Below are 83,539 nucleotides of genomic sequence, written 5' to 3' on the forward strand. Positions count from 1 at the left end.
CCTCCATGGAAGGGGTGCCCCCGCCCTCCCCCGGGTCCCCCCCCTCGCGGCCCCCCCCCCCCCCCCCCCCCCCCCCCCCCCCACCCCGCACACGGCCCCGCGCCCCCTCGGCGCCGCCGAACGTGGGACGTCTCACACACCGGCCCGGCGTCTCGATCTCGTCCGACAAGTGCAAAGATGGAGCCCGGCAGGACAGGGCCCCCACCGAAGGGCCGAAGCATCAAGCGGCCGGACACCAGCCGCCTGCCGGTCATCGCCGACCGGCGCACGGCGCACATGCATGGAGGACGTGACGTGGCGAACGACGCCAGCACCGTTTTCGACCTAGTGATCCTCGGCGGTGGTAGCGGTGGTTACGCCGCGGCCCTGCGCGGGGCTCAGCTGGGCCTGGACGTCGCCCTGATCGAGAAGGACAAGGTCGGCGGCACCTGCCTGCACAAGGGTTGCATCCCCACCAAGGCCCTGCTCCACGCGGGCGAGGTCGCCGACCAGGCCCGCGAGAGCGAGCAGTTCGGCGTCAAGGCCTCCTTCGAGGGCATCGACGTCCCGGCCGTCCACAAGTACAAGGACGAGGTCATCTCGGGCCTGTACAAGGGTCTGCAGGGTCTGATCGCCTCGCGCAAGGTGACGTACATCGAGGGCGAGGGCCGGCTGTCCTCCCCCACCTCCGTCGACGTGAACGGCCAGCGCGTCCAGGGCCGCCACATCCTGCTGGCGACCGGTTCCGTGCCGAAGTCCCTGCCGGGCCTGGAGATCGACGGCAACCGGATCATCTCCTCCGACCACGCCCTGGTCCTGGACCGCGTGCCCAAGTCCGCCATCATCCTCGGCGGCGGTGTCATCGGCGTCGAGTTCGCCTCGGCGTGGAAGTCCTTCGGTGCCGACGTCACGGTCATCGAGGGCCTGAAGCACCTCGTCCCGGTCGAGGACGAGAACTCCTCCAAGCTTCTCGAGCGCGCCTTCCGCAAGCGCGGCATCAAGTTCAACCTGGGCACGTTCTTCCAGAAGGCCGAGTACACCCAGGACGGTGTGAAGGTCACCCTGGCGGACGGCAAGGAGTTCGAGGCCGAGCTGCTGCTCGTCGCCGTCGGCCGCGGCCCGGTCTCCCAGGGCCTCGGCTACGAGGAGCAGGGCGTCGCGATGGACCGCGGCTACGTCCTCGTCGACGAGTACATGCGCACCAACGTCCCGACCATCTCCGCCGTCGGCGACCTCGTCCCGACCCTCCAGCTCGCGCACGTGGGCTTCGCCGAGGGCATCCTGGTGGCGGAGCGCCTGGCCGGTCTGAAGGTCGTCCCGATCGACTACGACGGTGTTCCGCGGGTGACGTACTGCCACCCGGAGGTCGCCTCCGTCGGCATCACGGAGGCCAAGGCCAAGGAGGTCTACGGCGCGGACAAGGTCGTCTCCATCAAGTTCCCGCTCGGCGGCAACGGCAAGAGCCGGATCCTGAAGACCGCGGGCGAGATCAAGCTCGTGCAGGTCAAGGACGGTGCCGTGGTCGGCGTCCACATGGTGGGCGACCGCATGGGCGAGCAGGTCGGCGAGGCGCAGCTGATCTACAACTGGGAGGCGCTGCCGTCCGAGGTGGCCCAGCTCATCCACGCCCACCCGACGCAGAACGAGGCTCTCGGCGAGGCCCACCTGGCCCTGGCCGGCAAGCCCCTCCACATGCACGACTGACGCCTTCCGTCTTCGGGCGCGACGACCACAGACTTCCGCAATTCGTTAGGAGCAACCGAAACCATGGCGGTTTCCGTAACCCTTCCGGCGCTCGGCGAGAGCGTCACCGAGGGCACTGTCACCCGCTGGCTGAAGGCCGAGGGCGAGCGCGTCGAGGCCGACGAGCCGCTGCTCGAGGTCTCGACCGACAAGGTCGACACCGAGATCCCCGCCCCCGCCTCGGGCATCCTGGCCTCCATCAAGGTGGCCGAGGACGAGACGGTCGAGGTCGGCGCCGAGCTGGCCCTCATCGACGACGGCACGGGTGCGCCCGCCGCCGAGGCCGCTCCGGCCGCCGAGGCCGCTCCGGCCGCCGAGGCCCCCGCCGCCGAGCCTGCCCCCGCCCCGGCCGCCGAGGCCCCGGCCGAGGCCCCCGCCCCCGCCGCCGAGGCCGCCCCGGCCGCCCCGGCAGGTGGCGCCGAGGGCACCGACGTGGTGCTGCCCGCGCTGGGCGAGTCCGTCACCGAGGGCACCGTGACCCGCTGGCTGAAGTCGGTCGGCGAGACCGTCGAGGCCGACGAGCCGCTGCTCGAGGTCTCCACGGACAAGGTCGACACCGAGATCCCCGCCCCCGCCTCGGGTGTGCTGCTGGAGATCGTGGTCGGCGAGGACGAGACGGCCGAGGTCGGCGCCAAGCTCGCCGTCATCGGTGCCCCGGGTGCCGCCCCGGCCCCCGCCGCCGAGGCCGCCCCGGCCGCCCCGGCCCCCGCCGCCGAGCCCGCTCCGACCCCGGCGCCCGCCCCCGCTCCGGCGCCCGCTCCGGCTCCGGCTCCGGCCGCTGCCCCGGCGCCCGCCCCGGCCCCGGCGCCGGCGCCCGCCCCGGCTCCGGCTCCGGTCACCCCGGCCACCGCGCCGACCTCGCCGACCGCCACCCAGGCGACCGACGAGGGCGCGTACGTGACCCCGCTGGTGCGCAAGCTCGCCGCCGAGAACGGCGTCGACCTGGCCACCGTCAAGGGCACCGGCGTCGGCGGCCGGATCCGCAAGCAGGACGTCCTCGCCGCCGCCGAGGCCGCGAAGGCCGCCACCGCCGCCCCGGCCCCCGCCGCGGCCGCCCCGGCCGCCGCCGCGAAGAAGGCCCCGGCGCTGGAGGCCTCCCCGCTGCGCGGCCAGACCGTCAAGATGCCCCGCATCCGCAAGGTCATCGGCGACAACATGGTCAAGGCGCTGCACGAGCAGGCGCAGCTGTCGTCGGTCGTCGAGGTCGACGTCACCCGTCTGATGAAGCTGCGCGCCCGGGCGAAGGACTCCTTCGCGGCCCGCGAGGGCGTCAAGCTCTCCCCGATGCCGTTCTTCGTCAAGGCCGCCGCGCAGGCGCTGAAGGCCCACCCGGTCATCAACGCCAAGATCAACGAGGCCGAGGGGACCATCACCTACTTCGACACCGAGAACATCGGTATCGCGGTGGACTCCGAGAAGGGCCTGATGACCCCGGTCATCAAGCACGCCGGCGACCTGAACATCGCGGGCATCGCCAAGGCCACGGCGGAGCTGGCGGGCAAGGTCCGCGCCAGCAAGATCACCCCGGACGAGCTGTCGGGGGCGACCTTCACCATCTCCAACACCGGTTCGCGCGGCGCGCTGTTCGACACGATCATCGTGCCGCCGGGCCAGGTCGCGATCCTCGGCATCGGTGCCACGGTCAAGCGTCCGGCCGTCATCGAGACCGAGGAGGGCACGGTCATCGGCGTCCGCGACATGACCTACCTGACCCTCTCCTACGACCACCGCCTGGTCGACGGCGCCGACGCGGCCCGTTACCTGACGGCGGTCAAGGCGATCCTGGAGGCCGGCGAGTTCGAGGTCGAGCTCGGCCTCTGACCTGGTCGCGCCTGATCGGGCAGACGACACCCCGTCCGGAGTTTTCTTCCGGGCGGGGTGTTCGTGTTTGTCCGGATGCGGAGCGTGTAAGGCTCGTCTCACCTGCATCAAAGCGCCCCCGCGCGCCCTCCCCGCGACGCGAACCAGCCGTATTGTCTAAACGTCAAAGCCCCCGGGGGCCGCAGGACGGCCCCTCCCTAAGGAGCCGTCATGACCGCGCCCGTCGTCCACTCGCTGCGCGAGCAGATCCGCGAGCACATCGTGGAGGGAATCGTCAGCGGGCGCTGGCAGCCGGGCGAGCGGATCGTGGAGCGGCGGATCGCCACCGAGCTGGAGGTCAGCCAGACCCCGGTGCGGGAGGCCCTGCGCGAGCTGGAGTCGCTGCGGCTGATCGAGTCGGCACCGAACAAGGGTGTACGCGTCCGCAATCTGACCGCCGCCGACCTGGAGGAGAGCTACCCGGTCCGGGCGGGGCTGGAGGCCATCGCCGCCGAGCTGGCCGCGGAGCGTCTCGCGGAGGACTGCTCGGCGCTGGAACCGCACGTCACGGCGCTGTACGAGGCCGACCGGGAGGCGGACGGCACGGCTCAGGTGCGGCACACGGTCGGCTTCCACCGGGAGCTGGTGCGCGCCGCGCACAACTCGGTGCTGCTGCACACGTGGGAAGGGCTGGGCATCGAGGTCTTCACGGCGCTGTCGATCCGCTGGCTGGGCACGGTCCAGCAGTCGTACGCGGAGGAGCACGAGGAACTGGTGCAGGCGTTCAAGCGCCGCGATCCGCGGATCGCGGAACTGGTGAAGGCGCATGTGCTGGGGTGCGCGCCGCGCGCCTGACCCAGCCGAGCACACCCACGCTCACCTGCGAAAACCCCTCTTGAAAGCGGCACCGGGTGCCCATTTCGAAGGCACCGGGTGCCTACTTTCCCGGAATCGGGGCTTTTTCCGCCTCTACCCTTTGATCGATCATCGATCAGAGGGTTACAGTCGCCGACGGACTTCCACCGAAGTCCGCTGCCCTGTCCTGCCAAAGACCTAGGGCACCCCCGAACCCTTGACGATGAGGGAACCCCCTTCGACTGAGGAAGGCGGCGACATGACCGACCCCAACGCCATCCAGCCGAGCGCGCTCGACCAGCTCCCGGACCGCGACCCGGAGGAGACCGCCGAATGGCAGGCCTCCCTGGACGCCGTGGCCAGGGAAGCCGGACCGCACCGCGCCGCGTACCTGATGCGCCGCACGCTGGAGCGCGCCGAGGCGGGCGGCATCGCGCTGCCGAAGCTCCTCGAGACGGACTACGTCAACACCATCCCCACCTCCGCGGAGCCGGCCCTGCCCGGTGACCCGGAGCTGGAGGCCCGGATCACCGCGTGGAACCGCTGGAACGCGGCGGCCATGGTGACCCGCGGCAGCAAGCACGGCGTCGGCGGCCACATCGCGACCTTCGCCTCCGCCGCCTGGCTGTACGAGACCGGCTTCAACCACTTCTTCAAGGGCAAGGAGGGCGACGGTTCCGGCGACCAGCTGTACATCCAGGGCCACGCCTCCCCGGGCATCTACGCCCGCGCCTTCCTCGACGGCCGCCTGAACGAGGCGCACCTCGACAACTTCCGCCAGGAGTCCGGCGGCAACGGCCTGCCCTCCTACCCGCACCCGCGCCGGCTGCCCTGGCTGTGGGAGTTCCCGACGGTCTCCATGGGCCTCGGCCCGCTGTCGGCGATCTACCAGGCGCGGTTCAACCGCTACCTGACCAACCGCGGCATCAAGGACGTCTCCGCGTCCCACGTCTGGGCCTTCCTCGGCGACGGCGAGATGGACGAGCCGGAGTCCACCGCCGCCCTCGCGCTCGCCTCGCGTGAGCAGCTGGACAACCTCACCTTCGTCATCAACTGCAACCTCCAGCGCCTGGACGGCCCGGTCCGCGCCAACTTCAAGATCGTGCAGGAGCTGGAGGCCCAGTTCCGCGGCGCCGGCTGGAACGTCGTCAAGACGCTGTGGGGCTCGGCCTGGGACGAGCTGTTCGCCCTGGACACCACGGGCGCGCTGGTCCGCCGGCTGCGCGAGGTGCCGGACGCGCAGGTCCAGACGTACCAGACCCGCGACGCCGCCTACATCCGCGAGGACTTCTTCGGCAAGGACCCGGCGCTGGCCGAGATGGCCAAGCTGCTGAGCGACGACAAGATCCTCGAGTGTTTCCACCTCTCGCGCGGTGGTCACGAGGCGAGCAAGGTCTACGCCGCGTACAAGGCCGCCGTCGAGCACAAGGGCGCGCCGACCGTGATCCTGGCCCAGACGGTCAAGGGCCACACCCTGGGCGAGGGCTTCGCGTCGAAGAACGCCAACCACCAGATGAAGAAGCTGACGGTGGACGAGTTCAAGGCGATGCGCGACCGGCTCGGCCTGCCGATCAAGGACAGCGACTTCGTCGACGGCGTGGTGCCCTACGGCCACCCGGGCGCCGACTCCCCCGAGGTGCGCTACCTCCAGGAGCGCCGCGCGGCCCTCGGCGGCCCGGCCCCGGCCCGCCGCACGCACCCGCTGCCCGCGCTGCCGGCCCCGGCCGAGAAGGCGTTCGCCTCCTTCGACAAGGGCTCCGGCTCCCAGAACGTGGCCACCACCATGGCCTTCGTCCGCCTGATCAAGGACCTGGTCCGCGACAAGGAGACGGGCAAGCGCTGGGTGCCGATCGTCCCGGACGAGGCGCGCACCTTCGGCATGGAGAGCCTCTTCCCGTCGCTCGGCATCTACTCGCCCAAGGGCCAGACGTACGAGCCGGTCGACCGCGACCAGCTGATGTACTACAAGGAGGCCAAGAACGGCCAGATCCTCAACGAGGGGATCACCGAGGCCGGCTCGATGGCCGACTTCATCGCCGCTTCGTCGTCGTACGCGACGCACGGCGAGGCGATGATCCCGTTCTACATCTTCTACTCGATGTTCGGCTGGCAGCGCACGGCCGACCAGATGTGGCAGCTCGGCGACCAGCTCGGCCGCGGCTTCCTCATCGGCGCGACGGCGGGCCGCACCACCCTGACGGGTGAGGGCCTCCAGCACGCCGACGGCCACTCCCCGGTGATCGCCGCGACCAACCCGGCCGCGCTGACGTACGACCCCGCGTTCGCCTACGAGATCGCGGTGATCGTCCGTGAGGGCCTGCGCCGGATGTACGGCGAGGCCAAGCCGGGCGAGGACCAGAACGTCTTCTACTACCTGACGGTCTACAACGAGCCGCTGCCGCAGCCGGCCAAGCCGCAGGGCCTCGGCATCGACGAGGGCATCGTCAAGGGCCTGTACCGCTTCAACACGGCGGAGTCGGCGGGCATCGCCGTCGCGGCGGGCGCCCCGCGCATCCAGCTGCTGGGTTCGGGCACGGCGATCCACTGGGCCCTTACGGCGCAGAAGCTGCTGGCCGAGGAGTGGGGCGTGGCCTCGGACGTGTGGTCGGCGACCTCCTGGACCGAGCTGCGCCGGGACGCGCTGGAGGCCGACGCGGCGCTGCTGCGCGGCGAGGACCGCGTGCCGTACGTCCGCCAGGCCCTGCAGGGCGCCGAGGGCCCCGTCCTCGCGGTGTCCGACTACATGCGCCAGGTACCGGACCAGATCGCGCAGTGGGTCGAGCAGGACTGGTCCTCGCTGGGCGCCGACGGCTTCGGCCTGTCGGACACCCGTGAGGCCGCCCGCCGCCACTTCGGCGTCGACGCCGAGTCGATCGTCGTGGCCGCCCTCGCCCAGCTCGCCCGCCGCGGCGAGGTCAAGGCGACGGCCGTCAAGGAGGCCCGGGAGAAGTACGGCCTGTAGGAGGGCCGACGGACCGTGACGGCCGGCCCGGCACCGCCGGGCCGCGCCGTCGCGGCCGAGCGCCGTCGCGGCGGACAGGAGGGTGCGCGCCTTCGCGGGCGCGGACGCGTCCCTGTCCGCCGCGTTCGTCTCTCCCCCGCGGTCCGCGTCGCCGGTGCCGTTCGGCATCATGAACGCATGCGTGCGGCCCGGCTCATCAAGATGGTCCTGCTCCTCCAGTCGCGGCCCGCCATGACCGCCGCCGAGCTGGCCCGGGAACTGGAGGTGTCGGAGCGGACCGTGACGCGGGACGCGCAGGCGCTGTCGGAGGCGGGCGTGCCGGTGTACGCGGACCGGGGGCGGGCCGGGGGGTACCGGCTGGTCGGCGGGTACCGGACGCGGCTGACCGGGCTGGCCCGCGGCGAGGCCGAGGCGCTCTTCCTCAGCGGGGTGCCGGGGGCGCTGCGGGAGATGGGGCTGGAGGACGCCGCCTCGGCGGCCCGGCTGAAGGTGTCGGCGGCCCTGCTGCCCTCGCTGCGGGACGCCCCGGACACCGCCGCGCAGCGCTTCCACCTGGACGCGCCCGCCTGGTTCCGGGAGCCGGTGACGCCGGCGCCGCTGCCCGTGCTCGCCGAGGCGGTGTGGGGCGACGGCCGGGTCCTCGCCCGGTACCGGCGCGGGCAGGACGCGGTGGAGCGGCGGCTGGAGCCGTACGGACTCGTGCTGAAGGCCGGTGTCTGGTACCTGTGCGCGCGGGTCGCGGGAAGCGGTTCCTTCCGGACGTACCGGATCGACCGGTTCACCGCCGTGGACGCGCTGGACGAGCGCTTCGCGCGCGATCCGGGGTTCGACCTGCCCGGTTTCTGGGCGGAGCAGGCCGAGCGGTTCGCCCGTTCGATCCTGCGCGCCGAGGTCGTCGTACGGCTCACCCCGGAGGGTGTGCGCCGGCTGCCGCACGCCGTCGACCCGCTCGCGGCGCGGACGGCCCTCGCGGAGCCGGGCGCGCCGGACGCGGCGGGCCGGGTGACGGTGACGCTGCCGGTGGAGTCGGAGGAGGTCGCGTACGAGCAGCTGACGGCGCTCGGCCCGGAGGCCGAGGTGCTGGCGCCGGCCGCGCTGCGCGAGCGGTTCGCTGCGGACGCGGCCCGCGCCGCCGCCCTGTACCACGGCGGGGACGGCTGAGCGAGTCCGCCGTACTCCGGGTGCGTGCCGCCGGGTCAGGCCCGATGCTGGTGGCGTGATGGACGAGACGGAGTTCTGGGAGCTGATCGACTCCACCCGCCAGGCCGCCGGGGGCGACCCCGAGGAGCAGGCCGACCTGCTCGTGGAGCGGCTTCTCGCGCTGGATCCGGAGCGGGTCCTGGACTTCGCCCGTCATTTCGAGGCCCGCTACAACCGCGCCTACCGCTGGGATCTGTGGGGGGCCGCCTGGCTGCTGCTGGACGGGTGCAGCGACGACGCGTTCGACTTCTTCCGGTGCTGGCTGATCGGGCAGGGCCGGGAGGTCTTCGAGGGGGCCCTGCACGACCCGGACGCGCTGGCCGGGCTGCTGGGCGAGTTCGACGAGGAGATCGACGGCGACGGCGAGGAGCTGGGCTACGCGGCCGACGAGGCGTACGAGCAGCTGACCGGCACGGTCGCGCCCGACCTGGGGCTCGCCCCGGCGCCGGCCGAGCCCGAGGGGACCGCGCTGGACCTGGAGGACGACCGGGTGCTCGCCGAGCGGTTCCCCCGGCTGTGGCAGCGGTTGCGGACATGACGGCCGCCTCGTGCGGGGCCGTACGCGGGCGGGCGCCGTCGGCGGGCGCTGCCGCCCGCCCCCGCCCGGCCGCGGGCCGCGCCGGGACGACGCCGGCCCTTCGCGGCACCCGTCCGTTCCCCGCGCCTACCGCCGGCCCGGCTGACGCGGGCCACGGCCGTGCGACGGGGAACGCCCGGGCCGGTGCCCCGTGGAACCGGCCGGACCGCTCGCCGTCACGGCCGCTTTCCGTGCCCCCCGGCCCCGGCCGGCCCGGCCCGGCGGGTCCCCGTACCGCTGACGGCGGTGCCGGAAACGGCCGTGCGACGGGGAACGCCCGGGCCGGTGCCCCGTGGAACCGGCCGGACCGCTCACCGTCACGGCCGTTCCCCGTGCTTCCCGGCCCGGGGGGTGCCCGTGCCGGTGGCGGGGGTGGCCGTGGGGCGGGGGGTGCCCGGACTGTGGCGTGCCCGCGGCCGGGGAGTGGGGTGCGGGCGGTGGGGAGGAACGGTGGCCGGGCGGCCCTGGAGCAGGGCGGCCCGCTCCCGGATGGCCGGGAGGTGGGCGGTGAGGGCCGCGCCGGGGCAGCTGGTGCGGAATCCGGCGTCGTGCCCGGCGAGGGCGGGCAGGGTGACGGTGGCGCCGGTCCGGTAGCGGCTCTGGCCGCTGCTGGAGACCAGCCGGGCCCGGCCGCGCGGGTCGATGTCGGCGAGCCCGAGCTTCCAGGCCGCGAGGGCGGCGATGGCGTCGGTCATGGCCCGGGGCACCGGGGCGCCGGCGGTGAAGGTGCCGAGGGCCGCGATGCCGGCGGTGCGGTGGTTGAAGCCCTGGGTGTGGGCGCCGGTCACGGGCCGGTCCACGCCCCCGGCGCGGCCCTCGTAGATGGTGCCGCAGCGGTCGACGAGGAAGTTGTAGCCGATGTCGTCCCAGTGCCGGGCGCCGGTCTGGCCCGCGTACAGGCCGCGGATGATGCGGGGCGCGTCGGCACAGGCGTAGCCGTTGGGCGAGTCGGTGTGGTGCAGGAAGACGGCGACCACCTTGTCGTCGTAGCGCGGCGGCGGCTGGGTGTGCCCGGTGACGCGGTCCAGCCAGGCGGAGCGCGGCACGATGCGCGGCCGGACGGCCCGGTGCCGGGCGGGCGGCCGGGCACCGGCGGCGGGGCGGTCGGGGCGGGAGACGGCGGCGCGTTCGCCGCCTCGGGCGCTCAGGACCAGCGCGCCGACGGCGAGCAGTCCGGGCAGGCAGCCGAGCAGCACCAGCAGCGCACCGGGGGTCCGCCGGGCGGGACGGGGGGATTCAGCGGCCGGCCGTGCCGGGGCCCGCGGGGCTCTTCGCAGGACACGCATGGTCCCACTGTCAAGCCGCCGGGCCGTAGCCGCGACGCGCGCTCTGCCACCTGGCGCAACCCTCGTCCCCGCAGGGGGATCCGGGTATCCGGGAGAAAGGCTGTTCCGTGAACCGGCTGGATCTGCTGCTCGCTGTGGTGGCCGTCTGCTGCGCCCTGTCGGGATACCGGCGCGGACTGGTGGCCGGGTGTGTCTCGCTGGCCGGGTTCGTGGGCGGCGCGCTCGTCGGGGTGTGGCTGCTGCCGTGGGCGACGGCCCAGGTGGCACGGGGCTCGACGGCGGCGACGGCGCTCGCGGCGGCCACGGTGCTGGGGCCGGCGCTGCTCGGCCGGGGGCTCGCGGGCCGGTCGGCGCCGCGGCTGCGCGCACGGCTGGACCGGGGCCCGCTGCGGGTCGCGGACGGCGTCGGGGGCGCCGCGCTGAACGGGGTCGCGGTGCTGGTGGTGGCCTGGGTGGCGGCGAGCGTGCTGGGCGCGGCCCCCGTGCCGGCGCTGTCGTCGGCGATCGGGGACTCGGCGCTGTTGAAGGCGGTGGGACAGCGGATGCCGGCGACCGCGCCGGCCTGGTTCTCGCGGGCCGCGGCCACGCTGACGGACGCCGGTCTGCCGCGGGGGTCCGACCCGCTCGGGATCCGGTCGGCCGCCGGGGTGGCCCGGCCGCCGGGCGACGGCGTCACCGCGGCCGCGTCGACGGCGGCCCGGCACAGCACGGTGAAGATCGCGGGGTCGGCGGGGGCCGAGGGCCGGGAGGGCACCGGGTTCGTCTACGCGTCCCGGCGGGTGCTGACCAACGCGCACGTGGTGGCCGGCATCGACCGCCCGGGCGTGCGGGTCGGCGGCACCGGGCGGTCGTACCCGGCCCGCGTGGTGTTCTTCGACCCGGCCCGGGACGTGGCGGTGCTGTACGTGCCCGGGCTGCGCGCGCCGGCGCTGCGGTTCGCCCCGGACGCCGGGCGCGGGGACCCGGCGGTGGTGGCGGGCTATCCGCAGAACGGGGGCCTGGACCTGCGGGCGGCGACGGTCACGAGCCGGGTGCGGGCGATCGGCGCGGACATCTACAGCGAGCACACGGTCACCCGGGAGGTCTACGCGATCCGTGCCACGATCCGGCCGGGCGACTCCGGCGGCCCGCTGCTCACCCCGGAGGGCCGGGTCTTCGGAGTGGTCTTCGCCCGGTCCGCCTCGGACGGCACGACGGGGTACGCGCTGACGGCGGCCGAGGTGACGGGCGACGCCGAGCGCGCGGCCACGGCCACGGCACCGGTGGACACGGGCGACCTGGTCGCCGCCTAGGTGTGCTGTCCCGGGGTCACAGGGAGCGGCCCATGCACACGTCGTCGACGTAGCGGCCGTCGATGAGGAACTCCCCCGGCAGCACGCCCTCCACGGCGAACCCCTCGGACGCGTACAGCGCCCGGGCCGGGGTGTTGTGCCCGAGCACGCGCAGGGTCAGGCGCCGGGCGCCGCGTTCGCGCGCGCGGTCGACGGCGGCCCGGACCAGCGCCCGCCCGACGCCCCGGCCGCGCGCCTCCTCGGCGACGGCGAACCCCTGGATCTGCAGGACGTGGGCGTGGGAGGCGAGCGTGGTGGGGTGGGTGAGGCGGATGTAGCCGAGGAGGCGTCCGCCGGCCCGGGCGTCCCCGTCCTCGGCGACGAGGAAGTCCTCCGGGGGGTGCCGGTCGTCGAAGAACGGCGGGTACGGCGGCCGCGGGCGGGGCATGACCGCGTGCAGGGTGGACCAGGTGGCCCGGTCGAGGACGGCGAGTTCCTCCTCGTCGTCGGCCTGGGCGGTGCGTATGGAGGGCTCGGACATGACGATCACCCTACGACGCGCGGTCCGGGAGCCCGGTGGGTTTTCCGGGGCGCGCGGGGGGTCATGCTGGGGGCCATGGAACGTTCACGTATCGCGGTGGCCGGCGCGTCCGGTCTCATCGGCGGCGCCCTGGTGCGGTCCCTGACCGCGGACGGGCACGAGGTGGTGCGGCTGGTGCGCCGGGCGCCCCGGGGCCCGGACGAGGTCCGCTGGGACCCGGAGCGGGGCCGGGTCGACGCGGCCGGGCTGGCCGGGTGCGAGGCGGTGGTCAACCTGGCGGCGGCCGGGGTGGGCGACCGGCGCTGGACCCCCGAGTACAAGCGGGTGCTGCGGGACAGCCGGGTGCTGGGCACGGCCGCGCTCGCCGAGGCGGTGGCGTCGCTGCCGGATCCGCCCCGGGCCTTCCTGAACGGCAGCGCGATCGGCTTCTACGGCGACACCGGCGACCGGGTGGTGGACGAGGACGCGCCCCCGGGGGACGGCTTCCTGGCCCGGCTGTGCGTGGAGTGGGAGGAGGCGGCGGCGCCCGCCGCGGAGGCCGGGGTGCGGACGGTGTTCCTGCGCACGGGGCTGGTGGTGGCCCGCGGCGGCGGGGCCTGGGGACGGCTGTTCCCGCTGTTCCGGGCGGGTCTCGGGGGGCGGCTGGGCGACGGGCGGCAGTACTGGTCGTACATCGCGCTGCACGACGAGGTGGCCGCCATCCGGCATCTGATCGACCGGGACGACCTGTCCGGCCCGTTCGACCTGACCGCCCCGCAGCCGCTGACGAACCGGGAGATCACGGCCGCGATGGGCCGGGTGCTGCGCCGGCCGGCGGTGTGCGCGGTGCCCGCCGGCGTGCTGCGGACGGTGCTCGGGGAGATGGCCGGGGATGTGCTCGGCAGTCAGCGGGTGGTGCCGAGGCGGCTGCTGGAGTCGGGGTTCCGGTTCGCGTTCCCGGGCATCGAGGAGGCGATCCGCGCGGCGTAGTGAGCCGGTTGGCAACAAGGGCAAACAAAAGTGACCGTATGCGACCTCCATGCGACCGTGCCCTGTTGATGCGCGACTCCTCCTGACGGATCACCGCCCTAACCTCGATCCGAACTCGGGTATCCGTGGCGCCAGTGGGAGGCATGGCTCCTCCACCGGCCGCGTAACCACAGGAGGGGCCTCGTGCTTGAGCCCGCGTACCAGGTGGACGTCGTCATCGTGGGGGCCGGCGTCGCCGGCCTCTCCGCCGCCCACCGGCTGACCAGCGCCGGAGTCACCACGGCGGTCCTGGAGGCCGCCCCGTACGTCGGCGGCCGCATGGCGACGGAGAAGGTCGACGGCTTCCGGCTCGACCGCTTCGGACAGCTGCTGACCACGTCGTGCCCCGAACTCCGGCTGACCCCGGGCCTGGCCGGGCTGGCCCTGCGCCGCTTCGCGCCGGGCGTGCTGCTGCACCGCGACGGCTGCCTCCAGCGCGCGGGCACGCCGGCGCTCGGCGGGAGCGCACGGGGCGCACGGGGCGCACTCCATGCGGTGCGCGCCCTCGCCGGCCCGCCCAGGGGTACGGCGCCCCGGACGGTCGCGGCCCGGGCCGCGACCGGCCGGGGTACGACGGTCACGCCCGGCCGGGCCGGCGCGGCGCCGGTGGGCGGCGCGGTGGACCAGGCCCGGCTGGGTGCCGCGCTCGGCCGGCTCGCGGCGACCCCGGTCGAGCGCGTCCTCGCCCGCCCCGAGCTGCCCGCCGCCCAGGCGCTGGCCCGGCGCGGGGTGCCGGCGCGCACCATCGACGGCTTCCTGCGCCCGCTGCTGGCCGCGCTGCTGTGCGACCCGGAGCTGACCACGTCCAGCCGCTGCGCCGATCTCGCGCTGCGCGCCTTCGCGAGCGGCCGGCTGTGCGTGCCGGAGGGCGGCGCGGAGCGGGTGCCGCAGCTGCTGGCCGGGGCGCTGCCGCCGGGCACGGTGCACACCGGGGTGCGCGTGACCTCGGTGTCCACGACCTCGGTGAGCACCGCCGAGCACGGCGAGATCCGCTGCCGGGCGGTGCTCGTGGCCACCGACGCGCGGGCCGCGGCGGAGCTGCTGCCGGGGCTGCGGGTGCCGGACTTCCATCCGGTGACCGTGGTCCACCACACCGCGGACGAGCCCGCGGAGGCGTTCGCGACCGGCGCCTCGCTGCTGCTGGACGCGGACCGGGGCGGGCCGGTGGCGCACACGGCGGTGCTCAGCACCGTGGACCCGGGCCGGGCCCCGGCCGGCCGGGTGCTGATCTCCTCGACCGTGCTGGGCCCGCCGCCGGAGGGCGTCGACACCGCCGTCCGCATCCACCTCTCCCGCCTCTACGGCACCTCCACGCGCCGCTGGGAGACGCTGGCCGTGCACCACACCCCCGAGGCGGTCCCGGCCATGCGCCCCCCGCACGACCCGCGGCGCCCGGTACGCCTCCTGGCGGGCCTGTACGTCTGCGGCGACCACCGCGACACCAGCACCGTCCAGGGCGCGCTGCACTCCGCCCGCCGGGCGACGTCGGCCCTCCTGGCGGACCTCGGCGCGGCGGGCTCGATACACCGCGCGGACCCGGCCCCGACGCTGCCGAGGGCGGCGTGAGCCGCGGCGGGCCCTATCCCAGCGCCGCGACCTTCTCCCGGTAGCCGCGCACGGGCGGCGCGTCCCGGTACGGCTCCAGCCGGCGTTCGAAGTCCTTCACGTACTCCACCGCGCGGGCGGACCGCATCTCCGCCGCCTGCCCCGCGGCCTCCGCCGCCAGCGCGCACGCCTGGTCGAGTTCGCCGAGGCCGAGCCGCGCGGTGGCGAGGACGACCCGGCAGAACAGCCGGCTGCGGGCGTGCACGGGCGCCCGCAGCTGGAGGGAGCGCTCGGCGTGCTGCGCGGCGGCCCGGTACTGCTGGAGGTCCCGGTGGCAGTGGCCGAACTCGTCGGCGAGCTGCGCCTCGTCGAAGAACCGGGCCCAGTGCGGCACCTCGTCCCCGGGACGGGCCGCCTCCAGCGCGCGTTCGGCCCGGATCTGCGCCGCGGTGCACGCCCGGATCTCGCCCAGGACGGCGTGCGCCCGCGCCTCGGAGGCGTGCAGCAGCGCCTGGACGACGGGCGGGGCGCCGCTGCCGACGCCCTGCTGGGCGACCCGGGTCAGCTGCACGGCCTCCCTGCCGTGGCCGAGGTAGACGGCCTGGCGGCTCATGGTGACCAGGACGTAGGAGCCGTAGGCCCGGTCGCCGGCGGCCTGGGCGAGCCGCAGGGCCTGCACGAAGTAGCGCTGGGCGAGTCCGTGCGCGGCGATGTCGTACGACGTCCAGCCCGCGAGCCGGGTCAGGTCGGCGGCGGCGCCGAACAGCCGGCGGCCGGTCTGCTCGCCGTAGCTGCCGCGGAGCATCGGCTCGCACTCGTGTTCCAGGTAGCGCACCAGCGCCTGCCGGGCGTGGCCGCCGCCGAACCGGTCGTCCAGGGTGCGGAACAGCTCGCCGACCGAGCGCAGCGCGGCGATGTCACCGGGGGTGACCCGGTGGCCGGGGGCGCGTTCGGCGCTCGCGCGGGCCCGGGCCACGGCCGCCGCCCCGGGCGGGAGCGGGGGCCTGGCCGTGCCGGGGCGGCCCTGCGGCGGCACCCGGGGCCCCGGCTCGCGGGCCACCCGGTCGTCGGGCTTGCCGATCAGCCAGTCCCGGCTGGGCACGACCAGGCCGGCCGGGGTGAAGGCGATCTTGCGCAGCTCGGCGTGGCTGCCGGAGTCCTTGCGCCACAGCCCGCTGACGATGTCGACGGCCTCCTCCGGGGTGGCCGCGAACTCCAGCCCGGCGTACACCGGCGCGCAGGAGTCCAGACCGAGATCCTGGGCGGTGAGCCGGCGCCCCAGCCGGCGGGTGAACACCTCGGCGATCAGGGCGGGGGTCGTCCCGCGCGGCTGCTGCCCGCGCAGCCAGCGGGTGACCGATGTCTTGTCGTATCTGAGGTCCAGCCCGTGTTCCAGACCGAGCTGATCGACCCGGCGGGCCAGACCCGCGTTGGAGAACCCCGCTTCTGCGATGAGCGCGGCGAGCTGGCGGTTGGGGGTGCGCTGCGCGGGTCGGTCCGTCATCTGCGGTGCGGTCTCCTGCCTTCCGGGCCTGTCGACGTGCCCGGATTGCCTTTGAGCAGCCCTTATGGCTCACGAACGGCGCGAATGTAGCGGAGAGTGAGCAGACGATCACAGGCTTCACCACTCATTCATCCGTTCGTGTGAGCTACGCCCGCAGGGCTGACCTGGAGGGGTCGGACGTACAGTGGCGTGGGCGCGATACATGCCTGACACACCCATCGCCGAGGGAGGCGCTTGCCGTGAGTGAGTTGCGGTTCGTCCGCAGGGGATTCGGTGCCGATGCCGTCGACTACCAGGAGGCCTGGGACGAGCAGCGCCGGATCCACGCGGCCCGGTTCGCCGACGAGGTCCCCGACACCGTGATCCTCCTGGAGCACCCCCCGGTGTACACGGCCGGCCGGCGCACCGAGGACAGCGAGCGCCCGCTGGACGGCACGCCCGTCATCGACGTGGACCGCGGCGGCAAGATCACCTGGCACGGCCCGGGCCAGCTGGTGGGCTACCCGATCCAGAAGCTGCCCCGCCCGGTGGACGTGGTCGCGCACGTGCGGCGGCTGGAGGAGGCGCTCATCCGCACCTGCGCCGAGTTCGGCCTGGAGACCACCCGGGTCGAGGGCCGCAGCGGCGTATGGGTGCTCGGCGACCCGGTCGAGCGGCGGCCCGCGCTCGGGGGCCTCTCCCTGGACTTCGACCCGCGCCTGGCCGACGAGGAGTTCGACCCCCGGCTCAACGGCCCCGAGTACGCCCCCTCCAACGCGGGCCAGCGGCGCGAGGACCGCAAGATCGCGCAGATCGGCATCCGGGTGGCCAAGGGCGTCACGATGCACGGCTTCTCGTTCAACGTGAACCCGGACATGAAGTGGTTCGACCGGATCATCCCGTGCGGCATCCGCGACGCCGGCGTGGCCTCCCTCGCGGGCGAGCTGGGCCGGGACGTCACCATCGAGGAGGTGGTGCCGGTCGTGGAGCGGCACCTCAGGGACGTCCTGGAGAACGCGGACCTCAAGCCCCGGGAGATCGAGAAGGCGTCCGCCTGATCATCCGCGCCGGGAATGCGCCCTGTGGTCGCGAGGTTGGTCTCACCGGCAGGGCGCAATGAGCACGGGCGTACCCTGGTGTACGCCGAAGAATCGAAGTCACAGGGAGCCGACGTGTCCGCAGTCTCACCGGACGGACGCAAGATGCTGCGCCTGGAGGTCCGCAACAGCCAGACCCCCATCGAGCGCAAGCCCGAGTGGATCAAGACCCGGGCGAAAATGGGCCCCGAATACACGAAGATGCAGAACCTCGTGAAGAGCGAGGGCCTGCACACGGTGTGCCAGGAAGCCGGCTGCCCGAACATCTACGAATGCTGGGAGGACCGCGAGGCGACCTTCCTCATCGGCGGCGACCAGTGCACCCGGCGCTGCGACTTCTGCCAGATCGACACCGGCAAGCCCGAGGCGCTCGACCGCGACGAGCCGCGCCGCGTGGGCGAGTCCGTGGTCACGATGGACCTGAACTACGCCACCATCACCGGCGTCGCCCGCGACGACCTGCCGGACGGCGGCGCCTGGCTGTACGCCGAGACCGTGCGCCAGATCCACGCCCAGACGGCGGACCGCGAGGGCGGCCGCACGAAGGTGGAGCTGCTGGCCCCCGACTTCAACGCGGTCCCCGAGCAGCTGGCCGAGGTGTTCGACTCCCGCCCCGAGGTCTTCGCGCACAACGTCGAGACGGTCCCCCGGATCTTCAAGCGGATCCGCCCCGGCTTCCGCTACGAGCGCTCCCTGAAGGTCATCACCGAGGCCCGCGACTTCGGCCTGGTCACCAAGTCGAACCTGATCCTCGGCATGGGCGAGACCCGCGAGGAGGTCGGCGACGCGCTCAGGCAGCTGCACGAGGCGGGCTGCGAGCTGGTCACCATCACCCAGTACCTGCGCCCGTCCGTCCGGCACCACCCGGTGGAGCGCTGGGTGAAGCCGCAGGAGTTCGTGGAGCTGAAGGAGGAGGCCGAGCAGATCGGCTTCTCCGGTGTGATGTCCGGCCCCCTGGTGCGCTCCTCCTACCGCGCCGGGCGGCTGTACCAGATGGCCATCGAGAAGCGGGGCGCGTTCATCGCCGCGCAGGCGGTGTGAGCCCCGCGGCGTGAGACCCGCGGCGTGAGCCCGCGCGTGTGAATCGTCGCACAAATCGCTACCGGCCGGTAGCGGCCGGGTCGACGCGGTCCCCTCCGTCCTCGCTGATGAGGGCGGCGGCGGGGCCGCGTCGGCGTTCCGGCCCCCGCACCGAGGGGTTCACCACTGTTTGACCGGTCGGTCACGCCCTGGTAACACCAGACAGTGACCCTAGGTGTCACGCCCCTGTCTCCACCGCTTCGAGGGGGGATCCCGCCCATGCAGGCAGCACCCGTGCGCGCCACCGCCATCCCGTCCTTCACCGACGCGCTCCGCCGTGTCGAGTCCCTGCTGCTGAGCGGCGGCCAGCGCACCGCCCGCCGCAACGCCTGGACGTCCGTCCTGGAGGACCGCCGTCGCGCCCAGGACCGGGTCGAGGCGCAGCGGTTCCTGGAGCAGGCCGCCGGCCGCTCCTGACACCTCCCCCCGGGCCCGGGGACGGGCCCGCCGGGCACTGCCGTCGTCGGCGCTCCCGGGGGCACGTAGACTTCGTGACATGGCGAGGAAGGAAACCGCGGCGGACGCCGCGAATGCCGGGCGACTGAAGCAGATCGCCCTGACGTACCAGATGACCCGCAAGGTCGACAAGAAGATCGGTCTTGTACTCGCGGCCGTCGGCATCGGCGTCCTCGGTGTCTTCCTCGTGATCGGCTTCCTGCTCGGGCACCCGGTCTACCTGGGCATCTTCGGTCTGCTGATCGCCCTGCTGGCGATGGCCATCGTGTTCGGCCGCCGGGCCGAACGGGCGGCCTTCGGCCAGATGGAGGGCCAGCCGGGCGCCGCCGCGGCCGTGCTGGACAACATCGGCCGGGGCTGGACGACGACCCCGGCGGTGGCGATGAACCGCAGCCAGGACGTGGTGCACCGGGCCGTCGGCAAGGCGGGCATCGTGCTGGTCGCCGAGGGCAACCCGAACCGGGTGAAGACCCTGCTGGCCGCCGAGAAGAAGAAGATGAACCGCATCGTCGCGGACGTGCCGGTGCACGATGTGATCGTGGGCACCGGCGAGGGCCAGGTCGAGCTGAAGAAGCTGCGCACCACCCTGCTGAAGTTCCCGCGGGTGCTGACCGGCCCCCAGGTGACCGCCACCAACGACCGGCTGCGCGCGCTGGGCGACCTGATGAGCAACATGCCGTTGCCCAAGGGCCCGATGCCCAAGGGCATGAAGCTGCCGAAGGGCGGACCCCGGGGGCGCTGACCGCACCCGCACGCCATCGACGAGACCCCGCACCCCGAAGGGTGCGGGGTCTGTCGTTGACACGCCACCGAACGGAGCATCCGGCGGGTAATCAGCTCATCGGCTCCTAGCCTTCGGAATGTGACAAAACGCCATATTACGTACCTCGCATGCGCCACGGCCCTCGTCGGTGCGTTCGCGGGCGCCGCCCCGGCGTCGGCGGCCCACCGGACCCTCGTGGTGCGTCCGGGTGAGTCCATCCAGAAGGCGGTGAACGCCGCCCGGCCCGGCGACACCGTGCGGGTGCTGGCCGGCACCTACCACGAGAGCGTCACCGTGCGGACCGCCGCGCTGACCCTGCGGGGCGCGGGCCCGCGCACCGTCATCCGGCCGCCCTCGGGGGCGAAGGCGGCACCGCCCGCGAAGGGGACCACCCCCACCTGCCTCGGGTCGGGCAACGGCATCTGCGTGATCGGCGGCAAGAACAAGGCCCTGCGGGACGTCACCGTCGCCGATCTCAAGGTGACCGGCTTCGCCAAGGTCGGCCTGTGGTCCATGGGCACCGACCGGCTGACCGTGACCGGGGTGACCGCCGACGACAACGGCCAGTGGGGCATCGCCCAGCAGCACTCCACCCGGGGGCTCTTCCGGGGCGACACCGCCCGGCGCAACGGCGACGCCGGCCTGTTCCTCGCCAACAGCGTCAAGGCCGAGCAGGGCGCCAAGGACAGCAAGGGCACGGTGGTGGAGCACACCCTGCTGGAGGGCAACCGGATCGGCCTGACCGTCCGCCGGCTGCGCAACCTCACCGTCCGGCGCAACCACGTCACCGGCAACTGCGCCGGCGTGTTCGTGGTGGGCGACGAGAACAAGCCCCGGGCGGGCGCGCTGACCGTGCGCGCCAACCTGGTCGAGCGGAACAACAAGTACTGCCCGAAGACCGCCCGGCTGCCCTACCTCCAGGGCTCCGGCATCGTGCTGACCGGCACCGAGAAGACCCTGGTCTCCCGGAACACCGTCACCGGCCACTTCGGCAAGTCCCCGCTGTCGGGCGGCATCGTCCTGTTCAAGAGCTTCGTCGGCGCCACCAGCGAGCGCAACCGGATCACCGGCAACCAGCTGTCGGCCAACTCCCCGGCGGACCTGGTCAACCAGGAGGCCGCGAAGAGCGGCAACGCCTTCGACCACAACTCCTGCCGCGCCTCCAGGCCCGCGGGCCTGTGCTGACCGGACAGCCGTACCCGACCCACGCAAGGAAGGAAGGCGGCCCATGACCGCACCATCCCCCGCGCTCCCCACCGCGCCGGAGTCCGGGGCACCCCCCACCCCGCCGCCGTCGATGCGGCTGCGCGAGCTCGTGTTCGGGGCGGCCTGCGCCGCCGCCGTCCGCGCCGCCGCCCGGCTCGGCGTCGCCGACGCCCTCGGTGACGCCCCGATGACCGTGCAGGGCCTGGCGGCGGCCGTGCACACCGAGCCCGGGCCGCTGCGCCGGCTGCTGCGCGCCCTGTCCTGCTACGGCGTCTTCGCCGAGCGGCCCGACGGCACCTTCGCGCACACCGAGATGTCCCGGCTGCTGCGCGAGGACGACCCCAGCAGCCTCAGGGCCATCGCCCTGTGGTGCACCGAGCCCTGGACCTGGGACGCCTGGCCCCGGCTGGACCGGGCGGTGCGCACCGGCCGGAACGTCGTGGAGGACCTGTACGGCAAGGAGTTCTTCGCCTACCTCAACGAGGACGCCCCGGAGTCCGCCGACGTCTTCAACCGGGCCATGACCCGCTCCAGCGAGCAGTCGGCCCGGGAGGTCGCCGCGCTGCTCGACCTGTCCGGCAGCGACTCGGTCGCCGACCTCGGCGGCGGGCAGGGGCACGTGGTGGCCAGCCTGCTCGACAAGTACCCGGCGATGCGGGGCTACCTGCTGGACCTGCCGCGGGTGGTGGACAACGCCCTGCCGCGGCTGCGCGAGGGCGGCGACCTGGCCGGCCGGGCGCGGATCGTGCCGGGCGACATCCGCGAGGCCGTCCCGGTCAAGGCCGACGTCTACGTCATCAAGAACATCCTGGAGTGGGACGACGAGTCCACCACCCGGCTGCTGCGCAACGTGGTCGAGGCGGGCGGCCCCGGCACCCGGGTCGTCGTGATCGAGAACCTGGTGGACGACACGCCGTCCATGCGGTTCAGCACCGCCATGGACCTGCTGCTGCTGCTCAACGTCGGCGGGGCCAAGCACACCACCGCCGGCATGACCGGACGGCTGCGGGCGGCGGGCCTGGAGGTCGGCGGCGTCGCGCCGGTCAACCCCTTCCTGCACGCGTTCGACTGCACGGTCCCCGGCTGAGCGCGCTCCCCACGGCACACCGGTGCCGGGTCCGCGTCGGACGCGGGCCCGGCACCGGTGCTCCGGAGGAGGGTGTCAGACTCCGGTGTCGCGCTGCCAGACGTAGAACCGCTGGGCCATGGCGTCCTTCGGGGACCGCCAGGTCTCGGGGTCGTACGCGCTGACGTACGCCGACAGCCGCTCGCTGACCTCCTTGAACTCGGGGTGCGAGGTGACCTTGGCGATGGCCGGTCCGGGCTCGCGTTCGGACTCGACGAGGTGCATGTACACATCACCGAACTGGAAGAGGCTGCGCCGGACCACCCCGACGAGGTGCGGCAGCTCCCCGCGGTCGGACTCCGCGAACACCTTGGCGATGTCCGGGGCGGAGCCGGGGGCCATGCGGGCGACGATCAGGGCCTGGTGCACGGTCGTCTCCTGTCGTCCGGCTCAGTCGGCCAGGGCCGGGGCGGGCCGCTGTCCGGCCGCCGCCTTCTCGATCCTGTCCCGGATCAGGGCCAGCTGGACCTTGGAGTTCTTGTTGATGTTGTCGGTCATCCAGTCGTCGTCGACCGGCGCGTCCGGCTTCATCGCGAAGTCCTGGACCCACACCATCCGGGTGCCGGCCGGGACCTCCTCGTAGCTCCAGCGGATGTTCATGTGGGCGAAGGGGCCGGTCTCCACCCGGCGGGCCGTGACGGTGAGGGAGTCGCGGTCCGGCTCCCGCTCGGAGACCCAGCTCCACACGGTGCCGTTCTCGTCCGGGTGCATGGTGAGCCGGAACGTGGTCCTCGCGCCCTCCCGCTTGAGGACCTCCACCGACGCGTACTCGCTGAACAGCTGCGGCCAGCGCTCCAGGTCGTTGGTCATGTCCCAGACCAGGTCCAGCGGGGCGGCGATGGTGATCTCGTTCTCGGTGTGTCCTGCCATCTCAGGCTCCTGCCATCAGGGTGGTGTTGACGAGGTTGAGGAACTGCTGCGGCGTCTTGCAGCGTTCGGCGTCGACCGGCATCGGGGTGCCGTGGGTGTTCTCCAGCTCGCCGACGATGCCGAGCAGGCCGAGCGAGTCGACACCGAGGACGTCGAAGCCGGTGTCCGGCCTCTCGATCAGCTGTTCCGGGCTGACGGTGACCCCGGCGGCCTTCTTCATCAGCGCGGCGAGTTCTTCCACGGTGATCTGCGGCATGTGCTTTCCTCCTTTGCTGTGCTCACTGCCTGGTGCCGGCTCGCAGCACCAGCGCCGAGTTCGACCCCATGAGTCCGCGGCTGAGCACGAGTGCCGTGCGCGGCTCGGCGGCACGGGCGCTGCCCGTCACGAGGTCGAGGTCGTGGCAGACGTCGAAGACGTTCGGCGTCGGCGGGATCAGGCCGTGCTCCATCGCCAGCACGGCCGCGGCGGTGTCCAGCACGGGGGCCGCGCAGTAGCCGCGGCCGAACCCGGTCTTCGGGGCGGTGACCGGGACCCGGGCGGCGTGCGCGCCGAGGGCGTCGGCGATCGCCAGCGCCTCGGCCCGGTCGGCCTCCGGTACCCCGAGGGCGTCGGCGAAGACGACGTCGATCTCCTCGGGGGCCGCGCCGGCCTCCGCCAGCGCCTGCCGGATGGCGTGCGCGAGTCCGTCGCGGGAGTCCGCCCAGCGGGAGGCGCCGGTGAAGGTGGCCCCGTGGCCCGCGACGACGGCCCGGACGTCGGCGCCCCGGGCCCGGGCGGTGCCCGCCGCCTCGACGACGAGCATGGCGCCGCCCTCGGCCGGCACGAACCCGCACGCCCCCTCGGTGAAGGGGCGGTAGGCCCGGGCGGGGTCGGTCTCGCGGCTCAGTTCCGCGTAGCCGAGCTGGCAGACCATCGAGTACGGCGCGAGCGGCGCCTCGGTGGAGCCGGCCACGATCACGTCGGTGCCGCGGCGCACCGCCCGGGCCGCGTGGGCGAGGGCGTCCAGGCCGCCGGCCTCGTCGGAGGCGACGACCGAGCACGGCCCCTTGAAGCCGCGGCGGATGGAGACCTGGCCGGTGCTCGCGGCGTAGAACCAGGCGATGGACTGGTACGGCCCGACGAACCGGCTGCCCTTGCCCCACAGTCGCTGCAGTTCGCGCTGGCCGAACTCGCCGCCGCCGGATCCGGCGGCCGTGACGACGCCGATGGAGTACGGCGCGTCCGGGATGCCGGACGGCCCGAGCCGGGCGTCGTCCAGCGCGAAGTCGGCCGCGGCCATGGCGTAGTGCGTGAACCGGTCGGTCTGGACGAGGAAGCGCTCCTCGATGGTGGCCGCCGGGTCGAAGGCGCGGACCTCACCGGCCACCTTCAGGGGAAGGTGCTCGCAGCCCTCGCGGGTGACCCGGTCGAGGACGCTGAGGCCCTCCTGGGTCGCCTTCCAGAAGGTGTCGGTGCTGGTGCCGTTGGGTGCGACCACCCCGATGCCGGTGATGGCCGCCTGCCGGTCCTTCGGTTCGCTCATCGTGTGTCCTCACTCCCTCGGCCGGGTCAGGATCACCGCGGACTGGAATCCGCCGAACCCGCTGCCCACGGACAGCACGCTGTTCAGCTTCCGTTCGCGGGCGACACGCGGGACGTAGTCCAGGTCGCACTCCGGGTCGGGGATCTCGTAGTTCGCGGTCGGCGGTACGACCTGCTTGGCGAGGGCCAGCACACAGGCGACCAGTTCGATGGCGCCGATCGCCCCGAGGGAGTGCCCCACCATGGATTTGATGGAGCTCATCGGGGTGTCGTAGGCGTGGTGGCCGAGCGCCCGCTTCACGGCCGCCGTCTCGTGGCGGTCGTTCTGCCGGGTGCCGGAACCGTGCGCGTTGACGTAGTCGATCGCCGTGGGGTCCAGCCGCGCCTGCCCGAGAGCGGTCTCGATGGCCCGCGCCATCTCCAGGCCCTCCTTGGTCAGGCCGGTCATGTGGTAGGCGTTGCCGAAGGTGGCGTAGCCGCCGAACTCGCAGTACACATGGGCACCGCGGGCCCGGGCGTGTTCCAGCTCCTCCAGGACGAGCACCGCGCCGCCCTCGCCCATGACGAAGCCGTCACGGTTGTTGTCGAAGGGCCGGGAGGCGTGCGCCGGGTCGTCGTTGTTCGGGCTCGTGGCCTTGATCGCGTCGAAGCAGGCCATGGTGATCGGGGATATGGGGGAGTCCGAGGCCCCGGCGACGCATATGTCGGCGCGGCCCTCCTGGACGGTGTGGAAGGCGTAGCCGACGGCGTCCAGGCCGGAGGTGCAGCCGGTGGAGACGGTCTGTACCGGACCCCGTGCGCCGAAACGTTCCGCCACGGCGGAGGCCACGGTGCTCGGGGAGAACGCCCGGTGCAGCTGCGGTTCGGCCTCGGCGTGGTCGACGTCCCAGCGCTGCCCGCGGTGGCTGACCAGGACGTAGTCGTGCTCCAGGCGGGTGGTGCCGCCGACGGCGGTGCCCAGGGAGACACCGACCCGCCAGGGGTCCTCCCGGGCGAGGTCGAGACCGGAGTCCCGCACCGCCTCCTCGCCGGCGACCAGGGCGAACTGTATGTACCGGTCCGCCCCCTGGACCTGCTCCGCGTCCAGGCCGTGCGCGGCCGGGTCGAAGTCGCACTCGGCCGCGATCCGGGACCTGAGCCCGGCCGGGTCGAAGAACGTGATGCCCCGCGTCGCGGTACGGCCTTCGGCCAGCAGGTCCCAGAACGCCGGTACGCCGATCCCGCCCGGAGCGACGACGCCTATGCCGGTGACCGCCACGCGCCGGGTCATGAGCGGACCTGTTCCCGGCCGGCGGGCTCGGCGACGGCGGCCACGGGCCGCGCCGTCTCCTCGGTGTCGACGTGGCCGAGGGCCGGCCGCGGGGCGAGCGGGCCCAGGTGGAAGACGAGCCGCGCCTCCACGTTGCCGACGTTGCGGAACCGGTGGCGCATGTTGATCGGGATCATCAGGCCCTGCTCGGGCCGCAGCGGGTGCGGTTCGCCGTCCAGGTCCACCTCCAGCTGCCCGCACAGGACGTAGACGAACTCCTCGGAGTAGGGGTGGTAGTGCTCGCCGATGCGGTCACCGGGCTGGACGATGGCCACGCCCATGAAGCCGCTGGTGGCGCCCACCGTCGAGGGGGTGAGCATGGCGCGCAGATCACCGCCGCGCCGGGTGTTGGGCTCGATCTCGCTCAGGTCCACGATCTTCGGAAGGGGTGTGATCACGGTGTTCCTCCGTTGGTTGGGCCGGCCCGTGGGGGTCAGGCGTCGGGCGAACGGCGGTCGGTGACGAGGTCCATGCCGACGGGCTCGCCGTCCAGCAGGGCCTCCAGCGCGGCCGGGTCCCCGGGCTCCGGCAGGGCGGCGCGGGCCCCGGAGCCGGGGCGTACGTCGAGCAGCCGCACGACGACGTCGTCGCGCTGGAAGACCGTGCTGCGCAGGACGGGGCCGTCCGGGTCGTCCGCCGCCGCCTCGTCCTGCTGGGCGAGCAGCTCCGCCAGCCGCATGCCGAGGCCCGGCCGGGCCGGGTAGTAGCGGGCCAGCCGCTCGCCCTCGGTCAGCTCGTCCGCGGTGACGTGGTGCACGGCGGGCAGCGCCGCCCGGGTGAAGAAGACCCGCGCGGACTCCTGGTCGTCCAGGTCCCGCTCCTGCTCCAGATAGGGGTTGATGGCCTCCTCCACGGCCCGCACCTCGGGCTGCCGGGCGACGTGGCGCAGCGCCGCGAGCAGGTCGCCGCGCACCTCGATGGCCCGCACCACCCGGTTGCCGTGCATGAACAGGGAGGTGCGGCACAGCCGGGTGGTCTCGTCGACCCGGGCCCGGGGCGAGGCGTAGTCGGCCAGGATCCGCTTCACCTCCTGCTCGCTGCCGGGCCGCACCGTGAAGGTGAGCGCGTGCCGGATCACCCCGTCGCCGATCCGGGGGGAGGACTGGAGCCGGCGGCGCTCGGGGGCGGCGGCGGCCTCTCCCCCGGTCTCGCGGACGACGTGGAAGCGCAGCGAACGGGTGTCCCGCACGCAGCTGTGCAGGGGCTCCACCATCCGCACGTGCTCCTCGCTGTTGACCCAGGTGAGGAACGGCGGGGCGCTCTCCCACTCGCTGGTGATGAGCCATTGGGAGGGGTTCTCGATGGACTGGCACAGCTGGTCGCTGACGTGGCCGGGAACCTGTGCCACCTGGTTGCACAGCTGTTCGTAGGCCTCCAGGAACTGCTGCTGGGCGCCGTCGTGGACGTCCACGAGGAGGACGACCCGCAGGCGGGAGCCGTCGAACACCGACTGGGAGACCCGCTTCGACACCTGGCGCGTCGACGGGGCCGAGGGCTTTTCCGACAAGGTGGTCATGCTGCGCACATCTCCTTCACGGGGGCAGAGGCAACGCCGGCGGCCGAATGACGCGACGTCAGCGCTTCTTGATCCTGTGCCGCTTCCCCCGCGTCGCGCGACTCGCGTGAACCACGCGGGTGATTGAGCACGCGAAAGCCGTCCCACAGGGCACACAAACACCAATGCGCCCCGCATCCCGAACCCTGCCTCTGGAGCCCTGATGCAGCAGAAAGCCGATCACCGGGTGCCCGTCCTCGTCGTGGGCGGCTCCCTGGTGGGCCTGTCCCTCTCCCTGTTCCTGGGCCGTCTCGGCGTACCGCACATGCTCGTCGAGCGGCATTCCGGGACCTCGATCCACCCGCGTGGCCGCGGCAACAACCTGCGCACGATGGAGCTGTTCCGGGTGGCCGGCATCGAGCCGGACATCAAGGCGGCGGCCTCGCTGCTCGCGGACAACCACGGCATCCTGCAGACCCCCACCCTTGCGGGTGACGCCGGGGAGTGGCTGTTCCGGCACATCGACCCGGGCGGCGGGCTCGCGAGGTTCAGCCCCACCACGTGGTGCCTGTGCAGCCAGAACGACCTGGAGCCGGTGCTGCTGAAGGGGGCCCGGGCGCTCGGCGGCGACCTGCGCTACTACCACGAGCTGGAGTCCTTCTCCCAGGACCCCGAAGGAGTGACGGCGTACGTCCGGGACCGCGACGGCGACGAGCTGTACACGGTCCGCGCGGACTACCTGGTGGCCTGCGACGGCCCGCGCAGCCCGGTGCGGCGCCGGCTCGGCATCGGGCAGAGCGGGCCCGGCGACCTGTTCGCCAACGTGAGTGTCACCTTCCGGTCCAAGCTGCTGGCCGAGGCCGTCGGCGACCGGCACTTCATCTGCTGCTACCTCACCGACCCGGAGGCCGACGGCGCGCTGCTGCCCGTCGACAACAAGGAGCACTGGGTCTTCCACGCGCCCTGGCACCCGGAGCACGGCGAGCGGCTGGAGGAGTTCACCGAGGAACGGCTCCAGCGGCACATCCGGCTGGCCGTCGGCGTGCCCGACCTCGACGTCGAGATCACCGGGAAGGCGTCCTGGCGCGCGGCGGAACGGGTCGCCGAGCGGTACACGGCCGGCCGGGTGCTGCTCGCCGGGGACTCGGCCCACGAGATGTCGCCGACGGGCGCGTTCGGCTCCAACACCGGCATCCAGGACGCGCACAACCTGGCCTGGAAGCTGTCCGCCGTGCTCGACGGCTGGGCCGGGCCGGACCTGCTGGAGACCTACGACACCGAGCGCCGGCCGGTCGCCCTGGCCACCAGCGCCCGCGCCTCGGCCCGCTCCGTGGAGCACAGCCACCCCGGCTTCGCCCCGACCCCGGGCGTGGGCGGCGGCCCGCGCAGCGGCATCCTCCCGGTGGTCCTCGCCTACCGCTACCTGGAGGGCGCCGTCCTGGACGCCGACCCGGCCCAGCCGGTCGTACCCGACGGGGTGCGGCTGACCGCGGACCCCGGCAGCCGGGCCCCGCACCTGTGGCTGCGCCGGGCCGACCGGCGGCTGTCCACCATCGACCTCTACGAACGCTCGCTCGTCCTGCTCTGCGACGCCGCCTCCGCCGCGGGCGCGGCCTGGTGGTCCGCCGCGCGGCGCGTCGCGGACGCGGACGGCGTGCGCCTGCGGGCGTACCGGATCGGCGCCGGCCCGGACGCCGACCTCGTGTACGACGCGGAGGGGCCCGGCGGCGGCACCGACTGGGCGTCCCTGCACGGCACGACGGCCGACGGCGCGGTCCTGGTCCGCCCGGACGGCTTCGTGGCCTGGCGCGCGACGGGCGCCGCAGGGGACCCGGAGGCGGAGCTGCGGCGGGTGCTGGGGGCGGTGCTGCGGCGGGGGTGAGACCAGCGGGCGAAACGCCCGAGGTCACCCGCGCCGCGCGGCACGGGTGGCCTCCCCGCCGCGGCCGGGCCGGGCGCGTGTCAGATGCGGACCTCGACCGTCTGGGCGAGGCGGTCGTGCAGGCCGCGGCCGTCGCGGTCCCAGACCAGCGCGGGGATCGCGAGGCACAGCAGGACCGTGCGCAGCAGGGCGCGCCCCGGGCTGACCGTGCCGGTGCGCAGGGCCACCACCCGGATGCCGAAGAGCCGCTTGCCGGGGGTGCTGCCGACGGTGCCGACGGTCAGCGCGCTCAGCACGAAGAAGACGCCCAGCGCCCAGTTGCTCGTGGCCGCTCCGTTGCCGTGTGTGATCAGGCCGTATGCGATCAGGACGCACAGCGCCCAGTCCACGGCGAGCGCGCCGAGCCGCCGTCCGGGCCGTGCGATCGAGTTCGGCCCGTCCTCGGGCAGACCGAGCTGCTCGCCCCGGTAGCCGAAGTCGGCACCCGCATCTTCCATGGCCGCGCGCGGGCCGGAGAGCCACGATCCGATTGCCTGCCTGTTGTCCACCCGTCCACGGTACTGCGTCCGGTTTCGGACACTACGCGCAGGGGTGCGCGGGGCTACGGTGGACACGTGGCTGGTTAACTTCTGCGAAACAAACGGGTCACGCCCGAGAAATCACCCGTCCCTAGGGTCGAGACCACCGTGTGCCACCGCACTGGCCGCACGAACGATCACCACCCCGGCGAGGACGGTCGGGAGTAGGAGGAGCTGGATGTTCCAGAACGCCGACGAGGCCAAGAAGTTCATCGCGGACGAGGACGTCAGGTTCGTCGACGTCCGCTTCTGCGACCTGCCGGGCGTCATGCAGCACTTCACGGTGCCCGTCGAGGCGTTCGACCCGGACGAGGAGCTGGCCTTCGACGGATCGTCGATCCGCGGTTTCCAGGCCATCCACGAGTCCGACATGGCTCTGCGTGCCGACCTGTCCACGGCCCGTGTCGACCCGTTCCGCCGGGACAAGACCCTCAACATCAACTTCTTCATCCACGACCCGATCACGGGCGAGCAGTACTCCCGTGACCCGCGCAACGTGGCGAAGAAGGCGGAGGCGTACCTGGCGTCGACCGGCATCGCCGACACCGCGTACTTCGGCCCCGAGGCCGAGTTCTACGTCTTCGACAGCGTGCGCTTCGCCACCTCGGCGAACGAGTCGTTCTACCACATCGACTCCGAGGCCGGCGCCTGGAACACGGGCGCGCTGGAGAACAACCGCGGCTACAAGGTCCGCTACAAGGGCGGCTACTTCCCGGTCCCGCCGGTCGACCACTTCGCCGACCTGCGCGCCGAGATCTCCCTGGAGCTGGACAGGCAGGGCCTGAAGGTCGAGCGCCAGCACCACGAGGTGGGCACCGCCGGCCAGGCGGAGATCAACTACAAGTTCAACACGCTGCTGGCCGCCGCCGACGACCTCCAGCTCTTCAAGTACATCGTGAAGAACGTGGCCTGGCGCAACGGCAAGACCGCGACCTTCATGCCGAAGCCGATCTTCGGTGACAACGGCTCGGGCATGCACGTGCACCAGTCGCTGTGGAGCAACGGCGACCCGCTGTTCTACGACGAGGCCGGTTACGCGGGCCTGTCGGACATGGCCCGCTACTACATCGGCGGCATCCTCAAGCACGCCCCGTCGCTGCTGGCCTTCACCAACCCGACGGTGAACTCCTACCACCGCCTGGTGCCGGGCTTCGAGGCGCCGATCAACCTGGTGTACTCGCAGCGCAACCGCTCGGCCGCGATGCGTATCCCGATCACGGGCTCCAACCCGAAGGCCAAGCGCGTCGAGTTCCGCGCGCCGGACTCCTCCGGCAACCCCTACCTCGCCTTCTCGGCCCTGCTCCTCGCGGGCCTGGACGGCATCAAGAACAAGATCGAGCCGGCCGAGCCGATCGACAAGGACCTGTACGAGCTGGCTCCCGAGGAGCACGCGAACGTCGCCCAGGTCCCGACCTCGCTGAACGCCGTCCTCGACGCGCTGGAGGCCGACCACGAGTTCCTCCTCCAGGGCGACGTGTTCACGTCCGACCTGATCGAGACGTGGATCGACTTCAAGCGCACGAACGAGATCGCGCCGCTCCAGCTGCGTCCGCACCCGCACGAGTTCGAGCTGTACTTCGACGTGTGACCGACCCGCGCACCACAGCCGAGGCCCCGGCGCTCCCCGCGAGCGCCGGGGCCTCGGCCGTGCGCGGGCCGTGCAACCATTCCGGCTTCCCGGACTTCCTATTGTCGGAGGATCATGCCTCCGGAGTGCCGGACGAGAGAGGTTGTACGGGGATGGCGGAACTGGACGACTGGGAGCACGAGTTCGATCACGCGTGGGCGAACTCGGCCGAGCACAAGGAGCCCTCCGCCCGGGCCCGGATGCTCGCCGCCCGCTGGAAGGAGAACCCGCCGGAGCCGGCGCCCTTCCGGGCGGACCCGGACCCGGTGCGCCCGCGCCGGTCGTCGTGGGTGTCGACGGCCGTGGTGCTCGGGTGTGTGGCCGCGGTGATCGTGCTGCTGGGGTACGCGCAGATGCGCTCCCCCTACTGATCCCTCCTCCGGGGAGCGGCGGGTGCACACTGGACAGGCGGGGGGTGAGTGCCCGACTGCGGGGTGATGCGAGATGCGGAGCCGGTTCCACAGCGATCGGCGGCTGACCGTGCGCATGGGCCTGACGCTGTTCCTGCTCGGTCTGCTGTACGTGGGCTTCGTCGCGGCGCTGATCGTGCTGCTGAGGTCCTGGGTGCTGGTCGCAGTCCTGATCGGGGCGCTGTTCGTGGCCCAGTTCTGGTTCTCCGACCGGATCGCCCTGTTCGCGATGCGCGGCCGTCCGGTGACCCGGGAGGAGTATCCCGGGCTGCACGCCGTCGTCGACCGCCTGTGCGCGATCGCGGACCTGCCGAGGCCCGTGGTCGCCGTGTCCGGGATGGATATGCCGAACGCGTTCGCGACCGGGCGCAGCGCGGACCACGCCGTGGTCTGCGTGACCACCGGGCTGCTCCGCCGGCTGGAGCCCGACGAGCTGGAGGGCGTGCTCGCGCACGAGCTGTCGCACGTCGCGCACAAGGACGTCGCCGTGATCACGGTGGCGTCCTTCCTCGGGGTGGTCGCGGGCCTGGTCGTCCGGTTCGCCTTCTACTCGCAGATCTTCGGCGGGGGCCGCCGGGACCAGAACACGGCCGTCGTCTTCGCCGCCGTCCTGGGCGTCTCGGCGGCCGTGTACGCGCTCAGCTTCCTGCTGATCCGGGCGCTGTCCCGGTACCGGGAGCTGGCGGCCGACCGCGCGGCGGCGCTGCTGACGGGGCGGCCCTCGGCGCTGGCGGCGGCGCTCACCAAGGTCTCCGGGGAGATCGCGCGCATCCCGACGGAGGACCTGCGGACGGCCCAGGCGTTCAACGCGTTCTACTTCACCCCGGCGACCGGCCGGGAGCCCGGCATCGAGCGCTTCCTGTCCACCCACCCCACCCTGCGGCAGCGGCTGGACCAGCTGGGCCGGATCTCGGTGGAGCTGGGCGAGGCGGCCACGCCGGGCAGGGCGGGGTGACCCGGCAAGCCCGGTCCGGCCGGGCCGGGGCCGCGGAGGGAGGAGGCCGACCGTGCGGTTGCTGGACGTCCTGCTGGGCCGTACCCGGCCGGTCGTGCCCGATCTCGACCGGCTGTTCGCACTGCCGTCGGCGGCGGTGACGCTGGAGGCGGCGGCCGGTTTCACGCCGGCCGGGAGCGGGGCGGTGTGCTTCGCCACGGTGGAGGGCGCGGCCTTCGCGCGGATCTGCGCGGAGGTGCGGGCGCTGCTGGACGCGGACAGCGACCGCACCGGCCCGCCGGTGGAGCCGCTGCGGGACGGCTACGGCTATTCCTGGCTGGTCTCGCGGCGCTCCCCCGGCCAGCTGCCGCAGCTCGTGGCCGATCTGCACGCGGTGAACAGCTCGCTGGAGTCGGCCGGCTTCGGCCCGCAGCTGCTGTGTTCGCTCGTCTCCTTCACCGACGGCACCGGGCGGCGGGTGGCGCTCGTGTACCTCTACAAGCGCGGCACCTTCTACCCGTTCGCCCCGCTGCCCGGTGCGGCCGAGCGGCGGGACGCCGCGCTGGAACTGCGGCTGAAGGCCGCCCTCGACGGCGATCTGCCGATCGAGCCGGACCCGGGCCGCTGGTTCCCGGTGTGGGGCGCCCCCGGCCTGTGACGGCCGGCGGCGGCCCCCCGCCGGGTCACCGCGTCCTCTCCCGCTCCTGCCGGCGGGCCTCGAAGGGCCGCTCGCGGCGGTAGCGGCGCTCCCAGCGGGCCTGGCGGTCCCGGCGCTCCCGGTACGCCCGGTAGTCGCCGGGCGGGGCGCCGGGGGCGGGCGCGGGCGGGGCCGCGCCGGGGGAGCCGCGTCCGTGCGTCGCGTACAGGTACAGCAGCGCCACCGCGGCGAGCCACCAGAGGTGGTTCCCGAATCCGAGGATCACCAGGACCACGGTCCCGGTCGCGAGGATGCCACGCATGACGGACCTCCGTGGGGTGAGTCGGGGGAAGCGGAGCGTGTCTGTTTCGTCTCCGTACGTACAGCGTAGGGAGGGCGCGATCAGCGGCGCATCCCGTTTTCCGCGCGCCCCGCAGCGTTTCCCGGGGGTTCTCGCGGGCGCGGGAGGGCGCCGTGAGTGAATGGCCCGCATGGACCAACTCTCCACCTTCACCCACGCCTTCGACGGTGAACGGCTCAGCGTCGCGGGCGCCGGTCCGGCCGGGCGGGCCACGGCGGTGCTGCTGCACGGCGCGGGCAACGGCAGCAAGGAGCGGCTGCTGCCGTTCCTCGCGGACTTCGCCGGCCAGGGCTGCCGCGCCCTCGCCTTCGACTTCTCCGGGCACGGCGACAGCACGGGCGCGCTCGCGGAGTCGAGCCTGCGCCGCCGGTACGAGCAGGCGGTGGCGGTGCTCGACGCGCACGCGCCGGCGGAGGACCCGCTGATCGTGGTGGGTTTCAGCATGAGCGGGCAGACGGCCGCGGACCTCGTGCGGCACTACGGGCGCCGGGTCGCGGCCGTGGGCCTGTGCGCGCCCGCCGTCTACGGGCCGGAGGCCTGGGACGTGCCGTTCGGCAACGGCGACAGCCGCTTCTCGGAGCTGATCCGCACGCCGGACGCGTGGCGCGGCTCCCCCGCGCTGGAGGTGCTGCGCGCGTACGCGGGCCGGGCGGTGCTGGCGGTGCCGGGCCGCGACACGGTCATCCCGGGGGCGGTCACGGAGGCCGTGCAGGAGGCGCTGTCGGAGCGCTCCCGGTTCTCCCGCCTCGACCTCCCGGACGCCGAGCACATCCTCGGCCTGTGGTTCCGCGACCACGACCGGGACCGGCGGGAGTTCGTGCGGCGACTGCTGGCGGAGTGGGACGGACGCCCGGAGGCGCCCCGCCGCTGACGGTGCCGGGTGCCCTCGCGCCGGCGCGGGGGCACCCGGCACCCAGCTCACCGCGAGTAGCGCATCAGCGTCCGCACCATGTGGCACGTGGTGTCGGAGGGCGGCCGCATCCCGATCCGCTCGGCGGTGCCGCGGATCGTCTCGTTCCGGGCCTGGTCCGGCAGATAGACCCCGGAGTCGAGCAGGGCTATGGCGAGGCGCATGGCCTTCAGGCGCCGGTTGTGGGTGACGTACCACTCGCGCGGCCGTCCGGCCGGCAGCGGTCGCTTCGCCTCCGGCGCGTAGGGCGAGTCGAACAGCACGGGGTGCTGGACGGTGGACTGGGTCGGCAACGGCTTCGGCTTGAGGGCGGCAGCGGGCACGGGCATCCTCCTGTCGCGGTCAGACCGGTCGCCGGCGGCCCGGCGCCCGGTCTCGAACACTGCTTCAATTCTACCGGCGGCCACTGACAATCGACCGGCTGCGGCAGCGAGCGAATTCCCTGCTCACGCAGGAAATTGGCGCCCTGTCACAGGCGGTGGGGATGAGGCTGCCGGGGCGCCGGAAATTCGAACAGAGCGGGTGGCGCGTACCGTGTCGCCCATGGAGATCTGGATCAATCCCGCCTGCTCGAAGTGCCGTGGCGCGCTCACCCTGCTCGACGCCGAGGGGGCCGAGTACACCGTGCGGCGGTACCTGGAGGACGTGCCGGGCGAGGACGAGATCAGGGCCGTACTGGACCGGCTCGGCCTCGAACCGTGGGACATCACGCGCACCCAGGAGGCGGCGGCCCGGGAACTGGGGCTCAAGGAGTGGCCGCGCGACGCCGGCGCCCGGGACCGCTGGATCGCCGCGCTCGCCGGGCACCCCAAGCTCATCCAGCGGCCGATCATCACCGCGGACGACGGGACGGCGCTGGTGGCCCGCAGCGACGAGGCCGTACGCGAGGCGCTCGCCCGCAACAGGCGCTGACCCCGCCGCGCGCCGGGGCCGCCGGGGGACGAGCGGCCCCGCCCGGATGCCGCGCACGGCGGCCCGCGGTCGTACGCAACCCGGGCGGCCGGGGCCGCGCCGTCCCACCACGTGAGCCTCGGCACACGAACACCAGGTAACACGGGGTTCACATTCGGGCAATGGCCGGGAAACGGCCTGTTGACAGGCTGCCCGCAGTTCGAGCGGCGCACCGGTGCCGCAGCGCCGCAGCATCCGTCGAGGCGGGTGCGCCCGACCCACCCCCGAAGGATGTGGCCCCGTGACCTTCAAGGCTGAGTACATCTGGATCGACGGCACCGCGCCGACGGCCAAGCTCCGTTCCAAGACGAAGGTCATCACGGGTGCCCCGGCCGGTCTCGACGCGCTGCCGCTGTGGGGCTTCGACGGCTCCTCCACCAACCAGGCCGCGGGCAACTCCTCGGACTGCGTGCTCAGGCCGGTCTTCACCTGCCCGGACCCGATCCGCGGCGGCGACGACATACTGGTGCTGTGCGAGGTGCTGGACACCGACCTGACCCCGCACCCGTCCAACACCCGGGCCGCGCTGGCCGAGGCGGCCGAGCGGTACGCCGCGCAGGAGCCCATCTTCGGCATCGAGCAGGAGTACACCTTCTTCGACGGCGCCCGCCCGCTCGGCTTCCCCGAGGGCGGCTTCCCGGCCCCGCAGGGCGGCTACTACTGCGGTGTCGGCGCCGACGAGATCTTCGGCCGGGACGTCGTCGAGGCCCACCTCGACAACTGCCTGAAGGCGGGCCTCGGCATCTCCGGCATCAACGCCGAGGTCATGCCCGGCCAGTGGGAGTTCCAGGTCGGCCCGCTGGCCCCGCTGGAGGTCTCCGACCAGCTGTGGGTGGCCCGCTGGCTGCTCTACCGCACCGCCGAGGACTTCGGCGTCTCCGCGACCCTGGACCCCAAGCCGGTCAAGGGCGACTGGAACGGCGCGGGCGCGCACACCAACTTCTCCACCAGGGCCATGCGCGAGGGCTACGACGCCATCATCACCGCCTGCGAGTCGCTCGGCGAGGGCTCCAAGCCCCTGGACCACGTGAAGAACTACGGCGCCGGCATCGACGAGCGCCTGACCGGCCTGCACGAGACCGCCCCCTGGGACGAGTTCTCCTACGGCGTCTCCGACCGGGGTGCCTCGGTGCGCATCCCGTGGCAGGTCGAGAAGGACGGCAAGGGCTACATCGAGGACCGGCGCCCGAACGCCAACGTCGACCCGTACGTGGTGACCCGCCTGCTGGTGGACACCTGCTGCGCCGCGCTGGAGAAGGCCGGCCAGGTCTGATCCGTCCCGCGCCACCCGGGGGGCGCCCGCCCATCACGGCGGGCGCCCCCCGCCGCGTGCCCGGCGCCGCCACGGAGCGGGCCGACCGCCGGGACGCCGGCGCACGCGTACGGCTCGGCCCGGCGCCGCTGTCCGAGGAGTGAGACGGCGCCCCGGTCGCCCCCGGCCCGTCACCAACCCGCTGACCAGCGCGGAAAATCGGGTGCACGCGGTGTTTCCGCGTCAATTTCCCACCAAGGAAGCGTCCAAGCAGTGAGAGGAGTCTCCTGCCCGCCGCGCGGCTCTGCTTCAATGGGCGCATGGCCAGCATCCAGCAGATCACCGCGACGGGTCGCTATGACCTCCAGCCGTTCTGGCCTTCCCGTCAGCACCACGACTTCGACCGTGTGTGTCGCCCCGCGATGAACGCGCGGGCCCTCTAAAGCCGTACCCCCGGCCTTCGGCCAGCGCGAAACGACGTACGTCCGCCGGTGACGCCCGACCACGAATCGGGGCCGCCGCACCTCCCGACGACCTCCTCGCGCGAAAGAGCTGACCTCTCATGGCGACCACCCGTTCCCTCTCCACCGCCACCCTGCCCACCCCCGCCCCCGCCCCGCACGGCACCCGGCACCGGCTGCGCGCCGTCGACCGGGACGAGGTGGTGGACGTCGCGGACTTCCTGCCGCCGGGCGCGACCTGGCTGCCCGCGCCGCAGCACACCCTGCCCACCCTGCCGGGCCAGCCGCCGATGGTCGGCTACCTGGTGCTGGTCCCGGCCGACCAGCGGCCCCCGTTCCTGCCGGTCGCCGTCCCCGACCAGCCGGAGCCCCAGGCCGCGCGCGCCGAGGCGGAGCCCGGCGGCGAGCCGCTGGTGCGCATCGACCCGGTGCGGCGCACCGCCAGCGTCGACGGCCGCGAACTCGACCTGACCTACCTGGAGTTCGAGCTGCTGGCCCACCTGGTGGCGCATCCGCACCGGGTGCACACCCGCGACCAGCTGGTCACCACGGTGTGGGGCTACGGCCACGTCGGCGACGGCCGCACCGTGGACGTGCACATCGCCCGGCTGCGCCGCAAGCTGGGCGACGGGCACCGCCAGGCCATCCAGACCGTGCGCCGGGTCGGCTACAAGTACACCCCGCCGACCGCCCGCTGACCCTTCTGCCCTCGGCAGAGACCCGCGCCCCACGGACCCGGACCGGGCAGGATCACCGGCATGAGACTTCTGGTGCTGGGCGGTACGGAGTTCGTGGGGCGCGCGGTGGCGACGGCCGCGCTCGGCCGCGGCTGGGAGGTGACCGTCTTCCACCGGGGGCGGCATCAGCCCCCGCCCGGAGTGCGGTCGTTGCACGGGGACCGCACCGCGCCCGGCGGCCTCGCCGCGCTCACCGCCGCCGGGGCGGGCGGCGACTGGGACGCCGTGGTGGACACCTGGTCGGCCGCCCCGCGCGCCGTGCACGAGGCGGCCCGGCTGCTGCGCGGCCGGGCCGGGCGGTACGCGTACGTCTCCAGCCGGTCGGTGTACGCCTGGCCCTGGCCGCCCGGCGCCGCGGAGGACGCCCCGCTGGTCGACGGCGCCGCCGACGCCGGGGCGCGGGACTACGCGGCGGACAAGCGCGGTGGCGAACTGGCCGCCGTCGGCGCCTTCGGCGCGGCGGACGCGCTGCTGGTGCGGGCCGGGCTGATCCTCGGCCCGCACGAGAACGTGGGCCGGCTGCCCTGGTGGCTGACCCGGATCGCGCGCGGCGGCCCGGTCCTGGCCCCCGGCCCGCGCGGGCTGCCCCTGCAGTACATCGACGTCCGCGACCTCGCCGGCTGGCTGCTCGGCGCGCTGGAACGCGGGCTCGGCGGACCGTACAACCTGGTGGGCCCGCCCGGTCACACCACCATGGGCGAGCTGCTCGCGGCCTGTGTGCGCGCGACGGGCGCGGACGCGGAACTGCGCTGGACCGATCCGGAGGCGATCCTGGCCGCCGGGATCGAGCCGTGGACCGAGCTGCCGATCTGGGTGCCGCCGGGCGGCGAGACCTACGACGCGGTGCACCGCGCGGACGTGTCCCGGGCGGTGGCGACCGGGCTGGTGTGCCGGCCGGTGCAGGAGACGGTCGCGGACACCTGGCACTGGCTGAGCGGGCTCGGCGGCACCGGGCCGCAGCGGCCGGACCGCGCCCGCCCGGGGCTGCACCCCCGGGTGGAGGCGAAGGTGCTGGGCCTGGCCGGGGGTGTACCTGACACCACCCCCTGACGTGGGGCTCCGCCCCGTGACCGGACCGGCCGGGTCAGCCAGACTGGCGCCATGAACACGGATGCTGAGCGGGACGACTTCCGCGCCCGCACCCGGCAGGCGGTGCTGGCCGCCGTACGGGGCCTGGTGCTGGCCCTGGTGATGCCGCCGGTGACGGTGCTGTGCTTCGTCCTCACCGTCCTGTCCGTCGTCCTCCTCCCGCTCGGCCCCGGCCTGTTCCTGGTGCCCCCGGTGCTCGGCGCGGTGCGCAGGTACGCCGGGACGCGGCGCGCTCTGGCCGCCGAGTGGGGCGGGGTGGTGATCCCGGTGGCCTACCGGCCCGTTCCGCCGGGGGCGGGCCCGTGGACGCGCGCGGTCACCGTGCTCCGGGACCCGCAGACCTGGCGGGACGTGCGCTGGCTGCCGGCCGACATGACCGCGGGCACGGTCACCGCGCTGCTCCCGGCCGTGCTGCTGTTCTTCCCCCTCCAGGGACTCCTGGTGGCGGCCGGGCTGTGGCGGGCGTTCGTGCGGGAGCCGGGCGACACCTACTGGTACGCGTTCGTTCCGGTCACCGGGCAGGCGACCGCCCTGCTCGCCGGCGCCCTCGCCGCCGTGCTGCTGGTGGCCGCCCACCGCTTCACCCCGCCGCTGCTCGTCCGGCACTTCCGGCTCACCCGGGCCGTCCTCGGCGGCGGCCGGGGCGAGCTCACCGAGCGGGTGCGGGTGCTGACCGAGACCCGGCGGGACGCGGTGGACACCTCGGCCGCCGAACTGCGCCGGATCGAACGGGACCTGCACGACGGCGCGCAGGCCCGGCTGGTGGCCATGGGCATGGACCTCGGGACCGTCGAGACGCTGGTCGAGAAGGACCCGGCGGCGGCGAAGAAGCTGATCGCGCAGGCCCGCCGGAACTCCGCCGAGGCCCTGGAGGAGCTGCGCGACCTGGTGCGCGGCATCCATCCGCCGGTCCTCGCCGAGCGCGGCCTCGGCGACGCGGTACGGGCGTCGGCGCTGCGGCTGCCGCTGCCGGCCGAGGTGACCGTGGAGCTGTCCGGCCGGGCGGAGGCACCGGTGGAGTCGGCCGCCTACTTCGCGGTCAACGAGGTCCTCACCAACGCCGTCAAGCACTCCGGGGCCGACCGGATCTGGATCGACGTGCACCACACCGACGGCCGGCTGCGGCTCACGGTCACCGACAACGGCCGGGGCGGGGCGCTGGCCGGGGCCGGCTCGGGGCTCGCAGGCATCGAGCGCCGGCTCGGTACATTCGACGGAGTCCTGGCCGTCAGCAGCCCCGCGGGCGGTCCCACCAAGGTGACCATGGAGATCCCGTGCGTGTTGTCCTAGCCGAGGACCTCTTCCTGCTGCGCGACGGGCTGGTGCGGATGCTGGAGGCCCATGGCTTCGAGATCGCCGCGGCCGTCGGGTCCGGCCCGGAACTCGCCGAGGCGCTGGCGAAGTCGGCGCCGGACGTGGCCGTGGTGGACGTACGGCTGCCGCCCACGCACACCGACGAGGGCCTGCAGTGCGCGCTCGCCGCCCGCCGGGCCCGGCCCGGGCTGCCGGTGCTGGTGCTCTCCCAGCACGTGGAACAGCTGTACGCGCGCGAGCTGCTCGCCGACGGCGACGGCGGGATCGGATATCTGCTCAAGGACCGGGTGTTCGACGCGGCGCAGTTCGTGGACGCCGTACGACGGGTGGCGGCGGGCGGTACGGCCATGGATCCGCAGGTGATCCAGCAGTTGCTGACCCGGCGGTCGGCCGCCGACCGGCCGCTCGCCCGGCTCACCCCGCGCGAGCGGGAGGTGCTGGAGCTGATGGCCCAGGGCCGCTCCAACGCGGGCATCGCGGCCCACCTGGTGGTGACGGAACGGGCGATCGCCAAGCACACCTCCAACATCTTCGCCAAGCTCGGCCTGGAGGTCTCCGACGACGACAACCGGCGGGTCCTGGCGGTGCTCGCCTATCTGGACCAGGACCGGTGAGCCGCGAACTCCCCTGATCCGGCGGTCGATTCGCGGGACCGGTGAACACCTTCGGGGCGGCGTCCGTATGGGAGGGCGCCGCTTCACTCCTGTCGGGCGCCTCGATGCCGCCCCGCAAGGAAGTCAGAGGAGTTCCATGGGACGCAACACACGAAAACGCCGTACGCCGCCGGCCGCCAAGGCCATGGCCGCAGCGGCGGCCCTAGCGCTCGGTGGGGGCGGGTTGCTGTGGGCGAACTTCCACGCCTCGGCGCACGAGCCGGACCACCGGACCTGGGGAGCCGACCGGACCGGGGCGGCGACCGCGCAGGTGGCGACCGTCTCCTGCCCGGACGTCGGCCAGCGGCTGACGAACGTGCCGGACGCGGCCCGGCAGGGCGTGGCGAGGGAACTGGCCGCCCTGGACCGGCAGATCACCGAGGCGTACGCCCGGCTCGCCGCCACCCGCGACGCGCAGGCGAAGGACCCCGGCTTCGTGCGGAACGCGATCACCGGCCCGCTGGGCGAGAAGCGGGCGGCGGCGATCGACCGGATCCGGACCGGTGTCCAGCGGGCCGGCGGCTCCTTCGACGACGCGCTGAAGCGGCTCGCCCCCTGCACGACCCGCGGCGCCGACCGGACCACCGCGGACGGCGGGCGGCAGGACGGGGGCGGCCGGCAGCAAGGCGGCACCGGCGGGCAGGCCGGCAACGGACCCGTCGCGGCCGACTTCGTCGACATCACCAAGGTCGCACCGAACGTCCAGGGCCGGCCCCGCCGGACCGGCAACGCCTCGACCGGCACGTTCACCACCCGCTGCGGGGTGAACGCCAACAAGAACCACAACACCGACAACGTGATCGTGGCGCCCGGCGTCACCAACGGCGCGCACCACCTGCACGACTACGTCGGCAACCAGAAGGTCGACGCCTTCGCCGGCAACCAGACCTTCCTGCGGGGCGGCACCAGCTGCCGCAACCGCGACGACCTGTCCTCCTACTACTGGCCGGTGGTCCGCGTCCAGGACGGCACCCGGGACTTCGACCAGAACGCCGACGGCGGCGGCAAGGAGGGCAACGTCGGCCGGATCCTGACCCCGGTTAAGGCCGAGATCAAGTACGTGGGCAGCCCCGCGGCCAAGGTCGTCGCGATGCCGCGGTTCCTGCGCGTCATCACCGGTGACGCCAAGACCACCACCAACGGCCTCGCCAACGCCAACGCGCACTGGAGCTGCACCGGTTTCGAGGACAGGGTGCAGCTCACCGAGCAGTACCCGATCTGCCCGCGCGGCAGCAAGGTGGTGCGTTCGTTCGCCTTCCAGAGCTGCTGGGACGGGCGGAACACTGACAGCGCCAACCACCGCGCGCACGTGGCCTTCGCCGACCCGGCCGGCGGCGTCTGCCCGAGCGGGTTCACCGCGATCCCCCAGCTGACCATGCGGCTCGTCTACGCCGTCACCCCGCCGGTGATCCGCAACGGCCGGGTGCGGAACGCCTACGCGGTGGACGGCTTCCCCGAGCAGCTGCACAAGCCGGCCACGGACCACGACGACTTCATCAGCGTCACCCGGAACGGGCTGGCCGGCAGGATCGCCGACTGCCTCAACCGAGGCCAGGACTGCGCGTGACCCCCCGCACGGGCAGCTGACAGGAGGCCGGTGACGCCCCCCACCGTCACCGGCCTCCACCCTGCCCGAGGCCGCGTCAGCCGCCGTGCGCGTGATGCCCGGCGCCCGCCTCCAGTTCGCCGCCCAGCGTGCCGCGCAGCGCCCTGACCACCCCGTCGTCGCCGACGGCCACCCACTTGCGGCCGACCAGGTAGTGGCCGCCGTAGTCCTTCGCGTCGTCGATCCACTCGCGCTGGCCCCGGTCGGTGGCGAACGTGGCCAGGACGAACCGCCCCCTTCCGGTGCGGCAGACGGCCTGGCGGATCTCGTCGGCGTCGGTCTGCACGTCCGGCGCGCACCGCACCTCGGCCGCCAGGTGCTCCAGGCTGCCGGCCGCGGTGGGCGGCACCGCGGCGGTGTCCCCGTCCGGCCCGCAGCCCGCCAGCGCCAGCAGCACCGCCACGACGGGCGCCCATCGCGTCACCCTCATCCGTTCCTCCGGTCCCGGTGTGCCGGGCGGGCCCCGGCCCCCTCGGATACGGCTCCCGGGCCCGGGACGCTCAAATCCCGGTGACCGGGCGGGCACGCGCGTGCGAAGGTGGCGGGGTGAGCCAAGACTGGGAAGACCGCGTGACCGCCGCCTGGGCCACGTTCGACGACTGGCCGCAGGAGCGCGCGCACGAGTTCCGCGCGCTGATCGACGCCCTCGTCGCCGAGCTGCCCGGCGACAGCCCGCTCGGCCCCTTCGAGCGGGCGTGCGCCTGGGACTCGACCGGGCACTCCGACAAGGCGGTGCCGCTGTACCGCGAGGCGCTGGCCCGCGGCCTCACCGGCTACCGGGGCCGCCGGGCGAAGATCCAGCTGTCCAGCTCGCTGCGGAACACCGGTCACCCGGAGGAGGGCGTCGAGCTACTCACCCCCGAACTGGACGCACCGTCCGACGAGTTGGACGACGCGGTGCGGGCGACCCTCGCCCTGTGCCTGTCCGGCCTCGGCCGTGATCGCGAGGGGCTGTCCCTCGTGCTCGGCGCGCTCGCCCCGCATCTGCCGCGCTACCAGCGGTCGATGGCCGGCTACGCGCGCGCCCTGGTCGAGCCGGAGGCCTGAACCGGCCGCCCCGCGGTGACCGACCCACGGCTCGCTCGTTCTTCCGGACGTGCAGTCACAGGATGTCTCCCCGCGTCACGCCCCTTCCGCCGGCACCGGCCCGGTCGACGTCGAGCAGGCCGAGGCCGCGTTCGTCGAGCACTATCCCCGGCTGGTCCGGCTCGCCTATCTCCTGCTGCCCCCGGGCCTCGGCCGCGGCCGCCGCGTGCTGACCGCACACGCCCTCGCCCAGCGCGCCCTGCCCCGCGGCCGCTCGAAGCCGCCCCTGGTCCCGGCCCAGGGCGGGGGCCGGGACGACGACCCCGAGTACGCCTACCTGCGCGCCCGGGTGCTGCGCGCGGCCCTGGCGGCGGCCCGCCCCCGCAAGGGCCTGCCCCGCCTCGCCCCGCTGCCGCAGGTGTGGGGGCTGAAGCTGTTCCCGCGCTCCGGCGGCGCCGACGCGCTCGCCCTCGACCAGCGGCTGGGCGCCCTGTCGGCCCCGGCCCGCGCCGCCTATGTGCTGCGCGGACTGGAGCAGCTGCCCGACGCGGACGTCCGCGAGCTGCTGAAGGCGGCCGGCGTGTCCGACCCGGGCGGCGCGCTGGCCTCCGCCAACCGGGTGCCCGCGCACCCGGGGCTGCTCTCCTCCCCCGAGTTCGACCCGTGCACGCTCCAGGCCCGGCCCACCGACCTGATGCGCCGCCGCCAGCACACCAAGGCCGTCCTCGCCGCCGCCGCCGCGCTCGCGGTGTGCGGCGCGCTGGTGGCCTCGCCGAGCGGCGGCTGGGGCCCCGACGGCGCCGCCGCGCCCGCGTACGCCGACAACCCCGCCGCCGAGGCCGCCCTCGACCCCGGCAGGCTGACCCGTGTCTCCCCGGCCGCCTGGCGGACGGCGGACCGCACCGGCTTCTCCGTGTGGCCCGCGCGCGGCCCGCTCACCGGCGACCCGGCCCTGCTGCGCCGCGCCCTGGCCGTGTGGGCCCGCCCCGGGCGGAGCGTCCGGGTCTCGGCGACCCCGGGCACGCCGACCGGCGGCCCGGCCGGCCCGCCCCAGCTGCTGTACGCGGGCGAGGTCGACGCCGCCCGGGTGGTGCTGCTCTACGACGGCCTGCGCGTCGCCCGCTACGCCGAGCCGAAGGACGGCACCCGGGGCGCGGCCCTGGACTTCGCCCGGGTCGACGGCGCGACGGGCCCCGGGGCGAGCGCGCTGGTGCTGGGCCGCTCCGACGGCAACGTCCGCTATCTGACCGCTCCCTGGGTGACGAAGGCGGCGCGCCGGGACCTGACCAGGCCGGACGCCGCCGCCCTCCCGCTCGGCCTCGCCGACGGCGTGACCGAGCCGCTGGCCAGCCCCGCCGTGCGGCCCGGCGACTGCGCGTCGTGGACCGTGCTCCAGCTGACCGACGCCACCGGCACGCACCTGGGCACCGATCTCGGCGAGCTGGTCCCGGCCCGGCTCACGGCCGGCCGGCCCGGCGCGGCCGAGGACGCCTCCGGCGCGCGGGGGCTGCGCACCTGGGCGCCGTTCGCCTGCTCGCTGACGGCCATGCGCTCGGCGGGCGTCCGCAGCGTCAATGCCTGGGCGTTCGCCGAGCAGCCGCTGCCCGGCGCGGGCGAGGCGGCATGGGGCTCCCCCCGCCCGGCAGGCGGGGGAGGGACCGGCACCTGGGTGTGCACCCGGGCGGAGACCTGGCGCGGCGACGGCACGGCCGCGCTGGCCCAGTTCCGGGCGCCGGGCGGGGCGGCCGGGGCCGTCGTCGCCAAGGGCACGGACGTCCCGGCCTGCGGGCCGCGCGATCCGCGGGTGCTGGCCGGGGTGCTGTGGAAGTCGGCGGGCGGCACCTGGTACCTGCTGGCCGCGGGCAGCAAGGACACGGCGTCGATCGAGGCGACGGGCGGGGTCACCGCGTCCGGGACGGGGCCGCTGCTGGTGGCGCGGGCCGAGCGGGGGGCGCGGGCCGAGCTGAAGGGCGTGTCGGAGGACGGCCGGGAGATCAGCGGGCTGCGGTAGCCGGCACCGGCGTCGACAAGGTGGGGCGCGGGGGGTTCTCAGCCGCGCTACCCATCAGTACATTGACGCCATGTCTAATACGCAGGCCCGGGTGCCGCTCAAGGCGCGCGACGTGTCCTTCTCCTGGGACGCCACACCGCTGCACTGGGTGCCGGGGGATCCCTTCACCACGCACACCATCAACGTGCTGCACCTGCTGCTGCCCGCCGGGGAGCGCTGGTTCGTGCGGGTGTACCGGCAGGCGCTGCCGCTGATCCGGGACGACCGGCTCCGCGAGGACGTCATCGGCTTCATCGGGCAGGAGGCCGTGCACTCCCAGGCGCACGACGGGGTGCTGCCGCGCCTGCGGGAGCTGGGGCTGGACCCCACGCCGTACACCGCGCAGGTCGACTGGTTCTTCGAGAAGCTGCTCGGCGACCGGACGCTGCCGCCGGGCCGGCCGCGCCGGTGGTGGCTGCTGGAGCGGGTCGCGCTGATCGCGGCCATCGAGCACTACACGGCGTTCCTCGGGAACTGGGTGCTCAACGCGGGGGAACTGGACCGGCGCGGCGCCGACCCGACCATGCTGGACCTGCTGCGCTGGCACGGCGCGGAGGAGGTCGAGCACCGCTCGGTCGCCTTCGAGCTGTTCACGCACCTCGACGGGAGCTACCGCCGGCGGGTCCGCACCTGGGCCGCCGCCTTCACCGCGCTGGTGTTCCTGTGGCAGCGCGGGACGCGGTTCTTCATGGAGAACGACCCGCTCCTCACCGACGGCAAGGCCGGCCTCAAGGACTTCTACGACCGGGGCAGGCGGGGCCTGCTGCCCGGGACCGGGGACATGCTGCGGTCCATACCCCGCTATCTGGGCCGCGGCTACCACCCCTCGCGGGAGGGCGACACCGAGCAGGCCCTCGCCTACCTGGCCGCCTCCCCCGCGGCCACGGCGGCCGAGCGGAGGGCCGCGTGATGCGGGGGCCGCGCACCGCCGCGATCGTCGCGGGCGCCACGACCGCCGCCCTGCTCACCCGGCGGGCCCTGCGCCGCCGCGTGCGGGTCTCGCCGCTGTGGCCGCTGCCCGCCCTGGACCCGCCGGTCTCCGGCCGGTCCCGCCAAAAGCCCCTGCGGCTGCTGCTCACCGCGCACGAGACCGTCGCGGACGGGGTCGTGCGGCTGCGCCTGGAGGGCCGCGACCTGCCGCGCTGGGAGCCCGGGGCGCATGTCGACCTGGTGCTGCCGTCGGGGCTCGTCCGGCAGTACTCCCTGTGCGGGGACCCCGCGGACACCTCCGCCTACACCCTCGCCGCCCGGCTGGTCGCGGACGGCCGGGGCGGCTCGCGCGAGGTGCACGAGCAGCTCGCCGAGGGCATGGAACTGGAGGTGCGCGGACCGAGGAACCGCTTCCCCCTGGTCGCGGCGCCCGCCTACGTCTTCGTCGCCGGCGGCATCGGCATCACCCCGGTCCTGCCCATGCTGCGGGCCCTGCCGGACGGCGCCGAGTGGCGGCTGCTGTACGGCGGGCGGACACGGGCCTCGATGCCGTTCCTGGACGAGGTGGCGGGGCTCGCGGGCGACCGGCTGACGCTCGTCGCCGAGGACGAGGACGGCCGGCCGGACCTGGCCGCGCTGTTCGCGGACACGGCCGCGGGCACGGCGGTGTACTGCTGCGGTCCCGAGGGGCTGATGGCGGCCGTCGGGGAAGCGCTGCCCCCGGGCGCCACCCTGCACCTGGAGCGGTTCGCGCCGCACGCCGGGGCCGGCGGCGACGCCGGGTTCGAGGTGGAACTGCGCCGCAGCGGGCGGACGGTCACGGTCCCGGCCGGCTCCAGCGTGCTGGCCGCGGTGCGCCGGGAGCTGCCCCACACCGCCTACTCCTGTGAGCAGGGCTTCTGCGGGACCTGCCAGCAGCGGGTGCTGGAGGGCGAGGTCGAGCACCGGGACGAGCTGCTCACGGACGCCGAGCGGCACGACTCGATGCTGATCTGCGTCTCCCGGGCCCGGGGCGGCCGGCTGGTGCTCGACATGTGATCACCGGCGGCCGAATCCGCTCGGTAAGGTGTTCGTATGAGTACCGGGGTTCGCCGCAGGATGGGCGTCGAGGAGCGTCGGCAGCAGCTGATCGGCGTCGCCCTGGAGCTGTTCAGCCGTCGCTCGCCCGACGAGGTCTCCATCGACGAGATAGCCACGGCGGCGGGCATCTCGCGTCCGCTGGTGTACCACTACTTCCCGGGCAAACTCAGTCTGTACGAGGCCGCGTTGAAGCGGGCGTCGGAGGATCTGGCGAGCCGCTTCGACGAGCCGCGCGAGGGCCCGCTCGGCGTCCGGCTGCTGCGGGTGATGGGCCGCTACTTCGACTTCGTGGACGAGCACGGCCCCGGTTTCTCGGCGCTGCTGCGCGGCGGCCCGGCGGTCGGCTCGTCGGCGACCAACGCGCTCATCGACTCCGTGCGGCAGGCCGCCTATGACCAGATCCTGACGCACCTAGGCGTGACCGAGGCGTCCCCGCGCCTCGAACTGGTGGTCCGCTCCTGGATCTCGCTCGCCGAGTCCACGGCCCTCATCTGGCTGGAGGGCCGGCGGGTGCCGCGTGCCGAGCTGGAGCTCCAGCTCGTGCACGACTTCGCCGCGCTGGCCGCCGTCGGCGCCGCCCACGACGAGGACATGGCCGAGCTGCTGCGCACCATGGTGAAGGACGAGCCGGCCGACGGCCCCTTCGCGGAGCTGATCGGCCGGCTCGTCGCCCTCGGTTCCTGAGCGGGTCAGCCTTCGAACGTGCGGTAGGACGGGTCGAGGTCCCGGACCTCGGCGGAGGCGTGCAGGGTGAACGTCCCGCCCGTCACGTGCTTGCGGAGCAGCTCCACGGCGGTCTCCGCCAGCCGCGCCTTCGTCTCGTCGGTGCGCCCGGCGAGCAGTCCGAACGTCACGTGCGCGACGGCGTGCCCGCGCGCCCCGGGGTCCTCGTACCCGAACGCCGTGAACGTGCCGGGCCGGAACTGCGTCTTGCATGCCTCCGGCCTCGCCGCCGCGATCTCCACGGTGGCCTCGTGCAGCGCCCGCGCGAAGCCCTCGCGGTCGAAGGCGTCCTCCATGAGGTCGGAGTAGTCGACTGTGATCTGCGGCATGGGCGCTCCTGTTCTACGGCAACGGCGTCACCCTAGTTCCCCGCCGGGGCGGCAAGGACGCCGGCTGCAATCTTTCGGCAAGCTTGCGCGACGCGGAGGGTGAGGGCCCGCCGCCCGGGGGCGGCGGGCCCTGGTGAGGTTGATGCAAGAACTTCCGGACGGCGTCAGTCGGTGGTGGTCCACCAGACGGTGGTGTCGGCGGGCACCTTCGTCCCGCCGTCCGCCTCGACCGGTTCGCCGCTGGCGAGCAGGACACGGCCGTGGGACGGGACCGTGACGTCCGCCCCGGTGGTGTTGGCCACGCACACGAAGTCGCCCCGCCGGAAGGCGAGGACGCCCTCGGGGGCGCGCAGCCACTCCACGGACTCCCCCGCGCCCAGGTCGGGGTGTGCCCGGCGGGCCGCGAGCGCCGCCCGGTACAGCTCCAGCGTGGAGCCGGGCACACCGGTCTGCGCCTCCACGCTCAGCTCGCCCCAGGCGGGCGGCTGGGGCAGCCAGCTGCCGCCGCCGCCGAAGCCGTAGGAGGAGCCCGTACGGGTCCACGGGATCGGCACCCGGCAGCCGTCGCGGAAGCCGTCCTGGCCGGCGCCCCGGAAGTACGCCGGGTCCTGGCGCACCTCGTCGGGCAGGTCCACGACGTCCGGGAGGCCCAGTTCCTCGCCCTGGTAGAGGTAGGCCGAGCCGGGCAGGGCGAGCATCAGCAGGGTGGCGGCGCGGGCGCGGCGCAGGCCCAGCTCGCGGTCGCCGGCCGTACGGATCTGGGTGCCGAGGCCGGGCGGGTTGGCGAAGCGGGTGGCGTGCCGGGTGACGTCGTGGTTGGACAGCACCCAGGTGGCGGGGGCGCCGACGGGGCGCATCGCGTCCAGGGTGCGGTCGATGACCGTCCGCAGCTCCTCGGCGTCCCAGGCCGTCGCCAGGTACTGGAAGTTGAACGCCTGGTGGAGTTCGTCGGGGCGGACGTAGTTCGCGGTGCGCTCGACGGTCGGGGTCCACGCCTCGGCGACGAAGATGCGCTCGCCCGAATACTCGTCGAGGATGCGGCGCCACTGGCGGTAGACGGCGTGCACGCCGTCCTGGTCGAAGAACGGCATGACGTCGTTGCCCAGCAGTTTGACCTGGTCGTGCGAGCCGAGGTCGGGCAGGCCCTCGGCCTTGACCAGGCCGTGGGCGACGTCGATGCGGAAGCCGTCCACGCCCATGTCCAGCCAGAACCGCAGGATGGAGCGGAACTCGTCGCCGACGGCCGGGTGCTCCCAGTTGAAGTCGGGCTGCTCGGGCGCGAACAGGTGCAGGTACCACTCGCCGTCCGGCACCCGCGTCCAGGCCGGGCCGCCGAAGATGGACTCCCAGTCGTTGGGCGGCAGTTCGCCGTTCTCCCCCTTGCCGGGGCGGAAGTGGTAGCGCTCGCGCAGCGGGGAGCCGGGGCCCTCGGCGAGGGCGCGCTTGAACCACTCGTGCTGGTCGGAGGAGTGGTTGGGGACCAGGTCCACGATGACGCGCAGGCCGTGCTCGTGGGCGTCGCGGATCAGCGCGTCGGCGTCCAGCAGGGAGCCGAACATCGGGTCGACCTCGCGGTAGTCGGCCACGTCGTAGCCGGCGTCGGCCTGCGGGGAGGCGTAGAAGGGGCTGAGCCACACCGCGTCGACGCCGAGGTCGCGCAGGTACGGCAGGCGGGAGCGTACGCCCGCCAGGTCCCCCATGCCGTCGCCGTTGCCGTCGGCGAAACTGCGCGGATAGACCTGGTAGATGACCGCGTCCCGCCACCAGTCGCGGTGGTCGGCGACGGTGACGGCGGCGCGGCGGCGGGCCGGTGCGGCGGAGTGCTGCTGGCTCATGGCGTCCTTGATACGTGACGGGGCGTGGTGGGCGGTCGGTGGGCCGGCGGCGGACGGCCGGGGGTGCGGGGCGGGACCGCGGTGGCGGCGGGGTGGAACGGGCCACCGCGGCCCGCCCGGTCCGGTGGCGGGCGTCAGCCCTTCGTGCCGCCGGCGGTGAGGCCGGTGACCAGGTTCTTCTGCACGAGGTAGAAGAACACCGTCACCGGTATCGCGATCAGCACCGCGGTGGCGGCCATGTAGTTCCACTGGGCGTCGTGCTCGCTGACGAAGGTCTGCAGGCCGACGGCGAAGGTGTACTTGGAGTCGTCCAGCAGGAAGGTCGTCGCGAAGGCGACCTCGCCGACGGCGGTGATGAAGGTGTAGAACGCGGCGACGGCCAGGCCCGGGCGGGCCAGCGGCAGGATCAGCCGGAAGAAGGTGCCGAAGGGGGTGAGCCCGTCCACGCGCCCGGCCTCGTCGATCTCGAAGGGGATGGTGTCGAAGTACCCCTTGAGCAGCCAGGCGCTGTACGGCACGGCGGTGGAGCAGTTGACGGCGATCAGCGCCCAGTAGGTGTCGATGAGGCCGAGTTCGCTGAAGATCTCGTACATCGGCACGATCAGGATGGCGATCGGGAAGGCCTGGGTGAGCAGCAGGACCCACATCAGCTGCTTGTAGCCGGGAAAGCGCATCCGGGACACCGCGTAGCCGGTGGTGGCGGCGACCAGGACGCCGATGACGGTGGTGCCGAGGGCCACGATCATCGTCGACCAGAACCAGTCGAAGAAGCCGGTGTGCTGGAGCACGAAGCCGTAGTTGGAGAAGGTCAGCTTGCCCGCGATCTGGCCCGGGTGGAGGTAGTCGTCCTTGTCCGGGCCGAGGGAGAGGTAGCACAGCCAGGCCACCGGGGCGAGGGCGATCAGGCTGGCCAGGGCGAGGCCGCCGTGCAGCAGGGCGGTGCCGAGCGGTCCGCGTTCGCCGCGCCGGCGGGTGCGGCGGACGGGCGCGGCGGCGGGGGCCGGCGCGGTCTCGGTGGGGTCCAGGGCGGTGGTGCTCATGGCGGCGGCTCCTGCGGCGTCAGACGGCGAGCTGGTCATTGCGCTTCAGCCAGCGGAAGTAGAAGGAGGTGAAGACGGTGAGGATCGACAGCAGCAGCACGCCGTAGGCGGCGGACTGGGCGAAGTCGCGCGGCTGCTGGCCGAAGCCCAGCTGGTAGGCCCAGGTGACGAGGATCTGGGCGTCCGGGGCGGAGTTCCTGCCGAACAGCAGGAAGATGATGACGAACTGGTTGAAGGTCCAGATGATGCCGAGCAGGACCACGGTGGAGCTGACCGCGCGCAGCCCGGGCAGGGTGACGTGGCGGAAGCGCTGCCAGGCGCTCGCGCCGTCCATCTCGGCGGCTTCGTAGAGCGTGGAGTCGATGGACTGCAGTCCGCCGAGCAGCGAGAGCATCATGAACGGCACACCGCACCAGGTGTTCACCATGATCGCGGCGAACCGCTGCCAGAAGGTGTCCTCCAGCCATTCCGGCTGGGGCAGGTGGAGGGTGCCGAGGAGCTGGTTGAGCGCGCCGGAGTCGGCGAGCATGATCCGCCAGGAGAAGACGGTGACGAAGGTCGGCACGGCCCAGGGCAGGACGAGCAGCAGCCGGTAGACGGTACGGCCGCGCAGCTTCTGGTGGAGCATGAGCGCGAGGCCGAGCCCGAGGCAGTAGTGCAGGGCGACACAGGCGGCCGTCCAGAAGACGGTCCACAGGAAGTGCGACCAGAACCGGTCGTAGGCGGTCGGGCCGAACAGGATGTCCCGGTAGTTGTCCAGGCCGATGAAGTCGTACGTGGCGTCGATGTGGTTGACGCCGATCGTCCGCGCCGAGTTGAGGCTGTTGGCGTCGGTGAGGGTGAGGTAGAAGCCGCGCGCCAGCGGGTAGCCGACGAGGACGCCGAGGACGACGACCACCGGGGCGATCATCGCGTAGGCGTACCAGTACTTCTGGAAGCCGTTCTTGACGCGCTGCCCCAGCCCGGGACGAGGCGCGCGGTCACCGCGGCGCTTGCCGGTGGCGCGGTCGATGGCGACTGTCATGGTTCGACACCTTCAAAGGATCAGGGGTTGGGCTGGGCACAGGGCGGTGGCCGCCGGGCCCTCCCCTCCGTCACGGCGGGAGGGTCCGGCGGCCACGCGGACTCACTTGGCGAAGCCGTCCACCAGCTTGGAGATGGCCAGCTCGGCGTTGTCCAGGGCCTTGTCCAGCGACTCCTTGCCGCCGCCGACCTTGGCCAGCTCGGTGTCGAGCGGGACCCACAGGGAGCTGTACTCGGGCAGCGCCGGGCGGGGCTGGGCGGCGGCCAGGACGCCCTGGTAGCCGGCGATGCCCGGGTCGGCCTTGACGTTCGCGGTGTAGGCGTCGGAGCGGGTGGGCAGGGTGGAGTTCTTCAGGGCGATGGTCTCCTGGGCCTTCGCCGAGGTCATGAACTTCACGAACTCCAGGGCCGCTTCCTGGTGGGCCTTGTCCGAGCCGGCGTAGACCGACAGGTTGTGGCCGCCGGTCGGGGCGCCCGCCTTGCCGGTGGAGCCGGCCGGGACGGTGGCGATGCCGAGGTTGTTCTTGTCCTTGAACGCCGAGCCCTTGTAGAAGTTGGTGATCTCCCAGGGGCCCTGGATGATCGCGGCGACCTTGCCGTTGACGAAGGCGTCCTGGATGTGGGCGTAGGCGTCGGCCGTGGTGTCGGCCTTGTGCAGGCCCTTGCCGGAGAACAGGCTCTGCCAGGTGCCGTAGCCCTTCTTGGCGGCGGCCGAGTTCACGGTGATCTTCTTGGCGGCGACGTCGACCGTGTCGGTGCCCTCGCCGTAGAGGAAGGGCTGGGCGTAGTAGGCCTGGGTGGAGCCCCAGTAGCCGTCGACGCCGGCCTTGTCCTTGATCTTCGCGGCGGCGGTCTTCAGCTCGTCCCAGGTCTTGGGGGCCCCGGTGACGCCGGCCTTCTCGAACAGGGCCTTGTTGTAGACCAGCGCGAGGGTGTCGGTGACCAGCGGCACGCCGTAGGTCTTGCCGTCGTACTGGGCCTGCTTGATCAGGCTGGGCTGGAACTTGGCCTGGTCGGCGAGGGCCTCGGTGCCGTCCAGCGGCAGGAAGAAGCCCTTCTTGGCGAAGGCCGGGGTCCAGCCGACCTCGGAGCGCAGCACGTCCGGGGCGCCGGTGGCGCCGGCCGCGGTGTCGAACTTGTTCTGCGCCTGGTCGAAGGGCACGTTGACGTACTTGACCTTGACGTCCTTGTGCGCGGCCTCGAACTGCTTGACCAGGGCCTGGTACGCCGGCGCCTCATTGGTGGCGTTGGAGGTGTCCCACCAGGTGATGGTGACCGGGCCGTCCGACTTCCCGCTGTCGCTGTCGCTCCCGCCGCACGCCGTCGCCGTCAGGGCGAGGGACGCCACCAGCGCGGAGGCCGCTATGCCACGCCGCATGAGTTCTCCTTGAGGGTTAAGCCCGAGTGGTACGGGGGGCGGTCCCGCCCGCTCCCCCGCGACTTGCCGACTGCGCCGTTGCCGCGGCCGGGCGACAGGGAACGTAACAGCGATGTAAGAGTTGCGAAAGACCTTGCAGCAAAAAAGTGCAAGGGAACACGATGGTTACCCGGTCGTAACCGTTCGGCTGCCGACGGACACTTGTGCAAGACTCTGCAAGCTCTTGCCATCATGAATCGAGGGAGCCGCGATGAGGCAGCAACCCACGGCGGGCCGGCCGGCCGGCCGCGCCCGGCGTCCGGCCGGTGTGCAAGGGCGGGGCCGACCGGTACAGTCCAGTGGCGTGACCACACGGCTTGCCGACATCGCTGCGCAGGCGGGGGTGAGCGAAGCGACCGTCAGCCGGGTCCTCAACGGAAAACCGGGCGTCGCCGCCACCACCCGCCAATCCGTGCTCGCCGCCCTGGACGTCCTGGGCTACGAGCGCCCGGTCCGGCTGCGGCAGCGCAGCGAGGGCCTGGTCGGGCTGATCACGCCGGAGCTGGAGAATCCGATATTCCCCGCCCTGGCCCAGGTCATCGGCCAGGCGCTGACCCGCCAGGGCTACACCCCGGTGCTCGCCACGCAGACCCCCGGCGGGTCGACCGAGGACGAGCTGACCGAGATGCTGGTGGACCGCGGGGTCGCCGGGATCATCTACGTCTCCGGACTGCACGCCGACACCACCGCCGACATGCAGCGCTACGAGCGGCTGCGGGCGCAGGGCGTGCCGTTCGTGCTGGTGGACGGGTTCTCGCCGCAGGTGCAGGCCCCGTTCATCTCCCCCGACGACCGGGCGGCGATGGCGCTCGCGGTGACGCACCTCGTCTCGCTGGGACACACCCGGATCGGCCTCGCCCTCGGACCCAAGCGGTTCGTGCCCGTGCAGCGCAAGATCGAGGGCTTCGTCCGGGCGATGCAGGACCAGCTCGGGCTCGCCGCGCGGACCGTGGAGAGCGAGCTGGTCCAGCACTCGCTGTACACGCTGGAGGGCGGCCAGGCCGCCGCTGCGGCGCTGATCGAGCGGGACTGCACGGCGGTGGTCTGCGCCAGCGACATGATGGCGCTGGGCGCGATACGCACGGCCCGGCAGCGGGGCCTCGAAGTACCCCGGGACGTCTCGGTGGTCGGCTTCGACGACTCCCCGCTGATCGCCTTCACCGACCCGCCGCTGACGACGGTCCGCAAGCCGGTCCCGGCGATGGGGCAGGCGGCGGTGCGCACGCTGCTGGAGGAGATCGGCGGGACCCCGGCGCCGCACAGCGAGTTCGTGTTCATGCCGGAGCTGGTGGTGCGCGGCTCGACCGCCTCGGCGCCGCGCCCGTCCTAGCGGCCCCGGCCACCCCAGAAGGTGCGCTCCGGACCCAACCTTGGGATGATCGGCCGGGGAATCCTTTTCTGGCAGACTCTGTGACCATGAGTGACTCGACCGTGACAGAGCCGGACGGTCGCGAGAAAGTGGCCGCTCCGCGGGCCGTCACGGGCGAACACGGGCAGGGTCCGGCCGGCCGGCCGCGCCTGACGCGCCGGCCCCGGCTGTGGTTCGAGATCCTTCTGATCGCGGTGAGTTACTGGACGTACTCGCTGGTGCGCAACGCCGTCCCGGAACAGCGGACGGCGGCGCTGCGCAACGCGGACTGGATCTGGCGGGCCGAGCACGCGCTCGGCGTCGGCGTGGAGCAGACGATCAACCACGCCGTCAACTCGGTGACTTGGCTCATCATCGGGATGAACTACTACTACGCCACACTGCACTTCGTCATCACGCTCGCGGTGCTGGTGTGGCTGTACAGGTGGCATCCCGGCCGGTACGCGGCGACCCGGCTGGTGCTGTTCACGACCACGGGTGCGGCCCTGCTCGGTTACTATCTGTTCCCGCTCGCGCCGCCCCGGTTGATGCGCGGCGGGCACTTCGTGGACACCGTGATGGCACACCACACCTGGGGCTCGATGGCCTCCGGCGACCTCAAGCACATGTCGAACCAGTACGCGGCGATGCCGTCGATGCACATCGGCTGGTCGCTGTGGTGCGGGCTGACCGTCTGCGCGCTGGCGTCGGTGCCGTGGGCGCGGGTGCTGGGGCTGCTGTATCCGGCGGTCACCCTGGTGGTGATCGTCGCCACGGCCAACCACTTCTGGCTGGACGCGGTCGGCGGGGTGGTCTGCCTCGGCTTCGGCTACGCGGCGGCCCGTCTCTGGTACGGCAGCCTGCCGTACGCGCTGCCGCGGCTCGCCGCGCGCAGGGCGGGGGCCGGGGGACGGGCGCCGGCCTCGGCCCTCGGCCGGTCCGCGTAGAGCGGCTCCCCCACGACCGCGCGGGCCGGCGGGTGGGCTGAACAGGCCGTCCACGACCGTACGGGGCCGACGGGTGGGCGCAACAGGCCGTCCACGACCGTTCGGGGCCTCCGTCCGCGCGGAACAGGCCGTCCACGACCGTGCGGGGCGGGTGGGCGCCGAGGCCGGTGCCCACCGTGCCCTCCGCGCCGTCCGGGTGCGGCCGGGCCCGGCGCGGTCCGGCCGGTCGCGGCGGCGCCCCGGGGCGGTGTGAGCGCGGCCGGCCCGTAAGAGGTGGCTCCGGGGCCGGGGGATCGCGGCCGGTCCGTGCGAGGTGGGGCCGGGGCGGTGCGCGGGGTGGCCGCGCGCCGGGCCCCGGGCGGTGCCGGTGCCCCTCAGTCCGCGTAGAACAGGTCGTCCACGACCGTGCGGGCCCGGCGGGCCGTGCGGCGGTAGGCGTCCAGCATGTCGCCGGCGTGACCGGCGCCGTAGCCGAGGTAGCGGCCCACGGCGGCCAGCTCGCGCGGCTCGGTGGGGAAGGTGTCCCCGGCCCGGCCGCGCACCAGCATCACCGCGTTGCGCACCCGGCTCGCCAGCACCCACGCCTCGTCCAGGATCTCCGTCTCCTCGGCGGACAGCAGCCCGGCCGCGCGGGCGGCGGCCAGCGCCTCGCGGGTGCGGGTGGTGCGCAGGCCCGGCACGCGGTGGGCGTGGCGGAGCTGGAGCAGCTGCACCGTCCACTCCACGTCGGACAGGCCCCCGGGGCCCAGCTTGGTGTGCAGCTTGGGGTCGGCGCCGCGCGGCAGCCGCTCGGACTCCATGCGGGCCTTCAGCCGGCGGATCTCGCGCACGGCCTCCTCGGTGAGTCCCTTGGCCGGGTAGCGCAGCGGGTCGATCAGCTCGACGAAGCGCCGGCCCAGGTCGGGGTCGCCGGCCACCGGCTCGGCCCGCAGCAGCGCCTGGGACTCCCACACCAGGGACCAGCGGCGGTAGTACGCCTCGTACGACTTGAGGGTGCGCACCAGCGGGCCCGACTTGCCCTCCGGGCGCAGGCCGGCGTCGATGAGCAGCGGCGGGTCGGCGCTGGGCAGCTGGAGCAGCCGGCGCATCTCGGCGACGACCCGGTTGGCGGCGGCCGATGCCTCCTGCTCGGCCACGCCCTCCCTCGGCTCGTGCACGAACAGGACGTCGGCGTCGGAGCCGTAGCCCAGCTCGTGCCCGCCGAAGCGGCCCATGCCGATGACGGCGAACCGGGTGGGCAGGGTGTCGCCCCAGCCCTCCCGGACGACCGCGCGCAGGGTGCCCGCCAGGGTGGCCTTGGTCAGGTCGGAGACGGCCGCGCCGACCCGGTCCACCAGGGCGCCCTGGTCGGCCTCGGCGGGGTTGGTCTCGGTGCCGTAGGAGCCGACGATGTCGGCGGCGGCGGTGCGGAACAGCTCGCGGCGGCGGACGCCACGGGCCGCCGTGACGCCCTGCGCGGCGTTCTCCGCGCGGCCCACGGCCGCGAGGACCTCCTGCTCCAGCGCGGCACGCCGCCGGGGCGCGAGGCCCCCGCCGTCGCCGCCGCCGTCGCCGAGCAGGGCGACGGCCTCCGGGGCGCGCATCAGCAGGTCGGGGGCGAGGCGGCCCGCCGACAGGACGCGGGCGAGGTTCTCCGCCGCCGCGCCCTCGTCGCGCAGCAGCCGCAGGTACCAGGGCGTCTTGCCGAGCGCGTCGGAGACCTTCCGGAAGTTGAGCAGGCCGGCGTCCGGGTCGGCGGAGTCGGCGAACCAGCCGAGCAGGACCGGCAGCAGGGTGCGCTGGATGGCCGCCTTGCGGGACACGCCGGAGGCCAGCGCCTCCAGGTGGCGCAGGGCGGCGGCCGGGTCGGCGTAGCCGAGGGCGATGAGGCGTTCCCTGGCCGCCTCCGCGCTCAGCCGGGCCTCCCCCGGCGCGAGTTGGGCGACCGCGTCGAGCAGCGGGCGGTAGAACAGCTTCTCGTGCAGCCGCCGTACGACGGTGCTGTGCCGCTTCCACTCGCGGACCAGCCCGGACACCGGGTCGGTGCGCAGGCCCAGCGAGCGGCCGAGGCGGCGCAGGTCGGCCTCCGCCTCGGGGACGAGGTGGGTGCGGCGCAGGCGGTACAGCTGGATGCGGTGCTCCAGCAGGCGCAGGAAGCGGTACGCCTCGTTCAGCCGGGCCGCGTCCTCGCGGCCGACGTAGCCGCCGGCGGCGAGGGCCCCGAGGGCGTCCAGGGTGGTGCCGCTGCGCAGGGCGGGATCGGTGCGGCCGTGCACCAGCTGCAGGAGCTGGACGGCGAACTCCACGTCGCGCAGGCCGCCGGGGCCGAGTTTGAGTTCCCGGTCGACCTCGGCCGCGGGGATGTTCTCCACCACGCGGCGGCGCATCTTCTGCACGTCGGGGACGAAGTTCTCCCGCTCGGCCGCCTGCCAGACGAGGGGTCCGAGCGCGTCGGCGTACGCCTGGCCGAGGGCCGGGTCGCCGGCCACCGGGCGGGCCTTGAGGAGGGCCTGGAACTCCCAGGTCTTGGCCCAGCGCTGGTAGTAGGCGACGTGGCTGCTGAGGGTGCGCACGAGGGGGCCGTTGCGGCCCTCGGGGCGCAGGTTGGCGTCCACCGGCCAGATGGAGCCCTCCACCGTCGTCTCGGAGCAGATCCGCATCAGGTGGGAGGCGAGTTTCGTCGCGGACCTGAGGGCCTGGGGTTCGGGGGTGCCCTCCGCCGGTTCCGCCACGAAGATCACGTCGACGTCGGAGACGTAGTTCAGTTCGTGGCCGCCGCACTTGCCCATCGCGATCACCGCGAGGCGGCAGGCGGCGGCGTCCTCGGGGGCGGCCTCCTCGGCGAGCGCCAGGGCCGTGCGGAGGGTGGCGGTGGCCAGGTCGGCGAGTTCGGCGGCGGTCTCGGCGACGTCCGTGGTGCCGCAGACGTCGCGGGCGGCGATGGACAGCAGGCAGCGGCGGTAGGCGACGCGGAGGGCGACCGGGTCGGTGGCCCCGGCGAGGCCCTGTTCGAACTCCGTGACGCCGGGGTGGAGGTCGTGCGGTTCGTAGGTGACCAGGGCGTGCCAGTCGGAGGGGTGGCGGGCGAGGTGGTCGGCGAGGGCGGTGGAGGCGCCGAGGATGCCGAGGAGGCGGTCGCGGAGGGGTTTGGCCGCGATGAGGGTGTCCAGCAGTTCCCGGTGGGCGGCGGGGGTGGGCTGGGCCTCCAGGAGCCGGACCAGGCCGTCCAGGGCGAGGTCGGGGTCGGCGGTGGCGCCGAGGGCTTCGAGCAGGACGGGATCGTCGCGGACGGTCGCCAGTTCGGGGCCGTCCAGGAGGCGTTCGGCCGCGGAGGGGTCGGTGAAGCCGTGTCGGAGCAGACGGGTGAAGGTGCTGCTTCTGCGCCCCGGCGTCATGTCCGTGGCCTCCTTGGGGGGGTGTGCGTTGTCCTGGCCAGAGCCTAACCGGAGGGGGCGGGGGCGGCCTTCGGCCGTGGTGGGGGTGGCGGTGATTCGCCGTCCGGGGTGCGTCGCGTTGCCCGTGCGGGCGCGGGCCGCGCGGCGGCGGCCCCCGCGGGTGCGTCGTGGCGGGGCTCGGTGCCCGCGGCGGCCCGCACGGGTGGGCGCGTGCCCTCGCGCCCGCGGCGGCGCGTGCGGCTGCGCCCGCTGTGCGTGCGGCGCCGGCCGTGCCGGGCGGTGTCCGTCCCCGGTCCGGCGGCGCCCCGTCTCCGGGCGCGTTGCCGGACTTCTGGCCGGCCGCCGCGGGCGGACACGGCCCCTCGTGTCCCCTTCCCGCCGTGCGCGCCCGCGGTACCGCGGTGCGTCCCTCCCCCGTTCCCGCGCCGGGTACGGCCGCCCGGCCGCGGCGCTTCCCCTACGGACCCGTCGGGGTGTCCTCCGTCGCCCCCCTCTGGTGCGGGAGCCCACCGGCGAGCAGCAGCTCGCGCATCGTCTCGGCCGCCCTCGGGGCCGCGTCCCCGCAGCAGTTGTTGAAGAGCAGGTGCAGCTCGGTCGATGCCTCCGCCAGGGTGCGGATGCGCGGGAGCCACTCGGTGAGTTCCCGCTCGGTGTAGGTGTGGCGGAAGCGCTCTTCCTTGGTGCCGGTGCGCCAGTGGGGGCTGCGGCCGTGGAAGCGGACGACGGCCAGGCGGGGGGTGGTGACGGGGACGGGGTGCCGGTCCTCGGGGGTGTCCGTCGCGACCGCCGTGGCGTTCAGGTCCCGGAGGAAGGCGGCCGTGCGGTCCGCGTGGCCGGGGTGCCACCAGGCGGGGTCGCGGAACTCCACCGCGAACGGCCAGCCCTGGGCGCGTTCGCGGGCGGTGCGGATGAAGGTCTCGGCCTCGGGGCCGGGGTGGAGGGAGGCCGGGTACTGGAAGAGGAGGGTGCCGAGGCGGCCGGAGTGGAGGAGGGGGGCCAGGGCCTCGGCGTAGCGGTTCCAGATCTCCGTGCGCAGGGCCTCGTCGCGGCGGTGGGTGCGCAGGTCCGGGGGGAGGGCCGCGGGGCGGGTGGGGTGGCCGGTGAGGAAGGAGAACGCCTTGACGTCGAAGCGGAAGCCCGGGGGTGTGCGCTCCGCCCAGTGGGTGGTGGTCCGGGCGGAGGGCAGGGCGTAGTACGGGGAGTCCGATTCCACCAGCGGGAAGCGGGTCGCGTAGTGGCGCAGGCGTTTTTCGGGGTCGCGGTGGCCCGGTGGGTACCAGCCGCTGCTGAGCAGGTGGGGGTCGGTCCAGCCGCAGGTGCCGATGAGGATGTCCGCCATGGGGGCGGGGGTACCCGGCGTTCATCCGGTCTTCACCCACGAGGTTGGCCCGCGTGGGGCGCGAGAGTGTTGGCGTGTGCATGCTCTGTCCGCACCGCCAGCCGTCCATCCATTTCCGGAGGTTGATGTGTCCGGCAGTTCCGTGTACCGCCGTGCCCGTGCCGCGGTGGCCGCCGCGGCGGCCCTCGCCGCGGCCGCGGTCGGGCTGTGGACCGGGCTCGGCCAGGAGTCCGCGCACGCCGCGGGCGTCGTGCCCAGTCCGGACCACGTCGTCGTCGTGGTCTTCGAGAACCACGCGTACAGCCAGGTCATCGGGTCGTCCAGCGCGCCGTACCTCAACTCGCTGAAGGCGGGCGGTGCCAATCTCACCCAGTCGTACGCCGAGACCCACCCGAGCCAGCCGAACTACTTCGCGATGTTCTCCGGGTCCACCCAGGGGATCACCGACGACAGCTGCTACACCCCGGGCTTCTCGAAGGCGCCCAACCTCGCGTCCGAGATGATCGCCGCCGGGCGCAGCTGGGCCAGCTACAACGAGACCCTGCCGAGCCAGGGGTCGACGACGTGCAGCAGCGGTGACTACGCGCGCAAGCACAACCCGTGGTTCGGGTTCTCCAACGTGCCCACGTCCAGCGCCAGGACGTTCGCGCAGTTCCCCACCGACTACTCGACGCTGCCCCAGCTGTCCTTCGTGGTGCCGAACCTGTGCAGCGACATGCACGACTGCTCGGTGTCCACCGGCGACACCTGGCTGAAGAACAAGCTGGGCGCGTACGCGACCTGGGCCAAGACCCACAACAGCCTGCTCGTCGTCACGTTCGACGAGGACAACCGGCTGAGCGGGAACCGGATCCCCACGGTGTTCTACGGGCAGCCCGTCGCCGCCGGGTCCTCCTCCGACACCACGTACAACCACTACGACCTGCTGCGCACCCTGGAGGACACGCAGGGGCTGGGCACGCACGCGGGCAACGCGGCCTCCGCCAAGGACATCACCGGCATCTGGGCGTCCTGACGTGTACGTAGCGGACAGCCGTGCCAGTACGTCCGCTCATGACGCCGTCCGGCCCCCGGCCGGGCGGCGCCGTGCGGGCCTCGCGCCGACCGTGCTCGCGCTCGGGACGGTCAGCCTGGTCACCGACGTCTCGTCGGAGATGGTGACCGCGGTGCTGCCGTTGTACCTGGTGACCGCGCTGGGACTGTCACCGTTGGGGTTCGGCCTGCTGGACGGCGTGTACAACGGGTTCTCGGCGCTCGTCCGGCTGGTCGGCGGGCACTTCGCCGACCGGGGCGGCGGGCGCCACAAGTGGGTCGCCGGGCTGGGCTACGGCATCTCGGCCGTGTGCAAGCCGCTGCTGCTGGTGGCGCACTCGCTGACCCCGATCGGGATCGTGCTCGCCGCCGACCGGACCGGGAAGGGGCTGCGGACGGCGCCCAGGGACGCGCTGATCTCGCTGTCCAGCACACCCGCGACGCGCGGCCGGGCCTTCGGGGTGCACCGGGCGATGGACACCGCCGGGGCGCTGCTCGGCCCGCTGGCGGCGTTCCTGATCCTGCGGGCCACCGTGGACGGGTACGACGCGGTGTTCACCGTCAGCTTCTGCGTCGCCGTGCTGGGCGTCCTGGTGCTGGTGCTGTTCGTGCCGGGCGCCCGGGGCGCGGCCCCGGCGGGCCGGCGGCCGACGCTGCGGGCCGCGTTCGCCCTGCTGCGCCGCCGCGACCTGCGCCGGATCACCGTGTGCGCGATGCTGCTGGGCCTCGCCACGGTCAGCGACTCCTTCGTGTACCTGCTGCTCCAGCGCCGGCTCGGGGTGCCCGACCGCTGGTTCGCGCTGCTGCCGCTGGGCACGGCCGCCGCGTTCCTGCTGCTCGCGATGCCGCTCGGCCGGCTCGCGGACCGGGTGGGGCGCTGGACGGTCTTCCTCGCCGGGCACGGCGCCCTGCTCGCCGGGTACGGGCTGCTGCTCGGCTCCTGGCACGGCACGGCGCTGCCCTGGCTGGTGCTCGCCCTGCACGGCTGCTTCTACGCGGCCACCGACGGGGTGCTGATGGCCGCCGCCTCCGACAGCGTGCCGGAGGGGCTGCGCTCCTCCGGACTGGCCGTCGTACAGACCGGGCAGGCGCTGACCCGGTTCGCCTGCTCGCTGCTGTTCGGCGCGGCCTGGACGGTGTGGGGCGACCGGGCGGCGCTGGCCGGGGCGGCGGCGGCGCTCGCGGGGTGCGTGGCGTTCGCCCTGACGCTGCGTCCGAGGGCGGTGGTGGGCGCGTGAGCGTACGCAACCGGGTGCTGGTCCTCGTCGCGGCCGTCGCCGTGCTCGCGGCGGTCGCTCTGGCCGCCGTACTGCACGCCTCCGCGCGGGCGGAGCGCCGGGACCACGTCCAGGCGGGCGGGCCGCGCGTCACGTCCGGCGAGGTGTCGCTGCGCGCCGTCGGGCGGCTGGTGTTCCGGAACCTGGCGTGGGGGCCGCACCGGGACGAGCTGACGACCGTCCCGGCCGGGGATCCGGACGGCCCGCGCACCGCCGCCGGGCTGAAGTGCCTGCGGTTCCACGCCGCCGCGGGCACCGGGGTGTGCCTCCAGGCCGTGCACGGACCCGTGTCGGACACCTACCGCGCGCTGGTCCTGGACGCCGGCCTGCGCGTCCGGGACCGCTACGACGTGCCCGGCATCCCCTCCCGCGCCCGGGTCTCCCCCACCGGGCACTTCGCCGCCTGGACGGCGTTCGTGGGCGGCGACTCGTACGCCGGGACGGACTTCTCCACGCGGACGGCGGTCGTGGACACCCGCAGCGGGGAGCTGATCCCCTCGCTGGAGGCGTTCCGCATCGTCAAGGACGGGCGCGCCTACCGGGCGGCGGACGTCAACTTCTGGGGGGTGACGTTCGCGGACGACGACCGTACGTTCTACGCCACGCTGGCGACGAAGGGCCGCACGTACCTGGTCCGCGGCGACCTGCGCGCGCGTACGGTCACCACCCTGCACGCCAACGTCGAGTGCCCGTCGCTGTCGCCGGACGGCACCCGGGTCGCGTACAAGAAGCGGGTGGCGGGGCTGCCGAAGGACGCGCCGTGGCGGCTGTACGTCCTCGATCTGCGGACGATGCGCGAGACGGCGCTCGCCGAGCCGCGCAGCGTCGACGACCAGGCGGTGTGGCGCGACGCGCGCACGCTCGTGTACGCCCTGCCCGGCGACTACGGCGCCGACCTGTACGAGGTCCCGGCGGACGGTTCGGGCCGGGCACGCGCGATCAGCCGGGCCGCCGTGTCGCCGGCGTACCTCGGATAGCCGCGCGCCCGCGTCGGCGCGGGGGCGGGGTTGTGCGCCATCGAGGTGATCTGCCGTCGCCGCCGCCCGGCCGCCCGGCGGGCCGCCCCGGAGACTTTCCGCGGCGGCGGCCGGGCGGCCGCCGGGAGAGGGCAGGGCACCAGATGAGCGAGAGCAGGATCCTGGTGGCGGTGCCGGAGCACCCGCGAGCGGAGAGCGCCGGCGCCGAGCAGTTGCGGAAGATCCGGGAGGCGGTGGAGGCGGACGGCTTCGGGGTGCGCTGGGCCGTCACCGCCGAGGACGCCGACGCGGTGCTGCGCACCGAGGCGGGACTGGCGGCGGCCCTCGTCGCCTGGGACCTGCCCGGGGGCGCGCGGGCGGGCGACGGCCCCGGGGCGGCGCTCGCCGGGCCGGCCGGCACCGTCGACGGGGACCCGGGCGGGGCCGCCGTACTGCGCCGGATCGGGCGGCGCTACCGGGATCTGCCGGTGTTCCTGGTCATGGCCGCCGAGGAGGGCATGCAGGAACTGCCGCTGTGGGTGTCGGAGACGGTCGTCGGGTACGTCTGGCCCCTGGAGGACACCCCCGGGTTCATCGCGGGCCGCGTCACCAGCGCCGCCCGCGGCTACCGGGAGGACGTGCTGCCGCCGTTCTTCCGGGCGCTGCGCCACTTCCACGACGCGCACGAGTACTCCTGGCACACCCCGGCCCACTCCGGGGGCGTCGCCTTCCTGAAGTCGCCCGCGGGGCGCGCCTTCCACGACTACTTCGGCGAGCGGCTGCTGCGCTCCGACCTGTCGATCTCGGTGGAGGAGCTGGGCTCGCTGTTCGAGCACACCGGGCCCATCGGCGAGGCCGAGCGCAACGCGGCCCGCGTCTTCGGCTCCGACCTCACCTACTTCGTGCTGCACGGCGACTCCACCTGCAACCGCCTGGTGGGCCACTTCAGCGTCACCCGGGACGAGCTGGCGCTGGTGGACCGCAACTGCCACAAGTCGGTGCTGCACGGGCTGGTGGTCTCCGGCGCCCGGCCGGTCTACCTCATCCCGACCCGCAACGGCTACGGCCTGGCCGGGCCGCTGCCCCCGGCCGAGCTGGCGGCGGACTCGATCGCGGCCCGGATCGCCGCGCACCCCCTCGCCGAGGGCGCCGCCTCCCGCGATCCCCAGTACGTGGTGTTCACCAACTCGACTTACGACGGCCTGAGTTACGACGCCGTACCGGCCGCGAAGGCGCTCGCGGCCAGCACGCCCCGGGTGCACTTCGACGAGGCGTGGTTCGCCTACGCCCGCTTCCACCCGCTGTACGCGGGCCGGTACGGCATGTCGGTGGACGAGGCGTCCTTCCCCGGCCCGGACCGGCCGACGGTGTTCGCCACCCAGTCCACGCACAAGCTGCTGGCCGCGCTGTCGCAGTCGGCGATGGTTCACGTGCGGCCGGCGCCCCGGGCCCCGGTGGAGCACGACCGGTTCAACGAGGTCCTGATGATGCACGGCACCACCTCCCCGCTCTACCCGATGATCGCCTCGCTGGACGTGGCGACGGCGATGATGGACGGGTCGCAGGGCGAGTGGCTGGTGGACGAGGCGGTCACCGAGGCGATCCGGTTCCGGCAGGAGATGGTGCGGCTGGGGCGGCGGGTGGCGAGCGCCGGGGACCGGCCGCCGTGGTTCTTCGGCGTCTGGCAGCCGGTGGAGGTCACCGACCCGGCGACGGGCGAGCGGCTGGCCTTCGACGAGGCCCCGCCGGAGCTGCTGGGCCGGGAGCAGTCCTGCTGGCTGCTGGAGCCGGGCGCGGCCTGGCACGGCTTCCCCGACCTGACCGAGGGCCACTGCATGCTGGACCCGGTCAAGGTCACGCTCACCTGTCCGGGGATCGGCGCGACCGGCGAGATGGCCGAGGAGGGCATCCCGGCGCGGGTGCTCACGGCGTACCTGGCCACCCGGAACATCGTGGTCGAGAAGACCGACAGCTACACCACGCTGATCCTGTTCTCCATGGGCATCACGAAGGGCAAGTGGGGCACGCTGCTGGACGCCCTGATGGACTTCAAGGCCCTCTACGACTCCGACGCCCCGCTGGACCGGGTGCTGCCCGAGGTGGTCGCCGAGCATCCGCGCCGCTACTCGGGGACGACCCTGCGGCAGCTGTGCCAGGAGATGCACGACGAGTTGCGCTCGGCCCGCCTGGTGGAACTGCTGGACACCGCGTTCCGGGAGCTGCCGGAGCCGGTGCACCCGCCGCAGTACTGCTACCAGCGGCTGGTGCGGGGCGGCACGGAGCGCGTGCGCATCGCCGACGCGGCGCACCGGGTGGCGGCGGCGATGGTCACGGTGACCCCGCCCGGCATCCCGGTCCTCATGCCCGGCGAGTCCACGGGCACCCCCGACGGCCCCCTCCTGCGCTACCTCACCGCCCTCGAAACCTTCGACCGCCGCTTCCCGGGCTTCCGCAGCGAGACCCACGGCGTGACGATCGACGAGGACACGGGGGACTACGAGATCGAGTGCCTGCGGCGGGAGTGACGCGTACGGGGGCCGGCGGTTCGCGAACGCCGGCCCCCCGCACGTCCGGACGTCACAGCACCGGCAGGTTCTTCCGCAGTTCGAAGGCCGTGACCTCGCTGCGGTACTCCTCCCACTCCTGGCGCTTGTTGCGCAGGAAGAAATCGAAGACGTGTTCGCCGAGGGTTTCGGCGACCAGGTCGCTGCTCTCCATGAGGGTCAGGGCCTCGCCGAGGTTCTGCGGCAGGGGCTCGATGCCCATCGCGCGGCGCTCGGCGTTGGAGAGGGCCCAGACGTCGTCCTCGGCGCCCGGCGGGAGTTCGTAGCCCTCCTCGATGCCCTTGAGGCCGGCGGCGAGGAGAACGGCGTAGGCCAGGTAGGGGTTCGCACCGGAGTCCAGGGAGCGGACCTCCACCCGGGCGGAGCCGGTCTTGCCGGGCTTGTACATCGGGACGCGGACCAGGGCGCTGCGGTTGTTGTGGCCCCAGCAGATGTAGGACGGGGCCTCGCCGCCGGCGCCCGCCGTGCGCTCCGAGCCGCCCCAGATGCGCTTGTAGGAGTTCACCCACTGGTTGGTGACCGCGGAGATCTCGGCGGCGTGCTTCAGCAGGCCCGCGATGAAGGAGCGGCCGACCTTGGAGAGCTGGTACTCGGCGCCGGATTCGTAGAACGCGTTCCGGTCGCCCTCGAAGAGCGACAGGTGGGTGTGCATGCCGGAGCCCGGGTGCTCGGAGAACGGCTTCGGCATGAACGTCGCCTGCACCCCCTGCTCCAGCGCCACCTGCTTCATGACCAGCCGGAAGGTCATGATGTTGTCGGCGGTGGACAGCGCGTCGGCGTAGCGCAGGTCGATCTCCTGCTGGCCGGGCGCTCCCTCGTGGTGGGAGAACTCCACCGAGATGCCCATCGACTCCAGCATCGTGATCGCCTGGCGGCGGAAGTCCATGCCGACGTTGGTCGGGGTGTGGTCGAAGTAGCCCGAGTTGTCGGCCGGGGTGGGGCGGGAGCCGTCCAGCGGGCGGTCCTTCAGCAGGAAGAACTCGATCTCCGGGTGGGTGTAGAAGGTGAAGCCCAGGTCGGAGGTGCGGGCGAGGGCGCGCTTGAGGACGTAGCGCGGGTCGGCGAAGGACGGGGAGCCGTCCGGCATGAGGATGTCGCAGAACATGCGGGCCGTGCCGGGGGTCTCCGCGCGCCACGGCAGCACCTGGAAGGTGGACGGGTCCGGCTTGGCGATCATGTCGGACTCGTAGACCCGGGCGAAGCCCTCGATGGCGGAGCCGTCGAAGCCGATGCCCTCGTCGAAGGCCTGCTCCAGTTCGGCGGGGGCCACGGCGACGGACTTGAGGAAGCCCAGCACGTCCGTGAACCACAGGCGTACGAACCGGATGTCGCGCTCCTCCAACGTCCGGAGCACGAACTCCTGCTGCTTGTCCATCTTCCGCTTCCCCATCCTTGCTGGTCAGGCCGCCTGTCCCCCATACCGCGGGAGGCGGTCGGGCACCTGAGCATCCCACCACAACACCGTTTCGCGCGCGTTGCGGACCTTGATCGCGGATGCGTCCACGTGCTGAACGCCTCCCGTACGGCGGATGTACTGCGCTCTCGCCCATCTTGCCTGTTCGCACCGGTATCCGTAACGGCCGGTCCGCTTCCCCCGTGACCGACACCACGCCCCTTTAATTTGCATCTCAGATGCCAATTTTCCTACCGTGATGATCAGCCGAGTTCTCCGAGGAGTCCCGATGCTGACCGAACAGTCCGCAGCCACCGTCCGCGCCACCCTGCCCGCCGTCGGCGCGGCCATCGGCGAGATCACCGAGCGGTTCTACGACCGCCTCTTCGCCGCCCACCCCGAGCTGCTGCGGGACCTGTTCAACCGCGGCAACCAGGCCGCCGGCACCCAGCGGCAGGCCCTCGCCGACTCCATCGCCGCCTTCGCCACGCACCTGGTCGCCCACCCCGACCGGCGGCCGGACGCCCTGCTCGCCCGCATCGCCCACAAGCACGCCTCGCTGGGCGTGGCGCCCGAGCAGTACCAGGTCGTCCACGAGCACCTCTTCGCCGCGATCGCCGAGATCCTCGGCGAGGCCGTGACCCCCGAGGTCGCCGCCGCCTGGGACGAGGTCTACTGGCTGATGGCCAACGCGCTCGTCGCGATCGAGAAGCGGCTCTACGAGGAGAGCGGCGGCCCGGGCCCGCGCCGCTGGGAGGTGGTCGAGCGGATCGAGGAGACCGCGGACGTCGCCACCTTCCGGCTGCGCCCGGCGGACGGCGGCCCGGTGACGCCCTTCCGCGCCGGCCAGTACGTCTCCGTCGGCGTCACCCTGCCCGACGGCGCCCGGCAGATCCGCCAGTACAGCCTGACCGGCGCGCCGGCCGAGTCGGTGCGCCAGTTCAGCGTCAAGCGGGTGCACGGCGGCACGGCCCCCGACGGCGAGGTCTCCGCCCACCTGCACGCGCGCGTGCGGCCCGGTGACGTCCTGGAGCTGTCCGAGCCGTACGGCGACCTCGTCCTGGACGCCGGTGACGCCGCCCCGGTGCTGCTCGCCTCGGCGGGCATCGGCGTGACCCCGATGATCGCGATGCTGGCCGACCTCGCCGCCCGCGGCCACCGCGGCCCGGTCACCGTCGTGCACGGCGACCGCTCCCCCGCCGACCACGCCCTGCGCGCCGACCACACGGCCTACGCCGGAAAGCTGGCCGACGCCGAGGTGCACTTCTTCTACGAGCGGGACGCCGAGCCCGGCACCCGCACCGGCCTGGTCGACCTGGCGGACATCGCCGTACGGCCCGGCACGCGCGCGTACCTGTGCGGCCCGCTGCCCTTCATGCGCGCCGTCCGCGCCGGGCTGATCGAGAAGGGCGTGGCCCCGGCCGACATCCACTACGAGGTGTTCGGCCCCGACCTGTGGCTGGCCCAGGGCTAGCCGAGCCCCGACCGGCCGCCGGGGCCGGCGGCGGGACTGCGGCCTGCCGTCCCCCGGGGGCCGGGGAGCGGATGCCACCACTGTGCGGCACCGGGTGGTCCCCGGCACCTTCCGCGCGTCCGCACGTGTGGACGCGCGGCCCCGGCGGCCGGCCCGCCGGACCGTTCGAGTAGCACCCGGCAGGTGCCTCGCCGACCATGAGGGCACGACACCCCCCACCCCCTGGACGGCACCATGCCCACACGACGACTCGCCGGCCCCGCCGGGAGCGCGCGCCGGATCGCCGCGGGAGGCGCCCTCGGCGGCGTCCTGCTCGCCGGCGCGCTCACCGGCTGCGGCGGCGGTCAGGACACCGGCTCCTCACCCCGTACCGGCACTCCCCGTACGCCGAACGCCTCATCCTTCAGCGGAGAACTGCCGTCGGCCCTGGCGTCCTCGGCGTCCGCGGCCATCGGCTCGGCCCGGGCCTCGGCCTCCGCGGCGGCCTCGTCGGCCTCGGCGCGCGCCTCGGAGTTCGAGGCGTCGGTGGAGGCCGAGACCCGGCGCAGGAGCGCCGCGGCGGAGAGGGAACTGAAGAAGGTCGACGGCCGCGGCAACGCCCTCGCCGAGGTGGGCATGACGGGGATCCCCCGGGCGGAGACCGGGGGCGTGCTCGCCGTCCGGGTCGCCATCACCAACAAGACGGACGGCCCGGCGTCGTACGCCGTACAGGTCGACTTCAAGAACGCGGACGGCAAGGTCGTCGAGACCCGGTACACCGGCGCGGAGGGGCTCGAGTCGGGCAGCAGGGAAGAGCCGATCGTCTTCAGCCACCAGCCGCCCGAGCCGCGTCTGACGCCTGTTCTCGCCAAGGCACAACGCTACTGAACCCGACCGCCGGGGACCGGCTCAGTCCCCGCCCGCCGGCCCGCGGGAGATGCCGAGCAGCAGGGGGCCGGTCGGGTCGGTGACGATGTCGGAGAGCGTGACCGGGTCCAGGGTGGCGAAGAACGCCTCCTGGGCCCGTCGCAGCGCGCCCCGCAGCCGGCAGCCGGAGCGCAGCGGGCAGCCCGGCGTGCCCTCGCAGTCCACCACGTCGCCCTCGCCCTCGAAGGTGCGCACCACCGCGCCCACGGACGCCGTGCGCCCCTTCTCCGTCAGCGCCAGCCCGCCGCCCCGTCCCCGGCGCGCGTCGACCAGGCCGAGGTGCTGGAGTTCGGCGACCACCTTCGCGGCATGCGTGTAGGGCACCTCCATGTCGGCGGCGACCTGACGCGTGGTGGGGGTGGCGCCGGCGGCGACCGCGAGTCGCATCAGGACGCGCAGGGCCAGGTCGGTGGAGCGCAACAGCCGCATACCGCGAGCGTAGGCAACGCGCATCCTGGCGCCAAATCATCCGTGTGCTGTGCGGTCCCTACGGAAGTCGGCCCTTTCCGCATTACGATCAGCGAGCCCCACCGTCCCCACCCGCTCCCCTCCAGAAGGACACGTCTCATGGGCTCCGGCAAGAACAACAGCACCGCGGCGCGCAAGGCGCGCATAGACGAGATGCGGCGCGCCGAGCGTGCCCGGGAACGCCGCAACCGGATCCTCGTCATCGCCGCCAGCGTGGTGGTCGTCGCCGGGCTCGTGGTCGGCGGCGTGGTGCTCGTGAACTCCCAGTCCGGCGACAAGGACTCCACCGCGAGCGGTGACGCGAAGGGCTCCGGCGACTCCGGGCACTTCACCACCGGCAAGGACGGGGTGCGGACCTGGTCGGGCAAGCTGGCCCGGACGCACGTGACGACCAAGGTGTCGTACCCGATGCACCCGCCGGTCGGCGGCAACCACAACCCGGTCTGGCTGAACTGCAACGGCGACGTCTACACCGCGCCGGTGCCGGAGGAGAACGCCGTGCACTCGCTGGAGCACGGCGCGGTCTGGGTGACGTACACCGACAAGGCGCCGAAGGCGGACGTCGACGCGCTCGCGGCGAAGGTGAAGAACACGCCGTACTCGCTGATCAGCCCGTACGAGAAGCAGGACGCCCCGCTGCTGCTGTCGGCCTGGGGCCACCAGGTGGCGGTCAAGAGCGCCAAGGACCCGGAAGTGGACAAGTTCTTCGCCGAGTACGTCCAGGGCAAGCAGACGCCCGAGCCGGGCGCCTCGTGCACCGGCGGGGTCATGAAGTGAGCCGGCGTTCCCTCGGCTGGGTCGCCGGGACCGCCGCGGCGGTGCTCGTCGCGGCCGGCGCGGTCACCTACGCCGTCGCCCAGGACGGCGACGGCCCGCGGACGCCGGACGCCGGGTCCGCCGACGCGGGCTTCGCCCGGGACATGGCCGTCCACCACCAGCAGGCCGTCGAGATGTCGTACATCGTGCGGGACCGCACGAAGGACGAGGAGGTGCGGCGGCTCGCGTACGACATCGCGCAGACGCAGGCCAACCAGCGCGGGATGATGCTGGGCTGGCTGGACCTGTGGGGGCTGCCGAAGGTGTCGGCCGATCCGCCGATGACCTGGATGGGCATGGGTGACATGCCCCCGGGCGAGGACGGCGCGCTGATGCCGGGGATGGCCACCGACACCGAGCTGGCCAAGCTCCGGTCGCTCAACGGCAAGCAGGCGGAGGTCCTCTACCTCCAGCTGATGACGGCCCACCACAAGGGCGGCATCCACATGGCCGAGGGCTGTGCCGACAAGTGCGCGGTCGGGGCGGAGAAGCGGCTCGCGCAGGGCATGGTCGAGGCGCAGCAGTCGGAGATCGAGCTGATGGCGGGGATGCTCAAGGAGCGGGGCGCGCGGCCCCGTTCGTGACACAAGGGGCCAAATCGCCTGACCTGAACGCGGCTTGAGCTTCTCTTGACTTCCACGTTCCCCTGGCATGAACGGTTCATCGCAAGAGTGACCCCCAGCGTGTGATCCATTGCGCGGCCGAACCGCCGCGGACCGGGCGCGGATCGCATGACGCACCAGCCACTACATGCATGCGAACCGCATCGCAGGGGGTTCTATGAGATCCGACCGCGCCACCATACGCGCCGGTGTGAGCTTGGCAGCGACACTGCCGATGATCGCCGGCGCGCTGGCGCTGGGCATACCGGCGGCGCACGCCGCCGGCGGTCCCGCACGGGACGCACTGAAGGGCACCAAGCCGCTGTGGGCCACGGCCCGGGCGGACCGGGGCGCGACCCCGGACGGCGCCCGGGTCAAGGCCCGCGTCTACCTGGCCGGCCGGGACGCCGCCGGCCTCGCCGCCTACGCCAAGGCGGTGTCCGACCCCGCCTCCCCGCTCTACGGCAAGTATCTCGGCGCCAAGCAGGCCCAGGCCCGCTTCGGCGCCACCAGGGCGCAGGTCGCCGCCGTCACCTCCTGGCTGACGTCGGCCGGCCTGACCGTCACCGAGGTCACCCCGCGCTACGTCGCCGTCTCCGGTGACGTGGCCGCCGCCGAGAAGGCGTTCGGCACCCAGCTGCACGACTTCGCCAAGGGTTCGAAGACCTACCGCGCCCCGGCCGCGACGGCCTCCGCCCCCGCCTCCCTGAACGGCGCCGTCCTCACGGTCACCGGCCTGGACAGCGCCCCGCACAAGGCACGCCACGCCGACCAGCTGCCCCCGCCGGACGCGGTGTTCAAGAACGCGGGCCCGTTCTCGTCGTACTACGGATCGAAGCTCGCCACGACGCTCCCGGACGCCTACGGCGGCAAGATCCCGTACGCGGTCAAGGGCTACACCGGCAAGCAGCTGCGCGCCGCGTACGGCGCGGGCACGTACACCGGCCGCGGGGTCCGCATCGCGATCACGGACGCGTACGCCTCCCCGACGATCGCCTACGACGCCGCCGCCTACGCGGCGAAGAACGGCGACGCGGCCTGGAAGACCGGCCAGCTCCACCAGGTCCTGCCGAAGAACTACACCAAGACCGAGGAGTGCGGCGCGGCCGGCTGGTACGGCGAGGAGACCCTCGACGTCGAGGCGGCCCACGCGGTGGCCCCGAACGCCGAGGTGACGTACGTCGGCGCGGCCTCCTGCTACGACGACGACCTGCTGGACTCCCTCGGCAAGATCGTCGACAACCACCTGGCCGACATCGTCTCCAACTCCTGGGGCGACATCGAGGCCAACCAGACGCCGGACCTCGCCGCCGCGTACGACCAGGTCTTCCAGCTCGGCGCGGTGCAGGGCATCGGCTTCTACTTCTCCTCCGGCGACAACGGCGACGAGGTCGCCAACACGGGGACGAAGCAGGTGGACACCCCGGCGAACTCGGCGTGGGTGACGGCGGTCGGCGGCACCTCGCTGGCGGTCGGCAAGGGCGAGAAGTACCTCTGGGAGACCGGCTGGGGCACCGAGAAGGCGTCGCTGTCGGCCGACGGCAAGACCTGGCAGAACTTCCCCGGCGCGTTCACCTCCGGTGCGGGCGGCGGAACCAGCGCGACGGTGCCGCAGCCGTACTACCAGAAGGGCGTCGTCCCCGACTCCCTGGCCAAGGCCAACAACGCCACCGGCAACCGGGTGGTCCCGGACATCGCGGCCATCGCCGACCCGAACACCGGGTTCCTGGTCGGCCAGACGCAGACCTTCCCGGACGGCACGGAGCAGTACAGCGAGTACCGCATCGGCGGCACGTCGCTGGCGGCGCCGGTCATCGCGGCGGTCCAGGCCCTGGCCCAGGAGGCCCGCGGCGGTGCGCCCCTCGGCTTCGCCAACCCGGCGATCTACGCCAAGTACGGCGAGCGGGGCGTCTACCACGACGTCACGGACAACCCCACGGGCTCCGGCCTCGCGGTGGCCCGCGTCGACTTCGCCAACGGCCTCGACGCGAAGGACGGCCTCCTCTACTCCGCCCGCTCCCTCGGCAAGGACAGCTCCCTGTCGGCGGTCAAGGGCTACGACGACGTGACGGGCGTCGGCTCACCGGCGAACGGGTACGTGCAGTCGTTCCGGCGACACTGAGTCGCCGCGCCGACCGGGGGCGTGGGGTTCTGCCTCACGCCCCCTTCACGTCACCGGACGCTCGGCAGCCCGAGGGCACGCAGGGTGCCCGGTGACACATCAGCGCCTTCGAGCGCGTCGGCGAGCCGCAGGGCACGATCGGCGACGACCAGGTCACGGGGCTCTTCGGGCACGACGTGACCGGCGCGGGTCAGCCATGCGGCGATCTCGCGCCAGGAGTAGAACTCCGTCCCGCCGGGGTCGGCTACCGGCTCCGGGAACCCGGGGCGTCGGGCCGGCTCGGACAGCTCCTGCCCACAGCGCTGGGCCGCTTCCGCCAACGTCACGGTGTCGTCATAGCGCACACCGACCGCCCGCAGCCCCGGGATGAGCCGGATGTCGCGTGCCACCTGCGCGACGGCGTCCAGGAGCGTCGGGGCCTCGATGTCGCACGACAGCTCCCGCAGCGTGTCCGGGTCCGGGCGGTGCGGGTAGTCGTCAGGGTTCTCGGGGCCCAGCGTGTAGGACACCGAACCGTCCGCGAAGGCGTCACAGCGGTCGAAGGCGTCGGCTTGCTCGGGAGTGAGGGGTTGGTTGACCAGGAGGGTGAAGCTCCACTCGGACACGACGACGGCCCTTTCAGTGCTGGTGGCCCTGGACGAACCGGTCAATACGCTTTGCCTCGTTGCCAGGATTCTTCGGGGTGCCCGAGACGATGTGACGTGCTCCGCACGAGCAGCACACCACCCACCCCCATCGATGCCCGTTCTTGTCCGGCACCACCTGGCAACCCGCTCTCCTCGCCCGGTCCAAAGCCGCCGCGACATCGCCGTCTTGGTGCCGTCCCTTGGAGATCACGGCAAGACACTACCGACGGCAGCGTCGCGACCACGGTGTGCGACACGTGAGCCCGCGTCACCAGTTACTGCGACTTGAGGGAGGCGATGAAGAGGGCCCAGGCGGTGGCGGCGAGGGTGAGGGTCGGGCCGTCGGGGAACTTGGAGTCGCGGACGGGGACGAGGCCGGGGATGTTGTCGGCGACCTCCACGCAGTTGCCGCCGCTTTCATTGCTGTAGCTCGACTTGCGCCAGAGGGCTGCGCCAGGGAAGTCGGCAGCCACTTCGACGCAGTTGCCGCCGTCTTCGTTGCTGTAGCTGCTCTTGAACCAGAGAGCTTCACTCAAGTCGTTCCGGTTGCTTGCCATTTCGGAAATCCTCTGCCGCGGCCTTGATCATGGCGAGGGACGTGTCTGGTGACAGCGCGACGGCCCTGAGCCGATCGTATGCCTTGCGGTACTGCTCCACGAAGACTGGATCATCGATGGTGTCACCGGTGTAGGACGCCTCGGTGTACACGAGCGGCGGGGCATCCGGAAACGTCATGGTCATGATGGAGGCGGCCATCAAGGGATACGCCTTCTCCTTCCACGGAACGATCTGCGGAGTGATCCGGCGACGGTCCGCCAGCTCCGCAATGCGGTCGAGCTGCGCGCTCATGTCTCGGGGCCCCAAGAGCGGGTCGGTGATCAGCGACTCGTGCAGGACCACCCAGTACTCCGGGGTGTGGTGGTTCGCCTCGAAGAGGTCGGCTCGCGCCATTCGGGCGTTGACCTTCTCCTCCACTTCGGCGTCCAAGGACAGCGGGAGACCTGTCAGGATGACGGCCCGCGCGTAAGCCGGAGTCTGAAGCAGCCCGGGAAAGAGGGTTGGGCTCCACTCCTCGATAGTCAGGGCATGTTTCTCCGCCTCCAGCACCTTCTCGAAGTACGCCGCATGCCCGGTCCTCCGCGCCTTCCGCACGTCCTCGCAACGCCGCTCGAAGAAGCCGTCCGTGCCCAGGACCCGGTCCGCGTGCCGAGCCAAGTCGAGTGGCATGCGTCGCTCGCCGTGTTCGATGTCGCTGAGGTAGGTCTTGCCGTAGAAGCTGCCCTCAAGGAACGCTTCCAGCGACAAGCCCGCCGCCTCCCTCTTCCACCGCAACTCCTTGCCGTAGAAGGTGGGGACGCTGATCGAACCGTCGATGTCCTTGCCGCGAGCCATCGCTCGTCCTCCTCCGCTGGCGTGATCGCGAACGCGAAACCCCTTTCACGGTAGCGAGCACGGCGACACTCTGTGAGGTGTTCGTCACACATCGCATAGAAGGTTGCGCCCCCACATGCCCGACCACTCCCCCGCACCCTGCACCGTCGCCCTCCGCGTAGAGGAACTACGCGCCGCACTCGCCCTGCACGGCATCACGCTCCCGTCCCTCCAGGTGGACCTGCCGAGCTTCGCCGGGACGTACGGCCCCGGACTCGTCACGCTCGGGAACTGCAACACGACCACGGCGCAGGCCCTCGCCGCCGTGCTGCGGAAGGCGGCGGACCGATGATGACGTCGCTGGAGTTCCACCTGACGGCGACACCGAAGGCCGCGCCGGACCTGCGTCACCAGCTCCGCGACCACGGTTACGACGTGCGTCTGTGCGCCACCGAGTTGCTGACCAACGTCATCGACCACGTGGGCGACGGCACACCGGTGACCGTACGCGTCATCGGTACGGCGGCGCTCAACGGCCGTACGCGCATCGAGGTGACCGATCCCGATCCGCGCGCGGTGCCCGTTCTCCTCTCCGCCACGGAGTCGGAGGAGTCGGGGCGGGGTCTGGCGCTCGTCGACGCGCTGGCCGAGTGCTGGGGCGTGGTGCAGGGGCCCGACGGCAAGACGGTGTGGTGTGAGCTGAGGAGTTGAAGAGGCCGCCGTGGGGCCGCCCGGGAGCAGTGGCCGGCCCCACACCGGAACACGGGTTACCTTGGCAGCTCAGACAGTGGGAAGGACCTACCGAGGGGGACGCATGGGGATAGAGCTGGAGCTGCGCATCCCGCAGGGCACGACGCGGCGGTCCCACCGGCATGGAGACTCGCTCGCCCTGGCCCTGGAAACGCTGGTCCCGGCCGGTCGGGGGCGGCTCTCGCAGATCGATCCCTATCGGGACACCCGGTTCACCGAGCAGGACGCGCAGGCCGCCCTCGCCGAGGTGGCCGCCCTGGTGGGTAAGTGCACGAGCCCCTTCCAGGAAGCCGCCCTCCTCGATCTCGCCGAGTTCCTGGAAGCCTGTGCACGGACGCCGGGAAGCTCTCTTCGGTTCCTCGGCGACTAGAAACTGAGCCGGAATTCACTTCCTTGGGAAAGGTCATGAATTCGAGCCGCTGAAGATTCAGGGAGATACTGGGGCAAATCGGCCTTCCGGCTGGTCAAGCAAGCCCTCTCGCCCCTCGCCGTTTCACCAGGATCTCATCTTCTGTACATCGACATTCCATGATATGTTCACAGCCGCCTAGCAGCTTCCCCCAGGCAAGCAATGCCTCCATGAGAGATGACAGAACCCTCCATGGAATGGGGCTGACCGGTTCTTTGGAGCGCATAAACATGCCCGGCCCCACCGTTTCCGTCGTTGTCGCCGCGTACAACGCGATGCCGTATCTGACACGTTGCATCACCTCGGTCGCCGAGCAGAGCATCGGACAGGAGCGGCTGGAGCTCATCGTCGTCAACGACGGGTCGACCGACGGCACCGCCGCCGAGCTCGACCGGCTGAGCCAGCTCTACCCCGACCTGCTGCGCGTCTTCCACCAGGAGAACTCCGGTGGCCCCTCCGCGCCGCGCAACGTCGGTCTCGACCACGCCATGGGGACGTACGTCTTCATCCTGGACGCCGACGACTACATCGGCCCGGAAGCCCTCGAACGCATGGTGGCGATGGCCGAGGAGAACGGCACCGACATCGTCCTCGGCAAGATGGTGGGCGTCGGCGGCCGCCGGCTGCCCCAGTCGATGTTCAAGCGCAACCAGCCGAAGACCGACGTCTTCAACTCCCGCGTCTACTGGGCCCTCAACCCGCTGAAGCTCTACCGCCGCTCCCTGCTGGAGCGGCACAGCCTGCGCTTCCCGACCGGGCTCCCCGTCGGCGAGGACCAGAAGTTCGTGGCCCTGGCGTACCTGCACGCCTCGGGCGTCTCGGTGATCGCGGACTACGACTGCCTGTTCTGCTCCCTGCGCGAGGACGGCGGCAACATCACCCAGCGCACCCGGGGCACGGAACCCCGGCTGCGCTTCCTGCCGATCATGGTCAACGTGCTCCTGGAGAACGTGCCGCCGGGCCCCGGCCGCGACCACCTGGCGCACCGGCACCTGACCGTCGAGGTCGAGGCGTTCCTCAACCACCTGCGGCGCGAGCCCCGCGAGGACCAGCAGAAGATCCTCGACCAGTTCGCCGAGATCGTCGAGCCGCTCTGGCACGAGGGCATGAACGAGCACCTGTCGGCCATGGCCCGGCTGCGCATCTACCTGGTCCGGCACCGGATGCTCGACGAGGTGCTGGAACTCGGCGAGTTCGAGCGGCAGCTCGCCAAGTCGAAGGTGTCCACGCCCGTCCTCGTCGTCCAGGGCAGGGCCTACGCCCGCTACCCCTTCCTGCGCGACCCCGAGCGCAACATCCCCGACTCCTGCTACGACGTGACGGGCCAGCTCGGCGTCCGCCACCTCGTCACCCGGGCGGAGATGCGCGGCACCACGCTCCACCTGGCCGGCCACGCCTATCTGCACCGCGTCGAGACCCGCGACGTCAGCACCTACCTCCTCCTGCGCGAGCGGAACACCCAGGTCGAGTACGAGCTGCCCGTCAAGCACGTCCCCTCGCCCGGCGCCGGTGCCGACGAGGACTGCGGGCGGTACGTGTACGACCTCGCCGGCTTCGAGGCGACCGTCGACGTCGCCACCGCCGCCGACGGCAAGCCGCTGGACGCCGGGCTGTGGGACATCTCCCTCATCATCGGCGCCCAGGGGGTGTCGAAGCAGGCGCGGATCGGCAGCAGGCGGGCCGACGACGTCTCCGGCAAGGCGACCACGCGCATCGTCACCGTCGACGGCAGCCCGCGCGCCGTCACCCTCTACACCACCAACCCCTACGGCAACTTCACCCTCGACCTCGCCGAGACGAAGCACCGGGTGCGGTCCGGGTTCGCCTTCGACGACGTGCACTGGGCCGCGGACGCCCCCACCGAGCTGGAGATCACCGGCCGCTGCACGCTGGCCGAGTTCCCCGAGGGCGAGCTGAAGGTCATGCTGGCCAGCGACCAGGGCGACACGTACACCGTCCGCCCGGTGGTCGACCGGGACGGCCGGGTCGCCGTACGGATCCCCGTCACCAAGCTCCCGGCCGGCCTGTGGAGCGGGGACCTGCACCTCGGGCCCTGGAAGTGGGCCCTGCCGCAGCCCCCGCGCGATCTTCCCGCCGCGAAGTGGCGCCGGCTCGGACTGCCCTGGTACGCGAAGTCCGGCCCCGCGGGCAAGAAGGCCCGGGCCCTGCGCGTCGCCCGGACGGACCTCGTCAAGGCGGTCGCCCAGCGTCTGCGCTAGGTCCTGTCGTCCGTCACTGCCCCGGCCGGTGCTTTCGGCCGGGGCAGTGGTGCCGGTGGGCCCGGTCGTGTCAGTGGTGCAGCGCGCCGGACTCCTCCGGCAGGTGCGCGGCCACCACCCGGCCGGGGTGCGGGGCGGACCGGCGGTCCACCGCCCACGCCGCCCCCGCCACGCCGAGGCCCAGCACCGCCAGCAGCGCGCCGGCCAGGGCCGGGGACGTCGTGCCGAAGCCGGCCGCCAGGGCCGCGCCGCCCAGCCAGGCACCGCCCGCGTTCGCCAGGTTGAAGGCCGCCTGGTTGGCCGAGGAGGCGAGGGACGGGGCCGCCGACGCCTTCTCCATGACCATCAGCTGGAGCGGGGAGCCGGTGACGAACGCGGCCATGCCCAGCAGGGCCACCGCCAGCGCCGCGCTCCACTGCGCCCGCATCAGCAGCGGGAACAGCGCCAGGACCAGCACCAGCGAGACCAGCCCGCCGAACAGGGTGCCGCGCAGGGAGTGGTCCGCCAGCCGGCCGCCCAGCAGGTTGCCCGCCGTCGCGCCCACGCCGAACAGGGCCAGCAGCAGGGTCACGCTGGTCTCCGCGTAGCCCGCCGCGTCCGTCAGCATCGGGGTGACGTAGCTGTAGGCCGCGAACAGCGCGCCGAAGCCCGCCACCGTCGTCCCCAGGGCCAGCCAGACCGGCAGCGAGCGCAGGGCCGCGAGTTCGCCGCGCAGGCCCGCCGCGGGGGCGGGGGCGTGGTCGCGGGGGATCAGGAGCGCCAGGGAGGCGATCGCGGCCAGGCCGATCGCGCCGACCGCGAGGAAGGTCGCCCGCCAGCCCAGGTGCTGGCCCATGAGGGTGGCGGCGGGCACGCCCGCGATGTTGGCGACGGTCAGGCCGAGGAACATCAGGGACACCGAGCGCGCCTTGCGCTCCGGCGGGACCATCGCCGTGGCGACGACCGCGCCGACGCCGAAGAAGGCGCCGTGCGGCAGTCCGCTGAGGAAGCGGGCGGCCAGCAGCGAGGCGTTGCCGGGGGCGAACGCCGACAGCGCGTTGCCGGCCACGAACAGGGCCATCAGCGCGATCAGCACCGTACGGCGGGACATGCGGGCCGTGAGCGCGGCCAGCAGCGGGGCGCCGATGACGACGCCCAGCGCGTACGCCGAGACCAGGTGCCCGGCGGTGGGGATCGAGATGTGCAGGTCGTCCGCGACGTCGGGCAGCAGGCCCATCATCACGAACTCGGTCGTGCCGATGCCGAAGGCGCCCACGGCGAGGGCGAGCAGGGCCAGGGGCATGAGGGACCTTTCAGAGCGGAAGAGGGGGAACGAAGAGTGTCGCAGTATGTTCCCGTGTCGAACAAACGCTCTCGGGTCCGGCATTCCGGCAGGTTACGAGCCTGTGTCCAGCTTCACACGGGCCGCCACCGGGAGATGGTCGCTGTCGGTGCGCGGCAGCGTCCAGCTGCTCTCCGGCTCCGCGCCCCGGACCATGATCTGGTCGATGCGCGCCATCGGGAACGACGCCGGCCAGCTGAAGCCGAAGCCGCTGCCCGCCGCGCCCTGCGTGGAGCGCAGCTGGGAGGTGACGGCGTTGAGCGAGCGGTCGTTCATGGTGCCGTTGAGGTCGCCGAGCAGGACGACCCGGGGCAGGGGTTCGTCGGCGATGGCCTCGCCGAGCGCGTCCGCGCTCTTGTCCCGCTGCCGCGCGGTGAACCCGGCCTCGATCTTCACGCGGACCGAGGGCAGGTGGGCGACGTAGACCGCGACCGGGCCCTCGGGGGTGGCGACGGTGGCGCGCATCGCCCGCTTCCAGCCGAGCTTGATGTCGACGGCGCGCACGTCGGTCATCGGGTACTTGCTCCACAGCCCGACCGTGCCGACCACCGCGTGGTGGCCGTACGCCGGCGCGAGCGCCTTCTCGTAGACGGGGACGGCGGAGGCGGGCAGTTCCTCCAGGGCCAGCACGTCGGCGCCGGACGCGGCCACGTCGGTGGCGGTGGCGGCCGGGTCGGGGTTGTCCGCGTTGACGTTGTGGGTGGCCACCGTGAGATCGCCGCCGGTGCCCGTGCGGTCGGCCAGCAGCCCGCCGAAGAGGTTCAGCCAGACGATCGCCGGCAGCAGGAGGGCGATCAGCGCGGTCGCCGACTTCCGCAGCAGTCCGAGGACCAGCAGCACCGGGAGGGCGAGGCCGAGCCAGGGCAGGAAGGTCTCGGTGAGGCTGCCGAGGTTGCCCACCGCGTTGGGGATGTGCGCGTGCAGCAGCATCACCAGGGCGAGCAGCAGGGCCAGCGCGGCGAGGACGGCGCCGCGGCGCCAGATGCCCGGGTCGCCCCGCCAGCCGGCGATCAGCCGGTGCGCGAGGCGTCGGAGCCGGGACCCCGGTCGCTCGGGCCCCGAGCCGCCGTCCGCCGTCTCCGTCGTGTACGCCTGCTGCGCCATACCGTCTGCCTCACTGCCTGCCGTGCACACCGTTCGTCCCCCGTAGCACCCGACCCTAGGGGATGATCGGCTCCGTTCCCGCCGTCCCGTGACGGCCGTACGGAAGACGATGACGTGTGAAGCGGGGGCGGGAGTTCCGGCCGGTCCCCGGCGGGCAGGATCTGTGACGAAACGCGCACACGAGTGCTACAGGGCTGTGGTGCTGACGGGTCGTAGGCCGGCCAGGATCGCGTCGACGATCCGCTCCGGCAGGTCCTCGCACAGGTCGGCGTCGGGGCGCATGACGGAGCGGACCAGGATGGGGCCGACGAACAGGTCGTTGGCCAGGTCCACGTCGACGTCGGCGCGGAGTTCGCCGTTGCGCTGCCCGCGGCGCAGCACGTCGAGCACGAGCCGGCGCCGGGGCTCTATGACGTTGTCGTGGTACGCGGCCCAGATCCTCGGGTTGGACTTCATCTGGACGTGCACGTTGTGCAGCAGGACCGAGGAGCGGTTGGCCAGTCCGCGCCGGCGCAGGTTCTCCAGCAGGACGAGGAGGTCGTCGCGCATGGAGGTGCCGGGCAGGTCGGGCTCGGGGGGCTCGGCCGCGCGGACGACCTCGATGAACAGTTCGTCCTTGCCGCTCCAGCGGCGGTAGATGGTGGCCTTGCCGACCCCGGCGGTGCGGGCGATCCGCTCGATGGACAGCTCGGCGAGCGGGACGCCCTCCTCCAGGAGCCGCATCACCCCGTCCAGGATGGCGCGCTCCGCGGCTTCGCTGCGCGGGCGGCCCCGCGCGGGTGCGTCGTCCGGTCCCGGTCGGCTGCCGGCAGGGGTCACGTCGTTCCGTCCTCTCGCTGTGCTGCGGCGATTGTCCCGCAGCGGCCTCCCTCCCCCGCCGCGCCGGGCCCGGCACCCGCCGCGGGTACCGCGCCCGGGCCCGGTTCCCCCTCGCACCGCGCCCGGCCGGGCTTCCCGTCGCCCCGCGCCGGACCCGGCGCCGCGGGAAAGCGCGGGCGCCACACCGGCTCCGCTCCCCCGACGTGCCGGGGGGGGGGGGGGGGCGGCGCCATTCGGGTTATGGGGGTAGCCATGGCTGCCCCCTACGGTTCT

At 73.3% G+C, this 83,539-nt stretch carries 78 protein-coding genes; 49 read left to right on the forward strand and 29 right to left on the reverse strand.

The annotated features are described in order from the left end of the window. Positions 1-294 precede the first annotated feature (294 nt). From lpdA to ACZ63H_RS23705, 6 genes are all read left to right on the forward strand, one after another. Positions 295-1,683, forward strand: a complete 1,389-nt coding sequence (lpdA, locus tag ACZ63H_RS23680; RefSeq protein ID WP_189996494.1) for a dihydrolipoyl dehydrogenase — start codon at positions 295-297, stop codon at positions 1,681-1,683. A gap of 63 nt (positions 1,684-1,746) precedes the next feature. Beyond that, positions 1,747-3,543, forward strand: a complete 1,797-nt coding sequence (gene sucB / locus ACZ63H_RS23685) for a 2-oxoglutarate dehydrogenase, E2 component, dihydrolipoamide succinyltransferase (protein WP_469868066.1) — start codon at positions 1,747-1,749, stop codon at positions 3,541-3,543. 210 nt (positions 3,544-3,753) lie between these two features. Next, a complete protein-coding gene (locus ACZ63H_RS23690; protein WP_467940267.1) occupies positions 3,754-4,377 on the forward strand; it encodes a GntR family transcriptional regulator in 624 nt (207 codons plus the stop codon). A 259-nt stretch (positions 4,378-4,636) separates the two neighbouring features. Then, positions 4,637-7,339 carry a pyruvate dehydrogenase (acetyl-transferring), homodimeric type gene (gene aceE / locus ACZ63H_RS23695; protein WP_469868068.1) on the forward strand — a complete coding sequence of 901 codons (2,703 nt, stop codon included), beginning with the start codon at positions 4,637-4,639 and terminating at the stop codon, positions 7,337-7,339. 177 nt (positions 7,340-7,516) lie between these two features. Continuing rightward, complete coding sequence (locus tag ACZ63H_RS23700) at positions 7,517-8,500, forward strand: helix-turn-helix transcriptional regulator (protein WP_469868070.1); 984 nt, start codon at positions 7,517-7,519, stop codon at positions 8,498-8,500. A gap of 58 nt (positions 8,501-8,558) precedes the next feature. Continuing rightward, the gene (locus ACZ63H_RS23705) at positions 8,559-9,077 is read left to right on the forward strand and encodes a DUF4240 domain-containing protein (protein WP_469868225.1); all 519 of its coding nucleotides are present in this window, start codon (positions 8,559-8,561) and stop codon (positions 9,075-9,077) included. A 356-nt stretch (positions 9,078-9,433) separates the two neighbouring features. Here the strand turns inward: ACZ63H_RS23705 and ACZ63H_RS23710 are convergent, their stop codons facing one another. Then, the gene (locus ACZ63H_RS23710) at positions 9,434-10,402 is read right to left on the reverse strand and encodes a peptidoglycan recognition protein family protein (protein WP_469868072.1); all 969 of its coding nucleotides are present in this window, start codon (positions 10,400-10,402) and stop codon (positions 9,434-9,436) included. 107 nt (positions 10,403-10,509) lie between these two features. On the opposite strand from ACZ63H_RS23710, the gene ACZ63H_RS23715 reads away from it, so the two are divergent. After that, positions 10,510-11,694: a MarP family serine protease gene (locus tag ACZ63H_RS23715; RefSeq protein WP_469868074.1), complete on the forward strand. Its 1,185-nt coding sequence runs from the start codon at positions 10,510-10,512 to the stop codon at positions 11,692-11,694. 16 nt (positions 11,695-11,710) lie between these two features. On the opposite strand, the gene ACZ63H_RS23720 is transcribed toward ACZ63H_RS23715, so the two are convergent. After that, complete coding sequence (locus tag ACZ63H_RS23720; RefSeq protein WP_469868076.1) at positions 11,711-12,214, reverse strand: GNAT family N-acetyltransferase; 504 nt, start codon at positions 12,212-12,214, stop codon at positions 11,711-11,713. Between the two features lie 75 nt (positions 12,215-12,289). Here ACZ63H_RS23720 and ACZ63H_RS23725 point away from each other — a divergent pair, with 75 nt between their 5' ends. Together ACZ63H_RS23725 and ACZ63H_RS23730 are read left to right on the forward strand one after the other, a co-directional pair. After that, positions 12,290-13,183, forward strand: a complete 894-nt coding sequence (locus tag ACZ63H_RS23725; RefSeq protein WP_469868078.1) for a TIGR01777 family oxidoreductase — start codon at positions 12,290-12,292, stop codon at positions 13,181-13,183. A 183-nt stretch (positions 13,184-13,366) separates the two neighbouring features. Beyond that, positions 13,367-14,788, forward strand: coding sequence for an NAD(P)/FAD-dependent oxidoreductase (locus ACZ63H_RS23730; protein WP_469868080.1), 1,422 nt, complete (start codon positions 13,367-13,369; stop codon positions 14,786-14,788). Positions 14,789-14,801: 13 nt separating this feature from the next. Here the strand turns inward: ACZ63H_RS23730 and ACZ63H_RS23735 are convergent, their stop codons facing one another. After that, entirely contained in the window at positions 14,802-16,271 is a 1,470-nt protein-coding gene (locus ACZ63H_RS23735; protein ID WP_469868082.1) for a regulator, read from the reverse strand. Between the two features lie 239 nt (positions 16,272-16,510). Here ACZ63H_RS23735 and lipB point away from each other — a divergent pair, with 239 nt between their 5' ends. From lipB to ACZ63H_RS23765, 6 genes are all read left to right on the forward strand, one after another. Further along, a complete protein-coding gene (lipB, locus tag ACZ63H_RS23740; protein WP_469868084.1) occupies positions 16,511-17,308 on the forward strand; it encodes a lipoyl(octanoyl) transferase LipB in 798 nt (265 codons plus the stop codon). 114 nt (positions 17,309-17,422) lie between these two features. Next, complete coding sequence (gene lipA / locus ACZ63H_RS23745; RefSeq protein WP_469868086.1) at positions 17,423-18,388, forward strand: lipoyl synthase; 966 nt, start codon at positions 17,423-17,425, stop codon at positions 18,386-18,388. 258 nt (positions 18,389-18,646) lie between these two features. Beyond that, positions 18,647-18,844: an SCO2195 family GlnR-regulated protein gene (locus ACZ63H_RS23750; RefSeq protein ID WP_318203922.1), complete on the forward strand. Its 198-nt coding sequence runs from the start codon at positions 18,647-18,649 to the stop codon at positions 18,842-18,844. Positions 18,845-18,923: 79 nt separating this feature from the next. Next, a complete protein-coding gene (locus ACZ63H_RS23755) occupies positions 18,924-19,625 on the forward strand; it encodes a DUF4191 domain-containing protein (protein ID WP_469868088.1) in 702 nt (233 codons plus the stop codon). 120 nt (positions 19,626-19,745) lie between these two features. Then, a complete protein-coding gene (locus ACZ63H_RS23760) occupies positions 19,746-20,831 on the forward strand; it encodes a right-handed parallel beta-helix repeat-containing protein (RefSeq protein ID WP_469868090.1) in 1,086 nt (361 codons plus the stop codon). 112 nt (positions 20,832-20,943) lie between these two features. Next, positions 20,944-21,939: a methyltransferase gene (locus ACZ63H_RS23765; RefSeq protein WP_469868227.1), complete on the forward strand. Its 996-nt coding sequence runs from the start codon at positions 20,944-20,946 to the stop codon at positions 21,937-21,939. A 75-nt stretch (positions 21,940-22,014) separates the two neighbouring features. On the opposite strand, the gene ACZ63H_RS23770 is transcribed toward ACZ63H_RS23765, so the two are convergent. From ACZ63H_RS23770 to ACZ63H_RS23800, 7 genes are read right to left on the reverse strand one after another with little or no spacing between them, the layout of a single operon-like run. Continuing rightward, positions 22,015-22,347, reverse strand: a complete 333-nt coding sequence (locus tag ACZ63H_RS23770; protein ID WP_469868092.1) for a TcmI family type II polyketide cyclase — start codon at positions 22,345-22,347, stop codon at positions 22,015-22,017. A gap of 21 nt (positions 22,348-22,368) precedes the next feature. Next, a complete protein-coding gene (locus tag ACZ63H_RS23775; RefSeq protein ID WP_467940286.1) occupies positions 22,369-22,848 on the reverse strand; it encodes an SRPBCC family protein in 480 nt (159 codons plus the stop codon). A gap of 1 nt (position 22,849) precedes the next feature. Continuing rightward, positions 22,850-23,104 (reverse strand): acyl carrier protein, encoded by a 255-nt coding sequence (locus tag ACZ63H_RS23780; RefSeq protein WP_469868094.1) that lies wholly within the window; start codon positions 23,102-23,104, stop codon positions 22,850-22,852. A 22-nt stretch (positions 23,105-23,126) separates the two neighbouring features. Further along, positions 23,127-24,371, reverse strand: a complete 1,245-nt coding sequence (locus ACZ63H_RS23785) for a ketosynthase chain-length factor (RefSeq protein WP_469868096.1) — start codon at positions 24,369-24,371, stop codon at positions 23,127-23,129. 9 nt (positions 24,372-24,380) lie between these two features. Beyond that, positions 24,381-25,640 (reverse strand): beta-ketoacyl-[acyl-carrier-protein] synthase family protein, encoded by a 1,260-nt coding sequence (locus tag ACZ63H_RS23790; protein WP_469868098.1) that lies wholly within the window; start codon positions 25,638-25,640, stop codon positions 24,381-24,383. Further along, complete coding sequence (locus tag ACZ63H_RS23795) at positions 25,637-26,077, reverse strand: cupin domain-containing protein (protein ID WP_469868100.1); 441 nt, start codon at positions 26,075-26,077, stop codon at positions 25,637-25,639. Before ACZ63H_RS23795 ends, ACZ63H_RS23790 begins: the two co-directional genes overlap by 4 nt. Before the next feature lie 35 nt (positions 26,078-26,112). Further along, positions 26,113-27,195 (reverse strand): SchA/CurD-like domain-containing protein, encoded by a 1,083-nt coding sequence (locus ACZ63H_RS23800; protein ID WP_469868102.1) that lies wholly within the window; start codon positions 27,193-27,195, stop codon positions 26,113-26,115. Between the two features lie 202 nt (positions 27,196-27,397). On the opposite strand from ACZ63H_RS23800, the gene ACZ63H_RS23805 reads away from it, so the two are divergent. After that, positions 27,398-29,056, forward strand: a complete 1,659-nt coding sequence (locus tag ACZ63H_RS23805; protein ID WP_469868104.1) for an FAD-dependent oxidoreductase — start codon at positions 27,398-27,400, stop codon at positions 29,054-29,056. Positions 29,057-29,136: 80 nt separating this feature from the next. On the opposite strand, the gene ACZ63H_RS23810 is transcribed toward ACZ63H_RS23805, so the two are convergent. Beyond that, a complete protein-coding gene (locus tag ACZ63H_RS23810) occupies positions 29,137-29,604 on the reverse strand; it encodes an RDD family protein (RefSeq protein WP_469868106.1) in 468 nt (155 codons plus the stop codon). 208 nt (positions 29,605-29,812) lie between these two features. Between ACZ63H_RS23810 and glnA (ACZ63H_RS23815) the strand changes: the two genes are divergently transcribed. The 4 genes from glnA (ACZ63H_RS23815) to pspAB all read left to right on the forward strand — a co-directional run bounded on the left by glnA (ACZ63H_RS23815) (position 29,813) and on the right by pspAB (position 33,263). Further along, on the forward strand, positions 29,813-31,222 hold the full coding sequence (glnA, locus tag ACZ63H_RS23815; protein ID WP_469868108.1) for a type I glutamate--ammonia ligase: 1,410 nt from the start codon (positions 29,813-29,815) through the stop codon (positions 31,220-31,222). A 152-nt stretch (positions 31,223-31,374) separates the two neighbouring features. Beyond that, the gene (locus ACZ63H_RS23820) at positions 31,375-31,632 is read left to right on the forward strand and encodes an SCO2583/SCO2584 N-terminal domain-containing protein (protein WP_469868110.1); all 258 of its coding nucleotides are present in this window, start codon (positions 31,375-31,377) and stop codon (positions 31,630-31,632) included. 73 nt (positions 31,633-31,705) lie between these two features. Further along, positions 31,706-32,626: a zinc metalloprotease HtpX gene (gene htpX, locus ACZ63H_RS23825; RefSeq protein ID WP_469868112.1), complete on the forward strand. Its 921-nt coding sequence runs from the start codon at positions 31,706-31,708 to the stop codon at positions 32,624-32,626. Positions 32,627-32,678: 52 nt separating this feature from the next. Continuing rightward, positions 32,679-33,263, forward strand: coding sequence for a PspA-associated protein PspAB (gene pspAB, locus ACZ63H_RS23830; RefSeq protein WP_469868114.1), 585 nt, complete (start codon positions 32,679-32,681; stop codon positions 33,261-33,263). A gap of 25 nt (positions 33,264-33,288) precedes the next feature. Here pspAB and ACZ63H_RS23835 read toward each other — a convergent pair whose 3' ends face one another. Next, positions 33,289-33,564, reverse strand: a complete 276-nt coding sequence (locus ACZ63H_RS23835; protein WP_469868116.1) for a hypothetical protein — start codon at positions 33,562-33,564, stop codon at positions 33,289-33,291. 169 nt (positions 33,565-33,733) lie between these two features. Between ACZ63H_RS23835 and ACZ63H_RS23840 the strand changes: the two genes are divergently transcribed. Beyond that, positions 33,734-34,474, forward strand: coding sequence for an alpha/beta hydrolase (locus ACZ63H_RS23840; RefSeq protein ID WP_469868118.1), 741 nt, complete (start codon positions 33,734-33,736; stop codon positions 34,472-34,474). Positions 34,475-34,521: 47 nt separating this feature from the next. Here ACZ63H_RS23840 and ACZ63H_RS23845 read toward each other — a convergent pair whose 3' ends face one another. Then, on the reverse strand, positions 34,522-34,836 hold the full coding sequence (locus tag ACZ63H_RS23845) for a hypothetical protein (protein WP_467940303.1): 315 nt from the start codon (positions 34,834-34,836) through the stop codon (positions 34,522-34,524). A 220-nt stretch (positions 34,837-35,056) separates the two neighbouring features. Between ACZ63H_RS23845 and ACZ63H_RS23850 the strand changes: the two genes are divergently transcribed. The 8 genes from ACZ63H_RS23850 to ACZ63H_RS23885 all read left to right on the forward strand — a co-directional run bounded on the left by ACZ63H_RS23850 (position 35,057) and on the right by ACZ63H_RS23885 (position 42,537). After that, entirely contained in the window at positions 35,057-35,425 is a 369-nt protein-coding gene (locus ACZ63H_RS23850) for an ArsC/Spx/MgsR family protein (RefSeq protein ID WP_469868120.1), read from the forward strand. Between the two features lie 280 nt (positions 35,426-35,705). Continuing rightward, on the forward strand, positions 35,706-36,737 hold the full coding sequence (gene glnII / locus ACZ63H_RS23855) for a glutamine synthetase (protein WP_469868122.1): 1,032 nt from the start codon (positions 35,706-35,708) through the stop codon (positions 36,735-36,737). Positions 36,738-37,036: 299 nt separating this feature from the next. Then, positions 37,037-37,159, forward strand: a complete 123-nt coding sequence (locus tag ACZ63H_RS23860) for a hypothetical protein (protein WP_267925127.1) — start codon at positions 37,037-37,039, stop codon at positions 37,157-37,159. Positions 37,160-37,278: 119 nt separating this feature from the next. After that, positions 37,279-37,875: a winged helix-turn-helix domain-containing protein gene (locus ACZ63H_RS23865; RefSeq protein ID WP_469868124.1), complete on the forward strand. Its 597-nt coding sequence runs from the start codon at positions 37,279-37,281 to the stop codon at positions 37,873-37,875. Between the two features lie 60 nt (positions 37,876-37,935). Continuing rightward, positions 37,936-38,964 carry an NAD-dependent epimerase/dehydratase family protein gene (locus ACZ63H_RS23870; RefSeq protein ID WP_469868126.1) on the forward strand — a complete coding sequence of 343 codons (1,029 nt, stop codon included), beginning with the start codon at positions 37,936-37,938 and terminating at the stop codon, positions 38,962-38,964. Between the two features lie 51 nt (positions 38,965-39,015). After that, positions 39,016-40,293 carry a sensor histidine kinase gene (locus tag ACZ63H_RS23875; protein WP_469868128.1) on the forward strand — a complete coding sequence of 426 codons (1,278 nt, stop codon included), beginning with the start codon at positions 39,016-39,018 and terminating at the stop codon, positions 40,291-40,293. Continuing rightward, positions 40,278-40,931: a LuxR C-terminal-related transcriptional regulator gene (locus tag ACZ63H_RS23880; protein ID WP_469868130.1), complete on the forward strand. Its 654-nt coding sequence runs from the start codon at positions 40,278-40,280 to the stop codon at positions 40,929-40,931. The genes ACZ63H_RS23875 and ACZ63H_RS23880 overlap by 16 nt, the downstream gene beginning before the upstream one ends. A 136-nt stretch (positions 40,932-41,067) precedes the next feature. Beyond that, the gene (locus ACZ63H_RS23885; RefSeq protein ID WP_469868132.1) at positions 41,068-42,537 is read left to right on the forward strand and encodes a DUF1996 domain-containing protein; all 1,470 of its coding nucleotides are present in this window, start codon (positions 41,068-41,070) and stop codon (positions 42,535-42,537) included. Between the two features lie 76 nt (positions 42,538-42,613). On the opposite strand, the gene ACZ63H_RS23890 is transcribed toward ACZ63H_RS23885, so the two are convergent. Further along, complete coding sequence (locus tag ACZ63H_RS23890; RefSeq protein ID WP_469868134.1) at positions 42,614-43,006, reverse strand: hypothetical protein; 393 nt, start codon at positions 43,004-43,006, stop codon at positions 42,614-42,616. Between the two features lie 116 nt (positions 43,007-43,122). Between ACZ63H_RS23890 and ACZ63H_RS23895 the strand changes: the two genes are divergently transcribed. The 5 genes from ACZ63H_RS23895 (at position 43,123) to ACZ63H_RS23915 (ending at position 48,346) form a co-directional block, all read left to right on the forward strand. Further along, a complete protein-coding gene (locus ACZ63H_RS23895) occupies positions 43,123-43,623 on the forward strand; it encodes a tetratricopeptide repeat protein (protein ID WP_469868136.1) in 501 nt (166 codons plus the stop codon). A gap of 49 nt (positions 43,624-43,672) precedes the next feature. After that, on the forward strand, positions 43,673-45,613 hold the full coding sequence (locus ACZ63H_RS23900; protein WP_469868138.1) for a hypothetical protein: 1,941 nt from the start codon (positions 43,673-43,675) through the stop codon (positions 45,611-45,613). 70 nt (positions 45,614-45,683) lie between these two features. Then, positions 45,684-46,562 carry a metal-dependent hydrolase gene (locus tag ACZ63H_RS23905; RefSeq protein WP_469868140.1) on the forward strand — a complete coding sequence of 293 codons (879 nt, stop codon included), beginning with the start codon at positions 45,684-45,686 and terminating at the stop codon, positions 46,560-46,562. Beyond that, positions 46,562-47,620: a PDR/VanB family oxidoreductase gene (locus ACZ63H_RS23910; protein ID WP_469868229.1), complete on the forward strand. Its 1,059-nt coding sequence runs from the start codon at positions 46,562-46,564 to the stop codon at positions 47,618-47,620. Before ACZ63H_RS23905 ends, ACZ63H_RS23910 begins: the two co-directional genes overlap by 1 nt. 36 nt (positions 47,621-47,656) lie before the next feature. Next, a complete protein-coding gene (locus ACZ63H_RS23915; RefSeq protein ID WP_469868142.1) occupies positions 47,657-48,346 on the forward strand; it encodes a TetR/AcrR family transcriptional regulator in 690 nt (229 codons plus the stop codon). Between the two features lie 5 nt (positions 48,347-48,351). Here ACZ63H_RS23915 and ACZ63H_RS23920 read toward each other — a convergent pair whose 3' ends face one another. From ACZ63H_RS23920 to ACZ63H_RS23940, 5 genes are all read right to left on the reverse strand, one after another. Continuing rightward, a complete protein-coding gene (locus ACZ63H_RS23920) occupies positions 48,352-48,714 on the reverse strand; it encodes a 5-carboxymethyl-2-hydroxymuconate Delta-isomerase (RefSeq protein ID WP_469868144.1) in 363 nt (120 codons plus the stop codon). 164 nt (positions 48,715-48,878) lie between these two features. Further along, positions 48,879-50,549, reverse strand: a complete 1,671-nt coding sequence (locus ACZ63H_RS23925; protein ID WP_469868146.1) for a glycoside hydrolase family 13 protein — start codon at positions 50,547-50,549, stop codon at positions 48,879-48,881. A 134-nt stretch (positions 50,550-50,683) separates the two neighbouring features. Continuing rightward, positions 50,684-51,589 (reverse strand): sugar ABC transporter permease, encoded by a 906-nt coding sequence (locus tag ACZ63H_RS23930; RefSeq protein ID WP_469868148.1) that lies wholly within the window; start codon positions 51,587-51,589, stop codon positions 50,684-50,686. A gap of 19 nt (positions 51,590-51,608) precedes the next feature. Then, positions 51,609-52,613 carry a carbohydrate ABC transporter permease gene (locus tag ACZ63H_RS23935; protein WP_469868150.1) on the reverse strand — a complete coding sequence of 335 codons (1,005 nt, stop codon included), beginning with the start codon at positions 52,611-52,613 and terminating at the stop codon, positions 51,609-51,611. Positions 52,614-52,715: 102 nt separating this feature from the next. Then, entirely contained in the window at positions 52,716-53,990 is a 1,275-nt protein-coding gene (locus tag ACZ63H_RS23940; RefSeq protein ID WP_469868152.1) for an extracellular solute-binding protein, read from the reverse strand. 343 nt (positions 53,991-54,333) lie between these two features. Between ACZ63H_RS23940 and ACZ63H_RS23945 the strand changes: the two genes are divergently transcribed. After that, the gene (locus ACZ63H_RS23945) at positions 54,334-55,359 is read left to right on the forward strand and encodes a LacI family DNA-binding transcriptional regulator (protein ID WP_469868154.1); all 1,026 of its coding nucleotides are present in this window, start codon (positions 54,334-54,336) and stop codon (positions 55,357-55,359) included. Between the two features lie 86 nt (positions 55,360-55,445). After that, a complete protein-coding gene (locus ACZ63H_RS23950; protein ID WP_469868156.1) occupies positions 55,446-56,324 on the forward strand; it encodes a phosphatase PAP2 family protein in 879 nt (292 codons plus the stop codon). A gap of 374 nt (positions 56,325-56,698) precedes the next feature. Here the strand turns inward: ACZ63H_RS23950 and ACZ63H_RS23955 are convergent, their stop codons facing one another. Next, positions 56,699-59,698, reverse strand: coding sequence for a bifunctional [glutamine synthetase] adenylyltransferase/[glutamine synthetase]-adenylyl-L-tyrosine phosphorylase (locus tag ACZ63H_RS23955; RefSeq protein ID WP_469868158.1), 3,000 nt, complete (start codon positions 59,696-59,698; stop codon positions 56,699-56,701). Positions 59,699-60,155: 457 nt separating this feature from the next. Continuing rightward, positions 60,156-61,037, reverse strand: coding sequence for a DUF72 domain-containing protein (locus tag ACZ63H_RS23960; RefSeq protein WP_469868160.1), 882 nt, complete (start codon positions 61,035-61,037; stop codon positions 60,156-60,158). A 127-nt stretch (positions 61,038-61,164) separates the two neighbouring features. On the opposite strand from ACZ63H_RS23960, the gene ACZ63H_RS23965 reads away from it, so the two are divergent. The 4 genes from ACZ63H_RS23965 (at position 61,165) to ACZ63H_RS23980 (ending at position 66,827) form a co-directional block, all read left to right on the forward strand. Beyond that, positions 61,165-62,052, forward strand: coding sequence for an alkaline phosphatase family protein (locus ACZ63H_RS23965; protein ID WP_469868162.1), 888 nt, complete (start codon positions 61,165-61,167; stop codon positions 62,050-62,052). Position 62,053: 1 nt separating this feature from the next. Beyond that, the gene (locus ACZ63H_RS23970; RefSeq protein ID WP_469868164.1) at positions 62,054-63,307 is read left to right on the forward strand and encodes an MFS transporter; all 1,254 of its coding nucleotides are present in this window, start codon (positions 62,054-62,056) and stop codon (positions 63,305-63,307) included. Beyond that, entirely contained in the window at positions 63,304-64,323 is a 1,020-nt protein-coding gene (locus tag ACZ63H_RS23975) for a TolB family protein (RefSeq protein ID WP_469868166.1), read from the forward strand. Before ACZ63H_RS23970 ends, ACZ63H_RS23975 begins: the two co-directional genes overlap by 4 nt. A 143-nt stretch (positions 64,324-64,466) precedes the next feature. Then, positions 64,467-66,827: an Orn/Lys/Arg family decarboxylase gene (locus ACZ63H_RS23980; protein WP_469868168.1), complete on the forward strand. Its 2,361-nt coding sequence runs from the start codon at positions 64,467-64,469 to the stop codon at positions 66,825-66,827. 52 nt (positions 66,828-66,879) lie between these two features. On the opposite strand, the gene glnA (ACZ63H_RS23985) is transcribed toward ACZ63H_RS23980, so the two are convergent. Continuing rightward, a complete protein-coding gene (gene glnA / locus ACZ63H_RS23985) occupies positions 66,880-68,241 on the reverse strand; it encodes a type I glutamate--ammonia ligase (RefSeq protein ID WP_469868170.1) in 1,362 nt (453 codons plus the stop codon). 307 nt (positions 68,242-68,548) lie between these two features. On the opposite strand from glnA (ACZ63H_RS23985), the gene ACZ63H_RS23990 reads away from it, so the two are divergent. Then, on the forward strand, positions 68,549-69,733 hold the full coding sequence (locus tag ACZ63H_RS23990; protein WP_469868172.1) for a globin domain-containing protein: 1,185 nt from the start codon (positions 68,549-68,551) through the stop codon (positions 69,731-69,733). 234 nt (positions 69,734-69,967) lie between these two features. Next, positions 69,968-70,600 (forward strand): hypothetical protein, encoded by a 633-nt coding sequence (locus ACZ63H_RS23995; protein WP_469868174.1) that lies wholly within the window; start codon positions 69,968-69,970, stop codon positions 70,598-70,600. 21 nt (positions 70,601-70,621) lie between these two features. Here the strand turns inward: ACZ63H_RS23995 and ACZ63H_RS24000 are convergent, their stop codons facing one another. Further along, the gene (locus ACZ63H_RS24000; RefSeq protein WP_469868176.1) at positions 70,622-71,068 is read right to left on the reverse strand and encodes an RrF2 family transcriptional regulator; all 447 of its coding nucleotides are present in this window, start codon (positions 71,066-71,068) and stop codon (positions 70,622-70,624) included. 138 nt (positions 71,069-71,206) lie between these two features. Between ACZ63H_RS24000 and ACZ63H_RS24005 the strand changes: the two genes are divergently transcribed. The 3 genes from ACZ63H_RS24005 (at position 71,207) to ACZ63H_RS24015 (ending at position 74,647) form a co-directional block, all read left to right on the forward strand. Continuing rightward, positions 71,207-71,884: a DUF3105 domain-containing protein gene (locus ACZ63H_RS24005; protein ID WP_469868178.1), complete on the forward strand. Its 678-nt coding sequence runs from the start codon at positions 71,207-71,209 to the stop codon at positions 71,882-71,884. After that, complete coding sequence (locus ACZ63H_RS24010) at positions 71,881-72,507, forward strand: DUF305 domain-containing protein (protein ID WP_469868180.1); 627 nt, start codon at positions 71,881-71,883, stop codon at positions 72,505-72,507. Before ACZ63H_RS24005 ends, ACZ63H_RS24010 begins: the two co-directional genes overlap by 4 nt. Before the next feature lie 196 nt (positions 72,508-72,703). Next, positions 72,704-74,647, forward strand: a complete 1,944-nt coding sequence (locus tag ACZ63H_RS24015; protein WP_469868182.1) for a S53 family peptidase — start codon at positions 72,704-72,706, stop codon at positions 74,645-74,647. 50 nt (positions 74,648-74,697) lie between these two features. Here ACZ63H_RS24015 and ACZ63H_RS24020 read toward each other — a convergent pair whose 3' ends face one another. From ACZ63H_RS24020 to ACZ63H_RS24030, 3 genes are all read right to left on the reverse strand, one after another. Further along, positions 74,698-75,252, reverse strand: coding sequence for a hypothetical protein (locus tag ACZ63H_RS24020; protein ID WP_469868184.1), 555 nt, complete (start codon positions 75,250-75,252; stop codon positions 74,698-74,700). A 296-nt stretch (positions 75,253-75,548) separates the two neighbouring features. After that, entirely contained in the window at positions 75,549-75,830 is a 282-nt protein-coding gene (locus ACZ63H_RS24025) for a DUF397 domain-containing protein (protein ID WP_469868186.1), read from the reverse strand. Beyond that, positions 75,802-76,665, reverse strand: a complete 864-nt coding sequence (locus ACZ63H_RS24030; protein ID WP_469868188.1) for a helix-turn-helix domain-containing protein — start codon at positions 76,663-76,665, stop codon at positions 75,802-75,804. The genes ACZ63H_RS24025 and ACZ63H_RS24030 overlap by 29 nt, the downstream gene beginning before the upstream one ends. A 115-nt stretch (positions 76,666-76,780) precedes the next feature. Here ACZ63H_RS24030 and ACZ63H_RS24035 point away from each other — a divergent pair, with 115 nt between their 5' ends. The 4 genes from ACZ63H_RS24035 to ACZ63H_RS24050 all read left to right on the forward strand — a co-directional run bounded on the left by ACZ63H_RS24035 (position 76,781) and on the right by ACZ63H_RS24050 (position 80,022). Beyond that, positions 76,781-76,996 carry a hypothetical protein gene (locus ACZ63H_RS24035; RefSeq protein WP_469868190.1) on the forward strand — a complete coding sequence of 72 codons (216 nt, stop codon included), beginning with the start codon at positions 76,781-76,783 and terminating at the stop codon, positions 76,994-76,996. Next, complete coding sequence (locus tag ACZ63H_RS24040) at positions 76,993-77,355, forward strand: ATP-binding protein (protein WP_469868191.1); 363 nt, start codon at positions 76,993-76,995, stop codon at positions 77,353-77,355. Before ACZ63H_RS24035 ends, ACZ63H_RS24040 begins: the two co-directional genes overlap by 4 nt. 103 nt (positions 77,356-77,458) lie before the next feature. Further along, positions 77,459-77,764, forward strand: coding sequence for a hypothetical protein (locus ACZ63H_RS24045; protein WP_469868193.1), 306 nt, complete (start codon positions 77,459-77,461; stop codon positions 77,762-77,764). A 209-nt stretch (positions 77,765-77,973) separates the two neighbouring features. Continuing rightward, positions 77,974-80,022: a glycosyltransferase family 2 protein gene (locus tag ACZ63H_RS24050; RefSeq protein ID WP_469868195.1), complete on the forward strand. Its 2,049-nt coding sequence runs from the start codon at positions 77,974-77,976 to the stop codon at positions 80,020-80,022. Positions 80,023-80,092: 70 nt separating this feature from the next. Here ACZ63H_RS24050 and ACZ63H_RS24055 read toward each other — a convergent pair whose 3' ends face one another. The 3 genes from ACZ63H_RS24055 to ACZ63H_RS24065 form a co-directional block, all read right to left on the reverse strand. Continuing rightward, positions 80,093-81,304, reverse strand: a complete 1,212-nt coding sequence (locus tag ACZ63H_RS24055; RefSeq protein ID WP_469868197.1) for an MFS transporter — start codon at positions 81,302-81,304, stop codon at positions 80,093-80,095. Positions 81,305-81,397: 93 nt separating this feature from the next. Further along, positions 81,398-82,447, reverse strand: a complete 1,050-nt coding sequence (locus tag ACZ63H_RS24060; protein WP_469868199.1) for an endonuclease/exonuclease/phosphatase family protein — start codon at positions 82,445-82,447, stop codon at positions 81,398-81,400. Positions 82,448-82,633: 186 nt separating this feature from the next. Further along, positions 82,634-83,266: a TetR/AcrR family transcriptional regulator gene (locus ACZ63H_RS24065; RefSeq protein ID WP_469868201.1), complete on the reverse strand. Its 633-nt coding sequence runs from the start codon at positions 83,264-83,266 to the stop codon at positions 82,634-82,636. Positions 83,267-83,539: the final 273 nt, after the last annotated feature.

It is taken from the genome of Streptomyces sp. NPDC104831 (assembly GCF_055583025.1).

What these genes read in the sequence shown, in the direction of transcription:
- ACZ63H_RS23860 (WP_267925127.1), top strand. Translation starts at nt 37,037, where the DNA reads ATGGCCAGCATCCAGCAGATCACCGCGACGGGTCGCTATGACCTCCAG.
- ACZ63H_RS24050 (WP_469868195.1), top strand. Translation starts at nt 77,974, where the DNA reads ATGAGAGATGACAGAACCCTCCATGGAATGGGGCTGACCGGTTCTTTG.
- ACZ63H_RS24025 (WP_469868186.1), bottom strand. Translation starts at nt 75,830, where the DNA reads ATGGCAAGCAACCGGAACGACTTGAGTGAAGCTCTCTGGTTCAAGAGC.
- ACZ63H_RS23840 (WP_469868118.1), top strand. Translation starts at nt 33,734, where the DNA reads ATGGACCAACTCTCCACCTTCACCCACGCCTTCGACGGTGAACGGCTC.
- ACZ63H_RS23765 (WP_469868227.1), top strand. Translation starts at nt 20,944, where the DNA reads ATGCGGCTGCGCGAGCTCGTGTTCGGGGCGGCCTGCGCCGCCGCCGTC.
- ACZ63H_RS24015 (WP_469868182.1), top strand. Translation starts at nt 72,704, where the DNA reads ATGAGATCCGACCGCGCCACCATACGCGCCGGTGTGAGCTTGGCAGCG.
- ACZ63H_RS23780 (WP_469868094.1), bottom strand. Translation starts at nt 23,104, where the DNA reads ATGCCGCAGATCACCGTGGAAGAACTCGCCGCGCTGATGAAGAAGGCC.
- glnA (WP_469868108.1), top strand. Translation starts at nt 29,813, where the DNA reads ATGTTCCAGAACGCCGACGAGGCCAAGAAGTTCATCGCGGACGAGGAC.
- ACZ63H_RS23725 (WP_469868078.1), top strand. Translation starts at nt 12,290, where the DNA reads ATGGAACGTTCACGTATCGCGGTGGCCGGCGCGTCCGGTCTCATCGGC.
- ACZ63H_RS23735 (WP_469868082.1), bottom strand. Translation starts at nt 16,271, where the DNA reads ATGACGGACCGACCCGCGCAGCGCACCCCCAACCGCCAGCTCGCCGCG.
- ACZ63H_RS23940 (WP_469868152.1), bottom strand. Translation starts at nt 53,990, where the DNA reads ATGCGGCGTGGCATAGCGGCCTCCGCGCTGGTGGCGTCCCTCGCCCTG.
- ACZ63H_RS23915 (WP_469868142.1), top strand. Translation starts at nt 47,657, where the DNA reads ATGAGTACCGGGGTTCGCCGCAGGATGGGCGTCGAGGAGCGTCGGCAG.
- ACZ63H_RS23690 (WP_467940267.1), top strand. Translation starts at nt 3,754, where the DNA reads ATGACCGCGCCCGTCGTCCACTCGCTGCGCGAGCAGATCCGCGAGCAC.
- ACZ63H_RS23835 (WP_469868116.1), bottom strand. Translation starts at nt 33,564, where the DNA reads ATGCGTGGCATCCTCGCGACCGGGACCGTGGTCCTGGTGATCCTCGGA.
- ACZ63H_RS23705 (WP_469868225.1), top strand. Translation starts at nt 8,559, where the DNA reads ATGGACGAGACGGAGTTCTGGGAGCTGATCGACTCCACCCGCCAGGCC.
- ACZ63H_RS23720 (WP_469868076.1), bottom strand. Translation starts at nt 12,214, where the DNA reads ATGTCCGAGCCCTCCATACGCACCGCCCAGGCCGACGACGAGGAGGAA.
- ACZ63H_RS23995 (WP_469868174.1), top strand. Translation starts at nt 69,968, where the DNA reads ATGCCCACACGACGACTCGCCGGCCCCGCCGGGAGCGCGCGCCGGATC.
- ACZ63H_RS23750 (WP_318203922.1), top strand. Translation starts at nt 18,647, where the DNA reads ATGCAGGCAGCACCCGTGCGCGCCACCGCCATCCCGTCCTTCACCGAC.
- ACZ63H_RS23955 (WP_469868158.1), bottom strand. Translation starts at nt 59,698, where the DNA reads ATGACGCCGGGGCGCAGAAGCAGCACCTTCACCCGTCTGCTCCGACAC.
- ACZ63H_RS24040 (WP_469868191.1), top strand. Translation starts at nt 76,993, where the DNA reads ATGATGACGTCGCTGGAGTTCCACCTGACGGCGACACCGAAGGCCGCG.
- ACZ63H_RS23930 (WP_469868148.1), bottom strand. Translation starts at nt 51,589, where the DNA reads ATGAGCACCACCGCCCTGGACCCCACCGAGACCGCGCCGGCCCCCGCC.
- ACZ63H_RS23960 (WP_469868160.1), bottom strand. Translation starts at nt 61,037, where the DNA reads ATGGCGGACATCCTCATCGGCACCTGCGGCTGGACCGACCCCCACCTG.
- ACZ63H_RS24060 (WP_469868199.1), bottom strand. Translation starts at nt 82,447, where the DNA reads ATGGCGCAGCAGGCGTACACGACGGAGACGGCGGACGGCGGCTCGGGG.
- ACZ63H_RS24035 (WP_469868190.1), top strand. Translation starts at nt 76,781, where the DNA reads ATGCCCGACCACTCCCCCGCACCCTGCACCGTCGCCCTCCGCGTAGAG.
- ACZ63H_RS24055 (WP_469868197.1), bottom strand. Translation starts at nt 81,304, where the DNA reads ATGCCCCTGGCCCTGCTCGCCCTCGCCGTGGGCGCCTTCGGCATCGGC.
- ACZ63H_RS23910 (WP_469868229.1), top strand. Translation starts at nt 46,562, where the DNA reads ATGCGGGGGCCGCGCACCGCCGCGATCGTCGCGGGCGCCACGACCGCC.
- ACZ63H_RS23775 (WP_467940286.1), bottom strand. Translation starts at nt 22,848, where the DNA reads ATGGCAGGACACACCGAGAACGAGATCACCATCGCCGCCCCGCTGGAC.
- ACZ63H_RS24030 (WP_469868188.1), bottom strand. Translation starts at nt 76,665, where the DNA reads ATGGCTCGCGGCAAGGACATCGACGGTTCGATCAGCGTCCCCACCTTC.
- htpX (WP_469868112.1), top strand. Translation starts at nt 31,706, where the DNA reads ATGCGGAGCCGGTTCCACAGCGATCGGCGGCTGACCGTGCGCATGGGC.
- sucB (WP_469868066.1), top strand. Translation starts at nt 1,747, where the DNA reads ATGGCGGTTTCCGTAACCCTTCCGGCGCTCGGCGAGAGCGTCACCGAG.
- ACZ63H_RS23870 (WP_469868126.1), top strand. Translation starts at nt 37,936, where the DNA reads ATGAGACTTCTGGTGCTGGGCGGTACGGAGTTCGTGGGGCGCGCGGTG.
- ACZ63H_RS23850 (WP_469868120.1), top strand. Translation starts at nt 35,057, where the DNA reads ATGGAGATCTGGATCAATCCCGCCTGCTCGAAGTGCCGTGGCGCGCTC.
- ACZ63H_RS23885 (WP_469868132.1), top strand. Translation starts at nt 41,068, where the DNA reads ATGGGACGCAACACACGAAAACGCCGTACGCCGCCGGCCGCCAAGGCC.
- ACZ63H_RS23935 (WP_469868150.1), bottom strand. Translation starts at nt 52,613, where the DNA reads ATGACAGTCGCCATCGACCGCGCCACCGGCAAGCGCCGCGGTGACCGC.
- ACZ63H_RS24000 (WP_469868176.1), bottom strand. Translation starts at nt 71,068, where the DNA reads ATGCGGCTGTTGCGCTCCACCGACCTGGCCCTGCGCGTCCTGATGCGA.
- ACZ63H_RS23950 (WP_469868156.1), top strand. Translation starts at nt 55,446, where the DNA reads ATGAGTGACTCGACCGTGACAGAGCCGGACGGTCGCGAGAAAGTGGCC.
- ACZ63H_RS23980 (WP_469868168.1), top strand. Translation starts at nt 64,467, where the DNA reads ATGAGCGAGAGCAGGATCCTGGTGGCGGTGCCGGAGCACCCGCGAGCG.
- ACZ63H_RS23755 (WP_469868088.1), top strand. Translation starts at nt 18,924, where the DNA reads ATGGCGAGGAAGGAAACCGCGGCGGACGCCGCGAATGCCGGGCGACTG.
- ACZ63H_RS24005 (WP_469868178.1), top strand. Translation starts at nt 71,207, where the DNA reads ATGGGCTCCGGCAAGAACAACAGCACCGCGGCGCGCAAGGCGCGCATA.
- glnA (WP_469868170.1), bottom strand. Translation starts at nt 68,241, where the DNA reads ATGGACAAGCAGCAGGAGTTCGTGCTCCGGACGTTGGAGGAGCGCGAC.
- ACZ63H_RS23905 (WP_469868140.1), top strand. Translation starts at nt 45,684, where the DNA reads ATGTCTAATACGCAGGCCCGGGTGCCGCTCAAGGCGCGCGACGTGTCC.
- aceE (WP_469868068.1), top strand. Translation starts at nt 4,637, where the DNA reads ATGACCGACCCCAACGCCATCCAGCCGAGCGCGCTCGACCAGCTCCCG.
- ACZ63H_RS23790 (WP_469868098.1), bottom strand. Translation starts at nt 25,640, where the DNA reads ATGACCCGGCGCGTGGCGGTCACCGGCATAGGCGTCGTCGCTCCGGGC.
- ACZ63H_RS23700 (WP_469868070.1), top strand. Translation starts at nt 7,517, where the DNA reads ATGCGTGCGGCCCGGCTCATCAAGATGGTCCTGCTCCTCCAGTCGCGG.
- ACZ63H_RS23875 (WP_469868128.1), top strand. Translation starts at nt 39,016, where the DNA reads ATGAACACGGATGCTGAGCGGGACGACTTCCGCGCCCGCACCCGGCAG.
- ACZ63H_RS23710 (WP_469868072.1), bottom strand. Translation starts at nt 10,402, where the DNA reads ATGCGTGTCCTGCGAAGAGCCCCGCGGGCCCCGGCACGGCCGGCCGCT.
- ACZ63H_RS23800 (WP_469868102.1), bottom strand. Translation starts at nt 27,195, where the DNA reads ATGACCACCTTGTCGGAAAAGCCCTCGGCCCCGTCGACGCGCCAGGTG.
- ACZ63H_RS24045 (WP_469868193.1), top strand. Translation starts at nt 77,459, where the DNA reads ATGGGGATAGAGCTGGAGCTGCGCATCCCGCAGGGCACGACGCGGCGG.
- ACZ63H_RS23865 (WP_469868124.1), top strand. Translation starts at nt 37,279, where the DNA reads ATGGCGACCACCCGTTCCCTCTCCACCGCCACCCTGCCCACCCCCGCC.
- ACZ63H_RS23990 (WP_469868172.1), top strand. Translation starts at nt 68,549, where the DNA reads ATGCTGACCGAACAGTCCGCAGCCACCGTCCGCGCCACCCTGCCCGCC.
- ACZ63H_RS23890 (WP_469868134.1), bottom strand. Translation starts at nt 43,006, where the DNA reads ATGAGGGTGACGCGATGGGCGCCCGTCGTGGCGGTGCTGCTGGCGCTG.
- ACZ63H_RS23920 (WP_469868144.1), bottom strand. Translation starts at nt 48,714, where the DNA reads ATGCCGCAGATCACAGTCGACTACTCCGACCTCATGGAGGACGCCTTC.
- ACZ63H_RS23925 (WP_469868146.1), bottom strand. Translation starts at nt 50,549, where the DNA reads ATGAGCCAGCAGCACTCCGCCGCACCGGCCCGCCGCCGCGCCGCCGTC.
- ACZ63H_RS23820 (WP_469868110.1), top strand. Translation starts at nt 31,375, where the DNA reads ATGGCGGAACTGGACGACTGGGAGCACGAGTTCGATCACGCGTGGGCG.
- ACZ63H_RS23785 (WP_469868096.1), bottom strand. Translation starts at nt 24,371, where the DNA reads ATGAGCGAACCGAAGGACCGGCAGGCGGCCATCACCGGCATCGGGGTG.
- ACZ63H_RS23805 (WP_469868104.1), top strand. Translation starts at nt 27,398, where the DNA reads ATGCAGCAGAAAGCCGATCACCGGGTGCCCGTCCTCGTCGTGGGCGGC.